We start from the raw sequence: 115,343 nt of genomic DNA on the forward strand, positions 1-115,343 counted from the left end.
CTTCTAATGCGGTCGTTATAGTATGCTAGGAGTGTGAGGTGTTCGAATGTATGAATAAAATATCAATCAAGATTGGCGTTCTTTTTTTTCTAGCGATTTTTATATTAGAAGGCATTTCAATGGTTTTTTTGCATAATAATATCATTCATTCCCGGGTGCATGAGGCATTAACTTCACTCCAGACACGCGGAAATAATCACCGCGAAATCCTTGAGGCCTCTTTTCATAATGAAACGATCCGGCACATTGCCATGATGGAGGCGCGGACGGATACACAGGTGATTTTAACCAAACCGGATGGATCCATTTATATGTCTTCCAATCTAGTGACAGATGCTATGAAAAAGATTATGAGTACGAAGCAAAAACAAGTTCCGCACGCGGGCTTAATTTTAGAAGATGATTGGAAACATGCGGCCTATATCGCCTCAGTCAGTCCAGTCATAGTTGACCATGCGATTACCGGATATGTTTATATGTTTCAAAATACCCAAAAAATTAAAGAGTTGATTTCGGGATTAAACCAGCATTTCCTGATTGCCGGTCTGCTTTCCCTACTGTTCATGATTATTATCATTTTCACTTTAACAAGATATGTCACCCACCCGCTGATTCAAATGAGCGAAGCCACCAAACGAATCAGCAAGGGTGATTTTTCCGTGTCTTTACCGAAGATTAGCAAGGACGAAATCGGTGAACTTGGGGAATCAATTAAAGTGCTAGCAAGCGATTTAGAAATTTTAAAAAATGATCGAAATGAATTTCTCGCCAGCATCTCGCACGAACTCCGCACACCGCTGACCTATATTAAGGGATATGCAGACATTGCCCGCCGGCCAGAAACGATTCATGAGGACAGAGAGAAATATTTAAGCATTATTGTTGAGGAGACTGGCAAGCTATCGAAATTAGTGAAGGAGTTATTCCATCTCGCAAAAATGGATGAAAATTCATTTTCGATTGAAAAAGAAAAAGTTCATTTACTACCTTATTTTCAAACCATTATCGAAAAAGTTACTCCTGCACTCAAAGAAAATCATATGGACCTTGTTTTAGAATGCTCTGAAGAACTTTATCTGTTCCTTGACCCCATTCGATTTGAGCAAGTCATTTTCAATCTGGTAGATAATGCTCGAAAATATTCTGAACCGCATACCACTATTCGGGTTGAAGTTAGCAACATCAGCGGAAAAGTTTATATTAAGATTCAAGATGAAGGAAGGGGAATCCCTGAAGAGGATTTACCGAGAATTTTTGATCGCTTCTATCGCGTAGATAAATCTAGGACACGTGCTCTTGGCGGAACAGGACTGGGACTGGCGATTGTTAAACAACTAGTTGAGGCACATGGAGGCACGATAAAGGTAACGAGTAACCCGAATATCGGGACTGCATTTGAAATTTGTTTATAACAGACGAAAGACACCAGGTGCCCGGTGTCTTTCTTATTGTTTATTTATGGATCCAAACCGCACCAGCAGAGTTGTCTTTTGCCTCACCGATGACTTGGAACTTAATTGGGTACTGAGCTGGGACTTTAACACCAGCATCAGGAATAACTGTGTTGATATAAGACTTAGTTGAATCAAATTCCGTTACACCTGGAAGACCTTTGTAATCATAGATTCCACGAGTTGGAGAATCGATATACCATGCAGGTGACTTGTCTAATGAAAACGCCGCATCTGCAACCTGATATCTAACACTTTGATTAATAGATGGTTTACCAGCTAAAGTACCGATGATCGCCTCAGGATGTGAATCCACTACATTTAGGAATCCTTCACCAGGGTGAACACCAGTCCAGTTATCAGTAAACGTATCATCACCATACCAAACTACTAAACCAGTATTATATTTTACGCCGCGAGAGAATAGAAGTGACTTATCAGAACCAACATAGTTTCTCCACTCTAGGTAGTAGTAGTGAGGCTTGTTAATCCAGCCGTCAGATACTTCGAAACCGTTTAATGTTACTTTTGCTTCTCCTTCTGCATCATCAGAGAATGTCACAATGCCATCTACCGTTAATTTAAGATTATCAAGTGCGAAACCGTCTGGTGCAAGACCGCCGTCGGTTACATAATTAAATACTAGTTTTACTTTCTTGCCAGCAAACTGGCTTAAGTCTAGGGATTTATCTTCCCACTTGCCCTGAGAAGTCTCGTAACCGCCTGCTGTGTCTTGATCCCCAATAGTATCTAGTATTACACTATTGCCGTCCTCAGTAACAGCATTTACATATAGGTAATCATAGTCAGTTTCAACTTTATAAAGTTGTTTGTAATCAAATTTTGCATTAGCAGCACTAGTTAAGTCAAAGACTGGAGTCTCTAATACTGTATTAAGGTCATCACCTTTTGTACTATAGTAGTATTTTGCTCCAAATGCAGGTGCAATACCAGGAACCTTTTTCTTAGGTAAGTTTACCTTAACGATTCCAGGGTTCTTAGATTTTGTAACGCTCTGGTCGATAACCGCAGCAAGACCATTTTTATCGATATCTTCATAGTTTACTTCAGTAATATTTGCCCAATTACCACCGATTGTTTTCTGATAGAATTCTTTGACTTGTGGTGAGAAGCTTGGCGCCTCTGTTCCAGCAATATTACCATTCCAGCTTCCGCCGCTCATGATTGACCATTGAGAAACCGTATCGCCATGACCAGTATATTGAGTGTCATACTCATCTGGAGCACCTAGGTCATGACCAAATTCGTGAGCAAATACGCCGACTGCTCCATCTTCTGGCTCAATAGTGTAGTCATATGCAGCCATTTGTGTCCAAAGGCCATGGTCTGCATTATTTTGAGTACCAGCTATTGGTGTAATCCCACTTAACGTCCAGCGGTGTGACCAGATTGCGTCATCGCCTAATGCTCCGCCACCAGCTTCTTGTCCAACTCCAGCATGGAGTACCATTAAGTGGTCGACCAAGCCGTCCGGCTCGTTTTGATTGCCGTCTCCATCAAAATCGTAAAGATCAAATTTATCATAATCAGCTAAATTGATTCCCTTAGCAACAGCTGCTTTTAAGGCATCCTTTACCAGACCACGGGGACCTGGCTTTCCAGAAGCATTATCATGTCCACTACTGCTATCTGAACCGTAATCGGAAGCATTCCCTGGAACTGTCAACCAATCAGAAACAGTTCCGTTAACTGTATAGCTTCCGCCGGACTGCTCTTCATAATATTGCTTGAAGGTCTTAACTTTATCACCATTAAAAAGGGTGAAATCCTCGTCACCAAACAACATTTTTTCGTAATGCTCTTTGGTAAAATCGTCTGCATACATATAACCTGGTTCTTGCTCGATATTGTTGTGCTTAAAGTCTGCATACTCTACAAGCAATACAAGGACTTCATCTTCACGAACATCACCGTTATAACCAGCTTGTTTAGCAGAATCTACTTTCACAGCTCCCGTTGGTTTACCTTTTTTAAAGTTTTCGTGACCTTTGTCAAGCTGCTTAGCAAGCTTGTCCTTTTGCTTTGTAACAAAGTCCTTTGCTTTTTGGTCAAAAGCTTTTTGTTCTTTTGTTAAGTTTTTATCAGTTTTACCAGGCTTTTCGCCCTGTTTTTTCTTTATGTAGGCTTTTGCTGCTTTTGTAATCTCTTCTTTAGATGCATTCTTCGAAATAAGTCCTCTTTTTTGTAACGAAGCACCTAGTCGATCGATATCAACAATATTCAAATCGATTGGAGCTGTAGCAACTGTTGTTGCTGCCGATGTCGGTTTTGGTGCGACCGTGCTTCCAGCGAATGCGCCTGCGAACATGGTAGTAGCTACCATTGTACTAGCAGCGAGGCTGGATAAGACCTTTAAAGTGGTTTTCTTCTTCAAATCTTAACCCCCCTATTTTATATAGATATAGTTACATCGTTCTCTTGAAGAGTGATGCTTTGCCAGTTTATCAAATTTACTCAAAAATTGTAAATAGTCTAAATTTAATGATAAATTCATATATTAAGCACTATATTGTACCTAATAAATGTAAAAAGAGAATTTCTCATATGAACTTAAACCCAGTAAAAGAGTTATGAAATATGCCTTTTATCCTTATTTTTCATGTTGTTTAAACGTTTCCACAGAAAGCAAAAGTTTCGGCAACCGAAATTTAAGCAGATAGACCTATATTCAACTCAGCTAAAAAATGAAAAACTTATCAAAAAAAACCTTATCATCAGTTGATAAGGTTTTTTTGGTGGATAATTATTCAGCTTTTTTCTTAAATTCATCAGTTAATTCTTCAATGCTCTTCCTAACATTTCCTTTTCCAGAATAGTTTTCAATCAATTCTTTTACGTCGATTCCGCTCGAGGCTTTAAGTGATTCTTGCAGACTCGCCATTAGGTTCGTTGCATAGCCGGTAATTTTATTGGCTCCACTATTTTCACCCGATCCACCCGTATCGACGACTGTAATTTTATCAATATTGGACAGCGGGCTTGCTACTTGCTTGGCATATTCTGGAAGCATTTTGATGATCATGTCTAGAATTGCCGCTTGACCGAATTGTTCGAAAGCCTCGGCGATTTTTTCTTTCGCCTCTGCTTCAGCTAAACCTTTGAGGCGAATAATTTCTGCTTCGGTTGCCCCTTGTGCTTTTTCCGCTTCTGCTTTGGCTAAACCATCCAAACGAATTCGCTCGGCTTCTGCTTTTGCCATTGCTTCGATCCGATACTTATTAGCCTCAGCCGCGGCTATTTCCTTGGCTTTATTTGCAGCGGCCGATTGTTCGACGGAGTACCGGTCAGCATCTGCCTTTTTCTTCACTTCCGAATCATATTGCCGTTCGCGGCGTTGAATTTCTTTTTCCTCTAATTCAATTTGTTTTTGTCTTTCAATAATTTTAATTTGCATTTCTTGTTCCATAACATCTTGTTTGGACCTGGCTGTTTCCAGGTCGTATGCTTGGTCAGCACGTGCTCTGGCAATATCTTGTTCACGCCTAAACTCAGCCACTTTTAACTGATTGACCTTTTCCGCCTCGGCAATTTCTGTGGCTCGCTCTAATTCATTTCGTTTGGCTTCTTTGGCTGCCTCCGCTTTTTTAATACGGGTTTCTTTTTCTGCTTCGGCTGTGGCAATATCTGCATCTCTTTTGACTTGGGCAATCCGCGGTTTACCTAGTGAATCCAGGTACCCATTTTTATCACGGACGTCTTTAATCGTAAATGATACAATGACCAAGCCCATTTTGGCGAGATCCTGTGAGGCAACCCTTTGGACCTCTTGGGAGAATTTATCACGGTTTTTATAGATTTCTTCTACGGTCATCGAGCCAAGAATTGACCGCAGATGTCCTTCAAGAACTTCCCTTGCTTCATTCTCACGGTCTTCCTTTGGTTTTCCGAGGAACTGTTCCGCGGCTGTCGCAATTTCACTTATCGATCCGCCGATTTTAATAATCGCAACCCCATCAGCCATAACCGGTACACCTTGCTCGGTATACACCTCTGGAGTCGTTACTTCTAGTTTACTAGATAGTAAGCTAAGCGGCTTTGCCTGTTGGAAAACTGGCAAAATAAACGTACCGCCGCCGCGGATGATTTTGACTTTATTCCCAGACTCGTCAACATGGACATTTCCATTGCCAAGGAAGCTTCCTGTCACGATCAAGGCCTCATCCGGTCCTGCCGTTCTGTATTTTGTGATGAAAACGCCGATTAAGGCTAAAATAATAACCACAACAATTCCAATAATGATCCAAATAAAATTAAATTCCATCTCTTAAAACCCCCTATAAAAAGCTTTCTAGTTGATGATGAACCGTCACCTGCAGGACACCCTTTTCTACCTGCACAATCAGCACTTTTGTCCCACTCTCGATGAGATCACCATCAAAACTCGCTGCTGGCTTAGCAATTCTGCCGCTTGTACTGTCAATCATCACTTCCCCAAAACCATCAACAGGAATGGTCGTGATCACCGTCCCAACTCTGCCCCGCAAGTCTGATTCTTTATAGACAAGTGATTCCTCAGCAGACGAGAGAGGAATGAGCACAAAGACATTTAATAACGTCACAACAATGAACGCAATCACGGCAGAAATGCCTAAAATAAGTAAATAGTGAATAGATGAGAGCCTTTCAAACAGATAACCGCTTGCTGACAGAATAGTCACAAAAGCAAAGACTAAGACAGGATTTAGAAAATTGAGTCCATCGCCAGCCCCATGAAAATGAAAAACATCGGCAAACAAAACATATAAAACTGTGACTATTCCCGAGATTATTAATCCATATAAATAAATCGTTTCTAAAGGAATGCTGAATGGTTCCATGCGCATCCATCCTTCTTATTTATTTATCATTCTAATTATACGTAACACCACTCCTCATCCATATGCATCCATCCCTTCCTATGTATCTATCTTTTATACGGTTGAATAATGAAAAAGTTTCATTATTTTCTATAATTTACCTATTTTATTAAATATTTCGATGGTCTTTTCGAAAATCCTGCCAAGCTGAAAGGATCATTGTCTTACAAAATAAAAAAGTGCCATAGCATTTAGCTACAACACCTTATTGAATCATATTCAAGAACTTCCTCGTTCGTTCTTCTTTTGGATTGGTGAAGATTTCTTCTGGCTTGTTCCTCTCGACAATCACACCTTGATCCATGAAAATAACCTCATCTGCCGCTTCACGGGCAAAGCGCATTTCATGGGTGACCACAATCATTGTCATGCCTTCCCTAGCCAGGTCCTTCATAACTTTTAACACCTCACCGACAAGTTCGGGGTCAAGTGCAGAAGTAGGCTCATCAAAGAGCATCACTTCCGGTTCCATGGCAAGTGCCCGGGCAATACCCACACGTTGCTGCTGACCGCCGGAAAGCTGAGCGGGAAAATAATCCTGCTTATCACCTAGTCCAACTTTTTCAAGGAGTGCCTGGGCTTTTTTCCGAGCATCCTCTTTCCTCTCCCCTTTGACAATAATCGGCCCTTCCATAACATTTTGAAGTGCAGTCTTGTGCGGGAACAGATTATAGCTTTGAAAAACCATTCCGGTTAAGCGCCGGAACGAGGAGATTTGTTTTTTCGGGACATTTTTCGAAAAGTCCAAGCTCTGTCCCTCGATGGAAATGACTCCTTGATTCGGAGTTTCGAGTACATTTAAACAGCGTAGCATCGTGGTTTTACCTGAACCGGATGGACCGATGACAACAACCACTTTTCCTTTTTCAACGAGAAGGTCCATCCCTTTTAAGACTTCTAATTGACCAAATTGCTTATATAATCCTTTAATTGAAATCATCGTATAACTCCCTCATTAAGACGTATACCGGTCCATTCTCTTTTCCAAGGATCCTTGCAAGATCGAAAGGAAAAAGCAAATAACCCAATAAATTAGCGCTGCTTCTACATATACCAATAAAAATTCATAGGTAGTTGAAGCAATTTCTTGAGCCCGGCGAAACATCTCTGTTACAAGGACAACTGATGCAAGTGAAGTGTCTTTTACAAGACTAATAAAAGAATTCGATAATGGCGGTATAGATACTCTTGTTGCCTGCGGCAGGATGATTCTTTTCAATGCCTGGTTGTAGGTCATTCCAATTGAATAAGCGGCTTCCCATTGTCCCTTAGGAATGGAGATAATTGCAGCCCGAATAATTTCTGAAGCATAGGCCCCAACACTTAGGGAAAAACCAATGACTGCGGATATAAATGGATCCAAGGTAACTCCTATATTAGGAAGTCCATAGAAAATTATGAATAACTGAACAAGTAATGGTGTTCCGCGAATGGCTGAAACATATACCCTGGCAATTCCTTGAAATAGTTTTACGTGAGAAATTCGGGCAAGCGCGGTGAGCACAGCCAAAATAATCCCAATTATAAATGAAATGATGGTTAATGGAATGGTATTCATAACAGCACCCTCCAGCAGCGGCTGGAGGGAAGTCTTTGCAATCTCAATTAACCTGTCCATTCTTTCTGGGTCAGCAAAAATACTATTTAAGTACATCTTCACCAAACCATTTCTCAGAGATTTTTTTGTAGGTGCCATCGTCAATTATTTCTTTTAGCGCCTTGTTTACTTCATCTACGAGTGTGTCGCTCTTCTTTCTAAACATGAACCCACTGGAAGAAGAATCATTAGCAGTTGCCACAACCTTAATTGGCGCATCAGGCTTCTGTTTTTTGTAATCTAAAAATGAAAGCTTATCATTAATCGTCACATCGACACGTTTTTGGGCAAGAAGTTCAACTGCTTGTTGGAAACCATCCACTCCAACTATTTTCGCTCCATATTTCTTTGCCATGTCTGCGTAATTACTTGTCAATGATTGAGCTGCATTTAGACCTTTAATATCTTCAAAGGCTTTGACTTTATCGTTATCTTTATGGACAATCAGGACACCTGCGGATGTAATATATGGATCAGAGAAATCATACTTCTCTTGACGGTCCGGACGAATCCCAACTTCGTTAGCAATCATATCAAAACGTTTGGCATCTAATCCTGCAAACATCGCATCCCACTGTGTTTCTTTAAATTCAGGTTTCACCCCAATACGTTTAGCTACCTCTTTCGCAAGGTCCACGTCAAATCCAGTTAGATTGCCGCTAGTGTCATGGAAAGTGAATGGTGGATATGTACCTTCTGTACCTATTAATAATGTTCCCTCATCTTTTACCTTTTTCAATAAATCTTTATCTGCCTTTTCAGCAGTCTTGTTGTCAGCTTTGTTTTTATCTTTATCGGCATTATCCTTGCCGCAAGCTGACAGGACAAACATAAAACTTAATAATAATGCAAAGATGATGGTAAGTTTTTTCACTGATGTAGCCCCCTAATTTGATTGTTCTTATCGAAATTATCATTATTTTACCCCTAATTTACAAAATAAAACCTATCAGAGGCGTTCTGATAGGTTAAATAAAATATTATGCTGATAAAGCTTTTTTGCGTTCGACCATTACTTCCTTTTTCCTTCTCAACAGTGGACCATAAAAGAGGATACCGCTCGCTAGTAAAATCATTCCGTAAGTGAAGGTTTTAATATCTGCCGTTCCAGCGATAATCACCCATACAGAATAAATAGTGGAAAGCAGGGCAATCAGACCGTCTGTAATTCTCGAACGATTTTTGCCATTATAGGTCTCCCCGGTTACAACTAATTTCAATTGATAGACGGAGGAGATAAAGTAAGGTACCAAGTATGCTAACGTTGCAATAACAATGACAAATCCAAAGGCGTCAGAAATGGATTTTGAAACCGTTGAAAAGATAAACAGTTGACCTAAACCATTCGAGACAATCATAGAAAATAATGGCAGACCTTTTTTGTTTTCTTTTTTAAATGCCGGAATGAATAATCCCTGCTTCGCCGCTTGATAAGGGACTTCCGCACTTAGCATTAACCAGCCAATCGTCGAACCAAACAAGCTAATTAACCCAATCCCGGCTAAAACTTTCCCGGCAATTGGTCCTAAAACTGATGAAATGGCATCAATGAGCGGCTTATCTGAATGGATAAGCGTGTTTTGATCTAACATTCCCATCACTAAAGTGCTGATACCGATGTAAATTCCAAGAGCGATAAATAAGCCCAGGATTGTCGCACGTTTCACATCCATTTGTTTTTTCGCACGAGATGCAAACACAACGGCAGATTCCACACCAATAAATGCCCACAAGGTATTAACTGCAGCATTCTTTATTTGGCTCATCATTCCAATCGTGTGGCCGGCCTCATCCATTCTAACGGCCATAAATGGAAGGATATTGCTTTTTTGAAAGGCAAATAAGCCGACAAGAATGAAAATAAAGAATCCGGCAACCTTCGCTGCAGTTGCTATAAAATTCAACTTTCCCGCACTTTCCATTCCTCGCAGGATGATGAAGTGAGTTCCCCATAGCAGCAGGGAACAGACAAGAAAAGTTAATCCATTACCGACCTTAAGTGTAAATCCGCCAATCGTAAACCAGTCTGCTTGGCTTGTTAAAATAGGGAAAAAGGTTGATAAATAACCCGCAAAGGTGGTAATCATGGCAACATTCCCAGCTAGATTACCTATCCAGTATCCCCAAGATGACATAAAACCTGATAAAGTGGAAGCATGTGATCCTGCTTTAAATAGTTCCTTCGCATAAATTTGTGGACCGCCTGTTATATTTGGTTTTCTGATCGCAAGGTTACCAAATACAAGAGCGGTCATTAATACACCAAGTCCTGTTACAAGCCATGCTGAGATGACACCAGCAGGACTAGCTGCTTCAGAAAGCGAGCTTGGCAGCATAAATATCCCTGACCCGACCATGTTTCCGACAACAAGAGCGGTTAATACCCAAAATCCTAATTTATTAGCGTTCCCCATGGTGTAATCCCTCTCTTTACTCCGTGTGATTTATTTTAAAATAATGATCTTTTAGTGTTTTGTTGAATAAATATTAATTTGCTTTATAAATATAGAACCCGGACAGGATTGTGTCAATGGAAATTTTATTCTAATAAAGTATTAGAGTGGTGAATTAGTCAGACATCCAATAAATTTTTCGAATATAAAAAGAGACTGCTCATGTAGCAGTCTCCTGTCTGTAGATTATTTCCACCACTCATCGAACATCGTTGTTGGCAGTTGGCGTTTATGTTCTGTCATTAGGTAGCGTTTTTCTATTTTATCAGCAACCTCTTTTGAAACGGACTTCCCTTCCAAATAGTCATCAAGTTCATCGTAGGTAATCCCTAATTCTGTTTCGTCGGCCTGACCAGGCTTTTGATCCAGAAGGTCCGCCGTAGGTGTTTTTAAATATAAGCGTTCGTCTGCACCTAGTTCTTTTAATAGGACTTTCCCCTGCCGCTTTGATAATCCGCTCAGCGGAAGAATATCTGCCCCGCCATCACCGTACTTCGTATAGAAACCTGTTACTGCTTCCGCTGCATGGTCTGTGCCAATCACCAGCAGACCTTCCATGCCGCCGACTGCATATTGAGCAATCATTCTCATCCTCGCCTTGACATTTCCCTTTTGATAATCACTTAACGGTGCCCCTTGATAGCTGGCATCATATTCTTTTTGGACTTCATCTACTGCTGATTTAATGTTAAAGACTGTCTCCCGATCGGCGCGAATAAAAGCTAACGACCGTTTAGCGTCTTCCTCATCCTGCTGGACGCCATATGGCAGACGGACAGCGATAAACAAAGCTTCTGTCCCTTCATTCCGAAGCTCCTCCACCGCTAGTTGGGCGAGTCGCCCGGCCAGAGATGAATCCTGCCCCCCGCTTATTCCCAGTACATACCCTTTGGCCTTCGTCTTTAACAGGTAATTTTTTAAGAAATCAATCCGTTTTCTAATTTCCTCTTGGGGTTGAATCGTCGGACTCACATTTAAATCCTTCATAATCTGTGCTTGTAAACTCATTACTGTACCTCCTGACAAACAATCTATATATTAACTAATGTACCACAAATGTTTAGATTTCACTAAAACGGTGAGAAAATAGTAAAATGGGTAAATTAACAAGGACATTTCAGGAGGGATTAGGATGGAAGCAAAAACATGTAATGAGACTCGGGTGGTAAGAACGAGCAGGATTTTTCCTAATGATGTAAATAACCATAATACTTTGTTTGGCGGGAAGTTAATCAGCGATATCGATATGATCGCCTCCATTTCTGCGGTCAGACATTCAAGAGCGGAGTGTGTCACGGCTTCAATTGATTCGGTCGACTTTCTTAGTCCGATTACACCAAAGGATTCTGTATGCATTGAAACGTATGTTTCTTCGACAGGAACCTCCTCGATGGAGATTTTCGTTAAAGTAATCGCGGAGAATCTCATATCAGGCGAGAGAAAAATTGCAGCCACCGCTTTTTTAACCTTTGTCGCATTAGATGACAACGGAAAGCCAACAAAGGTGCCAGGTATCATCCCCGAAACGGAAGAAGAAAAAAAGCTGTTTGAAACAGGAAAAGAAAGAGCAGCCAAGCGGAAAGAACACAGAACGAGCAGCAAAGACCTCGCAAGCGTACTAACAGTACATAAACCATGGGAATAAGAAAAGCGGAAGCGTCTTGATCAGGGGCTAGACAATAAGAAAAACGCAAGCGCAGAAAAGGTTCGCGAAATTCGCGAACCTTCTTATAATTTCTGGAGATCCCTTCGACTTGGTGCATGCGGCGGCAGTTGGGCCCAACCTCGATCAACCATAAGATCAAAACCTTTAGCCGAATAAACCATAATTTCCAGAATGTACTTTTGATAATAGGAAGCCAAATCTGATCTCATTGACAATGACAATGCATGCCCAATAAGGGTAACGTCTATAGCGTTCAATGAATGGAAAAGTGTGACCACAAGTTTATCTGAAAAAGGAGAAACTGTAGAATCCGTCACTTCCATACTTGTTGACACATTCCCAAGCAGCTCCTCTCTCAAAAGAATATCGTTGAAGGTTTTGATTTGCTTTTCAGATATTTTCTTACCTTCCTCAATATAATGATGAATCTCCTTGTCTGATACCACCTGAAGTAATCCCGTACATAGGAGGATTGAAAAATAATTCCGTTCGGTATTAAAATGAATTTCTGTAATTTCAGCCACGTTTAACGGTCTTTTTTTCCCGAATCCACTTAAATAAGACAGTTTTTCAATGTATTTCACATCTTTCGGATAGGGGATCATCGGCGGACGGTCATAGGTGCCTTTCGAAAGCATAAGATTAGTGGATTCCTGGTATAACAAGGAAGTTTGCTGGACCATCGTAACAAAGAAATCCCTCACATCTTTTCTAGCTACATTTGCCGTAATAAAACCGGTGTTAATCATACTCATGCGGCTCATCATATAAATAAAACTGAGGCCAAACATATCATAAAATAATGGCGGGGCAGATAAATTAAGATCCTTTTCAGAAAATCCATCAGGAATTGGTATGCCTTCCTTATTTAAAATGGTCGTAATCTTCTGAATATGGCCCTCCGATATTTCATATGCCTGTTGGAGAATTTTTTTAATCTCTTCATCTTGATTGTGATGAAGAAAATAGATAATCAAACAAACTGACATATTCTCCTGAATATACGTAGCCCATAATCCCCCGATTTCCGCACTAGTTAAGCGTATATTGTGTTCCACCCTTAGTTCCCCCCCTAATTATCCTTACAGAATAGAATTCCACTTAAAAACAGCTTTATTCGTTCTGTTAAGACCGAAGAAGGTCTAATTATGATTTATCTACGGTGGGGGTATTCTCTAATTGGCGGTCGATCCACTTCGTTCCTTCCAAGTCATCACTTCATCTTCCTCATCAATCTCAATCGTCACATCAACGACGCCTTTTTCTGCCATGATTTTTTCTTCTAATCGATCTTTGATATCATCTGCCGCAGCCACTGTTAATTTTGGATCGACTTCGATTTCTAATTCAACATGCAGATCCTCACCCTCTTTAATGACGGTGATTCCTTGAATATCCTTAACATCAGGATCCTCCATCACAAGTGTGCCAATTTTGTTTTCCATTTCTTCATCTGCTTGACCAAGGACCCCTGCCGCATTATCCAAAAAGACCCTGCCAACCACAAAGAACATCATTGCGCCTATCAGCATAGAGGCAAGCCCTTCAATTTGGTGGAATGGCGAATAATGAGAAATGACGACCGCTATAATCGCTAATAAACCACCCATGGTTGCAACTAGGTCTTCCATAAAAACCAGTTTTGTTGCAGGTTTAGCTTTTCCTAAATTGGCTAAGCTTTTTGTAAACACTTGAAGTCCAGTTGCCTCAACCTCAATATCATGTAAAATCTCTTTCATTGCTTTAAATAAAACAAAGGTCTCTAGCAGGGTTGCAACAGCTAAAACGACCAGGTTAATGACAAAACCGCTGGACTCTGTCGGATGAACGACATGGTGGTACCCTTCTTTAATGGTTTCAAATGCCATAATTCCGACGATTAATACGGCACCCAAAAGAACAAGGTTGACTAAACGGCCAAAGCCATTGGGATATTTTTCGGTCGGAGCCTTCTTACTTAAGGCAGAGCCGACAAACACGAAAAACTGGTTTGCAGCATCACCAAGGCTGTGCATCGTTTCTGCAAACATCGCCACATTGCCTGTAAACATAAAGGCGATCCCTTTAATAATGGAAATAATCGTATTAATGATTGCTGCCAATAAGGCGGATTTATTGCCGCGTTTTAGTAATTGTAGAAGTTCGCTCATTATATCCTCTTTTCCTAAATAAAGTTTGATTTTCTTAATATTTTCAAAAATAACCTATTTCATTATAACTAACTTTTTACAACAAGGAATAATCAGGGCCCTATTTTTCAATAGGGCCCTCAATAATTACAGATTCCTCAGTACCAAAAATAAGCGGTTGTTTCTGGTTTCTTGTTCTTCTTTGGTAGCTAAATCGTACTTTTTAAGCAAATGAAATACCTCATTTAATAGGTCCTGTGTATGTTCTTTTTCAAAGAATTGATTAAATAATGGCTTCATCTCTTCCGGAAGAAAGGACGCTTGTGATTCATACTTACTTTTTACATCTTCCTGGCTATGGTTAAGTTTACATTCGCTCATGTGATTTCCCCCTTATCCTTCATACCTCTAGTATAAACAAAAAAAGCCCATACCATGGGCTTTTTTATTTAACCTTTTTACTCTCAGTTACTTCTAATACATCCAATAGGAAAACAAAGACGGGAATCCCAACGATCAAGCCCCACACACCAAAAAAGTGCTCGGAGAAGATCAATACAAGGAATGTATAGAAAACCGGTAGATTTGTTTTTGAACTCATTAAATTTGGATTTAAAATATAGGCCTCGATGCCATGAATAATCATTATTGCAATGCCCACGTAAAGAACAGTGGCCATACCGCCGATACTATAGGCAATGATTGTAAGTGGAATCAATGAAATAATGACACCTGCAACGGGGATCAGACCCAAAACAAAAATCATGATGGATAATCCGCCAAGCTGTGGGAAATCCAATATCCATAAGGAGATGGTGGTTAAAATACAGTTCACAACAGCTATGATTAGTTGGGCTTCAATTACTTTACCAAATGTACCCACAAACTTTCGAGCAAAAAATTCCACTTCAGTGTAAATAGATGCAACTTTACTAGTTCTAAATTTCTTCGTAAATTCAATCAAACGCGGTTTTTCTAATAAGAAGAACAAACTCATTAACAGAGCTAATAAAATTTGTAAACCAATTTTACTAATATCCGTAAAGTACTTAAATACAAAGGTAACTCCTTGCTCTAAGTAACTTGAGATTTTAATTTCTTCCATTCGACTGACAATATAATTCAGGACCAAGTTATCGTGCTTTGCTGTATAAAAAGCAGTCAACTGCTTGATTAATGCGGTGATTTCACCTGCAATCATAGGCAGGTACATGACCAAACCATAAGAAAGCAAACCAACAATACTTGCATACGAAATAACAACAATCAACTTTCGGTTAATCGGTATTTTTCCTTCTATGAAATACACTAACCGATCCATCAAAAAGGTAAAAATGAACGTAAGCAAGATTAAGTTGATCATTGACTTCATGGCATAAATTAAGATGGCAATTAAGACAAAAATAGATATTCTCTTGAACCCTGTACTCTGAAGTAATTTATTGATCATAGGCTATTATCGATCCCCATTATATTCGCTATATTTACATAAGAATTTTATTACAATAAATTGATTATACCAAATCTACAGATAGATTGTCTGTTTTAAAATTGGACTGGCTCAGTTGATTTTTCAATGGGTTTTCCCTCATACCCATGTTCCTTTAAATAGTCTAGAAGCTTTGGCAAATGGGCTAGTGTTTCCTTTCGCTCATGTAAAAGGATGACAAGTGGTCCATTATGATGTTTCATCTGTTCAATTTGATCAATAACACTATTTACATAGCGTTTATCCTTATAATACCAATCCTTACTATCAATATTCCAATCCCACATTATATACCCCTTTTCCTTCACAGCCTGTTTATACTCGTCTGTCATCTTTGGGGCACTGCCATAAGGAGTTCTCATGATATAAGAATTGACACCTGATACCTTCTTTAAGGTGTGACGGTTTTGGTTTAGTTCACTCAGCACGGTTTCTTTAGATTTATAAAATTCCTTTTGACTGTGAGAGACACTATGTAGTCCAATCGTTTCGCCTGATTCAACCATTAATTTGACTGATTCAGGATATCTCTTAATATTCCCATCAATCATAAAGAATGTAGCTTTAAATTGATACTTCTCGAGTTGTTTGATGATTTGTCCGGAAAAGGGTGCAGGACCATCATCAAAGGTTAAATAAACTATTTTCTTTCCACTGTTTCTTAGTTGTGTAAGGTTTGCTTTATCTGGAGCTGCATTTGATTTCTTTGACGGTGGTTGAGAAGAAGTTTTATCTTTTGTGGTGGGTTGTGCCTCCGTATCAGGAGTACGATTATTGGGCACCTTACTAATCTCACGTTCTTGCTCGTTTCTCTGATGTAATGCTTCTTCTTGTTGTTTTTGCATTCGCTCTTTTTCCGACTTTAAGTCCTTCGTATTTCGTACAATTGTTTCTGGGCTTACACTTTTTTTCACAGGCAGATTAGTATCCTTATTTTTTTGAAGATTATTAGATTCTTTGCTCGCTGCTTTTGCTTGAAAATAATTACTAACGAAGATCCCCGCAAATAAAAAAGTAACAACAACGACGGCAATTATCGTTCCCTTCGACCAATTGCTTCTCAGATTCCCCATTGATCAATCCCTCTTCGATGTTTTTTATATTTACTACCTCCATTATAGACGATGTTTTGACCAAAGTGTTACCAAACTATGAAAATATTACAATTTCATTTACAAGATAATATTCTTATATTTGTAAACTAGAGTTCAGTTATTTTGTTTCAAAACACCTTCCACATTTTGGTGCCTGACACCCATTGACAATGATTCTCATTATCTTTAATATAAAGGTACAGAGATTAAATTGGAGGGGGATTCAACATGTTTAACATGCTATATGGGTTGAAGGATATTCACACGGTTATTTCTAATCAACGGAAAATCGGCGGTGCGGCTGAAGCTGATTCGATTCGGTTATCATCGGGTGAAACCTATCTAAACCCCGTGTTTACGAATGTTGATCTCTCAAAAGGTCATTATGTATCTGTTGGTTTTATTGACCAAGATGGCGCGAATGTGATTACACATGTTGATCAGATTGCTGTAATCAAAGGCTTGCAGCACAAATTAATTTGCCAGCTGAATAATACTTATATTAAACAGTATTTGCTGCATGATACATTGAAGTATTTACAGAAGCTATGTGAAGTGAATAACGGTTTTGTTACTACCTCTTTCAAAAAAGAAGCGTTGAAACTTGTGCGTGACATTAGTGTGAAAGAATTAAAAAACCACAATATCTCGCTTCCATTCCCAGTTGAAGATAAATTAGTGCAATTATATGCTTAATAAAAACGAGGTCTCACTTCAACAGTGGACCTCGTTTTTTTGTCTATAGGATGACCGCTTGGCAGGCTAATCGATAGCCGTTGCTTACTTCAGGGCCAAGTTTTTTATGCTCTTGTTCATTCGGTTTGGACAAGCCTGGACCTTGAAGAACTTGCACCGTACATTGTCCGCAGGTTCCTTTTTGGCATTTATATTTGATGGCCTTGCCCTGTTTTAGAGCAGCATCAAGTAATTTTCCCTTTTCCGGGGCGATTTCAAATTTATTCGACCCTTGAACCACGATTATTTTTTCTAGATTCGTTTTGCTTTCACCGGATTGTCTCGTAGTTTCTCCTTTTTCAACATGAGTCCGAGTAGGAGGTTTCATAACAGGCACAATTTTTCCAGGAATGAGCGAGCCTACTGTAAAAACTCGATGGTTCACTGGATTAATCCTCGATTGCTTCTAGTGTGCAAATAGCCCCAGGCCGCTTAATCCTTAATACCGCTGTTTCATATACACGGAACGGGTGGTTCATCCCTTCCACGCCCAAGTAGGCTGTATCAAAATCTTCGGAAACTGCGAGGTCTAAGTTGTTTCGTCCAGTGTTAAGGATGACACCTGTTCTCCCTTTCAAAACGGGCGATTGGAACACCCCATCAGTCACTAACTCTCGGATATGTTCAATTTCTAACACATTGGTGTCTTTATGGACTCGATGGATTAGGGAGTAGAGTTCCGGTGATAGGACAAGCGCAAACGGACCATGATGATTCATTTCGAGCAGTTTATTTCTAGCATCGACTATATCATGAAAAGCTGCTCCGGATTCATACCATTCCCCAATTAAGTGCGTCAGCCTGCCTTGGACATTCATTAATCCCGGGATATCAAACTCTCTTGCCCCATGAAAAATCATCTGATCCTCCAGATTAGCTACATCTCGGGCAGCATTGGCAGCTGATGAAAAATCAATCGGAATATCGAGTGTCTTCGTCTGTTCGATATCACGCCAATAGAGGACGAAATCCTTATAAAGTAAAGGAATCGTGTGATTTACTCGTTTGCTGGATTCGACAATCGTCTCGAAGGAGCCTTGAAAATCCATTTTTGCTTCCATATTTTCAAAAAAGATATCATTTGGGATACTCTGTATGCCTCGTCCAAGCGGACCATATAGTTCAATAAAGCGCCGGCCGACTAACTGTCTGCGTGCTGATTCAATGACAGTTTGATCTAATTGGCTGAACTCTACTTCATTTAACGGTGAATCCGGATATAAGTGCAATTTGCTCATTTGTTTTTCCTCTCTTGTTCAAGTGGTTATTTTTTCGAATAGGTTTGGTAAGTGGAGTCTGATGATTTCGCCAAGTTGGATTGTTATTCCGCCGCTTTCAGCTTGGATTTCGCGAAGTCTGGGAATGATATCGCCAAACCTAAAAGGGATTTCGCCAAATTCACCATTTATTTCGCCAAACACCAAAATTCGTACTAAATTCTTATTTAAAAAATACTTAAATTAAGCTCCCCACCGTAAACCCCTTTTTATATTTTGCTGGGGACACAACTGGGCTTGCTGTAGATTTGTTACCTGACCGGTCTAAGTGATCATGGTCGTGATCATGATGGGCATGCGGGTCGACGTAGTCATTATCAAACCTTTTATTGATGTCGATCAACATCGCTTTAACTTGCTGATAATCCTGATAGGATACCTCCCGTAATTGGTGCAGCATGGTGCTTCGTTCTTCGTCAGTAAAGCGAAATAGCGCTAAATCCAGGTGCTCCACAAAATTATGTAATCCGAATTTTTCAAGATTTAGCTCTTGAAGAAGCCGATTAAACTCATTATTAGTCGGCGCAAAATCCTTGTCTTCCTTTTCGTTTTCAAACTTACTAATAAGTGGAATGAGCTCAACTAAACGAGAAAGCCTCTGCTCCTCTTCTTCAAAAATATGATGATAATAAAGCCGTTCATGGTCATCGGTAGCATTCTGAATAACCGGGTCCAGCATATTCATAAATTTTTCAATCGCATCTTTGGTAGTTGTAAAAATATGATAAAAAATCTTTAATTCCTCTTTCATCGTAAGCACCCCTAGTTCCTTAACTACTGTCATTATTGACGCGAACAGAAGCTTTTAATACCTAATTATTCGGAATTAATTTATGAATTGTAACAATTCCCTCACCGTTTATTGACAGTATTTACGAGCATAACTCATCTTTCTTGAAACATAATAAATATGGTTATGCCACTACCTTTAGGAGGGGATTCAAAATGATGCAAAATCAACAGGGGATTATGCACCAAAATATGCATACAGGAAATGTTCCTCAACAATTAAATCACGGCGGTCATGAAGTGTTTGATGTCCATGAAGTGTTATCAGGAGCAATTGGGGCAATGGATCAATATATGTTACTACGTCCACATGTAAAAGATCCAGAATTACTCGATATTCTGGATCGCCAATATCAATTTATGCAGGATGAATATAACATTACGGTCGAATGTTTCAAATCTGGACAGAATCCTTCTAAACCAACCCAGAGCTATAAAATGACTCAAGGAAATGATTTTGTTTATGGGTTAAAACCATCCCAGCCGAAAAAGCCTGCGCAATCCGTTTCTGAGCTTACGGATGCGTGCGTTTCCAGCATGATGCTTGGCTGTGTAAAATCAGGGGCATCGATGAAGACAATGGCCGCTTTAGAAGTGACCAACCCGGTTGTTCGACGGGTGTTAGCAGACTCGGTTCCGAATTGCATTGAAATGGCCTATGAAATCTCGATTTATCAAAATAAACATCACTATTATCAGGTTCCACAGTTGGCCCAACAGGATATGAATCAACTGCTAAATGCCTTCGCCCCTGCGCAGGGAATGCCGCAGATGAACAATATGAATATGAATAACATGAATCATTAGCATAAAGTCCGATTAAGAAAAAAGCTATCCTTCCCTGTAAAAAGAGGGAGGATAGCTTTTTGTCCAAATATAAGAAAAAACCAGCATCTCTGCTGATCTTTTCTTTCCACTATGTAGTGGAGACGGTGGGACGTGCTCTTCCATGCTTTCGTCATGGCACTGACTATATCTTGAACCTGTCATCAAACAGGTCCTCTGGCGTCTTATGCGAATCATATATTTGCCTCTTCAAGGCGGGATTTCGCATCCTAGTACTACCATTTCTATGGCAGCCTATAAGTCGATACACGGCTGTTGGATTACTCCACATACCGCTCGGCATTGCCCTATCACATTGAAGTGACTTAGGTTTCACCGATAAAGCCAGATTTTCACTCGTGTGTTACCACACAAGGCGACTAATAACTAATCGAACCCACGTCCAAAGATATCGCCACTTAAGCTTCTACGAGTGTAGTCGATATATTGGTGTTTCGCTGAGGCCATATGCCTATCGACCGGCGTCCGGTCAGCTAGCCTGGTTGTTCTCTTCCTTCATCCTCAGGCGGTGGAATCCGGCGTAGCCCACTTAGAGTGAGTCCCTTACCCTACCACATGGGCAATGGAGGGAGGAACCGCTATGCAGTATTAAGCTGCGAAAGCGAGGTTGTTGTTAGTTTTGCCAGTTATGGCTTTGACGTTTTAACGAGGCCGATCCCCTCGACTCGCGACCTAAGCTCAAACTACCCCTGTCGAATCCGTAGCGTCCCCATAATAAAAGGAGCTGCAATCTAATTAAAGATTAAAGCTGTAGACGTTAGGATGCTCAGACAATTGTCCTTGAGCAAAGTATCTCATCGCTAACTTAGCGACAAACTTATTATAACATACTGTCCGCATTTTTCAATTGTAAGTAACTGTAAAATAATTTCCAGTTCACTCCGATTACATCTTCTGACGATCGCGGAAAGCTCGTTCAATTTCACGCTTGGCCTCTTTTTGCTTCAAGGATTCCCGCTTATCGTAATTCTTCTTCCCTTTCGCAAGCCCAATTAACACTTTGCAAAAACCATTTTTTAAGTAAAGCTTTAATGGAACAAGCGCATAACCTGCTTCTTTTGTTTCACCGATTAGTTTATTAATTTCGCGCTTATGGAGTAATAGCTTTCGGGTTCGTAACGGGTCATGATTGAAAATGTTCCCTTGTTCATACGGACTGACATGCATTCCGAAAAGTATGGCTTCCCCATTTTGAATCCGTGCATAGGCATCCTTAAGATTCACTTTTCCCCCACGAATTGACTTAATCTCGGTCCCCTGCAGGACAATTCCCGCTTCATAGGTTTCTTCGATAAAATAATCATGGTAAGCTTTTTTGTTTTGCGCAACGACTTTTCCTTCACCTTTTGGCATAAGATTCACCTCTACTTATGGCATTAATTGTAGCAGAAATCAAATTCCATAACAATTAAACTTAGTGATATCTCAATGATTTTGGCCAAAAGAATCCCTAAAAAGATCACGCGCAAATCGATCTCACTTTAATAAATTCTCCATCATGCTGGCAAATGGTTTAAAAAGGACTGTTAACCAATCTAGTGGATTAGGCAACCTCATACCCAGAGCTTGTGCAATACTTAGCACGGTTCCAAATAGCAGGAGAATAGAAAAAAACCATAGCTCTTTTTTTAATTTTTTTCTCAACAAATGAGGTACATCAATCGCAATAATTACAGCGGAAATAACTAAGATGCCTGCAACAGCCACTAGGTCGTCAACTCCTTACTCCATTTTAGTTAATTAAAGGCACTAGATTTTATCTTGAGGGGGTTTTGGTGCCGAATTATGTTCTCGGCTTATATTTTTTTGACTGATAAGACGCGGGCGTGAAAACATCCCCCACCATGGTACACGGATAATCGTATCCTTTAAGTCTTGGGGGATTAATGGACCCAAAGGACTCATATATGGAATCCCAAAAGAACGCAGGCTGCACATATGAAGGATAAGTGATATTAATCCGACAAGTATACCGACTAAACCGAATGAAGCAGCAAGCCCCATCATGGGGAACCGAAGGACTCGCAGTGACATGGACATGGCCACGGAAGGAAGTATAAAGCTGGAAATCGCTGTGATTGCCACAACAATGACCATGGCAGCCGAAACGATTCCAGCCTCAACTGCTGCAGTACCAATGACTAATGTGCCTACTATAGAAATTGCTGAGCCTATAGCCCTTGGCATTCGTAAACCAGCTTCCCGTAAAATTTCAAATGCTACCTCCATCATTAGAGCCTCAATAAATGCTGGGAAGGGTACACCCTCGCGTTGGGCAGCAAGATTAATCAACAGTTCGGTGGGTATCATTTCCTGATGATATGTAGTAATAGCTATATATAAAGATGGTGCCAAAAGTGCGATCATGATACTAAAAAAGCGAAGCATTCGAATAAGAGTACTTATATCGGCACGCTGATAATAGTCTTCTGCCACTTGTAAAAAAGAAACGAACAGTGCTGGAACAATCAACACATTCGGTGACCCATCCACTATTATGGCGACTTTTCCTTCTAGGAGGTCAGCAGAAATCACATCAGGCCGTTCTGAATAATAGATAGTTGGAAACGGACTGTAGGTTTTATCTTGAATTAATTCCTCAATATAACCACTTTCCAATATGCCATCAATGTCAATCCGGTCTAGACGCTCGTGAACTTCCTGGACCACCTTTTCATTTGCAATTCCATTGATATACATAATTGCGACATCTGTTTTGGTCATTTCCCCAATGTTCTTTGTAGCCATCCATAGATTCGGTGATTTTATCTTTCGGCGAATTAATGCCGTATTCGTTCGGATGCACTCCGTGAAGCCTTCCTTTGGTCCCCGAACGACCGTTTCAGAGGTGGCCTCAGTTACACTCCGTTCTTTCCAGCCACGCACACTGATGATGAATCCTTGAGAGTGTCCGTCTAATAAGAGAATAAGATCCCCTGATAATAATGAATTGAAAAGAGAGCTGTACTCCGTAACATCCTTTATTGAACCAACTGTGAGAATTTGTTCCTTTAATACTTTTAATAAATTCATTGTTGGAGAAGGGGATAAATCAGTTTCGAAATCGATTTCTAACATTATCGGTTCTAGAACAAAATGTTGAATGGCATCCGTATCTGCTAATCCATCCGTATAGAAAATGCCTGCTTTAACAGATTCCTCTTTCCCAATCTGTATTTCCCTAAACACGATGTCGTTGCTATTTCCGAGTATTTTTTGTACATAGTTTTTGTTTTCTTCAAGACTATGTTTTAAATAGTTATTTTCTTTCTTTGTACCTTGATCATCTTTCTCTAACTTGAACAGGTCAAAGCTGTTTTTAATTTTCGGTTTCTTAAATAAACTCATCAACTGCCCCCCTCTCAGTACCGCAAGAATTCGGATACTGCTGTATGATCAAACAAAATTACTTTATGTCTTTGACAAATGAATTTCCACTTGTTCCGATACCACGGATTTTTCCATCTATTTTAATATTTACCTTCAAGTCCTCGAATTTTTTATCCCAATCTATTTTTAGTTTTTCCCATGCATTGGGATCCGCCCTATGAATCGCTTCTCCAAATCCAAAAATGTCAACTTTATTTTTTTCTTGAACTTGTTTTATGGCCGTTTGAATCATTTTTTTCGTTCCAGTTTCGTAGATTTTCTCTAACTGACGAATCGATTTTGATTTTTTCAAGTCAATACCGCATTGTACTTCAGCTACTTTGCCATCCACACGCACATTTACATCAATTTCAGGTTTTCCATTTCGTATTTTCCCCTTCACTTTCGATTCTGAATCCGTTATTTGAAAAACGAATTTCCCGCCATTCGGACATGGAACAGCCCCAACAGAACCTTGTTCAAGATTGGTAACAATCGTATACGTTTTACTTTGAACTTCATTTAACCAACCTATTAATTTATCCCCATCAAAAACCGCTAATTCTTGAAAAAACAACCTAGCAGGCGGATTGATTGTTTCTACATTTTGGTTGCTGGCGGAAGTTCCATTTTCGCCTTCTAACTTTATATGGATACCAGTTAACACCGCCTGTTTCCCTTCACTTACCATATTTGCAATTAGTTCATCTAACGTCACATATCTAGTTGCGGACCATGCTTTTGCTGAGACTTCAAGAGTATTAAACATTTTATTGGCCGGTATTCTGACTAAAGATGTTTGCACCTTTAGTACATCTTCTGCCATCCGTCCCTTAGCTACAGCAATGTAAAAATCTGATCGCATTTCCCAATCTCTTGAAAGGAGATCTAATGGTTTTCCGATCCCTTCTTTTGCTAATTCCTCTCCAATCACCAGGATTCGGAGATGTGAAGGATAAATTCTCCTTGGAGCTTCTTTGGTCATTTTTCGAAATGCCTCTAGTAGGGTTTTTCCCTTAGCTTGAAAGATGATTACCGGTGCATTTCCTCTTGCTTTATCAGTAATTTCCCCTGGATTCACTACTTGGGCAGTTACAAGATATTGTCCATCTGTACTGCGATCGATTCCCATAGCCAGAGTTATAGCAAGTTCATTTAATTCTCGTCGATTCCAACAGCCTGTAGTGAGTAATAAAATTGCAATCAATAAAAAAAAAATTTTTATTCTCTGTGTCATGGATTACGACCCTCTCCATTTATTTAAACATTCTATAATGGAAAACGTTTATTGGATAATTCCCCAATATCATTATCTACGATTTCTATCAGAGAATAATATTTCCATTTTTTGAAGAAAATATAAACTGACAATTATCTATTTTTTTTAACCAGATTAAATAAATGAAAAGGATAAAAAACAATGCAGAAGGACGGTAAAATATCGGTTGCTCAATTTACAATATTAGTCATACTAGTAACAATCGGAAGTACGATCTTAAATGCACCGGAAAGATTAATTTCTTATGCAAGACAAGATGCGTGGATTTCCGTTATTCTTGGCATCATAATTGGATTATTGATTATGTGGTTGTATCACACCCTTGGAGTTCGTTTTCCCAATATGACGCTAGTCGAAATGAATGAAAGACTGTTAGGAAAATGGTTAGGCAAAATCGTTTCTCTCTTTATCAGTTGCAGCTTGTTCCTTTCTGCAGCTACACTGCTATTTTTTTTAGGAGAGTTTCTGACCGCACAATTTATACCGGAGACCCCTATTGAGGTGATTCATATTCTCTTCATATTAATTGTCATTCAAGGGGTACGTCTGGGCATAGAAACAATAGCACGTGCTGGAGAAATAATATTTCCGTGGTTTATAATGATTTTTACTATTTTTTTCCTTTTTCTTTCACCGAAAGTTGAAGTTCAGAATATTCAGCCTGTACTAGAGACTGGGATAAAACCCATCCTATCAGCTACTTTAACGTATTTAGAATTTTCCTCCCTATCGCTAATCTGTCTGCTAATGGTTTTTCCTGCTTTTATTAATCAACCTAAACGGTCCTTTAAGGCTTTTTTTCTCGGGAATTTAATTGGAGGGATTTTTCTATTATTCATTACTCTTTTTAGTATTTTAGTTCTTGGGGTGGACAATTCTGTAAGGCTTTTGTATCCAAGTTATGCACTAGCTAGGAAAATAAATGTAGGGGGATTTGTTCAACGATTAGAAGCAATGCTTGCCATACTATGGTTCGTTTCACTTTATTTCAAAATGACTATTTATTTTTTTGGGTCTGTCGTTGGATTTGCCCAAATTTTAAATTTAAAAGATTACAGACCGCTGACATTACCTTTAGGCATGATTTTAGTTGTCCTTTCTTTGATCATATTCCCAAATGTCACCTACTCTGAGTCAGATACAGGTATGCATGTTTGGATTCCACTTATGCTGACAATCGGCCTTTTTTTACCATTATCCTTATTATGTGTGGATTTCATTCGAAAAAGAATCGTCAGTAAAATTACAGTAAAAAATTAGGACGCAGATAAAAGAAAAACACACGAGAAACGTGTGTTTCAGATTGTAGACAAAAGGCATTCGATGAGCTTAATCGAATGCCTTTTTATGGTTTTTTTGCTCGTAAGAGCAAAATTTTGACCTTTCCTATACCTATATCTAGGCCATTTCTGGACTTTTCCATGTCCAGTTGGCCATCTTTTTCAAATTCATGGCAGCAAAAGTAAGCATCGCTTGCATGGACAATTTTTTTAGGCCTCTTAAGGTTGTCCAACGCATACCATGCTTTTCTTTAGCATCCGCAAAGACACGTTCAATTGTTTCTTTACGTTTTGCATAAATGCTTTTATTCTCTTGTGTATGACGAAGATGGTCGGCTTCTTCTATGTAATGTTCCCATACATGCCGCTCAATCAATTTTTTATGATCTTTACTTTGCGTGCATTCGGAAAGTAATGGGCAACTTTTACAATTAAGAGGATTTGAAAAGTATTGACGCTTTCCATTCTTCGTCGTCGTTGCATATCTCAGAATTTGTCCTTCCGGACAAATATAACAATCGTAGTATTCATCATAAACATACTCATGTTTTTTCATATAACCATCCTTTGTACGTGGACGTGTATATGGTAAAGCAGGAGTCATATCATTTTCAAATACGAATTGAGCAATAGCAGGTGTTTTGTATCCAGCATCAGCAGCAACAGCTTCAGGTTTCCCGTGTTTTTCGATGATTTTCTCAAGTAGTGGCTCGAATATGACGCTATCATGGATATTCCCTGGAGTTACAATTGTGCCAAGGACAAAACCATTTCGATCTGAAGCCGCATGAAATGAGTATGCGAATTGTTTAGTTCGCTCGTCCTTTACGTAATAACCACTTTCTGGGTCAGTAGTACTTTCTTTAATTTCTTTTAATTCCTCTTTATCGAATTTATCTGGAGGAAATGGATTTTTTCCGTGATCTTCGCGGTCTTTATTAATCTCGTCTTGTAAACGTGCTTCATAAGCTTTCGATTCTTTTCGGACAACTTTCTTCTCGAATTTGCGCTTATTCGCACTAGCCTTAACGTGTGTGGAATCAATAAATACGTGTTCGCTACTAATCAATTTCTTGTCAGAGGCTTCCTTCAAAATACGGTAAAAAATCTGTTCAAACAAATCTGTATCCTTAAAGCGCCGCTCGTAGTTTTTACCGAATGTTGAAAAGTGTGGTACCTTGTCATTAAAACCAAAGCCAAGAAACCAACGATATGCCATATTAGTTTCGATTTCCCCAATGGTTTGCCGCATGGAGCGTATACCGAAGGTATATTGGATGAAAGTCATCTTAATCAATACTACGGGATCGATACTAGGGCGTCCCCGTTCAGATGAATACAAATCTTGAACGAGTGAGTAAATAAATGAAAAATCAATTGCAGCTTCAATCTTTCGAACTAAATGATTCGCAGGTACAAGCTGATCTAAAGCTATCATTTCTATTTGGTCACGATTCATCTGTGTATTTTTAGTTAACATTTCATCCACCTCATTTATATGTCTGTATCTTAATTATACAAAGGGCTGATATAAAGGTCATTAATGATTTTATAACCCTGTTGATTGGAGTGGAAGGCGGCGAAGACTCCTGCGGGAGTACGGGACAGGGGAGACCCCGCAGACGCTGAAAGCGTCGAGGAGGCTCCCCGAACCGCCCGCGGAAAGCGAAGCCGCCTGGAACGGAAATCAACAGACTAGTTTAATGTAGCCAAACAAAAAAGACTGTCGATATAAAACCCGAAATCCTTCGGATTTGTCGACAGTCTGAAACACACGAGAAACGTGTGTTTTTCTTCTTCGAATATAAACAAAAAGTTAAAACGTAATACTTATTTGTTTTTCCGCTTATTACTTTTATTTTTTGGCACATTATCATAAAATTTACGTTTTTTCTTTGCTTTATTGCTTTGGCCGTTGCCGCCTTCAGACTTAGCGCTGCCGCCTTGACCACGTCCGCCGCTCTGCTGTTTATTTCTCCGTGGTTTCTTGGATTCGCTGCCCGTACTGAAAACCCTTGGCGTGTCAACACGTTCCCGGCGTGTTCCTTTCATGCCGACAATTTCAAAATCGATGGAGCGTTCATCTTTATTTACCTTAACCACCCGGACGGTAATCTCGTCACCAATTCGGAAGACGTTTCCTGTCCGCTCGCCAATCATCGCAAAATGACGCTCGTCAAAACGATAATAATCATCAGTCATATAGCTGACATGAACGAGACCTTCAATCGTATTTGGCAGCTCCACAAACATTCCGAAATTCGTTACAGAGCTAATAATCCCATCATATTCAACGCCAATTTTGTCCTCCATATACTCCGCTTTCTTCAATTCATCGGTTTCCCGCTCAGCATCAACTGCGCGGCGCTCCATTTTTGAAGAATGATCAGCGATCTCTGGCAAGCGTACATTCCATTTCTCCTGTGTGGTCGAATCCAGCTTTCCTTCAATTAAATAGGTACGAATTAAGCGATGAACGATCGTATCCGGATAGCGACGGATTGGTGAAGTGAAATGAGTATAGAACTCGGTTGATAATCCGAAATGACCAAGGCTCTCCGGATCGTATTTTGCCTGTTGCATTGACCGCAGCATGACAGTTGAAATTACCATTTCCTCCGGTTTTCCTTGAACTTCTTCAATAATTTCTTGAAGGGCTCTTGGGTGCACATCATTGGCAGTACCTTTTACAATATAGCCGAAGTTCGTGATGAACTCAAAAAATCTCCGCAACTTATCTTCTTTTGGATCTTCGTGAATACGGTAGATAAAGGGAACTTCCATCCAGTGAAAATGCTCAGCCACCGTTTCGTTCGCTGCAAGCATAAACTCTTCGATTAATCTTTCCGCTACAGACCGTTCGCGAAGAACGACATCGATCGGCTTGCTTTCCTCATCTACAAGTACCTTTGATTCTTTAAAATCAAAGTCAATCGCGCCACGCTTCATCCGCTTGTTTCGTAGGATGGCAGCCAACTCTTCCATCATTTCAAACATAGGCACGAGTGGTTCATACCTGGCACGGGTTTCTTCATCATGTTCAGCCAAAATGAGATTCACATCATGATAGGTCATCCGCTCGGTTGTTTTAATCACAGATTGGAAAATTTCATGCGAAACAACGGCGCCCTCCGAGGTAATCTCCATTTCACAGGATAGAACGAGCCGGTCCACTTTTGGATTTAACGAGCAGATTCCATTTGATAAACGATGCGGAATCATCGGGATTACGCGGTCCACTAAGTACACACTAGTTGCCCGTTCTTCCGCTTCTAGATCGATCGGAGTGCCTTCTTTTACATAATAGCTGACGTCCGCAATGTGAACACCGAGCTTATAATTGCCGTTTTCAAGCTTAGTAACAGTTACCGCATCATCAAGGTCCTTAGCGTCCGCCCCGTCAATCGTCACAATGGTTTCGTTCCTTAAGTCGCGGCGATTGGCCAATTCACTTTCATCGATGGTGTCAGGCACCTCGTTTGCTTGTCTTAACACTTCATCCGGAAAGGACATTGGTAACCCGTGCTTATGTATGACTGAAAGGATGTCCACGCCCGGATCGTTTTTGTGGCCGAGGACGGTAATCACTTCGCCCTCAGCACTCTTCCGTCCTTCTGGATAGGTGATTAGCTTAACAACCACTTTATGCCCTTCGACTGCACCTTTGGAGGCTGCCTTTGGGATAAAGATATCACTAGCAAACTTCTTATCATCTGGAATGACAAAGCCAAAGCTTTTGCTTTCCACATAGGTTCCCACAATTTGCTGTACACCGCGTTCAATGATCCGGATAATACTTCCTTCCCGGCGCTGCCCCGTGCTTTCAGAGGAGACACGAGCTAAGACTATATCCCCGTGCATCGCGGTGTTTGTTTCATTTGGCGGAATGAAAATATCATCCATTCCCGGTTCATCTGGCGCGACAAAGGCAAACCCTTTGGCATGACCGATCAGCTTGCCGCGAATTAAGTTCATTTTCTCTGGAAGTCCGTAGCGGTTACTGCGCGTTCTCACCACTAGGCCCTTTTCTTCCATTTGCACCAATGCTTTTACAAATTCCTTAAAATCACTGGAGTCTTGGATACCAAAGGCAGTTTCCAGCTCTTGAACGGTTAATGGCTTGTACGCTTCATCCTTCATGTATTGTAATACCTTGTCTATATGCTTTTGTATATTATCTTCCAAACTAATCCTCCTTTGTAGTTTCCGAGTTAATCGTGCCAGTCTAACTTTTCTAAAAAGCTATACACATCCTCATGTAATTGCTCACGCTCTTTGTCGAGTGTGATGACATGACCGGATTCTTCATACCATTTTAATTCCTTTATGACTGATTCGATTTCGTTGTAAATAATGTTCGCACTTTCCGTGTTAATCATCTTGTCATGACGTGCCTGCACAACAAATGTGGGTGCATATATCATATCCACATTTTCACGCACATCTGCGATCAATGCCTGTAAGGCCTTTAATGTTTTCATTGGTGTTTTCTTAAACTCGTTCATTTCCATTTCGATTTGCTCGTTTGATTTTCCTTCACGATTTTTAAATTCACGAGCATATTCAAGAATTCCCTCGTACATGACCTCTTCGCTTTTTATATGCATCGGTGCACACATTGGTATAATTGCTTTTATAGGTACAGTGTATCCCAATTTCAACGAAAATACGCCACCTAGTGATAATCCTGCCACAGCAATTTCGGAGTGACCTTTATTTTTCAAAAATTCATAGCCATTGATAACATCTTGCCACCAATCTTCAGGACCCGTATGAACAAGCTCTTCGGGCGGTACCCCGTGGCCTTTGTAGTGCGGGGCATGGCAGGTATAACCTTTTTTCTCTAAAAAACGGCCCAGCATCCGGACATCCGCTGAGTTTCCGGTAAAGCCATGTAAAAGAAGAACAGCCCTTTTTCCTCCTTCAAATGTAAATGGCTTCGGTATAGTTACTTTCATGATATAAAAACTCCCTTAATTTCATTTCACTTTAGTTTAGTTTTAACAAAGCAATGGTGAACATTCCAGAAATATGGCTCACGCTTTTGATAATAATTTTTTCAACAAACAAAAAACCTGACCACTCGGACCAGGTTTGTGTGTGAATGATTAAATTTTAAAGTAAGTCACTGCCATAGCAAGCAAGATAAACAAGATTGCTAAGACAACCGTAATACGATGGAGAATCAAATCAAGTCCGCGTGCTTTCTGCTTACCAAATAAAGATTCTGCACCACCAGAAATGGCACCAGACAATCCAGCACTTTTACCAGATTGAAGTAAAACAACACCAATAAGTCCAATACTTACGATCACTAATAAGATTACTAAAAATGTATGCATAAAGGCCACCTCCTGTTAGTCGCACAATTCACAGTATATTAAATTTATCATATTTTGTCGCTTTAGACAATAGTCCTTGTTGTGACATTCACGCCCTCATAAAATAAAAAAGAGCACATCCAAAAATGTGCTCCTTCTTATATCATCAAATTATTTGCTTAAGTTGTAGAATGTTTTCTTGCCAAGGTATTGAGCTGTTTCACCTAATTGATCTTCAATGCGAAGCAATTGGTTGTATTTTGCAACGCGGTCGGTACGAGATGGTGCACCAGTTTTGATTTGACCAGCGTTAGTTGCAACAGCGATATCAGCAATCGTGTTGTCTTCTGTTTCACCTGACCGGTGAGAGATAACCGCTGTGTAACCAGCGCGTTTTGCCATTTCAATCGCATCAAATGTTTCAGTAAGTGTACCAATTTGGTTCACTTTGATAAGGATGGAGTTACCAATTCCTTTTTCAATACCTTCAGCAAGTTTGCGAGTATTAGTAACGAATAAATCATCACCAACTAATTGAACTTTTTTGCCAAGGCGTTCTGTTAAAAGTTTGTGGCCTTCCCAGTCATTTTCATCTAAACCGTCTTCGATTGACACGATTGGGTATTTAGAAGAAAGTTCTTCGTACCAGTCAACCATTTCTGCAGATGTCTTCACAACACCTTCGCCAGCAAGATGGTATTTACCGTCTTCTTTGTTGTAGAACTCAGAAGATGCAGCATCCATCGCAAGCATTACTTCTTCACCTGGCTTGTAACCAGCTTTTTCGATTGCTTCAACAATGGTTTGAAGAGCTTCTTCGTTTGATCCTAAGTTAGGAGCAAAACCGCCTTCGTCCCCAACTGCAGTGTTAAGGCCTTTGCCTTTAAGAACAGATTTTAATGTATGGAAAATTTCTGCGCCCATACGAAGTGCTTCTTTGAAGTTTGGAGCGCCAACAGGCATAATCATGAATTCTTGAATATCCACGTTGTTATCCGCATGCTCTCCGCCATTCACGATGTTCATCATTGGAACTGGAAGTTGCTTAGAGTTGAATCCGCCAAGGTATTGGTATAAAGGAATATCTAAGTAATTTGCTGCTGCATGAGCAACCGCCATAGATACACCTAGAATTGCGTTTGCACCTAATTTACCTTTGTTATCTGTTCCATCAAGCTCGATTAATGCTTGGTCAATAGATACTTGATCTAAAACGCTGAATTCTTCGCCAACAAGATGTGGAGCGATAATTTCGTTTACGTTGTCTACAGCTTTAATAACACCTTTTCCAAGGTAACGTTCTTTGTCTCCATCACGTAGTTCCACTGCTTCATATTCACCAGTAGAAGCACCACTTGGAACCATAGCGCGGCCAAAGGCACCTGATTCTGTAAATACTTCAACTTCAACAGTAGGGTTACCGCGGGAATCTAATACTTCGCGAGCGTATACGTCTGCAATAAATGGCATGTAAAATCTCTCCTTAATAATTAGGTTATTTTAATAATGATGTACCAGTCATTTCAGCTGGCTTTTCAACACCCAATAAGTCTAACATAGTTGGCGCTAAATCCCCAAGAATTCCTCCTTCACGGAGTTGAATTCCTTGTTTTGTCACAATTACCGGCACTGGGTTTGTTGTATGTGCTGTCATTGGTTCGCCTTCTAGTGTAATTACTTCATCGGCATTTCCATGGTCAGCGGTAATAATAGCAGAACCGCCTTTTTCTAGAATTAAATCAACGATTTTTCCTAAGCATTCATCGACCGTCTCAATCGCTTTAATGGTAGGCTCAAGCATACCTGAATGCCCGACCATGTCAGGGTTCGCGAAATTTAGTAAAATCGCATCAAATTTATCTGCTTGAATTTCTTTTAAAAGTGCATCCGTTACTTCGTACGCACTCATTTCAGGCTGAAGATCGTAGGTTGCCACTTTCGGCGAGTTGATTAAAATCCGCTCTTCGCCTGGGAACTTTTCTTCACGGCCGCCGCTCATAAAGAAGGTAACATGTGGATATTTTTCTGTTTCAGCAATTCTTAATTGCTTCAAGTTGTTTTGTGCTAATACTTCACCAATGGTGTTATCTAAATTGGTTGGTTTGAAAGCAACATATCCATCGACCGATTCACTGAAGTGAGTTAAACACACGAAGAACAAATCCTTCGGATGCTTTGGCCCACGGTCAAAGGACCGGAAATCATCATTCGTAAATGTATTCGAAATTTGAATAGCACGGTCTGGACGGAAGTTATAGAAAATAACCGCATCATTTTCTTGAATTGTAGCAACAGGCTGTCCATCTTCTTTTGTAATCACAGATGGAATCACGAATTCGTCAAAGATTCCATGAGAATAAGAATCTTCCACAACATCTAAAGGATTTGTATAGGTTGGGCCCTCGCCATAGACCATCGAACGGTACGATTTTTCGACACGCTCCCAACGCTTATCACGGTCCATAGAGTAGTATCTCCCTGAAATCGTTGCGAATTCACCCACACCGTATTCTTTCATTTTGTCCAATGTCTCTTGGATGTATTTCGTCGCTGTTTTCGGACCAACGTCACGGCCGTCAAGGAAAGCATGCACATACACCTTTTCCACGCCTTCTTCTTTTGCCAGCTTTAGTAAGGCAAACATATGCTGAATATGGCTGTGGACACCGCCGTCTGACAGTAATCCGAATAAATGAAGGGCTGTGCCATTTTTCTTGACATGCTCCATCGCGCCTGTAAAGGTTTCATTTTTTTCAAATTCACCTTCACGAATCGCAATGTTTACACGAGTTAAACTTTGGTACACAATACGTCCTGCACCAATGTTTAAGTGTCCAACCTCAGAGTTACCCATTTGTCCTTCAGGAAGACCCACAGCCTCCCCAGACGCTGTTAAATGAGAATGTGGATACTCGCTCCAAAACCGGTCAAAATTAGGCTTTTTTGACTGGGCAACCGCATTCCCTTTTGTTTCGCCCCTGCATCCAAAACCATCAAGGATGATCAGAGCAACGGGAGATTTACTCATAGCTGCCTGCCTCCAATAGTTGTAAGAAGGATTGTGCTTCAAGGCTTGCTCCGCCTACTAATGCACCATCGATATCTGGTTGTGCCATGTATTCTTTAATATTCTCTGGTTTTACACTGCCGCCATACTGAATTCTTACCGCATCAGCGACGTCTTGTGAGAATTGCCCGGCAACAACCTGACGGATATGTGCACATACTTCGTTCGCATCGGCTGAAGTAGAAGATTTACCTGTTCCAATCGCCCAAATTGGTTCGTAGGCGATGACGGTTTGTTTGACTTGCTCAGCTGATAAGCCTTGAAGGGCTTTTGCCACTTGATCGCCAACTAATTGATTGGTTTCACCATTTTCACGCTGCTCTAATGTTTCACCACAGCATACGATTGGAGTTAAGTTGTATTTAAAGGCAGCAAGTGCTTTCTTGTTTACTGTTTCATCTGTTTCATTGAACATTTCACGGCGTTCTGAATGTCCGATGATTACATATTGAACAGCAAGGTCAGCAAGTGCTTTCGGGCTGATTTCGCCTGTGAATGCTCCGCTTTCTTCAAAGTGCATGTTTTGAGCACCAATTTTAACATTGGTTCCTTCGGTTACTTCTACTAGACTTTGTAAAAATAATGCTGGTGCACAGATTACAGAGTCCATTTTTTCTGGGGCAGGTACTAGTCCTTTTACTTCTTCTGCAAAGCTTTTTGCTTCTGAAAGTGTTTTGTTCATTTTCCAGTTTCCTGCAATAATTGGTTTACGCATACTGGCACATCCTTCCATAGTTTAGGTTATTAAACTTGGCTGCTGATTTGCGCTCCAAGCACGTGCGGTTCGCGGGCGTGCCGGGGGAGCCTCCTCGCCGCTTTTAGCGCCTGTGGGGTCTCCCCTGCCCCGTACTCCCGCAGGACATTGAATTTTCTTCCTTGAATCCGCCCACGCACGAAGAAAATGCGATAGCATTTTCGAGGAGTCTACGTGCCTTCCGCTCCAATCAACAGAGTAGCAAAATCATGTTTAACACACTCTAAAAAAATTATTTATCGTTTAATGCGACTACACCTGGGAGTGCTTTGCCTTCCATGAATTCAAGGGAAGCTCCGCCTCCTGTGGAGATGTGACTCATTTTATCGGCTAAATTGAATTTTTCAACGGCTGCTGCAGAGTCTCCGCCGCCAATGACTGAATATGTACCTTCTGCTTCAGCAAGTGCTTCTGCTACTGCCTTTGTTCCGCCGGCAAATTTATCAATTTCAAATACACCCATTGGTCCATTCCAAATCACTAGTTTTGATTTTTGAATAACGTCACGGTATATTTCAGCTGTTTTTGGTCCAATATCAAGTGCTTCCCAATCGGACGGAATTTCCTCAATAGATACTACTTTGGAATTAGCGTCTGCTGAGAAATCATCAGCCACGATAACATCAACAGGCATGTAGAAATTAACACCTTTTGCTTTTGCTTTTTCAATGAATGAATTGGCAAGATCAATCTTATCTGCTTCTAGTAATGATTTTCCAACTTCATGGCCTTGTGCTTTCACGAAAGTATAAGCAAGTCCGCCGCCAATAATTAAGTTGTCGACTAATTCTAACAGATTTTCAATAACACCAATCTTGTCCTTTACTTTTGCGCCACCGATAATTGCTGTAAATGGGCGTTCTGGATTAGAAAGTGCTTTACCAAGTACATCTAATTCTTTTTCCATTAAAAGTCCGGAAACCGCTGGTAAAATATGTGCAATCCCTTCGGTTGATGCATGGGCACGGTGCGCTGCACCAAAGGCATCATTTACATAAACATCTGCTAATTCAGCAAAAGATTTGGCCAACTCTGGATCGTTCTTTTCTTCGCCTGGATAGAAACGAACATTTTCAAGAAGCAAAACATCGCCTTCAGTCATCGTTTCAATCAATGCTTTCACAGAATCACCATACGCTTCATCAGCCTTCTTCACGTCTTTACCAAGCAGTTCAGAAAGTCGGACACCGACTGGAGTCAAGCGCATTTCTTCTACTACTTTCCCTTTTGGACGGCCGAAGTGGCTCGCTAGAATAACCTTAGCGCCTTGATCTACTAAGTATTGAATCGTTGGAAGGGCTGCACGAATCCGCGTTTCATCAGTGATTTTCCCATCCTGCATTGGAACATTAAAATCAACTCGGCAAAATACACGTTTCCCTTTTACATCAACATCTTTGAGCGTTTTCTTATTCATAAAGGACCTCCTAAAATATTGAAAATTCAGCATAAAATCAGTAAAAAGGGGAGGGGGGCATATACTCCCCGCTCCCCTTTGGAAAACCTTTGTATGATTAACTTCGTATGATTGAAAAATCAATCATCGTCCGTCCGATATATTAAAGTCCTTTTTGTGCAAGGTAGTCACATAGGTCAACAACGCGGTTAGAGTAACCAACTTCGTTATCGTACCAAGATAATACCTTTACCATGTTGCCTTCAAGAATCATTGTTGATAATGCATCGATTGTTGAAGATACAGGAGCTCCGTTGTAGTCAGTAGAAACTAATGGAAGATCGCTGTATGCTAGAATTCCTTTTAATGGACCTTCAGCTGCTGCTTTTAATGCAGAGTTCACTTCATCAGCAGTTACATCTCTTTCTAATTCTGCAACTAGGTCAACTACAGATACGTTCGGAGTTGGAACGCGGATAGCCATACCGTTTAATTTACCTTTAAGTTCAGGTAAAACAAGGGAAACAGCTTTTGCTGCACCAGTTGAAGTAGGAATCATGTTCTCAGCTGCTGCACGAGCACGACGGTAGTCCTTGTGTGGCAAGTCAAGGATTTGTTGGTCATTTGTGTAAGAGTGAATAGTTGTCATCATACCGCGTTTGATTCCAAAAGTATCATTTAATACTTTTGCAAACGGAGCAAGACAGTTTGTAGTACAAGAAGCATTAGAAATAACATGGTGGTTATTAGCATCATATTGATCTTCGTTAACACCCATTACGATTGTGATATCTTCGTTAGATGCTGGTGCAGAAATGATTACTTTTTTCGCACCTGCTTCAAGATGTTTCGCAGCATCTTCACGCTTTGTGAAACGGCCTGTTGATTCAACTACTACGTCAACACCTAGACCGCCCCAGCCTAATTGTGCAGGATCGCGTTCTGCAAGAACTTTCACTTTGTGTCCGCCAACTACTAAGTATTCACCATCAACTGTTACGTCTTCTGCAAGAGTTCCGTGAACAGTGTCATATTTTAAAAGGTGTGCAAGCATGTTTGCATCAGTTAAATCATTAATCGCAACGATCTCAACATTGCTATTGTTTAATGCCGCACGAAAAACGTTACGACCGATACGTCCAAATCCGTTAATACCAACTTTTACTGACATAATAAATTTCCTCCTTTAATTGGGTAAGGATGTTTTTATTTTAAAAAGGATTTACCCTTTTAATAACTTTCTTGCTGCACCCTCATCTGTGATTAAGATGGTTGATTCCGGTGCTTGTTTTAAGTAAGCTTTAATGGCTTTTGCCTTCGAGCCCCCGCCGGCAACAGCGATGACATTTGGAATGTGAACTAAATCTTCTAACTGCAGTCCAATCGTTGACACCTTTTGAACGATTTCGCCTTGTTCGTTAAAATAATAGCCGAATGCTTCACCCACAGCTTGTTGATTTTCCAGCTTATGCAAAACTTCTGGATTCGTTTTGCGCCGCTCAGCCATTGTGATAGCATCCCCAATCCCATGAAGAACCATGCTTGCTGATTTAATTAGTTTTAATACCTCATGAATGTCAGGTTCTTTGATGAGTGATTCATAAATTTCAGTACTAACCTGGTCAGGTACATATAGCACTCGATGTTTCGCATGGGTGTTTTTCGACATGATCGAGCAAATCGTATTTGCTTGATTGTGAACATCCTCGCCTACTCCGCCTCTTGCTGGGACAAATAGTAGTTCTTTCTGGGGATACTCGGGTGAAAGTCTTTCTGCGACAGCAGCCATCGTTGAACCGCCAGTTACAGCAATGATATTTTTTCCGCCGAGTAACTTTTTCATGCACACCGCACATGCCTTGCCAAGTTCACCTTTTACCATCGGCGATTCATCACTATCGCCTGGCACAATGATGACTTTTTTAATACCGAGTCGGTGTTTTAATTCCAACTCCATCACATCAATACCTTTTAATTCACGCATAAAGCCTTCTAAGTCTTCGAGCAAATTTTTTCCTTCAGGTGTTAAACTCATTCCCACATTATTTGTGTAAATTAAATTTTGCTCCCTTAGGAATTCTACTTCGCCTCGAAGGACTCTTTCCGTATATCCCAAGCTAACCGCTAAACTCCTTCTTCCTACCGGTTGCATAAAACCAATATATCTTAGGATAGAATATCTCTTCTGAAGGACCTGAAGGAGATCGGGTAATAGTCTTTTCTGGATATCGATTAATGACTGCATGAAGCTCATGCTCCTTTATTATATGTAGTTGGTCTAAAAATGTCCACCATAGACATATTATGTCCCGCTACATCCAAAAAAAATAACCCCTGCTACGTTTTTTATTGTAACAGGAGTGAAAACCTATTTCAACTGTTTAGATTGGCTTTTTTTTCATGCAAACGGTTACTTATGTCAAATTTGTTAATGACACCAAAACCTACTTCCACTCCATCAATTTGAACGACAGGAATCATTAAACCGTATTGTTCGGTTAATTCATCACTGGATTCAATATCAATTTCTTCTAAAGTGAAATCCCAATCTTTGCTAAGTTCTTGCAGTGTGGACTTTGCTTTCTCACAAAGCGGACAGCTTTTCCTTGTGTAAAACGTGATTATCGTTTGTTCCATCATTTCGTTTCCTTTCAGTCAAACCTTTTCCTTTTTGATGAGGACGGAATTCCCAACTGATCTCGATATTTAGCAATGGTTCTTCTTGAAACGACCATGCCTTCCTCGATTTTTAATTGTTCCACAATATCTTGATCCGAAAGAGGTTTCTGTTTATTCTCATTTTCTATTAATGTTGAGATTTTCTTCTTTACTTGTGTGGATGAGGTATTTTCATCCTCCGAAACGGTTTGTATTGTACTTGTAAAAAATGATTTTAGCGGGAAGGTCCCGTATGGTGTTTGCACATATTTTTCTCGAACCGCTCGACTAACGGTTGATTCATGGATATTCAGTTCTCCGGCAATTTCCTTCATCGTCATCGGTACTAAATTATTGGAACCTTTTTGAAAAAATGCTTCCTGCTTTTCAATAATTTTGGCAATGACCTTAGTTAGTGTCTCTTTTCGCTGCTCTATACTTTTTTGAATCCAATTGTAATCCTGTAGTTTATCCTGCAGGAAACGGCTTACCTGTTGGTCCTGATTTTTGAATTTATGATAATACTGCTCATTTAGGCTAATCCTTGGCAGTGATTCATCAGACATCCTTACTGTAAGTCCGTCGCTTGAGTGCTCGATGATTGCATCCGGGATAATGTATGTGGTTGCTTCCTTACCTAGAATAGTTCCCGGCTTTGGGTTCAAGGATTGAATTTGGTCAAAAATATCCTGGATCTCTTTAAGAGTTACTTTTAGTTCCTTTGCAATTGGCTTCCACTTTTTTTCAGCGAACGGTAAAAAATATTCAGAGATAATTTTTTGAGCCAGTTCATTATTTGGATTCTGATAATAGATCTGCATCTGCAGGCACTCTTGCAGGTTTCTTGCACCAATCCCCGCAGGCTCCAATGTTTGGATAATAGCCAAGCATTCTTCCACGACATCTTCCTTTACTCTTAGCTTTTGGGAGATTTCATGAAGGTCGCCTGTAAAGTAACCGTTTTCATCAAGGTTCTGAATCAGACGGCGAATAACAGTTAATTGTTCCGCTGATAAATTCGTTATTTTTAATTGTGATAGTAGATACTCTTCAAGTGAAAAGGGTTTATCGGCAATTTGCTCAATCCAGTCCTTTTCCACTTTTTGGTTCTTCCGGCGATTTCGGTCAATGAGTGGATTCATCGGCTTAATATTGCTATGTTCAACCTGCAATAGGGGATTTTCAAGTGCCTTATCGTCTAAAAAAGCAGTTAACTCTTGGGCAGAGTACTGCAACAATGCAATGGCCTGAGATAACTCCTGTGTCATTGCTAATTTTAATGTTTGCTGCTGCCACAAACCAGCCTTTAAGTTCATTTCATATCCCCCCTGCATTCTATTTTACACGATGGACGGAAATTCGGGAATGGAAAATGATAAACTAGGAGATTAGGATGATTTTTTCCAATAAAAAAACCTCCCATTCAATAAAACAGGAGGCTTTAGTGATGCGCTCGGCAGGAATCGAACCTGCATTTCAAGCTTCGGAGGCTTGCGTGCTATCCGTTGCACCACGAGCGCTAAATTCTAACGACTTACATATTATATGCCAGTTTCCCACACTTTGCAAGTAAAGATTTAGTTTAAAATTCTTAAAAATGGTTATGATAGATTAGGGAAAGTTGTCGAACAATTTTATAGTCAAATTGTTTGACCTTTATTGACCATCAGTGTATGATAACAATACATATTACTATTACCTTTACAATCAAAGGAGGAAGAAAAATGAATTTGATCCCTACAGTAATTGAACAAACAAACCGGGGCGAGCGAGCTTATGACATTTACTCCCGTCTGTTAAAAGACCGGATTATTATGCTGGGAAGCGCCATCGACGACCATGTTGCTAACAGCATTGTAGCACAATTATTATTCCTTGAAGCGGATAATCCTGAAAAAGATATTTCTTTATATATCAACAGCCCAGGCGGCAGCATCACAGCTGGTATGGCGATTTATGATACTATGCAATTCATCAAGCCAAAAGTTCAAACGATTTGTATTGGTATGGCTGCATCTATGGGTGCATTCTTACTTGCAGCTGGTGAACCAGGCAAGCGTTATGCCCTTCCAAATGCGGAAGTTATGATTCACCAACCACTAGGCGGTGCACAAGGACAAGCAACTGAAATCGAAATTGCTGCAAAGCGTATCCTCTTCCTTCGTGAAAAATTAAATGGTATTTTATCAGAACGGACAGGCCAGCCTCTTGAAGTAATTGCCAAAGATACAGACCGCGACAACTTCATGACTGCCGAACGTGCAAAAGAATATGGTTTAATCGACCACATCATCACACGTAATCTAATTGATGATGAGAAGAAAAATAAATAAGTAACAAAGAAGCAATCGGCATCGACCGGTTGCTTTTTTATTATTCTGGAACGGAAATCAACAGACAAGTTAAACACAGCCAAATAATAAAACGGCCGGTCCCATATGGAACCGGCCGTAAATATATTACTGTTCTTTTTGAATAAAATCAGCCAATGCTTCAATCGCGGATGCTTCATCGTCACCATCTGCCACGATATCAATCATGACACCAGAGCCAACCGCAAGACTCATTAAGCCCATAATGCTCTTCGCATTAACTTTCTTTCCATCCTTCTCCAGGAAAATATCCGCAGAGAACCGATTGGCTTCTTGGACAAAAAGGGCTGCTGGACGTGCTTGAAGACCAGTTTTCAATTTCACTTCTACTTGTTTCACTAACATTATACAATTCCTCCTCATGTTTTTTTCGTCTATATTTCTTGAAGCTTATTCAAAAAATTTACTACCAGCTCATGTTATGGCTTTCACAAGATTACTTATGAAAGAATTTTCTATTCTGAGATCATCATATCCCCTATACGAAGCCTTTCCGCGATAGCATCAATTTTTCTCAAACGATGATTAATCCCAGACTTACTGATCGCACCGCCAGAAACCATTTCCCCCAATTCCTTAAGGGTTACATCGGTATAATTTAAGCGGAGTTCTGCAATTTCTCTTAACTTCTCAGGTAAAATTTGCAGACCGACTGTCTGGTCGATATAGCGTATATTCTCGACCTGCCGAATCGAAGCACCAATTGTTTTATTAAGATTGGCGGTTTCGCAATTTACAAGCCGATTGACTGAATTGCGCATATCACGAACAATTCGAACATCCTCGAAGCGCAGGAGTGCGTTATGGGCACCAACAATATTTAAAAACTCGGTTATTTTCTCTGCTTCTTTTAAGTAGGTAATATAACCTTTCTTGCGTTCAAGTGTTTTGCTATTAAGCCCAAATGTATTCATCAATTCGCATAAAGAATCATTGTGTTCTTTATAAAGCGAAGCAATCTCCAAATGATAGGAGGATGTCTCTGGATTATTGACAGATCCGCCTGCTAGAAATGCACCGCGGAGATAAGAACGCTTACAACATTTCTTCTTTACAAGTTCTGGTGAAATATCGTGAATAATCGTAAAACCTTCACCGATGATTTTGGTATCCTCGAGAATTTCCTTTGCTTGCTGGGATAAACGGACAATATAGACATTGTTTTTTTTCAAACGCATCTTCTTCCGAACAAGCAGCTCGACTTGGACATCATAACTCTTTTTTATTAATGTATAAATTCTTCTGGCAATCGCAGCATTTTCGGTTTGAATATCAACTACTAACTTTCGATTTGAGAATGAAAGGGAACCATTCATCCGAATGAGAGCTGATAACTCTGCTTGAATACAGCACGTTTTCACTTCTAAGTTAGTTAATTCTTTTTTCGTTTCCGAAGCGAAAGACATCCCTTTCCCCTCCATACTAAAAACACACTAGATTTATGCGTTTTTTAATAGTTACTATAATTACGTTTCATAACGCTTTTTGGTTTCAACTAAAAGCAAATTATATAATATTTTTGCCACTTTTTTCGGGTCATGACGTAATGCGCCATTTTCTTGGTAAGCAATATCCGCATGAACCACTTCGAGCCCTAATTCAAACAGTTGCGGCAAATCGTAGACAACAGGATCGGCCAACTCTTCATTATAACGGAGCTGGATGTCCTGTGGAATTTCTTCATTGTTCACAAGGATGGTATTAATAAATGCACAGCTCATATGATCATATAAGGCTTTTACATGATCACTTGCTGAAAAACCATGCGTTTCCCCGGCCTGGGTCATTAAATTACAGATATAGACCTTTTTGGCATGGGAGCGGCACAGCTCATCCCCGATTTTGGGAACGAGTAGATTTGGCAGAATGCTTGTATATAAACTTCCTGGTCCAATTATGATTAAATCGGCTTGACGAATCGCTTGAATAGTCTCTGGTAAAGGTCGAATATTCTCCGGCGTCATAAATACTTTCTTAATTCTTTTCCCAGAGTAGGGAATTTTCGATTCCCCTGAGACAATTGTCCCGTCTTCCATTTCTGCATGAAGAACAACACTTTGATTGGCTGCAGGCAAAACTTTGCCGTGAACATTTAAAATCTTGCTCATTTCCTGAATGGCGTGAACAAAATTACCTGTAATCGAGGTCATCGCCGCTAGGATTAAATTGCCAAGCGAATGTCCGGAAAGCTCATTCGATGTTTTAAATCGATGCTGAAACATTTCCTCAACGAGCGGTTCCACATCCGATAATGACGCTAAAACATTGCGGATGTCACCAGGAGGAGGAATATGCAAGTCCTCACGCAAACGTCCTGAACTGCCGCCGTCATCCGCGACTGTCACTATGGCGGTAATATCGACTGGATACTGTTTTAATCCTCGCAATAAAACTGGTAATCCGGTTCCCCCGCCAATGACGACAATTCGAGGCTGTCCGTAAATGCTCATGTAGTTTTTTCCTTTCTCCTCTCAATGTCACGATGAGAAATACATGTCTTGTAGTCCTTTTCGAAAAATTTACCTAGATACTCAGCCAGCGTTACGGAACGATGCTGTCCACCTGTACAGCCAATTGCAATGACTAGCTGGGCTTTCCCCTCTCGCTTATAATGTGGAAGCATGAAGGAAAGCAGGTCGGTTACTTTTTCTAAGAACTTATGCGTTTCATTCCATTTTAATACATAGCCGGAGACATCTTCATCTAATCCTGTTTTAGGTCTCATATGCTCAATATAATGAGGGTTTGGCAAGAAGCGCACATCAAACACTAGATCCGCATCAATGGGAATTCCATACTTAAAGCCGAATGACATGACATTGACTGTAAAGATTGATTGTTTATTCGCGGTAAATTCAGTTAATATTTTCTCACGAAGTTCCCTAGGTTTCATCAGGGAAGTATTGTAAATCACTTGAGCCCTGCCTTTCAGTTCTTCAAGAAGCTCGCGCTCAAGCGTTATACCTTCTAACGGCAGACCTGTCTGTGCGAGTGGATGTGACCGCCTTGTTTCCTTATATCTGCGCACTAATGTGGAATCATCTGCATCTAAAAATAAGATCCTCGGGGCTACCCAGGAGGTTTCTGCCAATTCATCTAATGCTTTAAAGAGATGATCAAAGAATTCTCTGCCCCGCAGGTCCATCACGAGAGCAACTTTATTCATCTTATTCCCGGATTCCTTCATAAGTTCAAGGAATTTTGGAAGCAGGGTTGGAGGCAGATTATCGACACAGAAGAACCCTAAATCTTCAAAACTTTGAATGGCAACAGTTTTTCCTGCACCAGACATTCCTGTAATAATGACCATTTGTATGTCATTTACCGCACCGGTACTCATGATTTATTCCCCCTATAAATTAGCTTGGATCTAATCGGTAACTGATTAGTTGAAAGTCTTTTGTATAAGTAAAAGTACCGTAAATAATTCCTTTTCCATGAATCATGTAATCAAGAATATGATAATCGCCAGCGGCCATTGGCAAATTCTTCAATTGGTCAATCATTTGCCACTCCAACTTGCCTTCCTCGGATTCGTCTAGATCGACTCCATCTGAATCAGTGGCCACAAATGTAAACATCATCCATTCTGAAAGCAATTGGTCATTTTCTTTCATAATCATTGTAAAAATCCCTTTTAATTGTGGATTTTTTAGATAGATTCCTGTTTCCTCACGATATTCCCTGATGCAGGAATCCCGGACAGATTCGCCTGGCTCCATTTTCCCGCCAGGAGCCACCCACCAGCCGCGGCGTGGCTTTTGCAGAAGCAATATTTTTCCGTCTCTAATCAATACACAATTGGTGACTCTTTGCACAGCATTCACCCTCTTTTACACAGCATCTGCATTTTAACAACTCTCATTAGAGGCTTGGTCTTTTTCTATACAAACCCTCTCTGAGGCATGGCAATATTTCCTACTATAACTTTGAATTCATTCTTATTATTATACTATTTTTAGGATACAGTCACAATGAATACAAATTTGATATTTATGTTAAATTTAACAGTGGTTAGTATGTTCTTGTAAAACATGGGGGATATGAGTAGAAACTCCCAAAAAAAATAGCACAGGCTACGGGCCTGTGCATAAAAGAAATATATTTTTAAAGGGGGTCAATTACTGTTTCTATCATACCGTAACTATATTGCACAATTGTTACAGAAGAATTAAAACAGTTTTACGTTTTTACAAATCCCCACCACAATATTTCCTTTTAACTTTTTTGTTTCATTCCCTCTTTAAGTTCTTCAATATAATGCTGGGCGCTTTGGGCTGCGATACTGCCATCCCCAGTCGCTGTTACAATCTGGCGCAGTGTTTTTTCACGAATATCTCCTGCAGCATAAATTCCCGGTACCCTTGTTTCCATCCGGTCATTCGTTTCAATATATCCATTATCATTGGTAATTCCAAGGCTCGTAAATGGTTTCGATAGCGGAACCATACCGATGTAAATGAAGACACCGTCAGCCGGTAATACTTGCTCTTCACCATTTTCGGTAGAAACGAGTGTGACACTGCCTACTTTGCCATCCTTGTCATTAATAGCCTTGATCGTGTGATTCCAAATAAAATCCACCTTCTCATTAGCAAAAGCACGGTCCTGAAGAATTTTTTGTGCACGCAATTCATTACGGCGATGAACGATGGTTACCTTGGAAGCAAAGCGGGTTAAGTACACACCTTCTTCAACAGCTGAGTCCCCTCCGCCAATGACGAATAATTCTTTTCCTTTAAAGAAAGCTCCATCACAAACCGCACAATAGGATACACCGCGGCCGCCAAGCTCTTTTTCCCCTGGAACGCCAATTTTCTTATATTCTGCACCCGTTGTAATGATGACCGCGTAGGCTTTGTATTGCTTGGAGCCTGCGACTACGATTTTATAATCACCATGGTCTTGGATTTCTTTAATATCGCCATACGCATATTCAGCACCAAATTTTTTCGCATGCTCGAACATTTTCGTTGATAAATCCGGACCTAAAATACTTTCAAAACCTGGATAGTTTTCCACGTCCTCCGTATTGGCCATTTGTCCGCCCGGCATTCCGCGCTCAATCATTAATGTGGATAGGTTTGCTCGTGATGTATAAACAGCCGCTGTCATCCCCGCAGGGCCAGCACCGGCAATAATAACGTCATAAATTTTTTCATCTGACATGGTTTAAACACTCCCTATATAAAAAAAATACGATTAAGTAAGAATTATTGTTCCCTTACTTAATCGTATATAACAAATGTTTTATCGTCCACCAATTTGCTTAGTTCAAATATTTATTCACTATTTTCACATATTTACCAATGGTTGCGGATGAAATTCCATAACGATCGGCTACCTCTTGCTGTGAAACCTTTTCACTACGCAGTTTATGCCAAACATACTCGACGGCGCCCGCCCAGGCACGTTTATTTTTCAATGGGAGGCTGTCTTTGGAAACCTCGACAAATACAGAAAACCATATCAAGTATAAACCGGACTCAATGGTGCCAATCGGTTGAAAGGTCTCATAAAAGAGTTCGGCCACTTCCTGTGCCTCGGCTGTCATCGAAGGTTTTCCCGAACGAATCAATGAGATATATTCCTTTTCCAAGGACGTAAATTTCTGATTTTGAAACAGTCGCTTGGAGGTGATGATTTCTTCCTTTTTACTCGATACAGTCGTGAGGAAAAGGGCAAATAAGCGTTCCTCCACATAGTCGCTGTCCAGTTTTTGAAAAATTGAACCGGAAAGGTCTTCAAAACCATTGGTTGGTGCATTTTCTTTATTCCATGGTTCAGAGCCTTCTTTATCAGGATTAAGTTCCAGCACTTTTTTCCAGATATTTTTTGCGAACGTTTCATTGCCTGTGAAATAGGCAGAATGGGAAAGCCAGTAGTAAAACGGACTATCACCATCAAAGCCTTGCTTATATAATTTTTTCAACCATACATAGGCTAGGTCATATTCACCTACTAGAGCAAATGAGGCCCCCAGTTTGAATTGCTGTTCACTTAAAAGTGGTTGAATTTTCTTTAACATGTCAATCATACCGGCAACATCTTGTTCCTGCCCTTGATAATAGGCAAATACAAGCTGGTTACATAGGGCATGTAGATTACCTGGATTTCGCTCTAATACATCATCTAAAATGGATTCCGCCTTTTTTGTCTTCCCTAAATAAAAATAGGCGAGCGCCAAGTTGTTGTACGCTGACCAGTACTCTGGATAATCCTTGACGACATCTTTTAACAGTTCAATCGCTTTTGGAAAGTACCCTGACTCAAGCAGGTCACGAGCCTGTTCTTGTTTAACGATAAGGTCATCCTGCTGATACAGATCATCCTCAAGATCTTCTGATTCCAATGTAAGTACATCTAGTAAATCCTCAGTATCCTCGCTAAAGTCACCATCTGGATCAAGCTGTAAATACAGTTTGGCGTGGTGATACGCATCTTTAAAAAATCCCATATGGGCATAATTATTGGCCAAAAAGTAATGGCATTCCACCATTTCTTGATCTAGTTCTTCAAGGATGAGGTGCAAGAGCCGGTTGGAATGTTCAAACTCGCCAAGTTCTGTTGACACGATCGCCAACTGGCATATAATCATCGGTTCACCCGGCTCAAGCTGCATCGCTCGCCCAAGATATTTTTTTGCTTTTATAAAATCACGTCGATGGTATGCCTTTAAACCCTTCGTGAAATAATATTCCCCCGTAGGAACAAATGTAAGTAATTTTCCCATATGCTTTCTTGCTTTCGCGTCTTTACCCATGAAGTCCTCCACATTTTTAACATAACTAAGGTAGTATACCACACTAGGGAGATGTTCGAGAAGATACCAGAAAAAAAGCAGAAAAAAACCAGTCGATTTACGACCGGTCCTTGTGTCTCTCTTCTAAAGTTCTCAAAACTTCCTTGAATGGAAGGCCTTGTTCAACGAGTAATACCTGCAAGTGATAAAGGAGATCAGCTGCTTCCCAACGCAGTTCCTCTGCGTCGCGGTTTTTCGCTGCAATAATTACTTCGGCCGATTCTTCGCCAACTTTTTTCAAAATCTTATCGACGCCTTTTTCAAACAAATAGGTGGTGTAAGCCCCTTCTGGACGCTCACGTTCACGGTCAACGATGACTTTTTCAAGCGATTGTAAGATCTCATAGTCTGCCAGACTTGATGTCCCCGTATAGCCTCTTTCTGTAAAACAGCTAACCGCACCAGTATGGCATGCCGGACCCTTTGGATATACAAGGACTAATATTGCATCTTGGTCACAGTCATAGTTCATGCTGACTACGGTCTGTGTATTTCCGCTTGTTGCACCTTTATGCCATAATTCCTTGCGAGAACGGCTGTAGAACCATGTTTCGCCCGTTTCAATTGTTTTGGCGAGCGACTCCTCGTTCATATAAGCGAGCGTTAATACTTCTTTTGTTCCAGCATCTTGAATAATCGCAGGCACTAACCCTTTTTCATCAAATCGTACATTCATCGAACCGTCACTCCTTTTTCCCGTAAATAGCTTTTTACTTCATGAACAGATGTCTCTTTATAGTGAAAAATGGACGCAGCGAGAGCCGCATCTGCTTTTCCGGCTAAGAACGCTTCCTCGAAGTGTTCCGAATTCCCTGCCCCGCCCGAAGCAATGACAGGAATAGTTACCGCTTCGCTGACTGCCTTCGTCAGCTCCAGGTCGAATCCATTCTTCTCACCATCACTATCCATGCTCGTTAGTAAAATTTCACCCGCACCCAGACGGGCAGCTTCGCTAGCCCACTCAACCACTAATTTGTCTGTCGGCGTTCTGCCACCGTGAGTGAATACCCGCCATGTTCCCACTTCTTCATCATATTTCGCATCGATTGCGACAACGATGCATTGCGAGCCAAAGTAGCTGGCACCTTCCTTAATCAGTTCCGGGTTAAGGACCGCTGCCGTGTTCAGCGACACTTTATCCGCGCCGGCACGGAGGATTCTTTTCATATCTTCCAACGCATTAATGCCCCCGCCTACCGTAAACGGAATGGCCAACTCAGAGGCGACGGCCTTTACGACTTCAACCATTGTTTTTCGGCCTTCAATAGAGGCAGAGATATCGAGAAAAACAAGTTCATCCGCCCCCTGCTCATCGTAAAAGCGTGCTAGTTCTACAGGATCACCGGCATCGCGCAGTTGCACAAATTGGATCCCTTTGACCACTCGACCATCTTTTACATCCAGGCATGGGATGATTCTTTTTGTAAGAGTCATCGGGAGCCACCCACTTTCAGAGCCTCTTTTAAAGTGAAGCGGTTTTCATATAGGGCTTTACCGACGATTGCTCCTTGTATCCCTTGGGAAGCAATGGCTTGTAAGTCTGCTAGACTGCTCACCCCGCCGGAGGCGATCACATTTTTCCCCGTCACTTCAGCCATTTCACACACAGCCGCAATATTCGGACCGGCTAGTGTTCCATCCGTAGCGATATCCGTAAAAATAAACGTCTCCGCCCCGGCATCTGCAAAGCGCTTGCCGAGATCGACTGCCTTTAATTCTGAAGTATCCAGCCAACCGTGTGTCGCGACATAGCCATTTTTAGCATCAATACCGACGGCAATTTTCGCACCGTATTTTTTGATCATATCGATGGCAAATTCGGGGTTAGAAACTGCAATACTGCCAATGATGACGCGGTTCACACCATTCTCAAGATAGTGAAGGATATCCTCCTCCGAACGAATGCCGCCGCCAATCTGAATATTTACATTTAACTTTTGTGCGGCTTCAATCACAAACTGGTCATTGACCCGCTTGCCATCTTTTGCCCCGTCAAGGTCCACCATGTGAATCCACTCGGAGCCATCAGCGGCAAAACTTTTGGCCATATTAAATGGCGAGTCACCATAAATGGTTTCTTGGTCGTAGTCCCCTTGGAGAAGTCGGACGCACTTGCCGCCGCGCATATCAATTGCTGGATAAATCGTTAAACTCATCGGACTGCCTTCCTTTCCTCCACCATTTGTAGAAAATTAGCGAGCAGGGCCATGCCCAGCTTGCTGCTTTTTTCAGGATGAAATTGCATCCCAAATATATTATCTTTACCCACAACCGCAGATACTTGTTCGTGATAATTGGCCTTTGCCAGTAACACATCGGAGTTTTCCGCATCCACATAATAGGAATGAACGAAATAGACATAGTCCTCTTCTAAGTTTTTTAATAGAGGGGATTCTTGGACAAATTCAAGTCGATTCCAGCCCATATGCGGAACTTTGTAGGTCTGTCCTTCCGGCGTTTTCCCTGGAAAACGGCGAACACGGCCCGGTAACAATCCTAAACCTTCTGTCGGTCCATTTTCCTCACTTCGTTCAAACAGCAATTGCATCCCAAGGCAAATCCCAAGGAGCGGTTTACCTGATGCAGCAAATTCCTTAATCGTCTCTACTGGCAAACGCTCCATCGCATCCCGAAAGGAGCCCACACCTGGAAGAAGTAAAGCATCTGCCGCCAGCAGCTCACCCTTATCAGCCGAAATAAAATACTCAGCACCGAGCCGTTCCAATGCCTTGCTAACACTAAACAGATTTCCCATTCCATAGTCAACAATGCCAATCATCTAAAACCATCCTTTCACGGTGCCTGTCCTTGGTGCCTGACACCTAAGTTATGTTTTTCACATGGTGCCTGACACCACTACACTACATACCATTACACTACACTACACTACTTTTTTCTAGAGCATTCCTTTTGTCGAGGGAACGCCTTTGATGCGCGGGTCGATGGTTGTTGCTTCGTCAAGGGCACGGCCGAGCGCTTTAAAGACGGCTTCGATCATATGGTGGGTATTTTTCCCGTAATGGACGATAACATGAAGATTCATCCGGGCCTCAAGTGCAAGCTTCCATAAAAATTCATGAACCAGCTCAGTGTCAAAGGTGCCCACTTTTTGTCCTGGGAACTCGGCACGCATTTCTAAATGCGGACGATTACTGAGGTCAACGACAACCTGTGCCAACGCTTCATCCATTGGTACAAAGGCATTCCCGTAACGCTTAATCCCGCGTTTGTCACCTAAGGCTTCACGTAAGGCCTGTCCAAGACAAATACCAATATCTTCTGTTGTATGGTGGTCATCAACTTCTGTATCCCCATTGGCATTCACTGTTAGGTTGAATTGTCCATGTTTTGTGAATAAATCAAGCATATGGGTCATGAACGGTACGCCCGTTTCTAAAGTAGACTGACCTTCCCCATCCACATCTAATGTTAATTGAATTTGTGTTTCATTCGTGTTTCGTTCAATACTTGCGATTCTTTCCATGAAATGGGACCCCCTATTTATTGTGCAGTACGATTATTTTATAATTTTCCGTCGTTTTTCAATCGGAATTCAACTGCCCGTGCATGGGCTTCAAGCCCTTCCTTCCGGGCAAACTCAGCAATTTTAGCCCCATTCTCAACCATCGCCTTTTGGCTGTAGATAATCACGCTTGATTTCTTCTGGAAATCATCCACATTCAACGGACTAGAAAAGCGGGCTGTTCCGTTGGTTGGAAGAACATGATTAGGACCAGCAAAGTAGTCACCAACCGGCTCTGAACTATAGCGGCCGATAAAAATGGCTCCAGCATGTCGGATCTTCCCAAGCAGTTCGATCGCATTTTCTGTGATAATTTCTAAATGTTCAGGCGCTAATTGATTGATGGTTTCGATCGCTTCTTCAATTGTATCCGTTATGTAAATAGCACCATAATCCGCAATTGAACGGGAGGCGATATCTTTCCGTGGCAGCAGCTCGAGCTGCTTTTCCACTTCCATGCTGACTGCTTCGGCCAGGACACTCGAAGGGGTGACCAAGACACTGCAGGCCCGCGGGTCATGTTCTGCCTGTGACAGAAGGTCTGCCGCTACCTCGTCTGCTCTTGCTGTTTCATCTGCCAAAATGGCAATTTCACTTGGACCGGCAATCATATCAATATCAACATCACCGAAAACCTCACGTTTAGCTAACGCCACGTAGATATTTCCGGGTCCGGTAATTTTATCAACAGAGTTAATTGATTCGGTTCCATAGGCAAGTGCCGCAATTGCTTGGGCCCCGCCCACTTTATAGATTTCCTCGACGCCCGCTTCCTTGGCTGCAACCAATACAGCTGGAGGTAATTGGCCTTGGTCGTCTGGCGGCGACACCATCACGATCCGCTTCACACCAGCGACCTTCGCTGGAAGGACGTTCATAAGAACGGAGGAAGGATACGCTGCTGTACCGCCTGGCACATATACCCCGACCGAATCGAGCGGTGTAATTTTTTGCCCTAGAACGGTTCCATTTTCCTCCGTGGTCATCCATGATGGCCGCAGCTGCTTTTCATGAAACGAGCGAATATTTTCCGCCGCTTCTCGGACAATCGAGAGAAAACGCTCATCTACCTGTGTGTAGGCAGCCTCTATTTCTTTTTCGGTGACAGAAAAAGAAGATAAGCGCACACGATCGAATTTCTCCGTATATTCCCTTAATGCTTCATCGCCGCGCGTGCGAATCGCTGATATAATTTCTTTGACTACGTTTACTTGCTCGGAGGTACCTGACTCGATTGATCGCTTTAACGAAACAAGGTCATTTACTTTTACTATTTTCATGTTAATTTTCCTCCAAAGAGACAACTTTACTAAGCCTTGTTACTAGTTCGTCAATCTTTGTATCCTTGATGCGGTAGCTGACGGGATTAACGATCAGTCGGGATGTGACATCCACAATCCTCTCATACTCAACAAGACCATTTTCCCTCATCGTTCGGCCGGTGGAAACAATATCCACAATCCTATCTGATAAACCAATGATCGGAGCAAGTTCAATTGAACCGTTTAATTTGATGATTTCCACCTGTTCTCCCTGTTCACGAAAATAGGCTTCAGCCACATTCGGGTATTTCGTGGCTACCCTAGGCGCCACATCATTCATTTTTGTGTTTGGCAAGCCGGCAACCGCTAAATAGCAGGCACTAATCCGTAAGTCGAGGAGTTCATAAACATCACGCTCTTCCTCCAGCATGACATCCTTGCCGGCGATACCGATATCGGCGACCCCATGCTCCACATAGGTAGGAACATCGGTTGGTTTCGCCAAAATAAATCGCAGCCCCTCATTTTCAACCTCGATGATTAATTTCCGCGAATCATCAAATTCAGGTGGAAGCTGATACCCAGCTTTCCGAAGCAGTTCAACCGCTTCTTCAAAAATACGCCCTTTCGGCATTGCAATCGTTAGTATATTATTCATCGGCACGCCCTCCGAGTAAGTAGGTAGTATCCGCAAATTTCTTTGTAAAGGCATCAAGGTTTTTGACGCCATTAATATCTTGGAGCACGGTCCGTTTTCCTTCGTTATGCATCTGTTCAGCTAATTGAAAAGCTTCCTTTCGGCGCTCCTGACTGAAAAAGATGCAGGTTACTGTATTTTCGAAGTCGATGTTGCCCAGGGCCTCTAGCAGTCGGTCAAGATGTACCGCGAACCCGGTGGCACTTGCATTTTTCCCAAATTTCTCAATTAAGCTGTAGCGGCCGCCATTACCGATAGGAAAGCCAACATTCCCCGCGTAAACTTCAAATAATATTCCAGAATAATAGCTCATATGGCTGACGATGGTAAAATCAAATTTCACTTGATCCTCGACACCGTAGTCGTTCAGACAATCCCATAGTTCTTTTAACTGCAGAAGTGCAAGCTTGCCTTGTTCATTTTCAATTAAATCGAAGGCCTTGCCGATCACTTCGATTCCTCCCCTTAAGTCGAGGAATTGAAGAAGTCTTTGTTTATCAATTGATGATAGGGATAACGAGTTTACATGCTCGCGGTAACCGACATAATTTTTTTCATATAAAAATCTTCGTAACGAATTCGCCCGCTCATCCGTCCCGAGGATTTGTAAAAATAATTCCTGGGCAAAACCAATATGACCAATTGATACTTGGAACTGTGATAACCCTGCTTTTTTTAATGAAGAAATAAGTAAGGCAATCACTTCGCCATCGCACGAAACGGTTTCGTCATTTAGGAATTCCACGCCGATTTGTTCAAATTCAGCGGGGCGTCCGCCTTCACGCTGCTGAGCGCGGAACACGTTCGCGGAGTAGGCTAATCGAAGCGGCATATCGTCCTGCAATAGTTTTGATGCGGCTACGCGGGCGATAGGCGCTGTCATATCAGGTCGTAAAACCAGTGTATGCCCTTGTTTGTCGAGCAATCGGAACAACTGGGCATCTTGAATGGCCGATGCCGATCCAACTGTTTCATAGTATTCCAGTGTAGGTGTTTCAATAAATTGGCAGCCCCAAAGTTTGATGGTATCTTCCATTAAAGTTCGAACACGGTGTTTTTTTTCATACAACTCTGGCAGCGTATCTCTCATGCCCAGGGGCTTTTCAAACATAAACAAGCGACTCATCCTGCTCATCCTTTATTTTAGATTACGTTATTTTAAAATTTTCAAAATACTTTAGTCTGCTAATGTGATAATGAATTAAAGTAGTTTTAGTTTACCCTTTGAAAAACTATTCGTCAATGAAAAAATCTGAAACTTTTGGGGAGGGATTCCGCAGAACTAGGATAAAATTCCGCCAATCTGTGGTAGGATTCCGCCAAACCTCGGCATATATCCGCCAACCTAGTATGGAATTCCGCCAAGTTTCTGAATTTTTCCGCGAAATAACATTTTAATTGTTAGTTTACTACAAAAAAAGCCTGGTTGCGAAAACCAGACTTAAAAAAATTCCACTATATTATTTTCTCCGTCCATAAATCGAATCATCGGCCCAGCGCTCGGCCAACTCTTCCTTTGTATAAATGACCCGCATTGGATTCCCGCCAACAAACGCCCCTGGAGGAACATCTTTATGGACAAGGGTCCCAGCTGAGACAATGGCCCCATCTCCAATCGTAATCCCTGGAAGGATCGTGGAGTTCGCACCAATCATCACTTCACTGCCAATCACCACAGGACCAAGCCGATATTCTTTAATTAAATATTCATGAGCTAGGATGGTCGTGTTGTACCCAATCACCGTATTTCGGCCGACACTGATTTTTTCGGGAAACATCACATCAAGCATAACCATTAATGCGAAGGATGTTTGTTCGCCCACCTCAAGCCCAAGGAAGACCCGATACAGCCAATTTTTCATCCCTAAGAATGGCGTGTAGCGGGCTAATTGAATCACAATAAAATTCTTAACAACTTTCCAAAAAGGCACGGTCTTATAGACGTGCCATAAAGAGTTCGCTCCTTCAACCGGATAACGGGTCGTATTCCTCATCTTTCTCACTCTCCGAGGATAGGTAATAGGTCAGCCATGTTCTCTAGAATATAATCGGGTTCATATTTGGCAATATACTCTCTGCCTTTAATCGACCAGGCACAGCCAGCCGTTGCGGTACCTGCATTTTTTCCTGCTAAAATATCATGGTAATTATCGCCAACCATCATTGTCTCTTCCGGGGTAGAATCCAGTTGTTCCAATGCCTTAAAAATCGGTTCAGGATCTGGTTTTGTCTTGCTTACATGATCGTAGGCAACAATGACTTCGAAATAGGATTCTAGGTTCATAAGATGAAGTCCCTTCATCGTCACATCATGACGTTTAGTCGTGACGATCCCCAGCTTGTAGCCCTTTTCTTTTAAGGTTCGCACCGTTTCCAAGACCCCAGCAAATTCCCGCACCAAGTTATCATGGTTGCTTATGTTAAAGGCCCGATATTCTAAAATCATCTCTTCCACCCGATCTGGATCGATGGTGCCAAACGCTTCGTGCAGTGTCGGTCCCATAAACGGCAATACATCCTCACGCTTGTACTTGTTTGGATAATATTTTTCCAATGTATGCAGGTAGGATGTAATAATTAATTCATTCGTATCAATTAAAGTCCCATCTAAATCAAAAAGAACGGTCGTAATTTTATTCGTCATTGGTCGCTTCCTTTCTCTCACACGGTTAACTATTTTCTTGATCTAAATATCGCTTATCGGTCAATTGTTTCGTGCGGCGATACATAAGAATGGCCAGCGCTCCCACCACTAATGCAATCGAAATTGTTTGTGCCATCCGGAGGCTGCCAAGCATTAAGCTATCAGTTCGTAAGCCCTCGATGAAAAAACGGCCAACTGAATACCAAATCACATATGTAAGGAATAATTCTCCGCGGCGGAAGTTCACCCGGCGCAGGAATAATAATAGGAAAAAGCCAGCAAAGTCCCAGAGTGATTCATACAAGAATGTTGGGTGATAATACGTTCCATTAATATACATTTGATTAATAATAAATTCCGGTAAATGCAAGTTTTCAAGGAATGCTCTAGTTACTTCCCCGCCATGCGCCTCCTGGTTCATGAAATTTCCCCAACGGCCAATCGCTTGTCCAAGAATAATACTCGGTGCAGCAATGTCGGCAATTTTCCAAAAGGAAATCCGGCGCTTTTTGGCAAACACATATGTGGTCAGTACGGAACCAATCAAGGCACCATGGATAGCAATCCCGCCATTCCAGATTTGCGGGATATCCGCTGGATGGTTGACATAATATTTCCATTCAAAAATCACATAATAGATACGTGCAGATATGATGGCAATGGGGATAGCCCATAGCATTAAGTCAGCAAACGTGTCTTTCTCTAACCCTCTGCGATTACCCTCCCTGATGGCAAGGTACAAAGCAAGGGCCAAACCTGAGCCAATAATAATCCCATACCAATGCACTGAAATCGGTCCAAGTGAAAAGGCAATCGGATTTAGCGGTTGAATAGAATTGTTCATCTCTCTATCTCCTCTTCCCCTTAAATCTCGTCGTGATCGCCGTCTTCAATCACATCAGACAGACGCTCAGTAAATTGCTGCGCCGCATTCACACCCATTCTTTTTAGACGGAAATTCATCGCAGCCACTTCGATAATAACAGCAAGGTTTCGCCCTGGACGAACAGGGATTGTCAACTTTGGTATATCCGTGTCAATGATTCTCATTTTCTCTTCATCTAAACCAAGGCGGTCATATTGCTTTTTTGAATCCCAAATTTCTAGATTCATAACGAGGGTAATCCGTTTATTACTGCGAACGGCACCAGCTCCGAATAGAGTCATCACATTGATGATCCCTAAACCGCGAATTTCTAGTAAATGCTCGATTAAATCGGGAGAAGATCCGACTAATGTATCCTGGTCTTCCTGGCGAATTTCGACACAATCATCCGCGACCAGCCTGTGGCCGCGCTTAACCAATTCTAAGGCCGTTTCACTTTTACCGACACCGCTTTTTCCGGTAATTAATACTCCGATTCCGTAAACATCAACCAATACGCCATGGACAGCAGTAGTTGGTGCCAGCTTACTTTCCAGGTAATTTGTCAGACGGCTGGAAAAACGGGTGGTCTTCATGCCCACACGTAAAACTGGAACAGATTCACGTTCGGACGCTTCAATCAGCTCTTTTGGTACCTCGATATCTCGGGTGACAATAATCGCTGGAGTGATATCGGTGCATAAACGTTCCATTCTTGAAGCACGTTCAGCGTCAGACAGCATTCCAAAAAAGGAAAGCTCGGTTTTACCTAAGAGCTGAATTCGTTCAGCTGGATAAAATTCAAAATATCCGGCTATTTCAATTCCTGGACGTGAGATATCACTCATGGTGATGGGACGGTTAATTCCCTCTTCGCCGCTAACTAATTCAAGTTTAAACTTCTCGACTATATCTTTGGTACGTACTTTTGGCAACGAAACATCCTCCTCAAACGGATTAAGTTTATTCTAAAAATTCCATTTCCATTTATTTTAGCATTTTTTATTAAATTACCATACTTTCATGTCTAAAAAATTAGCATACTGCTGCTTGGGTATTTTTACCATATAAATAGGGTGCCCACTTTTTAAAGCGGGCACCCTGGTATTAACTATTAATCCTTGGATTTCCTTGCTGGCTGGAGCAGTGTTTTTTGAATGATCAAGTTTACAAGTGACATCAGGATAGCAAAGAAGAAGGCCATCCCAAAACTGGAAATCTCAAAGGCTTCGCCCATCAAATAATCTGTCAGCTCCAGCGTAATCGCATTGATCACAAATAGAAACAGCCCCAATGATACAACTGTCACTGGCAGGGTGAGCAGAATCAGGATCGGTCGTACCAAAACATTTAAGATGGATAATAAAATGCTTGCCTGAAGAGCGGCCATAAACAACACCGCATTAATCAAACACCCAATCAGCCATCTCATTTTTCGGCATCTCCTAGTAATTATTCTTGTGATTTGTGAATGGTGATGGAACCCGTTTTTGTGTCTGCATAGATTTTCATCATTTTATCAGGATGATTAATGGATTTAAAGCGAAGCGACTTTTGAATCATTTCACTCTTCTCTTCCAGTACTTGAACACCAACAAGCTCTACATTAAATCCGCCAATATTCGTCTTCAATTCCCCATTTACCGGCAGATTATCTGGGATGTAAAGGTCGATTCCACCCGTTGTCGCTTTTACTTGAATCAACTCGGTGCGACTGCCACTGATATTGCAGCTGATATTCCCGTGAAAGGACTGCGTTCCCACCCTTTTAAAGTCACCATCTAGTTTGATTGCCCCGTTAATAGTCTCCGCTTCGAGGTCATCGAACAAACTGCCGATAATTTTAATTTTTCCGTTTGCCGTTTCCACCTCTGCTTTATTACCATGAACTCGGTCAAGGTTTATTTTTCCATTAGCGGTTTTGACCCTTAGGTCAGCAACATTGATATCTTCTCCGCTGACTGCTCCATTAAAAATTCTGATGCGCATACGGTCATACTGAGCTTTTGGTACAAAAATGGTTGAGTCTGCCTTCATCCATTTTTGCTGGGTTATAAAACATAATTTTTGATTTTCCACTGAAAAAATCGTGTCTCTTAAAAAGTTCTGCCTTGCTTGGTCTGAGTTTTCAACCCGAAATACCTTCGCTTGACATTCAATCCTCACATCCGGTTGGTCCCAAGCCGCTAGTTTAACGGAACCATTCGCCACGTCAATATCGACCTCTTTCAGATCGGCATCACCCTGGTGAAAAATATGGGAGATCTCTACTGATTGACCAAAGTTCAAATCAAAATCAAAATCTTTGATTTTTTTTAAGGCAGAATCGACAAAATCAAAAATCTTTACCTTGGTCGATTGGAATTTCGCCTGAAAAGGATCTTCCTTCTTGGCTTCCTCGAAATTTACAACGGTGGAAAGCTCATTCACGATGTCCTCCTGCTTCTGCTCCATCGTTTTTTGTGCTTTTTCTAATTCATCCAGCAAGGAGACAGCTTCTTCGACGGTCAATTTTCCTTCTTCAACCATTTTTAATATCCGCACTTTTTCCTCTTTCATGATTCCCCACCTCAGCATCAAAAAATTTGTGTCACTTTATGCTTATTCAGTAATGATTATTATTATCCTTTATCTATTATTTACGAAAAAGGAAGCTGATTAGTTTCGTAATTTTTTAATTAAGACCAAGCAGGATTTTTTTGATCCAGTGCCGAGGGGGGGATTTCGCCGATTGGAGCTGGAATTTCGCCAACTTGAAGCGGCATTTCGCCGAACTCGGAACAGTTTTCGCCGATTGGCACCATAATTTCGCCAATGACAAATTTACAGACTTCCTTAACCGAAAAATGACATAAAAAAAAGAGCCTAAGGCTCTTTTTATGCTTTTATAGCACTCTTATCTTCTACTTGCTGTTTCATCCGAAGGCGGTCCCGCTCAAGAATCGGCTTTAAGTATTTTCCCGTGTACGATTCCGGAACTTCCGCCACTTTTTCAGGTGTTCCCGTGGCGACGATTGTTCCGCCTTTATCTCCACCTTCTGGTCCTAGATCGACGAGATAATCGGCTGCCTTAATAACATCGAGATTATGCTCAATCACAAGGACAGTGTCGCCATTTTCAACTAAGCGCTGCAGCACAACAAGCAAACGAGAAATATCATCGACATGAAGACCTGTTGTCGGTTCATCGAGAATATAGAAGGATTTTCCTGACGATCGGCGGTGCAGTTCTGATGCTAATTTGACACGCTGCGCTTCCCCTCCGGATAGAGTTGTTGCCGGCTGACCTAGTTTAACGTAGCCAAGGCCGACATCCAAGATGGTTTGCAGTTTACGGCTGATTTTCGGAATGTTCTCGAAAAATTCTACTGCCGCTTCCACGGTCATATCGAGAATGTCCGAAACATTCTTCCCTTTGTACTTTACTTCTAACGTTTCACGGTTATAACGTTTGCCATGGCAAATTTCGCAAGGTACATACACATCTGGTAAGAAGTGCATTTCAATTTTAATGATTCCATCGCCGCGGCAGGCCTCACAGCGGCCGCCCTTCACATTAAAACTGAAGCGTCCCTTTTTATAACCGCGGACCTTCGCCTCGTTTGTGTTCGCAAACACATCACGAACATCATCAAAAACACCCGTATATGTTGCTGGGTTCGAACGCGGTGTTCGGCCAATTGGTGATTGATCGATGTCAATGACTTTCTCTAAATAATCGATGCCTTTAATACTCTTATGTTCACCAGGCTTTGTTTTTGCATGATGAAGCTTTTGGGCAAGGGATTTATGTAAGATCTCGTTAATAAGGGTACTCTTCCCAGAACCAGACACACCTGTGATTGCAATAAACATCCCAAGTGGCAGCTTCACATTGACATTTTTTAAATTGTTTTCCGATGCACCCTTGATTTCAATAAAGCGGCCATCCGGCTTGCGTCGTTCTAAGGGAAGCGGGATAAACTTCTTCCCGGATAAGTATTGACCTGTTAATGAATGGGGGTCTGCCATGACTTCGGCTGGTGTTCCAGCAGAAACGATTTCTCCGCCATGAACCCCGGCACCCGGACCGATATCAATCAGGTAATCGGCCGCAATCATCGTGTCCTCATCATGCTCAACCACAATCAAAGTGTTGCCGATATCGCGCATATTTTGCAGCGTTCCAATTAAGCGGTCATTATCCCGCTGATGTAATCCAATCGACGGTTCATCCAAAATATAGAGAACACCAGTTAAACGCGAACCGATTTGTGTGGCTAAGCGAATCCGCTGGGCCTCCCCGCCTGACAGCGTACCAGCTGTCCTGCTCAATGTTAAATAATCGAGACCGACATTAATTAAGAAGCCAAGCCGCTCACTGATTTCATTGAAGATCAGTTTAGCAATTTGCATTTCTTTATCGGAAAGCGTTAATTCTGCAAAAAATTGATTGGCCTCTTCAATGGAAAGGTCGGTTATTTGGGCAATATGGCGGCCATTAATAAGGACGGCCAAGGTTTCTTTTTTCAATCGATAGCCCTTACAGGTTGGACATGGTTTTTGACCCATATATTTTTCCATTTGCTCCCGGATATAATCGGAGCTAGTTTCTTTATAACGACGCTCCACATTTCGGATAACGCCCTCAAATTCAATATTCCCCTCGCGGACTTGACCAAAATCATTTTCATAGCGGAAATAGATTTTTTCACGGCCGCCTCCATAGAGAACTTTTTCCAAAAGGTGCTCCGGGATATCCTTCACAGGAATATTCATATCTACACCGAAGTGATCACATACTGCCTCAAGCAGCTGTGGGTAGTACTGTGAGCTGGTCGGTTCCCACGGCGCAATCGCATGCTCCTTCAGTGTCAAGTCGCGGTTGGGGATGACAAGTTCCACATCGACTTCGAGCTTAGAACCGAGTCCGTCACATTCAGGGCAGGCACCAAACGGACTATTGAACGAAAACATCCGCGGCTCTAGTTCTCCAATCGAAAAACCACAATGCGGACAGGCATGATTTTCACTGAACAACAGTTCTTCTTGCCCAATCACATCGACGATGACCTTTCCTTCGCCTAGTTTTAGTGCCGTTTCGAGAGAATCAGCAATCCGTGCTGAGACCCCTTCCTTGACGACAATCCGGTCAATAATAACTTCAATCGAATGCTTTTTATTTTTCTCTAACTCAATCTCATCGCCAAGGTCGAGCATTTCCCCGTCGACACGGACGCGGACAAAGCCTTGTTTTTTAATGTCTTCGAGCACCTTCACATGCGTTCCCTTTCGGCCTGACACCACCGGGGCTAGGATTTGCATTTTGGTCCGTTCGGGGTATTCTAAAATCCGGTCAACCATCTGCTCAATCGTCTGTGAGGAGATTTCAATTCCATGGATTGGACACGTTGGATGCCCGACCCTTGCATATAATAAACGCAAATAATCATAGATTTCTGTCACCGTACCGACCGTCGAACGGGGGTTACGGCTTGTTGTTTTTTGATCGATGGAGATTGCCGGGGAGAGACCCTCAATGGCATCCACATCCGGTTTATCCATCTGGCCTAGAAATTGCCGTGCATAGGCAGAAAGGGATTCGACGTATCGTCTTTGCCCCTCGGCATAAATCGTATCAAAGGCGAGCGAGGACTTCCCAGACCCGGAAAGTCCTGTTAAGACAACAAGCTTATCTCTCGGAATGGTGACATCAATATTTTTCAAATTGTGGGCTCTAGCGCCTTTCACAATCAGTTTTTCCATTGCCATTTATACGTCATCCTTCCGCTTTCAATTCCAAAATTAAATCACGAAGCTCAGCCGCCCGTTCGAAATTAAGCGCTTTGGCTTCGACCTTCATTTCTTTTTCCATTGTGGCAATTAATTTTTCTCTTTCTTTCTTGTTCATCTTACTAAATGATGCCGCTGGTTTGTAATCTTCCTGCTCCTCAGCAGCATGTGTAGCACGGATGACGTCACGAATATCTTTTTGAATCGTCATTGGGACAATTCCATGCTTTTGGTTGTACTCTTCTTGGATGGCACGGCGGCGCCTTGTTTCTGTGATCGCTAATTCCATGGAATTCGTGATCTTGTCAGCGTACATGATGACATGTCCCTGGGCATTCCGAGCGGCTCGGCCAATCGTTTGGATTAACGAACGTTCCGAACGAAGGAAGCCTTCTTTGTCGGCATCAAGGATGGCTATCAGTGATACCTCTGGGATGTCCAACCCTTCCCTCAGTAAGTTTATCCCGATGAGAACATCGTATTTTCCAAGACGCAGCTCCCGAATAATTTCAATCCGCTCGAGCGTCTTTACCTCCGAATGCAGATATTGTACTTTAATTCCGATTTCCTTCAAGTAATCTGTTAGATCTTCGGACATTTTTTTCGTCAAGGTGGTCACAAGGACACGTTCATTTCTCCGTATCCGTTCGTGAATTTCGCCAATCAAGTCATCAATTTGCCCTTCAATTGGACGAACCTCAATCGTAGGGTCTAATAGTCCTGTCGGGCGGATAATTTGTGAAACCATTTCCGGTGTATGTTCCAACTCGTACGGCCCAGGTGTCGCCGAAACATAGATGATATTGTGAATATGCTTTTCAAACTCATCAAACATTAACGGCCGGTTATCAAGGGCCGATGGCAGACGAAAGCCGTGATCCACAAGGACCTGTTTCCGCGCTTTATCTCCATTAAACATACCTCTCACTTGCGGCAAAGTAACATGCGACTCGTCAATCACCATCAAAAAGTCCTTTGGAAAATAGTCAAGCAAGGTATATGGAGTGGATCCTGCTTCTCTTAACGTTAAATGGCGTGAATAATTCTCAATCCCTGAGCAAAAGCCCATTTCCCGCATCATTTCCAGGTCATAGCGTGTCCTTTGTTCAAGACGCTGGGCTTCGAGCAATTTATTGTCCTCGCGCAGTTCTTCGAGACGTACTTCTAGTTCTTTTTCAATATTTTCAATCGCAATTCTCAGCTTTTCTTCCCTTGTAACGAAGTGGGAGGCAGGGAAAATCGCGACATGTTCCCGTTCACCCATAATCTCGCCTGTGAGCGCATCGACTTCTCGAATTCGATCGATTTCATCACCAAAAAACTCGACACGAAGGCAATGCTCGTCACGAGAAGCAGGGAAAATCTCGACCACATCGCCACGGACACGGAAGGTTCCCCGCTTGAAGTCAATATCATTTCGGTCATATTGGATATCGACTAAACGACGTAACAGCTGATTGCGCTCTATTTCCATTCCTGTTCGAAGCGATAGCACCATTTCTCGATATTCTTCCGGAGAACCCAAACCATAAATACAAGAAACCGAGGCAATTACGATCACATCTTTCCGTTCGAAGAGGGAAGATGTCGCTGAGTGGCGCAATTTATCAATTTCATCATTGATACTGGCATCTTTTTCAATGAATGTATCCGTCTGTGGAACGTAAGCTTCTGGCTGAAAGTAGTCATAGTAACTGACAAAATATTCAACCGCATTGTTTGGAAAAAATTCTTTGAACTCACTGTAGAGCTGTCCAGCGAGGGTCTTGTTATGAGCGATAATAAGCGTTGGTTTATTTACCTCTTTAATCACATTTGAAATTGTAAATGTTTTTCCCGTACCTGTCGCACCAAGCAATGTCTGTTCTTTTTTATTATTCTTGAGCCCGTCAACTAATTGTCTGATCGCCTCCGGCTGATCCCCTTGCGGCGAGTATTTTGATACTAATTCAAATTGATCTTTCACAAATCTTCCCTCCCGTAAAATCAATCACTTTTCAGCATATGTACCTTGTTATGGACCGGGATGGATGCTTTCAAGTGTATCCTCTCAAATTCATATCTACATTTTACCACATTCCCCTAAAAACAAACCAATAATATGCGAACGAATATTCGATTTCATTAAAAAAGCCTGTCATTTTACTGACAGACTTGGTTTGTTTCAATGCTTAGGTCTTCTTCAATGCCCTTTGCCTCATTTTATCAGCCAGCCAAAAACCGGCAGTTAACGAAAAAGCATCCACCACGATAATCATAAACGTGTTGGTATAACCTTTATATACTGAAGTGGCAATGAGAGCCACAGTCAAGATGAGCCCAATCACTCGATTGTAAGTGACACGTGTAAAAAGCAAGACGAGCAGCCCTGGAAGAATAAGCGCTGAGAAAATTCGAATAACGGTTTCCAATGAGTACACCTCATTCAATTCATACTATTCATTTATTCTAAAAATTAATTTACAAAATTGCAACATATATGATAGTTGAAACGGCCATACCAAAGATCTTTTGCTTATTTTTCCATACTCACATGCAATTCCCCTTCTTTGGGCTGAGTAAACAGGCTAGTGACTACAAAGCCAAGTAGTGAAAGGAGAATAGGGAAGACCACTGTGTGAAACCCGAATGGATTCGGATAAAATTGATCTAATAAAATATAGGACCCCATCCCTAAAATCATTGAAGTGATAGCCCCATGTTTATTGCCCTTACTCCAATATAGTCCTAAAACCACTGGCCAAATAAAGACCGACTCAAGCCCTCCAAAAGAAAATAGATTCAGCCAAACAATCAAATCTGGCGGACTTAAGGAGAACAATATGACAATAATTCCAATGATTGCAGTCACACTAAAACTAACCTTTTTCACAAGATCATTCCCTGCGTCCGGCTTGATGTAATTTAAATAGACATCTTTCACTAAAGCAGAGCTAACTAAAATCAATAAGGCATCCACAGTCGACATAATGGCTGCCATTGGCGCAGCAAGAACAATACCTGCCGCATATGGCGGCAGTACTTTCATCGATAACATCGGCATAACCGTATCCCCAATTTTCACACCTGGGAGAACGGGTCTGGCGAACACGCCAATGAGATGCATACCAAGCATGATAAACCCGACCACAATGGTTCCAATAATAATCGCACTGTGCATCGCCTTTGAATTTTTATAGGACATCGCTCGGACGGCAATTTGCGGCAAACCGACGACACCAATCCCTACTAAAATCCAAAAGGAAGAAACGAAGGTTGGTGTCAAACTCCGCTCAGCCCCAAAGGGACTGATTAAATTAGGATTTTCTGCTGCCAAGTCTGAGATAATCTTTGGGATTCCTCCACCAGCCTTAATCGTTGCGATTAAAAGGATTAATGTTCCTCCAAACATAACCACCCCTTGGATGGTATCCGTAATGGCAACCGCTCGAAAGCCGCCGACAATCACAAAGACGAGAACCGAAAAGGCAAAGATTAATAGAGCGGTCGTGTAGGGTAATCCTGTTAAACTTTCTACCAAACGTGCTCCGCCAATCCATTGCGCGGTCATCGATGAAAATAGAAAAATAATGATACTCGCTGCTGACATTAATACCACTGCTTTACTTTTGTACCTCTCTTTTAAAAAGTCAATCAGGGTGATGGCTTTGTATTGACGAGAAATAATGGCAAACTTCTTACCTAGGACCATTAATGTAAAATATCCAGTGGCTAATTGGGCCATGGCTAGGAGAACCCAGCCTAATCCTTGCGTATAAGCTACACCTGGACCACCGATGAAACTGCTGGCACTGCCATATGTCGCCACCATCGTCATTGCCAATATGAAACCGCCCATTTGACGTTCCCCTAGAAAGTACTCCTCTAAGAATGAATGAGATTTAATGACAAATTTATTTGACCACATGCCAACAGCAAAGATAATGAATAAGAAAATTAAAAGAGGCGTAATGACGGCCCAATTCATTTGATTTCCCCCTCTTCCTCGTCAAAGGGAACATCCTTGAATAATACCTTTACCGTAAAAATAACGAGAATAACCATCAAAACAAAACCTACGATACAACTATAAAAAAACCAAGCCGGCAACCCCCATATGTATGTGTAATTTTCTACTTTGGTTGAACCGAGGCCATAGGCAAAGCCGTACCACCAAAGAAAATTAATTAAAACAAGGATTATTCCAATCACAGCTTCCCTGTGAGCAATTTTGAAACGCTTGTCTTGTGGATAACCACTTTTCTCCATTGTCTTCCTCCTAGCTGAAAACTCATCTGTCATATTCATGTTATTTTTAACTTATAAAGAAAAAATAACCAACCTAATCCTAAATGAAAATGAACAAACACGCAAAGAAAAAAACCTATCTGTTTTGCGGATAGGTTTTTGGGAAGGATGTATTATTTAATTACATGTCCCATGTGGGCTAGGGCAGCCGTTTGCTTCTTTTTCTACTTGGATGGTGCTGTGTTCGATGTGAAATTGGTCGTGAAGAATCTTTTGGGATTGGGAGAGGATGTCATCATGAACACCGTTATCTAGTATGGAAATATGGCAGCTCAAGACGGGATACCCAGAGGTAATTGTCCAAATGTGCAAATCATGGACTTCCTTTACGAATGGGATCTTTTTAAGTTCCTCTTTCACATGACTAATATCAATCTGTGATGGCGCCCCCTCCATTAAGATATGAAACGAGTCCTTCATCACCCTGTACCCACTGAGGAGAATCAAGACAGCAACAATGACACTCGCGATTGGGTCGGCAATCCCCCAGCCGAAAAACATAATCAATAATGCAGCAACAATGGCGCCCACCGATCCCAGCATATCTCCTAGGACATGCAAGAAAGCACTTCTGACATTCAGGTTTTCGTCCTTGTCACCCTTCATTAATATCCAAGCAGCGATAATGTTTACAATCAGCCCCGTCACAGATATCATCAGCATTCCAGTACTTTGCACCTCTGGAGGATCGAAGAAGCGTTGGAACGCCTCAAAAAAGATATAGATGGAAATAACCACAAGTGTTAAGCCGTTCAGGGCAGCAGCAATAATTTCAAAGCGTTTATAGCCATACGTCTTTTCCTGCGATACCTGTTTCTCACCGAGCTTAATGGCAAAAAAGCTTAACCCCAGTGCGGCCGCGTCACTCAGCATATGCCCTGCATCTGACAAGAGCGCCAAACTGTTTGTTAACAGTCCTCCAATTACTTCCACGATCATAAAGGCTGCAATTAATAGGAAGGAACTCAACAATGCATGTTTATTACTCGTATGTGAATGACCATGTGAATGTCCGTGCGAATGGCCATGTGAATGACCATGATGATGATGACCCATGTTAATCCCCCCCGAGCTCTCTGATTAGAGTGGCTCATTTATTTATCTTTTTCTAAACCGAAAATATTACGATTAACGCTAGTGTTTTCTATTCTTAATATTTTGATGTATGCCTCTAAAACGGCCGGTATAACCGCCCGAAGAGACCGTCATCATTCAAACCACCATTTGATTATATGATATTCAAATGGTGGTTTGATTGTCAATCATTTTCCACATTATTCATTTAAAAAGAAAGCGTTCGTTTCCTTAATTAAAATTTTTAATTTTCCCACTATTAACAGAGCTATTGTATTCAATAATGTTATAGCGTTATAATATGTTAGTGTAATAATACGGTAACGTGCTAAAGTAAATTATTAATAGATAAGGTGGTAGTATGAATATGAAACGTTTATCAACAATTGTTTTAGTCATAGCAGCATTATTCTCCATCCTTACGGGTTGTTCCTCGAAAACGACTGAAGTAAAGGACAACACGTTGGTCATTGGGATCGATGATAAATTTGCTCCAATGGGGTTCCGGGATAAAGATAACAAGATTGTTGGTTTTGACATTGATTATGCCAGTGCAGCAGCCAAAAAAATGGGGAAAAAGGTAAAGTTCCAACCGATTGATTGGAGTACAAAAGAAGCTGAACTTAGCAGTGGAAGAATTGACCTCATTTGGAACGGATACACTATTACAGATGAACGTAAAAAGAAAGTTCTTTTCACAAAGCCATACTTAAAAAATGCCCAAGTGGTTGTGACCATGGCTGATTCAAAGCTAACTAAATTAAACGATTTAGCAGGTAAAGTAGTCGGCCTGCAAACACTATCTTCCGCATCGGATGCTTTAGATGCTTCACCAATCAAAGCAAAGATAAAGACTGTAACCGAGTTTTCAGATAATGTCCAAGCTTTAACCGATTTAAAGAGCGGCCGGTTGGATGCAGTCGTAATTGATGAAGTTGTCATTGATTATTATATGTCAAAAGAAAAAGAAGCCTTCAAGATTCTTAATGAATCATTAGCTCCTGAAGAATACGGAATTGGCGTTAAAAAAGGGAATGAAGACTTACTGAAAGACCTGCAAAAAGCACTCGACGAGATGAATGAGGATGGCACAGCTGCCCAAATTTCGGAAAAGTGGTTTGGCGAAAATAAAGTATTAAACTAATAACGAATATAGAGCGAACAGGATTTCCATAGGGAACCCTGTTTTGCTTTTGGAGGAAATCAAATGTCTGTTGATTATCTAATTTCCATACTAAAACCGATGCTCGAAGGGGCACAGATGACCATCCTCTTGTTTTTGATTGCCATTGTCGTGTCCATTCCGCTCGGGTTTGTTTTAACGCTAGCTGTCGGCAGCCGTTTTAAACCACTCTCCTTGCTTGCAGAAGGCTATATTTATGTGATGCGTGGAACACCGCTGCTACTTCAATTGTTATTTATCTGTTTTGGGCTGCCGATGATTCCAGTGGTTGGTGAATATTTAGTATTGGATCGCTTTGTTGCTGCCTGTATCGGTTTCATCTTGAACTATGCCGCTTATTTTGCTGAAATCTTCCGCGGTGGGCTGCTTGCGATTGATAAAGGCCAATATGAGGCATCACAAGTCCTTGGCTTAAATAAATGGCAGACCTTAACGAGGGTCATCCTGCCGCAAATGTTCCGGATTGCCCTTCCATCCGTTGCGAACGAATCTGTGACGTTAGTGAAAGATACCGCCCTCCTCTATGCGGTTGCTGTTCCTGAATTGCTGCATTTTGCGCAAACAGCAGTCAATCGTGACTTTACCATTGTTCCATTCTTCGTCGCTGGAATTATTTATTTGATCATGACGCTTCTGTTAACCATGGTCTTTAAAGGGCTCGAAAAACGGTTCAAATTTGAATAAGAAGGAGCGGTGAAGATGCCTGTTATTGAAATATCTAACCTAAAAAAATCATATGGAAACCTAGATGTTTTAAAAAATATTACATTTGATGTTCATAAAAATGATGTTGTTGCGGTAATCGGTCCATCTGGTTCAGGAAAAAGTACGATGCTCCGCAGTTTGGCCCATCTGGAAAAAATAGATGCTGGAAGCATTGTTGTTTCTGGAAAGCATTTAGTGAAAGATGGCATTTACGCAAATCCGCAAGAATTAAAAGAAATTAATGCAAGAATGGGGATGGTTTTTCAGCATTTCAACCTCTTTCCACACCTTACCGTGAAAGAGAATTTGGAACTTGCCCCTAAAATGCTGAAGAAAGAATCGGCTGCTGCTATTCAAAAAAGAAGCAGTGAACTCCTTGATAAAATTGGTCTTGCTGACCGGGCCAATGCCTATCCGGCAAAACTATCAGGCGGACAGAAACAACGTGTAGCCATCGCCCGGGCACTCATGTTAAATCCAGAAATTCTGCTCTTCGATGAGCCGACTTCTGCCTTAGACCCTGAATTGACGGGTGAGGTGTTGAAAGTCATGAAGGATTTGGCGGAAGAACACATGACGATGATTGTCGTCACTCACGAGATGGGCTTTGCCCAGGGAGTTGCAAATAGAGTTATCTTTATGGATAACGGGGAGATTGTTGAATCAGGTTCGCCTGCAGAGCTGTTTACGAACCCGAAGAATGAACGGACAAAGGCCTTTTTACAACGTAGTCTGAAATAATCCTTTACTTACCAAAAAACGGCTGATCGCTCAGCCGTTTTCTTATTTTTCCACCGAACCATCCTTTAGTGCCACCCAAAACGCCACGCCAATCGATGCAAACATGACCAGAAACGGGGCATAAAATAGCAAAAAATCATCCATCACATTCCCCCCTTACGCATGTTCATCATTCCGATTTCCTTGGACATATTCTTTGTTAAACAAAAACAACTTTAACAACAGGTACAATGACGGGATGAGTAATCCCAGCCCTGCAATAAAGGCCACAATCAAGGCAATTGCCATTGATTGATTGGTAAAGCTGTCGTACAGGGTGATATACGGATATAGTAAATATGGATAATGGGATGCACCGTAGGCAAGGAAGGCAAGGGCAAATTGCCCGACCAATAGCCAGAATGCCAGCCCATAGGATCGCCGCTTCCAAATTAAATAAACCGTTCCCGCAAAGAAAACAACCGACAATCCGAACAGCCACCAGAGGTCAAGTAAACGCTGATAATGTTCAGGATTATGGGTCTTCATTTCAAAAATAATCCCGGCCGCCGTAATAATAGCTGGTCCGGCCCAGCTAAGTGCATACTTCCGCAACAGATTCGTAGCTGCCTCGTCCTTTGCATGATGGGCATACCAAGTCAAAAATACAGCGGATATATATAACACTGCCGTTAGACTTAGTACGACAATACTCCATGATAATGGGCTCGTAAACAATGCCCAATTATCGAGGACCGGTGCCGAATTTTCAATTTTCACAAAGCCGCCCTCCGAAATGGACAAAACACTCGACAACGACGCAGGAATGAATAATCCCGTTAACCCATATAAAATAGTGTACCGCTTATGTCTGAGCCCTCCGTAGGTCGTAAACGCATAATACGCCCCTCGAATCGCCAGTAGAATAATTGCGATACTTGCCGGTACAAGCAGGGTGGTCCCAAAGTAATAGGCTGTTTTTGGAAAAAAACCAACCATCCCGACGAAGAAAAACACTAAAAACACATTCGTGACTTCCCAGACAGGCGATAAATAGCGTTGAATGATCTTCGTTAAAATATGTTGTTTTCTGGTTAATGTACTGAATGCGTTAAAAAATCCTGCCCCAAAGTCAATCGATGCAATGATAATATATCCAAACAAAAACAGACCCAGTGCGGAAATACCGATGATTTCGAGTGTCATTACGCATCACCTGCTTTCTCGGCGGCTCTGTCGGCCAATTCTTGTTCCACTGTATTCTTCCGGAACATCCGCCACAGGACAACCACACTGCCCACACCAAGGACAAGATAAAGGCCAGCAAATAACACCAGCATAAGATCAACTTGATTACTTGTTGTTGCCGCATGTTCTGTCCGTAATATTCCCCGTAAAATCCATGGCTGGCGGCCGACCTCATCGAGCCACCATCCAGCTTCAATTGCTAGAATAGAAAGAGGACCACCAAGCACAATCAGCCAGCGAAACCACCGGGATAAAACAAATCGCCATTGACGCCATCTACCCATGACATACAAGAATGAGAGCAGGGTCATCCACATACCGATGGTTACCATCGTATCAAATAAATAATGAATATAGAGCGGCGGCACTTCATCCTTCGGAAAATGATCAAGCCCGACTACTTCTGCACTTGGGACTTCATGGGCCAAGATGCTGAGTGCAAAAGGAATTTTCAGTGCATATTTCACTTCCCCATCATCAAGCACACCATAAAGAATGAGCGGCACATCTTTTCCCGTTTCAAAATGCCACTCAGCCGCAGCTAGTTTTTCCGGCTGGTATTCAGCTAAATACTTCCCGGAGAAATCTCCTAAAAGAGCGGTGGCTACTGAAAAGACGAATCCAAGTTTCATGGTTAGAAACAAGGCTTTTTTATGGTAAGTAGAATTGGAACCTCTCAATAACCGGAAGGCACCAATCGCAGCGAGGACAAAGGCGGCAGTCATATACGCGGTGACAACCACATGGGCAACTTTTGTTGGCATGGCCGGGTTAAACATTGCCAAAATGGGACTCACATCCACGAGCTGACCATTCACTACATCGAAGCCCCGCGGCGCATTCATGAATGCATTCACAATCGTAATAAAGACAGCTGAAAATGTGGCCCCTAATGCCACGGGAATGAGCAGGAGCAAATGTTTTTTCTGGTTTTCGAACCGATCCCATGTGTATATGTATATACCTAAAAAAATGGCTTCAAAAAAGAAAGCAAAGGTCTCCAAAAATAACGGCAGCGCGATGACATTTCCAGCTAACTGCATAAAGTTGGGCCATAGGAGTGAAAGCTGCAACCCGATTGCAGTCCCAGTTACAACACCAACAGCTACGGTAATCACATATCCCCTTGTCCATCTTCGTGCTAATAAAATATAGTGTTCGTCCTGTTTCTTGATCCCGACCCATTGAGCAATCATAATCATCATCGGAATGCCGACGCCGATGGTTGCGTAGATAATATGAAAGGACAAGGTTAACTCTGTCAGTACACGGCTAAAAAATACGGCCTCTTCATTTCCCATTCACTTACCACCTCTCTTATCCTGAAAACAGCCGTCCAATAATGGATATTCCCATAATGGAGGCCACTATAAAGGCCAGCCAAATGAGATTCCGTTCATGTTTTTTATAAATAACAATCCCCCCTGCCGTCCTGTAAATTCTCCCCATACATACCATTCCCAAAATTATCGCAGAATATATTGAACAACTTTGGAAAGTATCCTCAATAAATAGAGGCTATGGAGTTCAGTCCACACCCCCCGCTACAGCCCCGCTTTTCGTTTTTCTGCCAAGACGAACGGTCAGGACTACTCCAAATTTATGCATTCCTAACATCAGGATTCCCGCAAACATTTGATCAAGTCTTGTGTTAAATGTTGATGGTAGAATATCAAGGGAGCTTAATTGGCTTAGTTGGGAAGGTGAGATACAGAGATTTGCGGTGAGTTCAGATAGAAGAGGATTATTCATTCCACCTATGAAAGCAGTGATAATAAATAGCAAACAGGCAGGCATAATGACTAGACCGCTAAGAAAAAGATAACGTTTATTCTGTTCATGTGAATGCTCCTTCTTCGGGTCAGGGACGGTGATTGGCTGCCACATCCGAAAAGATAGGAGCAGCAGTACAAATAAATATCCATTATGAACAATAGAGGTTTGGGCTAGAGATGTTAACACGATTGGGAAATGGTACATTAGGAACATCGCCCCAAACGCATACAAGGCGGCTTTTGACGGCAATACGTACTTGCTGACTCGTTTTGTTAGGGAATGTTCTCGAAGGGACTGGATTAAAGCATCCGGGATCCCTAATACAAATAAAGGGGAAATAATAAAATATAAAATACTCATTTGAAGCATGTGCAGGCTAAACGACAGATGACTAATTGTTTCAAATGGACTGCCAAAGGTTAAGTACATGATGCCTAAACTGAGGAAATATAGCAGGGGCTGCTTTTGATAAAATTTGATATTTGTATAAGATGCTGTTACATATACATAAATGGCGGCTAGGCAAATGAGGCAGGCTAATAATGGCATATTCCACAACAATTGACCTTCCAGCCACATCGCATAGAACATGAAATCCCCTCCCTACACTATTTAAAGCGAACAGATAACTTTAGATTTTATGATTTTTTTACTGTTATATGACAAAAAGAAGAACCATGTGGCTCTTCCTTCTAACGTTTTCTTGCAAGGGGTGTCTTTTTTAAAAAATTACTTTCCATTTTCTCATAGAACTCAATTAACCAAAGGATAACCTTGTTTAATTCCTTGAATCGAATTAGTAAGAAATGGACGGCAAATGCCACTCCTGCGCCGATCAACATTCCTGCTGCCACATCTAGTGGATAATGTACTCCTGTCCAAACACGGGACATAGCAATTCCTGCAGCTAAAACTAACCACATCCAGCCGTCCCGTTTTTTCCAAATCCAAATGGCTGTTGCAATTACGAATGCTGCTGTCGCGTGGTCACTTGGAAACGAGGCGTTTTTCGCATGCGGAATCAGCCAGTTTACATGATGGGCGACAAAAGGACGATTCCGGTAAAAGAAGTGGCCGATTTCTCCGTTTATACTTAATGCAACACAAGCAGCCAAAATAGCTTCAACGACCATTTTCCGATTATGTGATTTACGATAAAACCAATAAAAAATGATTCCTGCGAAAAATAAATACTCTGCTTTTTCTGCTAAAAAAATCATCAATGGATTTAAAAATCGCTCACTGATGGCTAGGTGATTGATGATTTGAAAAATACTATAGTCTATATTAGACAACTTAACTTAACCTCCTCATTCATGTTTTCCCGCTATCTTAAATTCGTAACGGTGAAGAATAATTAACGAATCCCAAGTGCCTGACACTCTTTTTTTGGTCTAGGATGTGAGCAAACAACTCCACGATTTTTTCTGGCTTGTCCAGCTTTATTCCCTGCTGGTAAGAATCGACCGCATGCTCCCAGTGATTCATTCTATTCTGATCCTTTAATACACTTAGAAATTGCTTTTCCAATGAAGATTGATGGTCAAGCTCAAATACGAGCTTCTTACGTTTTAGATATTGAAGATTTATTTCCTCTTGTCCAGGAAGTGCGGAATGAACAAAGATCGGCAGTCTTTTTCGGATTGCTTCACTTATGGTGACTCCTCCTGGTTTTGAGACAATCGCATCAACTTCTTCATAAAGTAAATTCATTTCTGAGCGGGAAGAAAGATAGGTTAGTGGTTTAATATGATCTAAATCCCACGAAAGGATTTCATCATAAAGCTTCTTGTTTTTCCCACACAGAACCAAGAACTCTAAGTTTGAGGAGCTTTTTAATTCCTCAGCTAACTTTAAAAGCCCGCCTAACCCGCTATTCCCGCCAGATAATAAGATTTTGGGACGACCATCCTTGGGTTGTTTTCGCTTAACGGTTTTCGAAATTTCTTCATGGACAGGAATCCCCGTAACAATCATCTGTTGATCTGGAATTTGATATCTTGTGCTGAGTCTTTCTTTGACCTCTTGACTAGGGAGGAAATGGAGGTCGATTCCCTCTTTTCCCCAAACACTATTAATAAAGAAATCGGTATAGACATTAATAATCGGTATGTCGCATTTCCCCTTCATTTTTAACTTACTTAGAAGATAGGACGGGAACCCATGCGTACAAACAAGTAAATCAGGTTTTTCCTCTGCTATTAATTGCTCCATTTTCTTCAGAAAGAGCGGTTGATACCATTTAAAGGCCTGTTTTTTTGTTGGCGGTACGTAAAAAAAGCTCTTGTAGGCGATATTATAGGTGTCCGGTGCGTATCGAATCCAATTTAAATAGCCCTTTGTGATCACTTTTTCTAACGATTTATTTGTATAACTCAATAAGTCAATTTTTTTCAAACTAATGTCATCTGTATGATGTTTAAAAAGGTCCATTAAAGCCTCAGCCACTTGATGATGGCCCGACTGCATTTGTAAGAGTGGTAAAAACAAAATCTTCTTCACTTATTCCATCTCCTGTTCTACTAGAAATCATCCTTAAAAAATAATAATTTCTAAATGACCCTTCCACTGTATCACTCATTTCTAGAAAAACTGGCTTTTTAATGGATTTTTAATCTTCCCTTCAGCTTTTTTTTAGTTTGGTTGAAAAAAGGCAAAAAGCCCGAAAAGATGTCTTTTCAGGTTTTATTTGTGTGTCTATTTAGGTAATTCCTTCTCTTCCCCTTTATATACTTAAAGATCATATATAACGAAAAAAGAAAGAAAAATACAATTCCTACATATGGAACATAGTCTGGATTTATATGAAATACTTTCCCCGCAAAATAACCCCCAACAATAAAAGGAATGGTCCAGAGGAAAGTGCCTATCATGGAAAAAACCAAAAACCTCCGAAATGGAATGTTGTTGATCCCAGCAAAATATGGGCTTATTTGCCGGATACCTGGCAGATAAAAACCGATCAGGATGGTTTTACGAACATTTCTCGTGTATTTACCACTTACCATTTCCCAACGGTCAGCAGTAATCCCTACATACTTGCCGTACTTTTTAATAAACGGGAACCCTACAAATTTTCCGACTGAATAAGCGGCCAGCATTCCAGTAAATGCCCCAAGAATAGAACACAGCATGGCCAGCCCCAATGAGAGCTGATGATGAAAACTCAGCACACCGATTAAAAAGAGCAGCGATTCTTCCGGAGCAGGAATACCGACAATCCCAAAGAATAAAAAAAGAAAAATAACAAAGTAACCATATATATTAATATAATTTATTATTGTCTCTACATTCATAGGAGCCTCTAAAAGGAAACTTCTTCTAATGCAATAAATTTTGTTCCCTTTTTAACATTTTCCTGTAAGTAAATTTCCAAACACTTTAGCATATAATAGGGCGCTAGCTTATCTGCCCCCCATGTTTCCCCACAATCATGAAGCAGCAACACGGAACCTGCTTCCGTCGCTTGGAGCAGTTGATTAAGCAGACCGTTTTTGCCTTTCGCTGCCTTCCAATCGCCAAAGATATGCGACCACATAATCACTTCAAATCGCTTACTCAAAAATAAGCTAAAAAGATTAAAGCTTCCCCACGGTGGCCGATAGAAGATTACTTTTTTATTGGTGATTTGATAGATGGCCTGTTCTGTCATTTGTAATTGCCTCTTGAAATGAAAGGGCGTGAGAATCCAGCTAGAAATATGGTTATAATGATGAATGCCAATCGTATGCCCCTCCTGACACATCCGCTTGATAATGTCAGGGTAGGCTTTCACTTTGCTGCCCACCACAAAAAAGGAGGCCTTTACCCCATACTTTTTCAATAAATCAAGCAATTGTGGTGTATATTCAGGATTGGGACCATCATCAAACGTTATGGCGATCGCCGGGGCATGTATCCTTTTAACGATTCTCCGTCCGCTCATTCGAATGAGGAGAGTTGGTACTATCGCATAGATAAGGAACAAAATGAATAAAAGCATAAAACTCACAATTAAAATTTTTATCACTCAAAAACATTTCCTTTCCATCTTTCCTTAGGCAGGAACAACTCCACTTCTGTCCCCACTCCCTCCGTACTTTTTACGATAATTTCACCTTGGTGCTGCTTCATGATATTTTTTGCAATCGACAATCCTAGACCTGTCCCGCCTGTCTCCCGGCTTCGGGCCTTGTCCACCCGGTAAAAACGTTCAAAGACATTTTCTATTTCACACTCAGGGATGCCAATTCCGTAATCTTTAACCGTAATGATTGTCCATTGTTCCTTTTCCTTTAAATACACATCGATTCTATCTTTACTGTATTTGATAGCATTATCGATTAAGATAATAATTGCTTGTTTTAATTTGACTTCATCTGCTACAACTGAGATGTCAGGTTCTTGATGATGGAGGATGATTTCTCTTTTATAGGCGCTTTTAAGCTGCTTAAAAATAAGCTCACACAAGGCTACTACGTTAATTGATTTTGCTTCTAAATGATTTCCTGATTCTGTATCAGCTAAATCCAAAAACCGCTCGGTCATCTTTTGAATTCTTGTAGCTTCCAAATGAATCGATTCAATCGCATCATGGGCAACCTCTTCATTTTGTAATCCACGTCTAAGAAGGAGATCAGCATAGCTTTTGATTACCGTGAGCGGGGTTTTTAATTCATGGGAGGCGTCAGAGATAAATTGCCTCTGTTTTTCGAGATTGGCCTCTAATCGGCCAATCATCCGATTAAACGTTACCGCCAATTTTTGCAATTCATCCTTTGTCTCATGTTGGATGATAATTTTCTTCGGAATCCCACTTTTTTCAATATCCTCCATGGTGTTAATCATATTAGAAATCGGCCTCATAATTAGATTCGACAGCCATCTGCCCCCGAGCAGTGATAATACCGCTCCTAAAATGGTACAAAACGCAAGAATGGAAAGTAATAAATCTTTTCCCGTTTCTAATCCGGCTAGTTTCTCTCCGAACTCCAGTGTTCCTACAACTTGTCCATGTGATTGAATCGGCACCCTGACAATCGCAAATTGTTCTTCTTGATGATTAAGTCGAATGGTCCGCCTTTGAGTACCCTTTTCGCTAGTGAATTTCGGCTTTATTATCGCAGCCAATTGCGGATCGTTTGTTACTTGATTCATTATTTTCGCATCCGGCTGAACAATCCTTATAAACGATTGATTCGTTAGATAAGGGGTTAATTTTTCCTTAATAACAGACTGGGAATCTTCCTTGTTTATTTCATTTATCAAGTAATCAGCCTTTTGAAACAATTCACCATCTTCCATATTGACAGTAATCTTCATAAATGAAAAAAAGACCACCGCATTCACAGCAAGTAACACACAGATAATCCAAGCTGTGGTAATTAGATTAATTTTTGTGGTAATCTTCATTTCTTTAATTCTCCCTTACGGTATAACCGATTCCCCTTACCGTTTGAATAATCGTCGGGTCTGAAAAACCCTCTTCAATCTTCTTGCGTAAATGTCTGATAAATACATCAATAACATTTGTTTCCCCTTCATATTCATATCCCCAAACATCAAGAAGGATGCTTTCCCGTGTGACAATTTTATTTTTATTGGATAGTAAATACACGAGTAGATCGAATTCCTTGGGAGTTAACGTGATCGAAGTCTCCCCTCTTATCACCTCTCGTGTATCAAGATTAACGGTTAAATCTCCTACCGCTAATAAGGAGTCATCCGCTTGTGCGGCCTTGACCGCAATGGAATTTTGACGAAGACATGAGCGAATTCTTGCTAATAATTCCTCAATTTCAAATGGCTTTGTAATATAATCGTTGGCTCCTTGATCGAGTCCGGTAACTTTATCCATTGTCGTATTACGTGCTGTTAATAAAATTACTGGGATTAGGTTATTCTCTTTTCGTAGTTTTCTTAACAGCTCAATGCCATTCATCTCAGGCAACATAACATCTAATAAAATTAAATCAAATTTTTCGTTCAAGGCTGCCTGCAAACCTGATTTCCCGTCATACGCCACCATTACTTCATATCCCTCATAGTCGAGTTCAATCCTTAATATCTTGGCGATCTGTTTTTCATCCTCTACAATTAAAATCCGCTGTTTCATTGTCATCCCTCCTTTTTCATTCATTAGCCTTGGCCGAAAATTTACATATTTGTATAACGAACTATCTCTCTCTAAGATCCAACTCATTCAATTTAGCACTTTTTTTGCTTAGTTTTCTTTTTTTCATTGAATTTTAATCTTTCGTCGATCTCTAGGTTCATGAAAGATTCCTAGTTAACGTCAAAAACTCCTTCATTTTGATGGAAGGAGTTTTATAAGATTTTGGTGTCAGGCACCTATTAAATTTGATTATTTGCTTTTTCAGGCATTAGTTCTTGCAGCGAATGTTTGCGAATCGCTAAGACTAGATCGGCTAGGAAATACAATCCTATTGCTGACCAGACCCATGCCCAATATGGCTCCACAGCCCCGTATGTTGAGACAATTACCGGATGGATCCATTTAATACATAGCAGCGACAGCACCATCCAGGCTATTGAAAAGGGGACGCAAATATGACCATGAAGCTGCAGGGGGGTGTCGGTGTAATCCCACCATTTCCGGTTAAAAAGCTTTTGCAGAAGCGCTCCTGTTAAATATTCCACCAAAGTTGGGATGAGGAAACAAAGAAATAGGACTACTCCCCCATTTGTTTCTGGTGAAATTAAATAGACCAAGAGCACAGGGGTAATGCCGTACATCGGTTTAAATGGTCCAAAGAGAAAATTCGGCTTAAAAAATTCCCGTTTCGTTATAAAGTTATAGCTGTTTTCAAGGAGCCAGCCTAAAAACGAATAAACGGTGAAATAAAAAATAAGCGCGGCTGCTTCATCTAGATTAAAAAGAGTAGGATTTTGAAACTCAATTCCATTCAGCAAGTTAATAATCATGGCTGAACCACCTTTCATGGATAAGAATTTCCCACTTTAGGTTTAACAGCCATGCTTCCAAATATACTAAAAAATCCCTATTTTGTGCTTTTCAAACTTGGGAAAATACGCATTACATAAAATTAAACACAATGTTGATTAATGTTCATTGTGTATATTATAATTCGTTTATTAAGAAAGGCAATCAACAATAAAAAGCTATCTGTCTATTACTTAACACAAACGAATAAAACGTTTATTTTTTCTAAAAAAAATTTTTTTGGAGGAATAGGAATATTGGAAAAACCAACTGATAAGCGAATTGTACGGACAAAGCGATTGATTCGTGATGCTCTTACAGAGTTAATGGAGGAAAAAGGATTTGAAGGGATTACCGTCCGAGATTTAACACAAAAGGCAGAGATTAATCGTGGAACATTCTATCTACATTACCATGATAAATATGATTTATTGGAGCAAAGCGAAGCGGAGATCTTAACCGAAATTCAAAAAATCGCGCAAAAAATAAATCCCCTCGATTTCATGAACTTTAATCGGGCAGATGAACCTTTTCCTTTCATTATTACCCTTTTTGAACTTTTCCAAGAGAATTCAAGCTTCATGAAAGTAATACTAGGCCCTAATGGAGATGCATCATTTCAAGGAAAATTAAAAGATTTCATTAAACAAACCTTTTATCAAAGTATCATGTCAAAAATAAATACCGATCATTTGCTTGTCCCGGTGGATTATCTTTTCGCTTATGTCAGTTCCGCCCACCTCGGTGTGATTCAGCATTGGTTAGAAAGCGGGATGGAAAAATCTCCACGAGAAATAGCAATGATCCTTTCGCGTATCACATTTTTAGGACCGAGAAACGCTCTTGGTCTTAAACCAAATTTGACTGATGATTAACGTGCAATCTTTTTTCGAAAATAAATATACACTTTGTTGCCCTGTGACTGATAATCAACACATTGTTGTTTTTTGTTTATTGCTTATATCCACATGCGTTGTAAAATGAAATCATAATAGCCATCCTAGGAGGCATGATTGATGAATTCAACCATTAATGTAGAAAGCGTCAGTAAAAGTTTTGGAAAAAAGACCGTCTTAAATGAGGTCAACTTAACGATCGAAAAAGGGCAGTTATTCGGTTTGATTGGACCTTCTGGCGCCGGAAAGACCACCCTTGTCAAAATGATTGTTGGCATGGAAAAGGCGGATAAAGGTTCCATTCACGTGTTAAATAAAAAAATGCCGAACCTTTCCTTACTTCAAGACATTGGCTATATGGCCCAAGCAGATGCCTTGTATGGTGAATTAACAGGAGAGGAGAATCTAAAGTTTTTCGCTTCCCTATTTGGGTTGAATAAAGAAGCGCAGAAAAAACGGCTACAGTATGTCGCCAATTTAGTTAACCTCACCAATGACTTAAACAAAAGGGTAACAGCTTATTCTGGAGGGATGAAACGTCGTTTATCTTTGGCAATCGCACTAATTCAAGATCCAAAAATCTTAATCCTAGATGAGCCAACAGTCGGAATTGACCCCGAATTGAAATTGTCAATTTGGAAAGAATTCCTCCGCTTGAAAAATGATGAGCAAAAAACAATCATCGTCACTACCCATGTTATGGATGAAGCAGTGAAATGCGATTATGTCGCCATGGTTCGCGATGGACGGATTTTAACAAGCGGTACACCTAATGAATTAAAAGCGTTATACGATACCGATGATTTCGATGAGGTTTTCCTGAAGGCTGGGGTGAAACAATCATGAGAGTGTTCGCGTTAATTAAACGAATCTTCCGGCAGATGTTTCGGGATAAACGCACCTTAGCATTGTTGTTTGTGGCACCACTGCTCATTCTGACCTTAATGTACTTTTTATTTAACGGCAACACCGTCGATCCTAAATTAGGTGTCACAGGTGTGGATGATAATCTTGTCAGCGTATTGAAAAAGGCAGACATTCAAGTGGAACAGTATGAGAAAGTCAATTCTCAAACGGTAGTAAATGACGACCTTGATGGATTATTAGAACAAGAGAGTGGACGTTTGAAATTAACCTTGCAAAATAACGACCCGTCAAAAGCGAAAGGCTTGCAGATGAAAGTCAGCCAAGCGGTCGTGGCCCAAAGTCAAGCTAAGTTAATTCAGCAAAATCCGGCAACGGCGGGTTTGGTGCAGCCAAGCGTCGATATTGATTATGTATATGGAGATGCTGACACCGTCTTTTTTGATGTATTAAGCCCGATATTAGTTGGCTTCTTTGTTTTCTTTTTTGTCTTTATTATTTCTGGTATTGGTTTATTGCGTGAGCGGACAACGGGGACCTTGGAAAGGTTGATGTCCACGCCGATACGGAGATGGGAAATCGTTACCGCGTACTTGGTAGGCTATGGTATTTTTGCAGTCATCCAAACCATGATTGTGGTATTCTATTCTATTAATGTATTAGATATCGTTCTGGTCGGGTCGATTGGGAATGTGCTTCTCATCAATTTAATTCTCGCATTGGTTGCTCTCTCTCTTGGAATCCTTTTATCAACCTTCGCAGCTTCTGAGTTTCAGATGATTCAATTTATCCCAATCGCCGTGATTCCACAAATATTTTTCGCAGGAATCTTTCCGCTGGAAGGGATGGCCGATTGGTTACAGGCAGTTGCAAAGGTTATGCCGATGTACTATGCAGGGGACGCCCTTAAAGGTGTAATGTATAAAGGGCTAAGTTTTAGTGAGATAAGCGGTGACCTCTTGGCGTTACTCATCTTCGCAGCGATATTCATTGTGTTGAATATTTTCTCTTTGAAAAAATACCGAAAACTATAACAAAAATAAGGGGAGAGATGACCAGTAATCATCTCTCCCCTGTTCATTTTTAGCGGATTGTTTTTAATGCGCCGCTCCATTGGTTAACTTCATCAAGCATAGCATTTACATTTGTAAGGTGTAATTCAGCTGGTTTGAAAACACTGCCGTTTTCAAAGTCTGTGAATAATGACAAGGTTGGATGTGTACGAACATCCGCTACTTTTTGTTCTGCAAGAATGCCACGTAAATGTTCAGCAGCACGTGCTCCACCGGTTGAACCATAGCTAACAATACCTGCTGCCTTGTTATACCAAGCCTCACGTGCAAAGTCGATGGCGTTCTTTAATGCACCTGTAATACTGTGATTGTATTCTTGAACAATGAATACGAAGCCATCTAATTCCGCAAGTTTTGTATTCCATTGTGCGATTCCTGGTTCTGAACCGTCTGTTGTACCTAAGAATGGTAAATTAAAGTCTGCGATATCCACGATTTCATAGTTTGCATCGCCGCGTTTGTCAGCAATTCCTTTCACCCATTCCCCAACTTGCGGGCTAACCCGTCCTTGACGTGTGCTGCCTAAAATAATCCCAATGTTTAATTTTGTCATTGTTTTTTCCTCCTTTGTTGAATCACCAAATAGTCTACCTAAAAAACCCATCTTCAACACCACCTATAAAAAATTTTTTATATGAAAAATACGTAGTGTTCTGGAATAAACAAAACGCTTGTTTATAGGATTTTTTCCTACAAACATCCTTACCAAGATATTATTAATTAAAGTATTAATAAATCAAGTATTATTAATTAATATATCTTTAATTCAAAGTAATAGTATAATATTTATGGTTTCTTGTCAATCGAATTAACTTTAGATTTTACAAAGATATTATTAATTATTTCTAAACCTCATAAAAAAACCACTTAGCACAAATGGCTAAGTGGTTTTTGGTGTCAGGCACCAACATCATATTTACGATCGTCCTGTACAAAGAGGATGCCTAGTTCGTGGTGGTCGCCTTCGTATAGGGCGCGTTGGACGAAACGGATTTCTCCGTTTGTGTCGAGGACCTCTAGTTTACAATGGGCTCGGTTTTTTTGCAGTGCTTCGTAAAACACCTTTTCATCACGTACCAAGACGCCATTGGCTTTCGTAACCACTTCACCCACCTGTAAATCCATTTTACTTGCGGGTGACTCGGGAATAACCCCGATAATCATCAGGCCCTGATTCTTTTTGGAGAAATAAAACGGGAGATTATCATCCTTCATGCCAGCGAGTAAAATAATAAACTCACGGCCGAGAACAGCCAGAGCAGCGGTTACAATCGAACTGAGCGGGAACCAATAGCCTAGAACAGAAAGAATTGTCACAAACACTCCAAGGAGAATTACCCGGCGGCCATGAAGCTCAATCGCAATCTTAGGAAGCATTCCTTTGACCTGTTGATGAAACCCAATCGCAAATGGAACAAAAATCAGCGAGTACTCTTGGGCACCCAAATGGAAAACGGGCCACCAGTCAAAGGGAAGCTGCAGCGCATTACCTGGAATAAGTAAGAAGATTGGCAGCATCCAGAGACGCTTACCTTCATGTAAACCTACATTTTGACCGCGTTTGCTTTTAGCAAGTTTAGGGGATGTCCCAAAACTTCCATTTTTAAGGATGAGCATCCCTTCTGCGATTAGCATCAACCCAAGCATAACGACAATAGAAGGATAGATCTTGTCACTTAATGCCGCAAACGACTTCGAGAAAAGCGGGATCGACCAATGATTTTCCGCGATCAATATGATGGAGAAAAAGGCTGCCCCCATCGTGTAGGCAGGCGAAATCCAGCGGACATTTGTCGTGAGTGACCACAAAAATGTAAATCCAGCAATTAGCAGAATCGTTGCGAATGGAACCGTGATTCCTGCCGCAATAACAATTACTGAAATCACAAGACCTATTAAAATGCCTGGTGGAAATAACTGTCGAAGTTCGAAATAGGCATCATGTGCCCGAATATGGAAATTTTTCCGCTCACGTTTCACCCTCCTTACGCCTAAAATCGCTGCAAGGAAAACGAGATAGTATAAAACAGGATGAAGAAATAACTTGCCTGTCCCTTTCAGAAGTTCTACAAGCCATATTTGCACCAATTCCTGTCACCTGCCTCTATTAAAAATTTCTAGTAATCTATTATGGAAAAGTCTCCTAAAGAGTATTTTACCAAATTAACACCATAAAACATATTGCTAGTTTTTAGAAAATGATAATAATACTGTAGCAAAAAAAAAGCGCTGAAGCTGGATTCGGAGAACTAATTCCATTTATCACAATTAATTATATAATTTGATATACAAGAAAAACAGAGGCCTTAGCCCCTGCTTTAGTCTTTCGTTATTAATCGCAATGCAGTTTGTAACTGCAGATCGTTTTTCTCTTTTTTCATTTCCGCGATGGCTGCTTCTTCAAGTTTGGATGCGGTCTCTGGACCAATTTTTCCAGTTGGCTCCAGGTTTGCTTGGAGCTGGAATCCTTTAACGGCCATCGTCGTTTCCTTACTAAAATAACCATCCGTCCGGCCTGGGGCGAATCCTAAGCCAGCTAACACTTCTTGGGCATTCTTGACTTGCTCATTGTTCATATCCTCTTCCAATGTCTCTTCCACTTGAATCGGATGGGTGGAGAAAATCGCGGGTTGTTTAATGGCGACATCCGGTTTGATCCCTTTTTTATGAATCCAATTTCCATCTGGAGTCAGCCATTTAAATAACGTCAGCTTGATGTTACTTCCATCCCCCATCGGCACAGCCTGCTGAACGGTGCCTTTTCCGAAGGTAGTTTCTCCAACAAGTTGGTAACCAACCGCTTCTTGTAGGGAACCGGCAAGAATTTCGGATGCGGAGGCACTGCCTTTGTTAACAAGGACAACCACGGGATACTTCTTCTTCTCCGTAAGATTGGAGAAGTATCGTTTTTTATCGCCATTTCGCTGCTCAATTTGGACATATGGCTTATTCTCCGGGACAAATTCCTTTAATATCTCGCCAACACTATCAAGGAGGCCGCCGGGGTTTCCTCGTACATCAATAACCAATCCTTTAATATGATCGTTTTCTAAGGCGGTTAATTCCTTTTCAAAATCAGCAGCTGTATCCTCTGAAAAAGAAGTTAGTTCGATATAGCCAATTTTTTGGCCATCATGTTCCTTAATAGATGCATGGACCGTTTCAAGAGGAATTTCATCACGTGTGACATCAATGGACAATGGATCTTTCAACCCTTTTCTCGCAATTAATAATTGAACCTTCGTCCCTTTTTTCCCGCGAATCTTGAGGGTTGCCTTATTCAAGTCCAGCCCTTCCACACTTTTTCCATCGACCTTTAAAATTTGATCATTTGGCTTAATGCCTGCTTTTTCAGCAGGAGAACCTTTGAACGGAGAGACGATCACAATTTTCCCATCGACCTTGCCGACCTCAGCCCCGATTCCTTCGAATGAGGATTCCAACGTTTGAGTGAATTGTTGGGCAGTCTCCTTGTCCATATAGACAGAGTACGGATCTTTAAGGACAGATAACATCCCTTGAATCGCACCTTCTACCAACTTTTCCTGATCTACTTTTTCAACATACCTGCTTGAAATAAGATCATAGGCATTCTCCACTTTTTCTAGGTCTCCAACCTTTTCCGCCGAACTAACCCCATTATCATTCGGGGTTTTCACTAGGTCGAGTTGATTACTGCCATCTTTATGATTTAATAACTGCATGCCTGCGTATGTGCCCCCCGCCCCTGTCAGGAGCGAACCCGTCATCAATAAGGCAATCCATCTACGATTCATTTCAGGTCCTCCTCAAGTTAAAAATGCTTGTCCTATCTATTTTTCTAAAAAGGCACCAAATTCCTGCCCGATTATTTACATATATGTAAAGAGTGGACGAGATATGATGATTGAAAGGTATAAAAAAAAGAAGAAGCCCGAGGCTTCTCCAATTATTATGGTAATGGAACAATGCCGACAGGATTGATGGCATAACGTTTATCCTGTGTCCATGGTCCTTTATGAAGTTCAAAATGCAAATGCTGCCCTCTTGAGGCACCAGTATTTCCCATCAGACCAATCTTTTGGCCCTTTTTCACACTTGCCCCGCTGCCAACATAACGCTGGGTCATATGAGCATAAACAGTTGTATACACTTGTCCATTAATCGAGTGTGAAACAAAAATACAATTTCCATACGTGCTAGAATAATAGGATCTAATCACCACGCCATTGGCCGCCGCAACGATTGGCACCTTCGTTCCATTGGCAATATCGACACCATAGTGATTCCCATCCCCACGGCCGCCAAAACCAGAACTACGATATCCAGAAGCCGGCTGGGTCCAAACTCCGCTCGTAACATTAGGTGTGCTGTCAGATTTAGGACCACTATCATTTCCACTGTTTGAGTTTGTGGTTCTGCTTCTTTTCGCTTCTTCTGCTGCTCTAGCTTGAGCTTCTTTTTCCATTTGAATGGCCTTTTGAATCGCGGCCTCTTGAGCAGCAAGAAGTTGCTCCTCTTCTTTCAATTCCATCATGCCCTCATGGACTTCTTCTTCCTGGTCTTTAAGGCTTGCTAACATTTTATCTTTTTCTTTCTTTTGTACATTTAATTGCTGATTCATAGTTTTTAAATCTGCTAACATCTGCTCAAGGCTAGCTAGATCTTTTTCTACCTTTGCTTGTTTCTGTGCGAGTTCCTGTTTATCGGCCTCATGCTGCTTAATAATTTCTTGGTCAGCCTGCACGATCGTGGCAACTGCATTGGCCCTGTCAATGAAATCGCTAAAGCTGGTGGATCCCATTAACACATCTAAATAATTGACCATCCCGCCATTTTCCTGATAACTGCGGGCCCTGTCCTTCAAAAGGACATTTCGCTTATTAATTCGCTCTTTAATCACCTTTGTTTCCGCTTGAAGTTTCGAAACCTCCGCTTGTGTATCTGTTATCTTTTTGGATTTATCGGCGATTTTTGTGGTTGTATCTTCAATCGCAAAGTCAAGGCGTTTCATTTCACTCTTTACGTCAGCCTGCTGATCTTTTAAGGTGTTGATCTTATCATTCGCTTGATTGATACCTGATTGTAAATTAGAACGTTTCTCGTGTATTTTATTTTGTTCACCTTTTAGACTAGAGATTGATGCAGCTTCTGTTTTAACAGAAACTCCGCCAAATATTGTTCCTAGTCCGACCGCTAGTGCAGCGGTGATGGTGATTACTGATTTTTTCATTTCCGATTTCTCCTCCTACCTCTCTATGTACAGGTAAATTCATGTTTACCTGATTATGACGAATGCTGCTGCACGGCACATTTTGAAGGACTCATGCGTCTATCCTAGTTATAGGTCGGATAACAGTAAATCAGGAAGGATACTGGTACCATCCTTCCTGAACTGGATTATACTTTTAAGAATTTACGAACAGACATTAAACTTCCCCAAATTCCTATCAGAGCACCCATAAGAATAAGAATGCCGGAAACTTGATACATGAATGGATCAAATGGGAGTACTTTAATGAAAGTTCCTTCAAGCCGCGGACCAATATAATCATAAGCACGATAGTAGGCAATGGAAATTAGGATAATTGGTAAAATTGATCCGATTACACCCAGCCATAGTCCTTCTAAGAAGAACGGCCAACGGATGAACGTATTTGTTGCACCTACTAACCTCATAATCTTAATTTCTCTACGTCTTGCAATAATTGTAATTTTAATTGTATTCGAGATTAAGAAAATAGCCGTGAAGAATAAGCCGATAATTAATACAATTCCGACGTTGCGGCTTGCTTTAATAAACTTGAATAATTTCTCCACCTTGCCCTGACCATATTTGACTTTGGCAACATAAGTAGAGTTTTGGATTTGTTTTGCTACTTGCATCGTATCTGTCGGTTTTTTCGTCTTTACAATATAGACATCGTTTAAAGGATTATCCTGTTCAAAAAGTTTAAAGGACTTTCCTTCCTCCCCAAGACTATTTACTAAATTGTCTAGTTCCTGCTGTTTCGAGGAGAAGGTGACACTTTTTACTTCAGGTATACTTTCAATCTCAGTTTTAAGTTTTTGCTGATCTTGAGCGTTTGCAGCGACATCAATATGAACGCGAATTGACACGTCATCTTCTATCGTTTCTGCTACTCTATTAAGATTCATCATAATAACGAAAAAGACACCAACTAAAATCAGGGTAACAGTAACAGCACTTACCGATGCAAAAGTCATCCAGCCATTTCTACTGATATTCTTTAAGCTATCTCGTGAGTGACGGCCAATGGTTCTAATTTTCATAACCGTATTCACCTCTTTCATCATCACGCACGATTTTACCGCCTTCAATGGCAATTACTCGTTGCTGTAATGTATTAACAATCTCTCGGTTATGGGTTGCCATAACGATCGTCGTTCCTCTTGAATTAATCTCTTCAAATATTTTCATAATTTCCCATGATGTTTCAGGGTCAAGGTTTCCGGTAGGCTCATCCGCAATCACGACTTTCGGGGAATTGACAATCGAACGAGCTATCGAAACACGCTGCTGTTCTCCGCCTGAAAGCTCGGACGGCAGCATTTTTATTTTATGCTTTAAGTTAACAAGATCAAGAACTTCCATCACTCGTTTTTTGATTACTTTCGGCTGGGCTTCGATTACCTCTAAGGCAAAGGCAACATTTTCATAAACAGTTAATCTCGGAAGCAGCTTAAAATCCTGAAAAACAACGCCAAGATTCCGTCTGAAAATCGGGACCTTTTTCATTTTTAATTTGGCCAAGTTCACACCATTCATAGTGATGGTCCCAGAAGTCGGAACTTCCTCACGATACATCATTTTAATAAATGTCGATTTTCCGGCACCACTTGGTCCAACAACATAGACAAATTCGCCCTGGTTGATCCGAACGTCTATCCCATTTATGGCCGAAACTCCATTTGGGTACTTTTTATAAACATCTTGTAGTTCTATCATTTTTATCACCTTTATTAAAGACATCTCGAATTTTTCGACAATTATCTTTTTTATTTGCAAAATGGACTCGGATAACAAAAAAATATGTGCATAATTTCGCATATTTCTATTATAACATCATAAATTGTTAAAAAAAGCGGTAAAAATATTACAGTTTCTTTTCAAAGAATTACAAAACCCGACAAATTTCTCATTTAGGGTAAAATAAAAAACGTCCTGTTTTTTCAAAACAGAACGCTTCCCGAGTCTATTATTTTTTCGCTGCAAGCCATTCAGCAACTTTGTTTGCATCATCGCCAGTTATTACTTTTGCAGGCATTTGCCCTTTACCATTCTTAATAATATTCAATATTTCGTCCTTAGAATACTTTGAGCCAACCTTGGTAAGATTTGGTCCCATACCACCTGTTAGATCGCCGCCATGACAGCTGGAGCATTTCTGATCAAAAATCTTCGCTGCTTCATCACTGCTTGCTGTTTCAGTTCCAGTGTCTTTATCTGTGTCTTTACTTGTGTCTTTATCTCCGCCTCCACAGGCAGCCAGACCCATTACTAATGCAGTTCCCATCAAAAATGTAAGCAATTTCTTTTTCACGTTGTTACCCCCTTCAGAAAATATTACCATCATTGCCCTATTATACCAATCCTATGGCCGTTTGAAACCCTCACCAAGCACTTCAGCAGCATCCATAACAACGACAAATGCAGATGGATCAAGTGCTCTGACCAATTGTTTCAATTTTGTGAACTCTGATTGATCAACCACGCACATTAGAACTGGTCGTTCATGGTCAGTAAAACCACCATATGCTGATAGTTTTGTCACACCACGGTCAATTTTATTCAAGATTCCCTCACGAACTTCTTCTTGTTTACCCGTAATAATCATTGTCATTTTTGATCGGCCGAAACCGACCTGAATTAGATCGATTGTTTTGCTTGTTACATAAAGAGCAATCAATGCATACAATCCTTTTTCAATATCAAATACAATCGCAGCAGCAAGCACAATTAAACCATCGATTATGACGACGCATCGTCCTAGAGAAAAACCTGTATATTTATGAATAATTTGCGCTGCCAGGTCCGTTCCGCCTGTCGATGCTCTTCCTCTGAAGACGATGCCCAGTCCAAGTCCGACACCAATTCCCCCAAACAAAGCCCCAAGGAGGGCATCATTTGTCCAAGGATCTAAATTCCTTGTAAAAAAAACGACTAATGGTAAAAAAATCGTTCCCGCAAGGGTTTTCACACCAAACTGCTTTCCCAATAAAACTACACCAGCTATAAATAAGGGGATATTAAAAGCCCACTGAACATAGGCCGGCTCCCACCCGAGCACTGCTTTTAGAATCGTACTAATACCGCTTACTCCACCTGAGGCTACTTGGTTGGGAAGTAAGAAAACATTAAAGGTTAATGCAATGATTGCGGCACCAATTAATACAAATAGATAATCGATAGCTATTCTCGTTTTAGGATAGGTAAGTGTTAAATTGCTTAAGATATTCATAAAGCTATTCTCCTCAAAATTTATATACTTTCTATTAACCGAAAGTGAGTATAGCATGGGTAAATATTGGTGTAAATGGCAGTAAGTTGACGTGGTAAAGGATTAAATTTTTCTCTTAGCATTTGCCAGTAAAGCGGTTTTTATAAGGATTGTTCTCTTGGCTAGGTTAGGGATGGTTTTGCTAAAAAAAAAATCAATTAATGTTATAATATGTTGAATAGGAGGTGAGCATAATGGAGCAGTTGTTAATGCAAATGATGGAACAAATGAACCATCAGTTCGAAAAGATTGATAAGCGGTTTGAACAAATGGATCAGCGGTTTGATAAAATCGAATCTAGGCTTGATACCATGGATCAGCGGTTTGATAAAATCGAATCTAGACTTGATACTATGGATCAGCGGTTTGATAAAATCGAATCTAGACTTGATACTATGGATCAGCGGTTTGATAAAATCGAATCTAGACTTGATACTATGGATCAGCGGTTCAATGCGGTGGATGAACAATTTATTGGTGTAAACCATCGATTAGATAAAGTGGAGGAAAGTATTCACTCACTCGAGCAAACCGTTAACAATAATGCAACAGAATTTAGAAGTTTTTTTAGACACATCGATAACAAATTGGAAAATCATGATAAGATGTTTGAAATGCTCTCTGCGGAAGTGTAACTTCAAAATGTAGAGTAATCTACTTATCCTCAACGTAACGATCAAGCACTCCTCACCTAGACGGCAAATAGTTCCCAAAAAATAAGCCTTTGCCGAATTAGTCGGCAAAGGCTATAAATATGTCCAATTTATGAAATTCTTGATCTGAGATACGCATTAATAAACTGGTCCAAATCCCCGTCCATAACTGCCTGAACGTTCCCGCTTTCTGTGCTGGTTCTGTGATCTTTCACCATCGAATATGGATGGAAAACGTAAGAACGAATTTGACTTCCCCAGCCGATTTCTTTTTGTTCGCCTCGTATTTCCAAAAGCTCTTGTTCTTGTTTCTCAATTTCCAATTGATACAGCTTGGCCTTTAGCATTTTCAGGGCTGCCTCGCGGTTTTTAATTTGTGAACGTTCCGCTTGACATGTAACCACTACACCTGTTGGCAAGTGGGTAATCCGGATGGCCGAATCGGTCGTGTTAATATGCTGTCCGCCCGCACCTGTCGCCCGATAGGTATCGATTTTTAAATCTTCTGTCCGGACTTCTATTTGAATGTCATCATTGAGTTCAGGCATGACTTCACAGGAAACGAAAGACGTATGACGACGGCCTGAGGAATCGAATGGAGAAATCCTTACCAGACGGTGGACCCCTTTTTCCGCTTTTAAATAGCCGTACGCATTATGCCCCTTAATCGCGAGCGTAACACTCTTAATCCCCGCTTCATCTCCGGGCAAGTAATCAAGGGTTTCAACCTTAAAGCCCTTTTTCTCCGCCCAGCGAGTATACATCCGCAGCAGCATCGAGCCCCAGTCCTGTGATTCCGTACCGCCCGCACCCGGGTGAAGTTCCAGTATGGCATTATTTTTGTCATACTCCTCACTAAGAAGAAGCTGTAGTTCAAATTGACTCAAACGCGCTGTTAACTGCCCGAGTTCCTCTTCCAACTCTCCACGCAATTCTTCATCATTTTCTTCTTTGACAAGTTCATAGGTCAATTCTAAATTTTCAAAGCTGCTATTTAGATCATAAAATTCATTGACCTGATCCTTTAATCCATTTGCCTCACTAATGACGGTTTGTGCAGCCTGCTGATCGTTCCAAAAATCAGGTTGAAGCATCTCATCATCTAATTCAGCAATTCTTGCTTCTTTATTCTCAAGGTCAAAGAGACCCCCTAAAGTCCGCTAATTTCTTAGCTGATTTTTCAAGTTCATTACGAATTTCTGCTAATTCCATTGTCTTCACCTCTATAAAAATTACCTATATCGTATTTTATTCCGAAATCAATGTTCAGTTCCTTAACTATTATAGCGTGATATACGACTAAATTTCAAAGTTTGGTCGTTAAAAAGTTTATGCCTTTGAAGATTGTTGGGTTGTCATAATGGTTGAAAAAACAAAAGTAAAAAACGAGCGGAGTGTCCGCTCGTCTCAGACTGTCGACAAATCCGAAGGATTTCGGGTTTTAAATCGACAGTCTTTTTGTTTGGCTACATTAAACTAGTCTGTTGATTTCCGTTCCAGGCGGCTTCGCTTTCCGCGGGCGTGCCGGGGAGCCTCCTCGCCGCTTTCAGCGTCTGCGGGGTCTCCCCTGTCCCGTACTCCCGCAGGAGTCTTCGCCGCCTTCCACTCCAATCAACAGGGTTATAAAATCATTAATGATCTTTAAAGCATGGTATGTTTGGACAACCTTAAGAGGCCTAAAAAAATTGTCCACGCACGCGATGCTTACTTTTGCGCCATGAATTTGAAAAAGATGGCCAACTGGACATGGAAAAGTCCAGAAATGGCCTAGATATAGGTATAGGAAAGGTCAAAATTTTGCTCTTACGAGCAAAAAACTATAAAAAGGCATTCGATTATGCTCATCGAATGCCGTTTGTCTACAATATGAAACGAGCGGAGTGTCCGCTCGTTTTTTTATGGAGTTATCCTTTTAGGTGCATGTGCTGTTTCCATAAAGGATTGACTATCACTGTGACATTCAGCGCAAGTTTTTTGGCTTTCTCGATCATGACCGTCATTGGCTGGATTAATTGGATCACCCGTTTCTTTATCGTATATGGCTTTACCTTGTTTACCATAAAGATCTGTTTTGCCATTGTGACAAGATAGACAAAATTTTCGTTGAGCATCTGCATCCCAATTAGTTGTGGATTTACTAAACCAATTATCATCAAGCTGATCACTTTCAGGCTTTTGGCCACTTAGTTTGGTATTTCCTAGCTCTGGTCTTAACATCTTAATATTGGTTGCTCCATGTGTCTCGTGGCACTCGGCACATGGAAACTGCCCATTTAACGAGATACCACTCTCCGTTTGTGCCTGAAGATTATGACCCGATTGGCTTTTAAGGGTTCCATCACTATAATACTTTTCAATATTTGTCTTTTTTCCATTCCCATGGCAGCTGAAGCATAAGGAGTAGTCACTTAGAGCACCAGTAGCTGTACCTGCTTTTTTATAATTATAATAAGGATCCGTCCCTTCCTTAGGGTGCAGGCTGTTTGGATTTTGTTTCGTCCCTGGATTATGTGGATCATGACAACTAGAACAACTTACAGTAGAACCTGTATAGTGTTTACTATGACTGTTATTGTCTTCTATCTTTGGTGAGCCTGTTCCATCATGACAAGCCATACACATATCGTTTTCAGTAGAACCCTTTCCCCCCTTTAGAAGGAGCTCATCTTTTCCATTATGGGTACTATGGCAAAAGGAACATGCACTGGTTACCACCGAAAACGGTCCGTGTATAGAATCATTATCAATTGTTTCATCTGCTGCCCGGTCGACCTGAAATTCAGTATTTTTATAATCACTAACAGTAGTGAATTTAAGGAATCGAGGAATAATTACCTTCTCTGTTTCAGTTGAGAATTTCGGATTGAGATATACATCATATGTAGTACCGGGATTAAAGTTTAGATCAGGTGTAAATGTATAAACATAGGATTTGAGATTATCTGTTAATAAAGTTGTTGCAATTAAATCCTCGTCTCCTTTAATATCTCCAAAAGATGTTAACAATGGTTGTGTTTTAGTTAATGGTTCGGTACTCCTTACATCTACTAATATTACATAATTCAAGGGTACTCGAGTCATATCCTCTACAGGAAGAAAACTGCTGGGTACACTCTTCCCAGGTTCATATTGATCGGCCGCATTTTTTGGAATAAGATACATTTTGTACATATATGGCCTTGCGCCTTCCTCTTCAATGGCTGCCTGGGATGTATTTGTTTTTTCGGTGGATGCAGAACTCTCATCAGTTGTTGGCTTTGCTTCCTCAGTAGAAGTAACTGGGTTGTCAGATACATGTTCTGTCGTTTCAGGAGTATCTTCTGTTGTTACTATTACAGGAGTATCTTCGTTTGTCACTGTCCCTTCGGACTTAACAGTAATGGTATGCTCTGCCTTAGCGCTTACCCCATCCTCATCTGTGACGACGAATGTAACGGCATGTACTCCCTCACTAAAATCTTTTGAGTATAAGAAGTCTGCAGCGGTCCCGTTCGGAATCATCGATAGTTTCCCTTCACCCGTAATATCAATAGGCTGCTGTGAATCCTCCGGCTGTTCAAAAACCTTGACAGTGAGTTTATCTGCAGATGTTAGATCATCCGAAATAGTTCCAGTAAATTCAACTAGTGGAGCATTTAACAAAGTGCCCTCATTGGGAGTTAATATCTGGATTTCAGGAACAGCTGAAGCTGATACAACAATGTTATCAGGAGAACTAAAAAGGAGGGAACTATGAACAACGCTCCAAATAACAAGGTATGCGATAAGCTTTCGTTTGTAGTTCTTCCTTTTCATACTATTCATCCTTTACTTTTCGTAAATTAGATATAAACCTTATATCTATTATATCAACTGATTTAACATTAATTTTCATAGGTAAATTAAATATTTTTGACAATTTCTTCACGCGGGTGCAATAATAAAACAAGGTAACAATAGTGATATTGCCACCTTGTTTACTTTTAAATCTTTACTGTAAAACCTAGTGAAGTCTAACAAATAGTGGGGCTATTTGTTAGCTTTTTTTATTATTTAATTAAGTTTTTACCTGAGTAATCTCCACCAGGTACTAAGTAGTTTTTATAATCTGTAGTATTTGGATAGTTTGTTGTTCCAGGTGTATTGGCGATTTGGTGTGTAGATTGGTGACAAGCCCAACATACAGACATGTTTGTGAATCTCTTTAAGGATGAGCCTTTTGGACTTACTTCTTTCATATAAGCCTTCGCTGTTGCTTCAGTCCAGCCTTTTCCACCATCTGCAACTGGTTTTTGTAAATCTTCAATTGTTTTACCTGCTGTGTCTCTTAATGTTGTAATATCAGTACCGTGAGCAAAGTGACAAGCTGTACAGCTGCGGCCTTGCTTCGTACTGTTTGTTGTATGTGTGAATAGCTCATGACCTTGAGTGGTTTTCATTTCTCTCGGTCCATTTTCTCTATTCTTTAAGTAGTCATCATGACAGCTTGCACAGAATTCTGAGTAATTTAATTTGTAGTCATACACCTGTGCTTGGGTTAATCCGTCAGCTGGTTTATTATAAATACCATTTGATTTGTAAATTTTTAACCCAGACATAGTACTGCTATTGTTGATGTCTGCATATGCAGGATCTTCTACTAAATTAAGCTTAATTGCTTTTTGTCCCACTGGAATTTTATTCAATTTAGTAATAGTTTCAGTATATCCAACGATGGTAACATTATAGTTGTTACCATATTGCTTTCCTGCGACAGTTTCATTTAATAAACGGTCGTTCGCAGATCCATGTGGATTATGACAGCTTGAGCATTCAAAAGTAGCAGTAGATGTATTAGCTAATGCACCAGGAGCTGCTTTTACTTCTAAATCTGAATCAACATTATGCATAGAGGCATTCATTTCGTGAGAGTCAATTACACCTGCTTCACTAGCAACTTTAACGTTATAGAAGCCCATTGTACCATCATGACATGACATACACAGTTCTTTTTCGCCGCTCTTCATTAACAGCATTTCATCTTCCCCGTTGTGGGTACTGTGACAGTTCGCACAGGAATTAGTGTTGTTTTGGAAATTACCATGTGTTTTGTGTGTGTTGGTATTTCCAGCGTTATCAACGTCCCCAACATGAATCCCAGGAGCTGGGTTTGTTGAAGTGGGGGTGAATTCTGCTGCAGTTGCAAACGCACCAAACATGCTCACTAATACAAGCACTAAAAATGCAGACAAACTAAATTTCAACTTACTCATTCTAAAAAACCTCCCATAAATCTTCTGTCTCTTTCTCTCTTTTTTTCATAGGTTAATAATGATAAGTTTTTTCTTTTTTCTATATCACCCCCTTAAAAAGACTCATAATTTTGAGTTTCATAGTCATATAAAAAAGCATATATTATCAGAAAACAAACCATCTAGGAGGTAAAATAGGTAGTTTTCTGTCATGTTCGATTTACAAAACAAGGTAACAATTTTATATTGCTACCTTGTTTAAGTACGTTTCTATAAAAGAAATTTGTTGATCAGCACCTTATTTAATTTTTGCTTTACCTTTAAGAGCCCCAGTTCCATCAAGGTATTGCGGATCAACTTGTCCTTTTGCAATGTTAGATCCGTGGCAAGCAAAACATACAGCGTTGTTTGTAAATTTCTTTAATGAAGATCCTTTCACACTTACATCTTTCATATACGATTCTGCTTTTTCTTGAGACCAGCCTTTTCCGCCGTCTGCAACTGCCTTCGTATAATCTGCAACTTTATTTCCGACTGCATCCATCATAACGGTAGCATCGGTACCGTGTGCATAGTGACAAGCAGCACAACTTCTACCTTGGCTCGCGCTATTAGTTGTATGTGTGTAGGTGTCGTGAGTATGTGTTGCAGTGATTGGTGAACCTGTACTTGGTTTTCCAGGCATAGGATTAGAGCTGCTACCTACATTTCTCTTCGCAAAATAATCATCGTGACATGCTCCACAGAATTGAGAATAGTAGATTTTATCATTCACACCATTGTAACCAGCTAATCCCTTAGGGCCATTGGACTTTGTAATTTTCAGTCCGCCAGTACCTGTTAAAGCGTTAAGTTCCGCGTATTCTGGATCGTCTTGTAAATCAAGAGCAATCGTTTTTGTTCCTATTGGAGCAGATGTTTGTACACCATTAACTATAGATGTAGCAAATGCTTTACCTGCAACCGTTTCATTTAATAGTCTGTCATTTGCTGAACCGTGTGGGTTGTGACAGCTAGAACATTCTAACTCCGCAGTTGAATTATTTAGATATTTACCAGGAGCACTTCCGACTTTGATAGATGAATCAACATTATGCATGGATGAGCTTAAGTGTGAATCATCAAATGTACCTGCACCGCTTCCTTTCGTTACATCATAGAAGCCCATTGTGCCATCATGGCAAGACATACAAAGATCATATTCTCCTTCCTTCATTAACAACATTTCATCTTCCCCGTTGTGTGTACTGTGACAGTTTGCACAAGAGTTTGTGTTGTTTTGGAAGTTACCGTGTGTTTTGTGTGTACTTAGGTTACCATTGTTATCAATTTGACCAACATGGATTCCAGGTGCTGGGTTCGTTGGGGTTGGAGGAACTCCATCCTCTGCAAAGGCCACAGCACTGAATATGCCCAATAAAATAAGCATAACTACAGTTGATAAACCCAATCTAATCTTACTCATTTTTAAAACCTCCCAAATTTCTCTCTTTTTCTCTAATTTAATATAGAACTATAAAGGCTAAACTGAGATTTTCTTTTGTTTTCACCTCCTTTATCGAAAAGGGAATTAATAGAATACGGAGACCCTTTGATTTACTGTATCTGTTACAAATAAAGTATCTCGATCGTCAATATACAAACCATTCGGGAGATACAGCTTATCATTTTCGGTTCCCATTCCACCTAATTCAAATAAATGTTTTCCCTCTTTATCGAAGGCTGAGATATTGTGGGCAAGGTTGTTTACGACATATACATTTCCTTTTGAGTCCACAGCTACTCCTCTTGGATTTAGGAAAGTCGGATCCCCTTTGCCGTCTTCCGAACCGTTAATAATTTTGATAAACTTACCTTCTTTATCGAAAATTTGAACTCTATTATTCCCGGAATCTGTTACATATATTTGTTGATCACTATCAACTGCGACAGCATTTGGTGCGATGAATTTTCCTTCTTCCGCACCAGCTCCGCCTATTTCCATTACTTTCTTTCCATCTAAATTAAAAACAAATAATTTATTCGCCTTAATATCGGTGACATAAAGCTTACTATCGATTATTCGAAGTCCGCCCGGTGATTTAAGGACTTTCTTTTGATCATCAAAGTATTTAATGAACTTACCTTTTGAATTAAAAATAGAAATATTGCCATTGTACAAGTCTGCAACGTAAATGTTGCCATCTTTATCTCCAGCGATCCCATAAGGAAATTTAAATTCGCCTTTATTGGTTCCTTCTTTACCAAAATTGAATACAGAAGTACCAGACTGATCAAATACTTGTACCTGTTTGTTATTTGTATCACTCACATAAACGAATTCCCCAATTTTCACAACATCCATTGGTTTGTTAAGTGGTTTGTTAAACTCACCATATAATGAATTCGTGTACACAGGCGGTCCGCTCGGATCAACCTTTGCAACAATCGGTTTTAATGTCGACTCTAGATTTAAGAAATAGACTGCTGCAAAAAAGGCAACGGAAAGTGCGACAATGCTACTCATCAATATATAAACGGTTCTCTTTTTCAAAGTGGTCAGCTCCTTCTATTTGTTGTCTTTTCCCTTTGCAGCAATTCTCTCCAAGCCTTCGGACGCAGGTTTATAAAGAGGGTCATAGTTTAAAGCCTCTTTGAAAAATTTCTCTGCTTCTTTTTTGTTACCTTGATCTTCTTCCACTCTGCCAATTTCGGTAATGATATCTGTGTTGGTTGGCATTAACTTAAGGGCTTCTTTAAGTGATTTAGCAGCCTCGTCGTACATTTTTAAATTACGATATACCATACCTGATAACAAATGCGCTTTAAAATTACGTGGTCCTAATTCGACTGCTTTTTGTGCCTGCTTTAATGCATCGTTGTATCTTTCTTCATCAATATAGACAAGACCGAGATTGAAATAAGCTCCAAAGTATTTGCTGTCAAGGTCAGTTGCGACTTTCATCTGCTTAATCGCATTATCGTTATCACCTTTTAGAAAGTAGGTATAACCTAAATTGACTCGGTGCTCTGGATTATTCGGTTCAGAATCTACTAAAGTTTTATAGTAGTCTAGCTGCTCATCCATCCTTTCTTGACTTGCATTAGACCAGATATATTTGTCACTTATATAGTAGCCTCCACCCAAACTTACTAATAAAGTCGCGATTAGAAGCAATGCAGCCTGTAACTTTGTAAAATACTTTTTCTTCTCTTTCTTCCACTTCGTTCTTTCATTCTTTTCCGGTTCTGGATTGATCGGCAGCTCTCTAGCTTCCATTAGTATCCACCTCGAATTTCATTTGTTTTTTCGAAAAACCTCTGATAGACTTGTTCGAAATGTTAAGAACCCTATTAATCTCCAATCAAAGGTAGAGCTAAATCGTACACAACTACTTATGACACTTTTCACAGCTGACTTTTGCGTGGCAGGTATAGCATTTCGCCGATGGTTTAGACACTCCTTCTAACGAAATCGGATGGTTAACCTTCCAACTTGTCTTTTGACTATGTTTACTTGGATGACAGGAGGAGCAGGTAACTTGGTTTCCACCTGTTTCATTCGACCTTTTCACTTCATGGCATGCTTGACATGATTCTTGGTTTTTGTTAGCAGTTACACCATGGCTATCAAAGAAATTACTGTTATGGCTTGCTGGTCGTTTGCTATGGCAATCCTTACAAAAAGTATTCTCTTTGGCATAGTTATAATGATTCTTTTGTTTTACTTGATTATTATTAAGGAAACGATCAATAACTGATACATCTTCATAACCTTTTAGGGGTTCCTTTGACATATCACTATGACACTGATTACACTTCATTAGATTCTCTGCAGCTTGTTTCCCATGTGTTTTGGTTTTAAAATCCTCTGCTTTATGGCTTTTTGGAACCATCCCGGTTTTATGACACGCTGAACATTCAATGGTTACTTTACGTGCTTTATGACAATCAATACAGGTGTCCATATCCGGGCGGGTGAATTTTAAATCCGCCATCGCTGAGGTACCGGTTTTCGTGTCCCATTTTTCATAATCCGTTTGGAATGTCATTTTCCGGTCTGCGATTTTGCCGTGGGCCACACCGTTATGACATTGAATGCATTCAATATCTTTGTTTTGATGTTTATCATGGGGAATGATGATATCCCCAGATGCTGTGACTTCACGTTTAGATACATCATGACAGGACTCACACGCGCTATCGGGTATTTCCTTTGGCATTCTAATAGGAGCTGTGTAGGTTTGTGTCGCTTTTTTATACACCTGCATAAGTCCATTTGCTTTCGCCTTTGCATATTCTTCCGTACCTGTGCCTATGTGACACTTAACGCAATCCACTTCACTATGTGTGGACGCCTTCCACGTATAATACTCCGGCTTCATCTCATGGCATGAGGAGCAGAAACTCGAGCTCGAGGTAGTTTCTACTCCTATTAGTCCCAGTGAGAAAAAGACGACGATAAATAGCAGTGCTACTGTTAAATATTTATATACTTTGTAGCGAGTCCGTGGAGGGGAGGTCTGGTTCATGTGTTCTTCTTCCATTATTTTCCCTCCTCTTGAACATTTTCTTCTTATTTCTTATCATCTTTAAAGCCAGTTCTATGGCAGTATTGGCAGTAAACATCCGTTGGTGCTTTGGCATTGGTTGTGTCTGCTTTTGGTTTTTCACGATCATGACAAACGAAACATTCCTCTTTCATCTCTTTTGTTTTTGCTTTGTTAGCATGAGAAGTCAACCACTGATCGCTATCGCCGTGACTTCCAGGACGATCGGAGTGACAGGCACTACAGAATTTGTTCGTACGTGCTTGTTCTTTTGCAAGTGAAACGTTTGGTGTGTACTTCACCTTTTGATTTCCCATTTTAAGAAGGGAGACGATATCTTCTTTAGGAATTTCCCTTACCCATTTTGAATCTTGGTGACAATTCATACACTTATCTAGCTGTTGAATAGCAGTGCCGCCGTGATTATTGCCCCAATCTACATTTTTATGTGTTTTAGGAATTTCGGTTTGTTTGTGACAAGTTTCACATTCCATCGAAATCTTAACATCTTTCTTTTGCTTTCCGATTGCTTGTAAAATAATATCTTGTGTCTTTGCATTAGTTGCTGCTGCTACTGCTTCCGTTGTTTCGGCTTCTGAAGTTGCTTCTGTTGCAGTTTCTTTTGTTGCATCTTTATCGTTTTCTTCGAGCTTTTTCTCCACTTCTTCCGGATTAACCGGAACGTTATACGCTGGATCTTTCCAAGGCTTTTCGCCATTATTTACTTTGTCATGGCAGTCAATACAAGTACCCATGTTAGGTCTCAAGTATTTCTTTTCCATTAATTTTTCAGCACTTTCCTTTGTCCATTCGCCGCGAACTTCTTCAACGTTGATTCCTCGGGTTGCCATTTTCGCGTGGACTACACCGGCATGACAAGTAATACAAGGGATATCTTCTTCGATATGACCTTTGTGATTTACTTTTAAGTCTCCGGACGCTGTGACTAGGCGGTTTTTCGAGTGACATTGCAAGCAGTTTTCGTTTGAAACGGCTTCTTCTTCGGTTTGAACAATTTGCTCAGGTACACCAGTAACATGGTAGTATACTTCTTTCATCGACTTCATTTTGTGCGTAATCATGTTGGTGAAACCTGGCTTGATATGACACTGTACACAAGATATCTGATTATGAGCACTTGCAGTAAACGTTGAATATTCAGGTGCCATTTCATGACAGCTTGCACAGAATGTCGGTGAGTTGGTCATGGTTAGAACTCCATACCCTCCACCAAAAACAACGATACAACCCACAAGTGAAACAAACAGTAATTTCCACCTGTTAACTGGATTCTTCCAGTCAATCCCTCGAAACTTTTGCCATAATCTGCGAATCAGGCCCGTTTTTTTTCTATCTTCTCTACTTTCGGGATCTATATCTTTATTCTTTTTCCCCCAAATGGCCACTAGACTCACCCTTCCCATTTTGGATTCTATCTCTCTCTTTATTTTCCATAGTAACCTCTCTAAAGGTAGTATCTAACATTGTAAGAGTATATTCCAATGTACAATTTGTGAATAATTCCCCACACAAAACAAATGGGTATTTTCTACTAAAAACAACGCACAAATGTTGTTATTCCAGCAATATTTAATACTACGCAAATATTGTTTACTTTGCATACAACCGAATATTTATTCATTGTCCATACTTTTTATACAGTTTCCATTCTTTTTTTACTAGTTGAATCTCTAGTTGAGGTACATTCTCAAAATCACGTCATCAATCTGTCATATTTGACGAAAATTCGAACTTATCGAAGTAGTCCAAGCTGAAGTGTTTGACTTGGAAGGAAATATAATAGATGATTGTACGAATCTTGCTTCCCGCTATCATTGTTGTCACTGTATTGTGGAAATGGTAAGATATAAAAGGAAAATAGCGAATATTCTTGAATGGATTTTTTAAAATAGTGATTAGTCTCGATAAAAAGGAGCGTTCATCAGATATGGGGATTTTAGATAAAGTGTTTGATTTGAACAAGCGTGAGCTAAAGCGGCTAGACAAGCTTGCGGTGAAAATTGACGCACTGGCTGCGGAAACAGAAAGGTTGACCGATGACCAACTGCGCGAGAAAACGGAAGAGTTCAAATCTCGCTATCAAAACGGAGAATCATTAGATGATCTCTTGGTTGAAGCGTTTGCCGTTGTTCGTGAAGGTGCCAAGCGTGTCCTTGGTTTATATCCGTACCATGTTCAGTTAATGGGGGGGATTTCTCTTCATGAGGGGAACATTTCCGAGATGAAAACAGGGGAAGGTAAAACGTTAACTGCGACCATGCCAGTTTACTTGAACGCACTTTCTGGTCGAGGGGTTCACGTTGTTACTGTCAATGAATACTTAGCAAGCCGTGATGCTGCCGAAATGGGCGAATTATATCAATTCCTCGGTTTAACGGTTGGCTTAAATTTAAATAGTATGGATAAGGAAGAAAAACAAGCCGCATATGCCGCTGATATTACGTATGGTACGAATAACGAATTTGGTTTCGATTATTTGCGTGATAACATGGTCCTCTATAAGGAGCAAAAAGTACAGCGCCCACTTTTCTTCGGAGTCATTGACGAAGTTGACTCGATTTTAATTGATGAAGCGCGTACACCATTAATTATCTCAGGGTCGGCACAGAAATCGGCTGTCCTCTATATTCAAGCGAATGGCTTTGTTAAGATGCTTTCTAAAGAAACAGACTATACGTACGATGAAAAAACAAAAGGCGTTATGTTGACAGAGGAAGGAATTAGTAAAGCTGAAAAAGCTTTCGGCATTGATAACCTTTTCGACATGGCCCACGTCACCTTAAACCATCATATTAACCAAGCCTTAAAAGCAAATGTCAGCATGCATCTTGACGTTGACTATGTGGTCCAAGACGGCGAAATTGTCATCGTTGATCAGTTCACCGGCCGTTTAATGAAAGGGCGCCGATACAGCGAGGGCTTGCACCAGGCAATTGAGGCTAAAGAAGGGCTCGAAGTTCAAAACGAAAGCATGACCATGGCTACGATTACATTCCAAAACTACTTCCGGATGTATGAAAAATTAGCAGGGATGACCGGTACCGCAAAAACGGAAGAAGAAGAATTCCGTAACATTTATAACATGAATGTTATTGTTATTCCTACGAACCGACCAATTGCCCGTGATGACCGTCCTGATTTAATTTACTCTTCTATGAACGGTAAATTCCGTGCCGTTGTCGAGGATATTGCAGTGCGTCACCAGCTGGGACAGCCTGTACTTGTCGGGACGGTCGCGATTGAAACGTCTGAGCTCATCTCCAATTATTTAGTGAAAAAAGGGATTCGCCATAATGTGTTGAATGCGAAAAACCATGAACGTGAAGCGGAGATAATTGCTGAAGCTGGCCACAAAGGCGCTGTCACAATCGCAACGAACATGGCTGGTCGTGGTACGGACATTAAGCTCGGTGAAGGGGTATTAGAATTAGGAGGACTAGCCGTTATCGGAACGGAGCGACATGAAAGCCGACGGATCGATAATCAGCTGCGTGGACGTTCTGGCCGTCAAGGGGACCCGGGTATTACTCAGTTCTACTTATCCATGGAAGATGAACTGATGCGCCGCTTTGGATCAGATAATATGAAAGCAATGATGGAACGACTTGGCATGGATGATACACAGCCGATTCAGAGTAAGATGGTATCAAGAGCCGTTGAATCCGCGCAAAAACGTGTAGAGGGCAACAACTTTGATGCTCGTAAACAACTCTTGCAATATGATGATGTACTACGTCAGCAGCGTGAAATTATCTACAACCAGCGGGATGAAGTACTAGAGTCTGAAAATCTCCGTGATATCGTTCAAAAGATGATTTTAAACTCCATTGAGCGAAATGTTGATGCACATGCATCACGCCATGAGGATGAAGAAGAATGGAATCTCGAAGCCATCATCGATTTTGTGAATGCCTCTCTTCTCCATGAAGGTGACATCACAGTGGATGACTTGAAAGGAAAAGACCCGGAACAAATCCGTGATACGATTTTTGCAAAAGTGAAGGAACGTTATGATGAAAAAGAAGAGATTCTCTTACCTGAGCAAATGCGCGAATTTGAAAAGGTTATAACACTGCGTGCGGTTGATTCCAAGTGGATTGATCATATTGATGCAATGGATCAGCTTCGTCAAGGGATTCATTTACGAGCCTATGGGCAAATTGATCCGCTTCGAGAATATCAGCATGAAGGATTTGCGATGTTTGAAGCGATGGTTCAATCGATTGAGGATGAAGCGGCCATGTACATCATGAAGGCTGAGATCCGCAACAATCTTGAGCGCCAAGAGGTAGCAAAAGGGCAAGCAGTGAATCCAAAAGAAGACGGTGAAGCCGTTAAGAAAAAGCCAAAAGTAAAGCAAATTGATGTAGGCCGTAATGATCCATGTGTTTGTGGCAGCGGCAAGAAATACAAAAACTGCTGCGGGGCAGGAAAATAAGATTTTGTTTTGATGGGCCGGCGATTTATCGCTGGCTTTTTTGTTTTTGATTATAGGATTTGTAGATAAGTGGTGGAGATTTGTTGATATGTTCTGAAAATTGTGGATATCGTTCACAGAATTGTGAGTAAATTTCAATTGTCCTAGGTTATCCACATGGGGATAACTCTAGAAGGGACGTTTAACAAAAAACAAGTATGCATTTAGTATATATACATAAAAAAACGCCGCTCCGTGTAAGAGCAACGTTCTTCTTTAATCTATGTTTAATGTGCCTCGATTAAACCATAACGGCCGTCACGGCGCTTATAAACAACATTTGTACGATGTGTGTCTGCATTTGTGAACACATAGAAGCTATGGCCTAGCATGTTCATTTGCAGAATGGCTTCTTCACTGTCCATTGGTTTTAGGTCGAAGCGCTTTGTACGAACTAATTCTAATTCATCCTCATCTAAATCATGTACTTCCGTGTTTTCAGTTGTTGCAAATGTAATTGGAAAATCGCCCTTTTCGCGGAATTTGCGGTTTACCTTTGTCTTGTGCTTGCGAATTTGGCGTTCTAATTTGTCAGTTATCAAGTCAATCCCAGCATACATGTCAACATTTGTTTCTTCAGCACGAAGAACAAGTTGCGGCAGCGGAATTGTCACCTCTACTTTAGAAGTTTTATCTTGATTGAATCTTAGATTCACATTTACCTTTGCATCAGGTGCTTCTGTAAAATAGCGCTCCAATTTTGCGATTTTCTTTTCTACATACTCTCTAATTGCTGGAGTTACCTCAATGTTTTCACCACGAACGTTATAATTCATTTGTGGATTCCTCCTTTAGTTACGGCTATGTATTAACATTTCTATTTTACCCTATGATTATCCTGCTAAATCAGAACAAAAATTTTGTCGATTTATTGACAAAAGTAAAGGGAAGATAGTGACAAGATCTTGCACGACTTTTGAAATCAAATGGTAATAGCACTAAAATGAAAGGTTGTTTAATATTATTGTAATCTTTATGGGGATAACTATCTAGTAAGAAGCTTGCAACGAGTAAAAGGAATATTCCGACCGATTTGAAAGATTACGACCGAGCAAGTGTCAGCGATTGAACGCTGACTGCACCTGCCTCCTTCAATAGTTTAGCAGCATGCCTTAGTGTGGATCCTGTTGTATAGATATCGTCAATTAGGACAGCTTTTTTTCCTGTTGCATGAACATCAGGAAGAACCTGAAACACTTGCGGAAGATGGATTCGTTCTGACCGAGATTTTTTCGATTGCTTTTCAGAGTGGAAGCGACTAAGCATGGATGTAGGGGAAAAGCCTGCTACTGTTATTAGAGCCGTTGCCTGATTAAAGCCCCGTTCATATTGTCGTTCGTCACTTAATGGGATAGGCACCAGTAGGTCTGGAGATAATTCGCCTATCTTCCGCTTGAAAAGTTCCGAAAATATCTTTGCTAATGCATAATCACCGCGAAATTTAAACGTTGCGATTACTTCTTTTAAAAAATCATTATACAGGAAAAAGGAATGATTTTTCTCCAGGCTCCCTTGCCATTTTGGATCTTCCTCCCAACGAAAGCAATCATGACACACGTCCCCATTTCGAAATTGATCATTTACTTGTGAAAACGGCCGGCTGCATATTCGGCATTGGTCGCCGAGAATTTGTTCTAATTTCCCTTCACAAACAGGGCAAATGTGATGTTCCTTATCAATGGAGAAAATTGCTTGCCAGCTGATGCTTGGCATAATTACATCATGGCAAATTAGACAGCAGCTTTGATGGAATAGGGCCATTTTTAAACCTCCTTTTACTTGTCGAGTAATTCCCTTTTGATTCCTTCCCGGTTCATTGAGACGATTTGCTTTTTGGCCCTTATCATCTCTTCGGTTTTTCCATAATGAAAATAGGTCACTACCCCCTCTGGATAATCCTTGCTCCTCCCCGCCCTTCCAGCAATTTGGACAAGGGCACTTTCTGAAAAAACAGCATCTTCCGCACCTACCACTGCGACATCAATGTTGGGGAAGGTTACCCCCCGTTCAAGAATCGTCGTCGTCAAAAGCAACGGGATTTCTTTGGCCCGCATTCTTAGCACCTTTTCTTTACGGTCAGGGTCTTCGGCATGGACCGCTTCTACGGATGTATCCAATTGGCGTAAGATAAGGAGAGCTTTTTCCATTAAAGGGATATGAGGAAAAAACACTAGGGCTTGCTTGTTGGCATAAATCCGCTCAGCTATCCAGCGGAGGACGTTGGCCGGGAGCTTATTTTTTTGCAGCTGCTTTTGCCAATTGCCGCACCATTCAAACTTAGGGACCGGGAGCGGATGACGATGGAAACGTGCTGGGATTGTGGTAAATGCGCGTTTTCCAGTGCGGCATTCCCTTTGCCATTTTTGATTGGGTGTAGCAGTCAGGTAAATCATGGCGGAGGACGGTTTTCGGGCCTGGATGGCGGCATACTGAAGCGATTCCTCGACAGTATACGGAAAAGCATCGACCTCATCCAATATAATGGCATCAAATGCCTGGTAAAAGCGGAGCAGCTGGTGAGTGGTTGCAATGGTAAGGGGAGCATAGACATGGCGGTCCTTACTTCCACCGTAAAGGGATACAATCTTTATTTCAGGAAAGGCGGATTTCAGTCTGGGTGTGAGTTCTAAGACGACATCAGTCCGAGGCGTGGCAATGCAGATTCTCTTTTTAGCAGCAAGTGCCGCTTCAATTCCAGCGAAAAGAACCTCGGTTTTCCCTGCTCCGCATACGGCCCAGACTAAGTGTTCTTGATTGTGCAAAATAGCGGTGGTTACATGGTCCGATGCAACCTGTTGCCCCTTAGAGAGCGTCCCCTGCCAATGCTTGATGGTTGCGGGAAGTTTGGTGTCAGGCACCGGCCCACTCCAACCGATAAGAGCGGTGCACGCACTGATCCTTCCCATCATAATGCAATGGCGGCAATAGAGACAGGTTTCTCCACATCTTGAGCATGGGTAGGCAGCAAACCAGTGCGCCTCCTTGTTGCCGCAGCGGGCACAAACTGGCTTTTTCCCTTCATAGTAAATTCCACTCCGGTAGGTGATACAGCCATTTTCATAATGGCTCTGGATTTCTTCGAATGGAAATGGGATATCCTCAGGGAGGAGCTGTTTGCCGGTGAGAAGCTGCTGCAGGTCTGGATTGTAGGAGAATGTTGGATGGAGCGGCGGCTGAGGGATGCTGGATAGTTTAGAGATTGGGAGTGAGTCTTCTTGTATGGTCGCTGGTATTAATAGGTTGTTTTTAATGATAAAACGCACGGGGGCACCTTCTCTGGATTGAGATAATAAAGACGATCTTTTGTTTTCCCTGACTTTTTTAGATCCAGTTTATGAAGTAGTTTTTGTGTGGTATGAATGGTTGAGAGATGCAGGAAGCCTCTTGCCTCTTGGTTGGTGATTGTTGGCTTGTTGAGGTAGAAATAATGACTGAGGGTTCTTAGAATGACATTCTTCGAGATCATATGACAGGCAGGGCAGATCCAGACCCCTCTTTTGTAATTCATCGGAATATAATTGCATTCGTTATTCGGGCAGCAAACACCACTGCGTATATCCTTTTCTGTTAGATTGTATTCTTTTAGAATGTCAATTGGTTTTGGGCTGTGTTGGCTAAGGAGCAGGTTGCCGATTTGGGACATGGTCTCAATATCGATTCGTTCATGCTTATATCGTTGGTCCATGCCATCAATCTTATTAAAGATGTCTCTTCCTTTGCATATTTTAGAAAAATCCATTTTGTCTCCAGAATTTGTTTTCAAAATGGTACTTGTACTTTTGAAAAAAATTAGAGTGTCAACAGGGAGTAAATGGCAATGGTTTTTGATCAGCCAATTACTTAGGAGTGATTGAAGTCGTTGACATTGAACACGCGGGTCCTCAAAGGATTCTTCTGTTCCATCTTCATTTTTTCGGATGAGTTGTTTAAAGGTATTATCGAATGTCAATGTGCCTGCTATATTTTTGGCTTCAATAATCAGGATGTATTTTTGCGAAAGTAGAAGGGTATCGATCTGGAAGTGTATGCTATTGTATTGGAGTTGGAGGTCATGGAAGATGAGGTATATATCTTGTGGAAGTTCTTTAACGTAGTTTACTAAGGCAACTTCGCCCCAATAACCAGCCCATCGTTTGGCTAGGTCCTTTTCAATTTCTTGATATTTTCTATGGCCGATAATGAGACGTAGTTTTAGGATTTCTGTTAAAAATAGTCTTTGGGGTGGGGTTAAATCTTTCATGATCAAGTTAATCGTCAGCTCCCTTACCTTTTTTGAGAAATTTCTACAAAGTTTGTATTAATTCCTGCTTAATCGTGGGAATTTTTTATGGATATGTGTCAGTTTGATGTCTTTTCTATTGTGGCTGGAAGGATTTCGCCAGATTGGACCTGGATTTCGCCGACTATAGGTGTTATTTCGCCAAACTAGGGATGGATTTCGCCGTCCTCCGAGCTTATTTCGCCGAATACTCTATTGATTTCGCCATACCCCATTTTGATTACCTATTTCAAAGATTTCGAGTCACATTCTCAGACTCGTTTTTTAGGATTGCTCTCGTGGCGGGGGATTTCGCCAGATTGGACCTGGATTTCGCCGACTATAGGTGTTATTTCGCCAAACTGGGGAGGGATTTCGCCGACCCCCGAGCTTATTTCGCCGAATCCTCAATTGATTTCGCCAAACCCCATTTTAATACTTTTCAAAACCCATTCCTCCACCACCCCCAAAACTAAAAACCATTCCGGCCCAAAGGACGGAATGGCAACTAACTTACTAATTTACTAATTTACTAACTTGCTTACCTATCTAATTTTTTCATCCAGCCCAGGCCCATGGCTCCTTCGCCGAGATGGGTACCGATGACGGCGCCGAAGTAACTGATTGTAAATTCGACATTAGGATACGCGGCTGCCAGCTCGTCGCGCCATTCCCTGGCTTCTTCCTCACGATTGGCGTGGATAATGACGGCTTGATAGCTGTTACCACTGGACGCATCCTCATCAAGAAGGTCAACGATTCGTTTCATCGCTTTCTTACGGGTGCGGATTTTTTCAAATGGAACAATGACTTTGTTTTCAAAATGAAGCAGTGGTTTCACTTGAAGAATGCTGCCGATAAAGGCCTGGGCACTCGAGAGACGCCCCCCTCGTTGCAAATGAGCTAAATCGTCCACCATGAAATAGGCACGGGCCGTCATTTTTAATGCTTCTAAATGAGCCACAATCGTTCCTGGATCCTCGCCCTCAGAAGCCAATTTTGCTGCCTCTATTGCATAAAACCCCTGCACCATGCAGCTGATTTCAGAGTCATAGGGGTGCACTGCAATGCCCTCTACCATCGAACTGGCCGCGACTGCCCCTTGAAAGGTGCCGCTGATACCACTGGAAAGATGGATGCTAATGACCGCATCATACTCCTTTGCAAGGCTCTCAAAAAGCTCAACAAACTGGCCGATGGGTGGCTGGGAGGTGGTTGGCAGCTCTTTCATCTTAACCTCTTCGTAAAACTGCCTCCAAGTAATATCCACTTCTTCGTGGTAAACCTCGTTACCAAAGATGACATGTAACGGGATCATATGTATATTCCATTTATCGCGTAGATCCTTTGGGATGTACGCAGTGCTATCCGTGACGACGGCTGTCTTCATAAAAAATACCATCCTTATCTTTTTAACTCTATATGGTATTTTATATGAAATTTGGAGAAATTGCATTAATTCCCCAAATAAAAAGGACATGCTCTTCAGCATGCCCCAAATTAACTCTACTTACTTAACCTCGACCCAGCCATTCTTAATGGCGACAACAACAGCTTGGGTGCGGTCATTGACGTTCATTTTTTGTAAAATGTTGGAGACGTGGTTTTTAACTGTTTTTTCACTGATGAATAAAGCTTCGCCAATACCACGGTTGCTTTTACCATCGGCAAGCATTTGAAGTACTTCACATTCACGGCGTGTCAATAAATGCAATGGACGGCGAATTTCCATTGTTTGGAGGTAAGCCCCGCCACTGCGGGCGACACCCGCTGCCAGCTTGCGGTACTCGTTGACTAAATTATGAGTAACCTTCGGATGTAAATATGATCCGCCGTCAGCGACAACTTTGACCGCTTCAATTAAGGCATCTGCATCCATCTCTTTTAATAAGTAACCAATGGCCCCGGTTTGTAAGGCATGGGTCACATAGTTCTCATCATCGTGAATGGATAAGATAATAATCTTCGTGTCAGGGTATTTGTCGACCAATTCACGCGTAGCTTCGACACCATTCACTTGTGGCATATTGATATCCATAATCACCACATTAGGTTGGAATTCTTCTACTAATCTTAATGCTTCGCTGCCATCCTCACCTTCTGCGACTACTTGGAACGATTTTTCAAACTCTAGTATTCTTTTAACGCCTTCTCTAAATAGTTGGTGATCGTCTATAATGACAATTTTGGTAGTCAATTTTAACGCCTCCTAAGCCTTCTAATTTCGAAATTTTCTCCATTGACGGTAGGTTCATAGTTTTCTAGTTAATTAGTGGGACTCGAATCAGCACAGCGGTCCCCTTACCTATTTTTGAATCAAAGGTAAGCTCACCTTCAAGCAGGTCGACCCGTTCTCGCATTCCAATCATGCCAAATGACTCAGGTTTCTTTTCTGTGATATCAAAACCGATACCATTGTCCTTAATTAAGACGGTAATGGATGCATTGGTTATTTCTAACCGTACTTTGATTTCACAGGCATTAGCATGTTTTAATGCATTTTGCACTGATTCCTGTATCATCCGAAAGAGCGCGACTTCATACTTAGTCGGAAGCCTGCGTTCTAGTCCGATATTCACAAAATCAATTTTTGATTGGTTATGATATTCTTCGATGGTTCGCAAGTATTTTCTGAGGGTAGGGACGAGACCTAAATCATCTAATGCCATCGGACGAAGGTCATAGATAATTCGCCGGACTTCATAAAGTGCCGAACGAACCATTTTTTTAAAGCTGCTAACCTCAGAAAAAGCCTCATCCGCGCCTTTTTCCCTATAGACACGTTCAATTAAATCCGAACGCATAATTACATTGGCAAGCATTTGGGCGGGGCCATCGTGAATATCCCTTGAAAGCCGTTTGCGTTCCTCTTCTTGTGCTTCAATGATCTTTAATCCAAAATCTTGCTTGGCTTTGGCATGTTCAAGTACCTCGCCAACCTGCTTCAGATCACTGGTCAAGTAATTCATTACGACTGAAATTTGCGATATCAACTGGTCGGCACGATCAATCGTTTCGTCCAACCCTACTAGACGATTTTCAAGGTCGGATCTTTTATCCAAAAGCTGCTTTTTGTATTGCCAATTAATGGATAGGTCCATTTGGAGTTGATGGGCTTTTTCATAGGCATCACGGACCTCTTCTTCAGAGTAATTTTTAAAATTCATACTGACTTCTGACAGCATGCTCCGCGCTTCAAGGACCTGTTTTTCAAGTTCCTCGCCTTCATTTGTGAGTTTTACCATCATCTGCTTAATATTATCTAATTCATTGATCATATTTTCATAATCCTGACGGCATTGTTCACCGATCTGGAAGATGTCAGTTTTACTGCAAGTAACGGTTTTAATCATTTCTTCACGAATTTCATCAATTGATTTCATATTGATTTGCTTAATCTTCATACCCATTCCTCCGATAAGAAAAGCAATAAGCGCTTGGACGCTATCGTTAAACAATAT

Annotated in this window: 108 protein-coding genes, 1 tRNA gene, 1 other RNA gene and 1 pseudogene; 15 read left to right on the forward strand and 96 right to left on the reverse strand. The window is 41.0% G+C overall.

What is annotated here, in order from left to right; genetic code table 11:
- Nucleotides 1-50: 50 nt before the first annotated feature.
- Nucleotides 51-1,412: a sensor histidine kinase gene (locus tag ACE198_RS08395; protein ID WP_375375208.1), complete on the forward strand. Its 1,362-nt coding sequence runs from the start codon at nt 51-53 to the stop codon at nt 1,410-1,412.
- Between the two features lie 40 nt (nt 1,413-1,452).
- On the opposite strand, the gene ACE198_RS08400 is transcribed toward ACE198_RS08395, so the two are convergent.
- The 8 genes from ACE198_RS08400 to nadE form a co-directional block, all read right to left on the reverse strand.
- Nucleotides 1,453-3,795, reverse strand: a complete 2,343-nt coding sequence (locus ACE198_RS08400) for an immune inhibitor A domain-containing protein (RefSeq protein WP_375375302.1) — start codon at nt 3,793-3,795, stop codon at nt 1,453-1,455.
- A 420-nt stretch (nt 3,796-4,215) separates the two neighbouring features.
- Nucleotides 4,216-5,733: a flotillin lipid rafts scaffold protein FloT gene (locus ACE198_RS08405; RefSeq protein ID WP_375375209.1), complete on the reverse strand. Its 1,518-nt coding sequence runs from the start codon at nt 5,731-5,733 to the stop codon at nt 4,216-4,218.
- A 13-nt stretch (nt 5,734-5,746) separates the two neighbouring features.
- Nucleotides 5,747-6,289 (reverse strand): NfeD family protein, encoded by a 543-nt coding sequence (locus ACE198_RS08410; RefSeq protein ID WP_375375210.1) that lies wholly within the window; start codon nt 6,287-6,289, stop codon nt 5,747-5,749.
- Nucleotides 6,290-6,533: 244 nt separating this feature from the next.
- Complete coding sequence (locus ACE198_RS08415) at nt 6,534-7,268, reverse strand: amino acid ABC transporter ATP-binding protein (RefSeq protein WP_375375211.1); 735 nt, start codon at nt 7,266-7,268, stop codon at nt 6,534-6,536.
- A gap of 15 nt (nt 7,269-7,283) precedes the next feature.
- Nucleotides 7,284-7,982, reverse strand: a complete 699-nt coding sequence (locus tag ACE198_RS08420) for an amino acid ABC transporter permease (RefSeq protein WP_375375303.1) — start codon at nt 7,980-7,982, stop codon at nt 7,284-7,286.
- The gene (locus tag ACE198_RS08425; protein WP_375375212.1) at nt 7,969-8,799 is read right to left on the reverse strand and encodes an amino acid ABC transporter substrate-binding protein; all 831 of its coding nucleotides are present in this window, start codon (nt 8,797-8,799) and stop codon (nt 7,969-7,971) included. Before ACE198_RS08425 ends, ACE198_RS08420 begins: the two co-directional genes overlap by 14 nt.
- A gap of 106 nt (nt 8,800-8,905) precedes the next feature.
- Nucleotides 8,906-10,339: an amino acid permease gene (locus ACE198_RS08430; RefSeq protein ID WP_375375213.1), complete on the reverse strand. Its 1,434-nt coding sequence runs from the start codon at nt 10,337-10,339 to the stop codon at nt 8,906-8,908.
- A gap of 225 nt (nt 10,340-10,564) precedes the next feature.
- The gene (nadE, locus tag ACE198_RS08435) at nt 10,565-11,386 is read right to left on the reverse strand and encodes an ammonia-dependent NAD(+) synthetase (protein ID WP_375375214.1); all 822 of its coding nucleotides are present in this window, start codon (nt 11,384-11,386) and stop codon (nt 10,565-10,567) included.
- Nucleotides 11,387-11,510: 124 nt separating this feature from the next.
- Between nadE and ACE198_RS08440 the strand changes: the two genes are divergently transcribed.
- Nucleotides 11,511-12,023 (forward strand): acyl-CoA thioesterase, encoded by a 513-nt coding sequence (locus ACE198_RS08440; RefSeq protein ID WP_375375215.1) that lies wholly within the window; start codon nt 11,511-11,513, stop codon nt 12,021-12,023.
- An 83-nt stretch (nt 12,024-12,106) separates the two neighbouring features.
- Here ACE198_RS08440 and ACE198_RS08445 read toward each other — a convergent pair whose 3' ends face one another.
- The 5 genes from ACE198_RS08445 to ACE198_RS08465 all read right to left on the reverse strand — a co-directional run bounded on the left by ACE198_RS08445 (nt 12,107) and on the right by ACE198_RS08465 (nt 16,735).
- Nucleotides 12,107-13,102: a DUF3231 family protein gene (locus tag ACE198_RS08445; protein WP_375375216.1), complete on the reverse strand. Its 996-nt coding sequence runs from the start codon at nt 13,100-13,102 to the stop codon at nt 12,107-12,109.
- A gap of 117 nt (nt 13,103-13,219) precedes the next feature.
- The gene (locus tag ACE198_RS08450) at nt 13,220-14,194 is read right to left on the reverse strand and encodes a cation diffusion facilitator family transporter (RefSeq protein WP_375375217.1); all 975 of its coding nucleotides are present in this window, start codon (nt 14,192-14,194) and stop codon (nt 13,220-13,222) included.
- Nucleotides 14,195-14,320: 126 nt separating this feature from the next.
- A complete protein-coding gene (locus ACE198_RS08455) occupies nt 14,321-14,554 on the reverse strand; it encodes a group-specific protein (RefSeq protein WP_251458047.1) in 234 nt (77 codons plus the stop codon).
- 64 nt (nt 14,555-14,618) lie between these two features.
- Entirely contained in the window at nt 14,619-15,623 is a 1,005-nt protein-coding gene (locus ACE198_RS08460; protein WP_098572342.1) for an AI-2E family transporter, read from the reverse strand.
- Between the two features lie 95 nt (nt 15,624-15,718).
- The gene (locus tag ACE198_RS08465; RefSeq protein WP_375375218.1) at nt 15,719-16,735 is read right to left on the reverse strand and encodes a polysaccharide deacetylase family protein; all 1,017 of its coding nucleotides are present in this window, start codon (nt 16,733-16,735) and stop codon (nt 15,719-15,721) included.
- A gap of 249 nt (nt 16,736-16,984) precedes the next feature.
- On the opposite strand from ACE198_RS08465, the gene ACE198_RS08470 reads away from it, so the two are divergent.
- Entirely contained in the window at nt 16,985-17,452 is a 468-nt protein-coding gene (locus ACE198_RS08470) for a hypothetical protein (RefSeq protein WP_026567818.1), read from the forward strand.
- Nucleotides 17,453-17,495: 43 nt separating this feature from the next.
- On the opposite strand, the gene ACE198_RS08475 is transcribed toward ACE198_RS08470, so the two are convergent.
- The 3 genes from ACE198_RS08475 to ACE198_RS08485 form a co-directional block, all read right to left on the reverse strand.
- Nucleotides 17,496-17,876 carry a 2Fe-2S iron-sulfur cluster-binding protein gene (locus tag ACE198_RS08475; protein ID WP_375375219.1) on the reverse strand — a complete coding sequence of 127 codons (381 nt, stop codon included), beginning with the start codon at nt 17,874-17,876 and terminating at the stop codon, nt 17,496-17,498.
- A 4-nt stretch (nt 17,877-17,880) separates the two neighbouring features.
- A complete protein-coding gene (locus ACE198_RS08480; protein ID WP_098572340.1) occupies nt 17,881-18,729 on the reverse strand; it encodes a family 1 encapsulin nanocompartment shell protein in 849 nt (282 codons plus the stop codon).
- Between the two features lie 217 nt (nt 18,730-18,946).
- On the reverse strand, nt 18,947-19,519 hold the full coding sequence (locus ACE198_RS08485; RefSeq protein ID WP_375375220.1) for an IMEF encapsulin system ferritin-like cargo protein: 573 nt from the start codon (nt 19,517-19,519) through the stop codon (nt 18,947-18,949).
- Between the two features lie 197 nt (nt 19,520-19,716).
- Here ACE198_RS08485 and ACE198_RS08490 point away from each other — a divergent pair, with 197 nt between their 5' ends.
- Nucleotides 19,717-20,364: a spore coat protein gene (locus ACE198_RS08490; protein ID WP_375375304.1), complete on the forward strand. Its 648-nt coding sequence runs from the start codon at nt 19,717-19,719 to the stop codon at nt 20,362-20,364.
- Nucleotides 20,365-20,770: 406 nt separating this feature from the next.
- On the opposite strand, the gene ssrA is transcribed toward ACE198_RS08490, so the two are convergent.
- From ssrA to ACE198_RS08515, 5 genes are all read right to left on the reverse strand, one after another.
- Nucleotides 20,771-21,106, reverse strand: a transfer-messenger RNA (tmRNA) gene (gene ssrA, locus ACE198_RS08495).
- Nucleotides 21,107-21,288: 182 nt separating this feature from the next.
- Nucleotides 21,289-21,756 carry an SsrA-binding protein SmpB gene (gene smpB, locus ACE198_RS08500; RefSeq protein ID WP_026567812.1) on the reverse strand — a complete coding sequence of 156 codons (468 nt, stop codon included), beginning with the start codon at nt 21,754-21,756 and terminating at the stop codon, nt 21,289-21,291.
- 123 nt (nt 21,757-21,879) lie between these two features.
- Nucleotides 21,880-22,110 carry a hypothetical protein gene (locus tag ACE198_RS08505; protein WP_375375221.1) on the reverse strand — a complete coding sequence of 77 codons (231 nt, stop codon included), beginning with the start codon at nt 22,108-22,110 and terminating at the stop codon, nt 21,880-21,882.
- A 42-nt stretch (nt 22,111-22,152) separates the two neighbouring features.
- Nucleotides 22,153-23,751: a spore germination protein gene (locus tag ACE198_RS08510; RefSeq protein ID WP_375375222.1), complete on the reverse strand. Its 1,599-nt coding sequence runs from the start codon at nt 23,749-23,751 to the stop codon at nt 22,153-22,155.
- A 58-nt stretch (nt 23,752-23,809) separates the two neighbouring features.
- Nucleotides 23,810-25,009, reverse strand: coding sequence for a Ger(x)C family spore germination protein (locus ACE198_RS08515; protein WP_098572336.1), 1,200 nt, complete (start codon nt 25,007-25,009; stop codon nt 23,810-23,812).
- A 183-nt stretch (nt 25,010-25,192) separates the two neighbouring features.
- Here ACE198_RS08515 and ACE198_RS08520 point away from each other — a divergent pair, with 183 nt between their 5' ends.
- Nucleotides 25,193-26,311 (forward strand): GerAB/ArcD/ProY family transporter, encoded by a 1,119-nt coding sequence (locus ACE198_RS08520; protein WP_375375223.1) that lies wholly within the window; start codon nt 25,193-25,195, stop codon nt 26,309-26,311.
- Nucleotides 26,312-26,449: 138 nt separating this feature from the next.
- Here ACE198_RS08520 and ACE198_RS08525 read toward each other — a convergent pair whose 3' ends face one another.
- The 13 genes from ACE198_RS08525 to ACE198_RS08585 form a co-directional block, all read right to left on the reverse strand.
- Complete coding sequence (locus ACE198_RS08525; protein ID WP_375375224.1) at nt 26,450-27,811, reverse strand: IS1182 family transposase; 1,362 nt, start codon at nt 27,809-27,811, stop codon at nt 26,450-26,452.
- A gap of 350 nt (nt 27,812-28,161) precedes the next feature.
- Nucleotides 28,162-30,516, reverse strand: coding sequence for a ribonuclease R (gene rnr, locus ACE198_RS08530; protein WP_375375225.1), 2,355 nt, complete (start codon nt 30,514-30,516; stop codon nt 28,162-28,164).
- 26 nt (nt 30,517-30,542) lie between these two features.
- Nucleotides 30,543-31,289 (reverse strand): alpha/beta hydrolase, encoded by a 747-nt coding sequence (locus tag ACE198_RS08535; protein ID WP_375375226.1) that lies wholly within the window; start codon nt 31,287-31,289, stop codon nt 30,543-30,545.
- Between the two features lie 150 nt (nt 31,290-31,439).
- On the reverse strand, nt 31,440-31,673 hold the full coding sequence (secG, locus tag ACE198_RS08540) for a preprotein translocase subunit SecG (RefSeq protein WP_098572332.1): 234 nt from the start codon (nt 31,671-31,673) through the stop codon (nt 31,440-31,442).
- A gap of 150 nt (nt 31,674-31,823) precedes the next feature.
- Entirely contained in the window at nt 31,824-33,122 is a 1,299-nt protein-coding gene (gene eno, locus ACE198_RS08545) for a phosphopyruvate hydratase (protein WP_098572331.1), read from the reverse strand.
- A gap of 25 nt (nt 33,123-33,147) precedes the next feature.
- Nucleotides 33,148-34,680 (reverse strand): 2,3-bisphosphoglycerate-independent phosphoglycerate mutase, encoded by a 1,533-nt coding sequence (gpmI, locus tag ACE198_RS08550; protein ID WP_375375227.1) that lies wholly within the window; start codon nt 34,678-34,680, stop codon nt 33,148-33,150.
- Nucleotides 34,673-35,434 (reverse strand): triose-phosphate isomerase, encoded by a 762-nt coding sequence (gene tpiA, locus ACE198_RS08555; protein ID WP_098572329.1) that lies wholly within the window; start codon nt 35,432-35,434, stop codon nt 34,673-34,675. The genes gpmI and tpiA overlap by 8 nt, the downstream gene beginning before the upstream one ends.
- A 271-nt stretch (nt 35,435-35,705) precedes the next feature.
- On the reverse strand, nt 35,706-36,890 hold the full coding sequence (locus ACE198_RS08560) for a phosphoglycerate kinase (RefSeq protein ID WP_251458073.1): 1,185 nt from the start codon (nt 36,888-36,890) through the stop codon (nt 35,706-35,708).
- A 142-nt stretch (nt 36,891-37,032) separates the two neighbouring features.
- On the reverse strand, nt 37,033-38,040 hold the full coding sequence (gene gap, locus ACE198_RS08565) for a type I glyceraldehyde-3-phosphate dehydrogenase (protein ID WP_098572327.1): 1,008 nt from the start codon (nt 38,038-38,040) through the stop codon (nt 37,033-37,035).
- A gap of 51 nt (nt 38,041-38,091) precedes the next feature.
- On the reverse strand, nt 38,092-39,114 hold the full coding sequence (locus ACE198_RS08570; protein WP_098572326.1) for a sugar-binding transcriptional regulator: 1,023 nt from the start codon (nt 39,112-39,114) through the stop codon (nt 38,092-38,094).
- A 128-nt stretch (nt 39,115-39,242) separates the two neighbouring features.
- Nucleotides 39,243-39,506 (reverse strand): glutaredoxin family protein, encoded by a 264-nt coding sequence (locus tag ACE198_RS08575; protein WP_098572325.1) that lies wholly within the window; start codon nt 39,504-39,506, stop codon nt 39,243-39,245.
- 14 nt (nt 39,507-39,520) lie between these two features.
- A complete protein-coding gene (rpoN, locus tag ACE198_RS08580) occupies nt 39,521-40,843 on the reverse strand; it encodes an RNA polymerase factor sigma-54 (protein ID WP_098572324.1) in 1,323 nt (440 codons plus the stop codon).
- Nucleotides 40,844-40,975: 132 nt separating this feature from the next.
- Nucleotides 40,976-41,047, reverse strand: a tRNA-Arg gene (locus tag ACE198_RS08585).
- Nucleotides 41,048-41,251: 204 nt separating this feature from the next.
- On the opposite strand from ACE198_RS08585, the gene clpP reads away from it, so the two are divergent.
- A complete protein-coding gene (gene clpP, locus ACE198_RS08590; RefSeq protein ID WP_098572323.1) occupies nt 41,252-41,860 on the forward strand; it encodes an ATP-dependent Clp endopeptidase proteolytic subunit ClpP in 609 nt (202 codons plus the stop codon).
- A 126-nt stretch (nt 41,861-41,986) separates the two neighbouring features.
- On the opposite strand, the gene ACE198_RS08595 is transcribed toward clpP, so the two are convergent.
- From ACE198_RS08595 to ACE198_RS08725, 27 genes are all read right to left on the reverse strand, one after another.
- Nucleotides 41,987-42,244 carry an HPr family phosphocarrier protein gene (locus ACE198_RS08595; protein ID WP_026567793.1) on the reverse strand — a complete coding sequence of 86 codons (258 nt, stop codon included), beginning with the start codon at nt 42,242-42,244 and terminating at the stop codon, nt 41,987-41,989.
- Nucleotides 42,245-42,354: 110 nt separating this feature from the next.
- Nucleotides 42,355-43,305 (reverse strand): DNA-binding protein WhiA, encoded by a 951-nt coding sequence (gene whiA / locus ACE198_RS08600; protein WP_098572322.1) that lies wholly within the window; start codon nt 43,303-43,305, stop codon nt 42,355-42,357.
- 60 nt (nt 43,306-43,365) lie between these two features.
- Entirely contained in the window at nt 43,366-44,349 is a 984-nt protein-coding gene (locus ACE198_RS08605) for a gluconeogenesis factor YvcK family protein (RefSeq protein WP_180230016.1), read from the reverse strand.
- Nucleotides 44,346-45,239 (reverse strand): RNase adapter RapZ, encoded by an 894-nt coding sequence (rapZ, locus tag ACE198_RS08610; RefSeq protein ID WP_098572321.1) that lies wholly within the window; start codon nt 45,237-45,239, stop codon nt 44,346-44,348. Before rapZ ends, ACE198_RS08605 begins: the two co-directional genes overlap by 4 nt.
- Nucleotides 45,240-45,258: 19 nt before the next feature.
- The gene (locus ACE198_RS08615; protein WP_026567789.1) at nt 45,259-45,717 is read right to left on the reverse strand and encodes an 8-oxo-dGTP diphosphatase; all 459 of its coding nucleotides are present in this window, start codon (nt 45,715-45,717) and stop codon (nt 45,259-45,261) included.
- A gap of 400 nt (nt 45,718-46,117) precedes the next feature.
- On the reverse strand, nt 46,118-47,068 hold the full coding sequence (gene trxB / locus ACE198_RS08620; RefSeq protein WP_375375228.1) for a thioredoxin-disulfide reductase: 951 nt from the start codon (nt 47,066-47,068) through the stop codon (nt 46,118-46,120).
- Between the two features lie 100 nt (nt 47,069-47,168).
- Nucleotides 47,169-48,662 carry a tetratricopeptide repeat protein gene (locus tag ACE198_RS08625; RefSeq protein ID WP_375375229.1) on the reverse strand — a complete coding sequence of 498 codons (1,494 nt, stop codon included), beginning with the start codon at nt 48,660-48,662 and terminating at the stop codon, nt 47,169-47,171.
- Between the two features lie 97 nt (nt 48,663-48,759).
- Nucleotides 48,760-49,377, reverse strand: coding sequence for a bifunctional phosphoribosyl-AMP cyclohydrolase/phosphoribosyl-ATP diphosphatase HisIE (gene hisIE / locus ACE198_RS08630; protein ID WP_375375230.1), 618 nt, complete (start codon nt 49,375-49,377; stop codon nt 48,760-48,762).
- Nucleotides 49,374-50,135 carry an imidazole glycerol phosphate synthase subunit HisF gene (hisF, locus tag ACE198_RS08635; RefSeq protein WP_375375231.1) on the reverse strand — a complete coding sequence of 254 codons (762 nt, stop codon included), beginning with the start codon at nt 50,133-50,135 and terminating at the stop codon, nt 49,374-49,376. Before hisF ends, hisIE begins: the two co-directional genes overlap by 4 nt.
- Nucleotides 50,132-50,857: a 1-(5-phosphoribosyl)-5-[(5-phosphoribosylamino)methylideneamino]imidazole-4-carboxamide isomerase gene (gene hisA / locus ACE198_RS08640; protein ID WP_375375232.1), complete on the reverse strand. Its 726-nt coding sequence runs from the start codon at nt 50,855-50,857 to the stop codon at nt 50,132-50,134. Before hisA ends, hisF begins: the two co-directional genes overlap by 4 nt.
- Nucleotides 50,854-51,480 carry an imidazole glycerol phosphate synthase subunit HisH gene (hisH, locus tag ACE198_RS08645; protein ID WP_251458098.1) on the reverse strand — a complete coding sequence of 209 codons (627 nt, stop codon included), beginning with the start codon at nt 51,478-51,480 and terminating at the stop codon, nt 50,854-50,856. Before hisH ends, hisA begins: the two co-directional genes overlap by 4 nt.
- A gap of 117 nt (nt 51,481-51,597) precedes the next feature.
- Nucleotides 51,598-52,185 (reverse strand): imidazoleglycerol-phosphate dehydratase HisB, encoded by a 588-nt coding sequence (hisB, locus tag ACE198_RS08650; RefSeq protein ID WP_251458101.1) that lies wholly within the window; start codon nt 52,183-52,185, stop codon nt 51,598-51,600.
- Nucleotides 52,186-52,223: 38 nt separating this feature from the next.
- Nucleotides 52,224-53,504 carry a histidinol dehydrogenase gene (gene hisD, locus ACE198_RS08655; RefSeq protein ID WP_375375233.1) on the reverse strand — a complete coding sequence of 427 codons (1,281 nt, stop codon included), beginning with the start codon at nt 53,502-53,504 and terminating at the stop codon, nt 52,224-52,226.
- A gap of 1 nt (nt 53,505) precedes the next feature.
- On the reverse strand, nt 53,506-54,144 hold the full coding sequence (gene hisG, locus ACE198_RS08660; RefSeq protein WP_251458107.1) for an ATP phosphoribosyltransferase: 639 nt from the start codon (nt 54,142-54,144) through the stop codon (nt 53,506-53,508).
- Nucleotides 54,137-55,309 (reverse strand): ATP phosphoribosyltransferase regulatory subunit, encoded by a 1,173-nt coding sequence (locus ACE198_RS08665; RefSeq protein ID WP_098572311.1) that lies wholly within the window; start codon nt 55,307-55,309, stop codon nt 54,137-54,139. Before ACE198_RS08665 ends, hisG begins: the two co-directional genes overlap by 8 nt.
- 334 nt (nt 55,310-55,643) lie before the next feature.
- The gene (locus ACE198_RS08670) at nt 55,644-56,177 is read right to left on the reverse strand and encodes an acyltransferase (RefSeq protein ID WP_375375234.1); all 534 of its coding nucleotides are present in this window, start codon (nt 56,175-56,177) and stop codon (nt 55,644-55,646) included.
- Between the two features lie 5 nt (nt 56,178-56,182).
- Nucleotides 56,183-56,827 (reverse strand): pyrophosphatase PpaX, encoded by a 645-nt coding sequence (gene ppaX, locus ACE198_RS08675; protein WP_098572308.1) that lies wholly within the window; start codon nt 56,825-56,827, stop codon nt 56,183-56,185.
- A gap of 25 nt (nt 56,828-56,852) precedes the next feature.
- Nucleotides 56,853-57,671: a prolipoprotein diacylglyceryl transferase gene (lgt, locus tag ACE198_RS08680; protein WP_375375235.1), complete on the reverse strand. Its 819-nt coding sequence runs from the start codon at nt 57,669-57,671 to the stop codon at nt 56,853-56,855.
- Nucleotides 57,672-57,691: 20 nt separating this feature from the next.
- Nucleotides 57,692-58,627: an HPr(Ser) kinase/phosphatase gene (hprK, locus tag ACE198_RS08685; RefSeq protein WP_098572306.1), complete on the reverse strand. Its 936-nt coding sequence runs from the start codon at nt 58,625-58,627 to the stop codon at nt 57,692-57,694.
- Nucleotides 58,628-58,806: 179 nt separating this feature from the next.
- Entirely contained in the window at nt 58,807-59,124 is a 318-nt protein-coding gene (locus tag ACE198_RS08690; RefSeq protein WP_375375236.1) for a phage holin family protein, read from the reverse strand.
- 20 nt (nt 59,125-59,144) lie between these two features.
- Nucleotides 59,145-60,251, reverse strand: coding sequence for a DUF4097 family beta strand repeat-containing protein (locus ACE198_RS08695; protein WP_375375237.1), 1,107 nt, complete (start codon nt 60,249-60,251; stop codon nt 59,145-59,147).
- Nucleotides 60,252-60,569: 318 nt separating this feature from the next.
- Nucleotides 60,570-63,443 (reverse strand): excinuclease ABC subunit UvrA, encoded by a 2,874-nt coding sequence (gene uvrA, locus ACE198_RS08700; RefSeq protein ID WP_375375238.1) that lies wholly within the window; start codon nt 63,441-63,443, stop codon nt 60,570-60,572.
- A 7-nt stretch (nt 63,444-63,450) separates the two neighbouring features.
- Entirely contained in the window at nt 63,451-65,430 is a 1,980-nt protein-coding gene (gene uvrB / locus ACE198_RS08705) for an excinuclease ABC subunit UvrB (protein ID WP_098572302.1), read from the reverse strand.
- Between the two features lie 205 nt (nt 65,431-65,635).
- Nucleotides 65,636-65,875, reverse strand: a complete 240-nt coding sequence (locus tag ACE198_RS08710) for a DUF2198 family protein (protein ID WP_098572301.1) — start codon at nt 65,873-65,875, stop codon at nt 65,636-65,638.
- Nucleotides 65,876-65,979: 104 nt separating this feature from the next.
- Nucleotides 65,980-67,431 (reverse strand): sodium/pantothenate symporter, encoded by a 1,452-nt coding sequence (panF, locus tag ACE198_RS08715; protein WP_375375239.1) that lies wholly within the window; start codon nt 67,429-67,431, stop codon nt 65,980-65,982.
- Nucleotides 67,428-67,712: a YhdT family protein gene (locus ACE198_RS08720; protein ID WP_375375240.1), complete on the reverse strand. Its 285-nt coding sequence runs from the start codon at nt 67,710-67,712 to the stop codon at nt 67,428-67,430. The genes panF and ACE198_RS08720 overlap by 4 nt, the downstream gene beginning before the upstream one ends.
- A 156-nt stretch (nt 67,713-67,868) precedes the next feature.
- Nucleotides 67,869-68,807: a cation diffusion facilitator family transporter gene (locus ACE198_RS08725; RefSeq protein WP_375375241.1), complete on the reverse strand. Its 939-nt coding sequence runs from the start codon at nt 68,805-68,807 to the stop codon at nt 67,869-67,871.
- Between the two features lie 385 nt (nt 68,808-69,192).
- On the opposite strand from ACE198_RS08725, the gene ACE198_RS08730 reads away from it, so the two are divergent.
- The 3 genes from ACE198_RS08730 (at nt 69,193) to ACE198_RS08740 (ending at nt 71,454) form a co-directional block, all read left to right on the forward strand.
- A complete protein-coding gene (locus ACE198_RS08730; RefSeq protein WP_375375242.1) occupies nt 69,193-69,969 on the forward strand; it encodes an amino acid ABC transporter substrate-binding protein in 777 nt (258 codons plus the stop codon).
- A gap of 63 nt (nt 69,970-70,032) precedes the next feature.
- A complete protein-coding gene (locus tag ACE198_RS08735) occupies nt 70,033-70,692 on the forward strand; it encodes an amino acid ABC transporter permease (RefSeq protein WP_026567764.1) in 660 nt (219 codons plus the stop codon).
- A 15-nt stretch (nt 70,693-70,707) separates the two neighbouring features.
- Complete coding sequence (locus ACE198_RS08740; protein ID WP_375375243.1) at nt 70,708-71,454, forward strand: amino acid ABC transporter ATP-binding protein; 747 nt, start codon at nt 70,708-70,710, stop codon at nt 71,452-71,454.
- Between the two features lie 42 nt (nt 71,455-71,496).
- Here ACE198_RS08740 and cydS read toward each other — a convergent pair whose 3' ends face one another.
- From cydS to ACE198_RS08800, 12 genes are all read right to left on the reverse strand, one after another.
- Complete coding sequence (cydS, locus tag ACE198_RS08745) at nt 71,497-71,598, reverse strand: cytochrome bd oxidase small subunit CydS family protein (RefSeq protein ID WP_375375244.1); 102 nt, start codon at nt 71,596-71,598, stop codon at nt 71,497-71,499.
- A gap of 12 nt (nt 71,599-71,610) precedes the next feature.
- Nucleotides 71,611-72,639 carry a cytochrome d ubiquinol oxidase subunit II gene (locus ACE198_RS08750; RefSeq protein ID WP_375375245.1) on the reverse strand — a complete coding sequence of 343 codons (1,029 nt, stop codon included), beginning with the start codon at nt 72,637-72,639 and terminating at the stop codon, nt 71,611-71,613.
- Nucleotides 72,639-73,982, reverse strand: coding sequence for a cytochrome ubiquinol oxidase subunit I (locus ACE198_RS08755; RefSeq protein ID WP_375375246.1), 1,344 nt, complete (start codon nt 73,980-73,982; stop codon nt 72,639-72,641). Before ACE198_RS08755 ends, ACE198_RS08750 begins: the two co-directional genes overlap by 1 nt.
- Before the next feature lie 16 nt (nt 73,983-73,998).
- Nucleotides 73,999-74,130 (reverse strand): hypothetical protein, encoded by a 132-nt coding sequence (locus ACE198_RS08760; RefSeq protein ID WP_375375247.1) that lies wholly within the window; start codon nt 74,128-74,130, stop codon nt 73,999-74,001.
- 78 nt (nt 74,131-74,208) lie between these two features.
- A complete protein-coding gene (locus ACE198_RS08765) occupies nt 74,209-75,048 on the reverse strand; it encodes a cytochrome c oxidase assembly protein (RefSeq protein WP_375375248.1) in 840 nt (279 codons plus the stop codon).
- Between the two features lie 101 nt (nt 75,049-75,149).
- Nucleotides 75,150-75,752, reverse strand: a complete 603-nt coding sequence (locus ACE198_RS08770; RefSeq protein WP_375375249.1) for an undecaprenyl-diphosphatase — start codon at nt 75,750-75,752, stop codon at nt 75,150-75,152.
- Between the two features lie 37 nt (nt 75,753-75,789).
- On the reverse strand, nt 75,790-76,959 hold the full coding sequence (locus ACE198_RS08775; protein WP_251458146.1) for an MGDG synthase family glycosyltransferase: 1,170 nt from the start codon (nt 76,957-76,959) through the stop codon (nt 75,790-75,792).
- 176 nt (nt 76,960-77,135) lie between these two features.
- The gene (locus ACE198_RS08780; protein WP_375375250.1) at nt 77,136-77,753 is read right to left on the reverse strand and encodes a DedA family protein; all 618 of its coding nucleotides are present in this window, start codon (nt 77,751-77,753) and stop codon (nt 77,136-77,138) included.
- A gap of 8 nt (nt 77,754-77,761) precedes the next feature.
- Nucleotides 77,762-78,466, reverse strand: a complete 705-nt coding sequence (locus tag ACE198_RS08785) for a polysaccharide deacetylase family protein (protein ID WP_375375251.1) — start codon at nt 78,464-78,466, stop codon at nt 77,762-77,764.
- Nucleotides 78,463-79,848, reverse strand: a complete 1,386-nt coding sequence (locus tag ACE198_RS08790; RefSeq protein WP_098572289.1) for a sensor histidine kinase — start codon at nt 79,846-79,848, stop codon at nt 78,463-78,465. The genes ACE198_RS08785 and ACE198_RS08790 overlap by 4 nt, the downstream gene beginning before the upstream one ends.
- Before the next feature lie 4 nt (nt 79,849-79,852).
- Complete coding sequence (locus ACE198_RS08795; RefSeq protein ID WP_098572288.1) at nt 79,853-80,551, reverse strand: response regulator transcription factor; 699 nt, start codon at nt 80,549-80,551, stop codon at nt 79,853-79,855.
- 239 nt (nt 80,552-80,790) lie between these two features.
- On the reverse strand, nt 80,791-81,381 hold the full coding sequence (locus tag ACE198_RS08800; protein ID WP_375375252.1) for a putative ABC transporter permease: 591 nt from the start codon (nt 81,379-81,381) through the stop codon (nt 80,791-80,793).
- A gap of 276 nt (nt 81,382-81,657) precedes the next feature.
- Here ACE198_RS08800 and ACE198_RS08805 point away from each other — a divergent pair, with 276 nt between their 5' ends.
- The 3 genes from ACE198_RS08805 (at nt 81,658) to ACE198_RS08815 (ending at nt 84,194) form a co-directional block, all read left to right on the forward strand.
- Entirely contained in the window at nt 81,658-82,275 is a 618-nt protein-coding gene (locus tag ACE198_RS08805) for a TetR/AcrR family transcriptional regulator (RefSeq protein ID WP_375375253.1), read from the forward strand.
- A 141-nt stretch (nt 82,276-82,416) separates the two neighbouring features.
- Complete coding sequence (locus ACE198_RS08810; protein ID WP_375375254.1) at nt 82,417-83,142, forward strand: ABC transporter ATP-binding protein; 726 nt, start codon at nt 82,417-82,419, stop codon at nt 83,140-83,142.
- Entirely contained in the window at nt 83,139-84,194 is a 1,056-nt protein-coding gene (locus ACE198_RS08815) for an ABC transporter permease (protein ID WP_375375255.1), read from the forward strand. Before ACE198_RS08810 ends, ACE198_RS08815 begins: the two co-directional genes overlap by 4 nt.
- A gap of 49 nt (nt 84,195-84,243) precedes the next feature.
- Here ACE198_RS08815 and ACE198_RS08820 read toward each other — a convergent pair whose 3' ends face one another.
- From ACE198_RS08820 to ACE198_RS08855, 8 genes are all read right to left on the reverse strand, one after another.
- Nucleotides 84,244-84,837 carry an NADPH-dependent FMN reductase gene (locus ACE198_RS08820; protein ID WP_098572283.1) on the reverse strand — a complete coding sequence of 198 codons (594 nt, stop codon included), beginning with the start codon at nt 84,835-84,837 and terminating at the stop codon, nt 84,244-84,246.
- 293 nt (nt 84,838-85,130) lie between these two features.
- The gene (locus tag ACE198_RS08825; RefSeq protein ID WP_375375256.1) at nt 85,131-86,321 is read right to left on the reverse strand and encodes a PDZ domain-containing protein; all 1,191 of its coding nucleotides are present in this window, start codon (nt 86,319-86,321) and stop codon (nt 85,131-85,133) included.
- A gap of 230 nt (nt 86,322-86,551) precedes the next feature.
- On the reverse strand, nt 86,552-88,009 hold the full coding sequence (locus ACE198_RS08830) for a S41 family peptidase (RefSeq protein WP_375375257.1): 1,458 nt from the start codon (nt 88,007-88,009) through the stop codon (nt 86,552-86,554).
- Between the two features lie 155 nt (nt 88,010-88,164).
- A complete protein-coding gene (locus tag ACE198_RS08835; protein WP_375375258.1) occupies nt 88,165-89,445 on the reverse strand; it encodes a murein hydrolase activator EnvC family protein in 1,281 nt (426 codons plus the stop codon).
- 167 nt (nt 89,446-89,612) lie between these two features.
- Nucleotides 89,613-90,506 carry a permease-like cell division protein FtsX gene (gene ftsX / locus ACE198_RS08840; protein WP_098572279.1) on the reverse strand — a complete coding sequence of 298 codons (894 nt, stop codon included), beginning with the start codon at nt 90,504-90,506 and terminating at the stop codon, nt 89,613-89,615.
- A complete protein-coding gene (gene ftsE / locus ACE198_RS08845; protein ID WP_098572278.1) occupies nt 90,496-91,182 on the reverse strand; it encodes a cell division ATP-binding protein FtsE in 687 nt (228 codons plus the stop codon). Before ftsE ends, ftsX begins: the two co-directional genes overlap by 11 nt.
- Before the next feature lie 250 nt (nt 91,183-91,432).
- A complete protein-coding gene (cccB, locus tag ACE198_RS08850) occupies nt 91,433-91,777 on the reverse strand; it encodes a cytochrome c551 (RefSeq protein ID WP_218936502.1) in 345 nt (114 codons plus the stop codon).
- A gap of 51 nt (nt 91,778-91,828) precedes the next feature.
- On the reverse strand, nt 91,829-92,695 hold the full coding sequence (locus ACE198_RS08855) for a YitT family protein (protein ID WP_098572276.1): 867 nt from the start codon (nt 92,693-92,695) through the stop codon (nt 91,829-91,831).
- 233 nt (nt 92,696-92,928) lie between these two features.
- Here ACE198_RS08855 and ACE198_RS08860 point away from each other — a divergent pair, with 233 nt between their 5' ends.
- Nucleotides 92,929-93,369, forward strand: coding sequence for a hypothetical protein (locus ACE198_RS08860; RefSeq protein WP_375375259.1), 441 nt, complete (start codon nt 92,929-92,931; stop codon nt 93,367-93,369).
- A 128-nt stretch (nt 93,370-93,497) separates the two neighbouring features.
- Here ACE198_RS08860 and prfB read toward each other — a convergent pair.
- Nucleotides 93,498-94,599 (reverse strand): peptide chain release factor 2 gene (gene prfB / locus ACE198_RS08865; RefSeq protein ID WP_098572275.1). Its coding sequence is split into 2 segments (ribosomal slippage): nt 93,498-94,526 and nt 94,528-94,599, totalling 1,101 coding nucleotides; the frame shifts between segments, so codons are not numbered across the junction.
- Nucleotides 94,600-95,031: 432 nt separating this feature from the next.
- On the opposite strand from prfB, the pseudogene ACE198_RS28025 reads away from it, so the two are divergent.
- Nucleotides 95,032-95,158, forward strand: a pseudogene (locus tag ACE198_RS28025) (transposase); the annotation flags it as partial.
- A gap of 125 nt (nt 95,159-95,283) precedes the next feature.
- On the opposite strand, the gene ACE198_RS08870 reads toward ACE198_RS28025, so the two are convergent.
- From ACE198_RS08870 to ACE198_RS08900, 7 genes are all read right to left on the reverse strand, one after another.
- Nucleotides 95,284-97,182, reverse strand: a complete 1,899-nt coding sequence (locus ACE198_RS08870; RefSeq protein WP_375375260.1) for a cytochrome c3 family protein — start codon at nt 97,180-97,182, stop codon at nt 95,284-95,286.
- A gap of 233 nt (nt 97,183-97,415) precedes the next feature.
- A complete protein-coding gene (locus tag ACE198_RS08875) occupies nt 97,416-98,618 on the reverse strand; it encodes a cytochrome c3 family protein (protein WP_251458214.1) in 1,203 nt (400 codons plus the stop codon).
- Nucleotides 98,619-98,895: 277 nt separating this feature from the next.
- Nucleotides 98,896-100,062 carry a cytochrome c3 family protein gene (locus ACE198_RS08880; protein ID WP_375375261.1) on the reverse strand — a complete coding sequence of 389 codons (1,167 nt, stop codon included), beginning with the start codon at nt 100,060-100,062 and terminating at the stop codon, nt 98,896-98,898.
- Nucleotides 100,063-100,167: 105 nt separating this feature from the next.
- Nucleotides 100,168-101,130: a 6-bladed beta-propeller gene (locus ACE198_RS08885; RefSeq protein WP_375375262.1), complete on the reverse strand. Its 963-nt coding sequence runs from the start codon at nt 101,128-101,130 to the stop codon at nt 100,168-100,170.
- A gap of 15 nt (nt 101,131-101,145) precedes the next feature.
- Nucleotides 101,146-101,856 carry a tetratricopeptide repeat protein gene (locus ACE198_RS08890; protein ID WP_375375263.1) on the reverse strand — a complete coding sequence of 237 codons (711 nt, stop codon included), beginning with the start codon at nt 101,854-101,856 and terminating at the stop codon, nt 101,146-101,148.
- A 112-nt stretch (nt 101,857-101,968) separates the two neighbouring features.
- The gene (locus tag ACE198_RS08895) at nt 101,969-103,123 is read right to left on the reverse strand and encodes a NapC/NirT family cytochrome c (RefSeq protein ID WP_375375264.1); all 1,155 of its coding nucleotides are present in this window, start codon (nt 103,121-103,123) and stop codon (nt 101,969-101,971) included.
- Nucleotides 103,124-103,152: 29 nt separating this feature from the next.
- Nucleotides 103,153-104,550: a cytochrome c3 family protein gene (locus tag ACE198_RS08900; RefSeq protein WP_375375265.1), complete on the reverse strand. Its 1,398-nt coding sequence runs from the start codon at nt 104,548-104,550 to the stop codon at nt 103,153-103,155.
- Nucleotides 104,551-105,074: 524 nt separating this feature from the next.
- On the opposite strand from ACE198_RS08900, the gene secA reads away from it, so the two are divergent.
- Nucleotides 105,075-107,585 (forward strand): preprotein translocase subunit SecA, encoded by a 2,511-nt coding sequence (gene secA, locus ACE198_RS08905; RefSeq protein ID WP_375375266.1) that lies wholly within the window; start codon nt 105,075-105,077, stop codon nt 107,583-107,585.
- 266 nt (nt 107,586-107,851) lie between these two features.
- On the opposite strand, the gene hpf is transcribed toward secA, so the two are convergent.
- The 7 genes from hpf to ACE198_RS08940 form a co-directional block, all read right to left on the reverse strand.
- On the reverse strand, nt 107,852-108,400 hold the full coding sequence (gene hpf / locus ACE198_RS08910) for a ribosome hibernation-promoting factor, HPF/YfiA family (protein WP_098576383.1): 549 nt from the start codon (nt 108,398-108,400) through the stop codon (nt 107,852-107,854).
- A 265-nt stretch (nt 108,401-108,665) separates the two neighbouring features.
- Nucleotides 108,666-109,385: a ComFC family protein gene (locus tag ACE198_RS08915; protein ID WP_375375267.1), complete on the reverse strand. Its 720-nt coding sequence runs from the start codon at nt 109,383-109,385 to the stop codon at nt 108,666-108,668.
- 14 nt (nt 109,386-109,399) lie between these two features.
- Nucleotides 109,400-110,887: an ATP-dependent helicase ComFA gene (locus ACE198_RS08920; RefSeq protein ID WP_375375268.1), complete on the reverse strand. Its 1,488-nt coding sequence runs from the start codon at nt 110,885-110,887 to the stop codon at nt 109,400-109,402.
- A complete protein-coding gene (locus ACE198_RS08925; protein ID WP_375375305.1) occupies nt 110,857-111,864 on the reverse strand; it encodes a nuclease-related domain-containing protein in 1,008 nt (335 codons plus the stop codon). Before ACE198_RS08925 ends, ACE198_RS08920 begins: the two co-directional genes overlap by 31 nt.
- A 559-nt stretch (nt 111,865-112,423) precedes the next feature.
- The gene (locus ACE198_RS08930) at nt 112,424-113,272 is read right to left on the reverse strand and encodes a DegV family protein (RefSeq protein WP_251458240.1); all 849 of its coding nucleotides are present in this window, start codon (nt 113,270-113,272) and stop codon (nt 112,424-112,426) included.
- Between the two features lie 120 nt (nt 113,273-113,392).
- Nucleotides 113,393-114,079, reverse strand: a complete 687-nt coding sequence (locus ACE198_RS08935) for a response regulator (RefSeq protein WP_375375269.1) — start codon at nt 114,077-114,079, stop codon at nt 113,393-113,395.
- A gap of 64 nt (nt 114,080-114,143) precedes the next feature.
- A complete protein-coding gene (locus ACE198_RS08940; protein ID WP_375375270.1) occupies nt 114,144-115,286 on the reverse strand; it encodes a sensor histidine kinase in 1,143 nt (380 codons plus the stop codon).
- Nucleotides 115,287-115,343: the final 57 nt, after the last annotated feature.

The sequence above is a fragment of the Neobacillus sp. KR4-4 genome (genome assembly GCF_042136325.1).
Taxonomy (GTDB): Bacteria; Bacillota; Bacilli; order Bacillales; family Cytobacillaceae; genus Neobacillus.

Excerpts from the sequence above, each read along its gene's own strand:
- ACE198_RS08405 (WP_375375209.1), bottom strand. The coding sequence starts at position 5,733 with ATGGAATTTAATTTTATTTGGATCATTATTGGAATTGTTGTGGTTATT.
- ACE198_RS08765 (WP_375375248.1), bottom strand. The coding sequence starts at position 75,048 with ATGTTCTATGCGATGTGGCTGGAAGGTCAATTGTTGTGGAATATGCCA.
- ACE198_RS08665 (WP_098572311.1), bottom strand. The coding sequence starts at position 55,309 with ATGAGTCGCTTGTTTATGTTTGAAAAGCCCCTGGGCATGAGAGATACG.
- ACE198_RS08485 (WP_375375220.1), bottom strand. The coding sequence starts at position 19,519 with ATGAAAGAGGAATTAAAGATTTTTTATCATATTTTTACAACTACCAAA.
- ACE198_RS08735 (WP_026567764.1), top strand. The coding sequence starts at position 70,033 with ATGTCTGTTGATTATCTAATTTCCATACTAAAACCGATGCTCGAAGGG.
- hpf (WP_098576383.1), bottom strand. The coding sequence starts at position 108,400 with ATGAATTATAACGTTCGTGGTGAAAACATTGAGGTAACTCCAGCAATT.
- clpP (WP_098572323.1), top strand. The coding sequence starts at position 41,252 with ATGAATTTGATCCCTACAGTAATTGAACAAACAAACCGGGGCGAGCGA.
- ACE198_RS08515 (WP_098572336.1), bottom strand. The coding sequence starts at position 25,009 with ATGACACAGAGAATAAAAATTTTTTTTTTATTGATTGCAATTTTATTA.
- ftsX (WP_098572279.1), bottom strand. The coding sequence starts at position 90,506 with ATGAAAATTAGAACCATTGGCCGTCACTCACGAGATAGCTTAAAGAAT.
- ACE198_RS08800 (WP_375375252.1), bottom strand. The coding sequence starts at position 81,381 with ATGATTATTAACTTGCTGAATGGAATTGAGTTTCAAAATCCTACTCTT.
- hisD (WP_375375233.1), bottom strand. The coding sequence starts at position 53,504 with ATGAAAATAGTAAAAGTAAATGACCTTGTTTCGTTAAAGCGATCAATC.
- ACE198_RS08900 (WP_375375265.1), bottom strand. The coding sequence starts at position 104,550 with ATGGGAAGGGTGAGTCTAGTGGCCATTTGGGGGAAAAAGAATAAAGAT.
- ppaX (WP_098572308.1), bottom strand. The coding sequence starts at position 56,827 with ATGACGAATAAAATTACGACCGTTCTTTTTGATTTAGATGGGACTTTA.
- hisH (WP_251458098.1), bottom strand. The coding sequence starts at position 51,480 with ATGATTGGCATTGTTGACTATGGAATGGGAAATCTGTTTAGTGTTAGC.
- ACE198_RS08870 (WP_375375260.1), bottom strand. The coding sequence starts at position 97,182 with ATGAAAAGGAAGAACTACAAACGAAAGCTTATCGCATACCTTGTTATT.
- ftsE (WP_098572278.1), bottom strand. The coding sequence starts at position 91,182 with ATGATAGAACTACAAGATGTTTATAAAAAGTACCCAAATGGAGTTTCG.
- ACE198_RS08415 (WP_375375211.1), bottom strand. The coding sequence starts at position 7,268 with ATGATTTCAATTAAAGGATTATATAAGCAATTTGGTCAATTAGAAGTC.
- ACE198_RS08780 (WP_375375250.1), bottom strand. The coding sequence starts at position 77,753 with ATGAATGTAGAGACAATAATAAATTATATTAATATATATGGTTACTTT.
- ACE198_RS08520 (WP_375375223.1), top strand. The coding sequence starts at position 25,193 with ATGCAGAAGGACGGTAAAATATCGGTTGCTCAATTTACAATATTAGTC.
- ACE198_RS08510 (WP_375375222.1), bottom strand. The coding sequence starts at position 23,751 with ATGAGTTTATTTAAGAAACCGAAAATTAAAAACAGCTTTGACCTGTTC.
- ACE198_RS08755 (WP_375375246.1), bottom strand. The coding sequence starts at position 73,982 with ATGGGAAATGAAGAGGCCGTATTTTTTAGCCGTGTACTGACAGAGTTA.
- panF (WP_375375239.1), bottom strand. The coding sequence starts at position 67,431 with ATGAATTGGGCCGTCATTACGCCTCTTTTAATTTTCTTATTCATTATC.
- ACE198_RS08605 (WP_180230016.1), bottom strand. The coding sequence starts at position 44,349 with ATGAGCATTTACGGACAGCCTCGAATTGTCGTCATTGGCGGGGGAACC.
- ACE198_RS08450 (WP_375375217.1), bottom strand. The coding sequence starts at position 14,194 with ATGAGCGAACTTCTACAATTACTAAAACGCGGCAATAAATCCGCCTTA.
- hisB (WP_251458101.1), bottom strand. The coding sequence starts at position 52,185 with ATGGAAAGAATCGCAAGTATTGAACGAAACACGAATGAAACACAAATT.
- uvrA (WP_375375238.1), bottom strand. The coding sequence starts at position 63,443 with ATGGCAATGGAAAAACTGATTGTGAAAGGCGCTAGAGCCCACAATTTG.
- ACE198_RS08490 (WP_375375304.1), top strand. The coding sequence starts at position 19,717 with ATGCAAAATCAACAGGGGATTATGCACCAAAATATGCATACAGGAAAT.
- gpmI (WP_375375227.1), bottom strand. The coding sequence starts at position 34,680 with ATGAGTAAATCTCCCGTTGCTCTGATCATCCTTGATGGTTTTGGATGC.
- ACE198_RS08930 (WP_251458240.1), bottom strand. The coding sequence starts at position 113,272 with ATGAAGACAGCCGTCGTCACGGATAGCACTGCGTACATCCCAAAGGAT.
- hisF (WP_375375231.1), bottom strand. The coding sequence starts at position 50,135 with ATGACTCTTACAAAAAGAATCATCCCATGCCTGGATGTAAAAGATGGT.
- ACE198_RS08560 (WP_251458073.1), bottom strand. The coding sequence starts at position 36,890 with ATGAATAAGAAAACGCTCAAAGATGTTGATGTAAAAGGGAAACGTGTA.
- ACE198_RS08810 (WP_375375254.1), top strand. The coding sequence starts at position 82,417 with ATGAATTCAACCATTAATGTAGAAAGCGTCAGTAAAAGTTTTGGAAAA.
- ACE198_RS08575 (WP_098572325.1), bottom strand. The coding sequence starts at position 39,506 with ATGGAACAAACGATAATCACGTTTTACACAAGGAAAAGCTGTCCGCTT.
- ACE198_RS08820 (WP_098572283.1), bottom strand. The coding sequence starts at position 84,837 with ATGGGTTTTTTAGGTAGACTATTTGGTGATTCAACAAAGGAGGAAAAA.
- ACE198_RS08695 (WP_375375237.1), bottom strand. The coding sequence starts at position 60,251 with ATGAAAGAGGAAAAAGTGCGGATATTAAAAATGGTTGAAGAAGGAAAA.
- ACE198_RS08915 (WP_375375267.1), bottom strand. The coding sequence starts at position 109,385 with ATGGCCCTATTCCATCAAAGCTGCTGTCTAATTTGCCATGATGTAATT.
- ACE198_RS08860 (WP_375375259.1), top strand. The coding sequence starts at position 92,929 with ATGGAGCAGTTGTTAATGCAAATGATGGAACAAATGAACCATCAGTTC.
- ACE198_RS08890 (WP_375375263.1), bottom strand. The coding sequence starts at position 101,856 with ATGGAAGCTAGAGAGCTGCCGATCAATCCAGAACCGGAAAAGAATGAA.
- rapZ (WP_098572321.1), bottom strand. The coding sequence starts at position 45,239 with ATGAGTACCGGTGCGGTAAATGACATACAAATGGTCATTATTACAGGA.
- gap (WP_098572327.1), bottom strand. The coding sequence starts at position 38,040 with ATGTCAGTAAAAGTTGGTATTAACGGATTTGGACGTATCGGTCGTAAC.
- ACE198_RS08465 (WP_375375218.1), bottom strand. The coding sequence starts at position 16,735 with ATGGGGAATCTGAGAAGCAATTGGTCGAAGGGAACGATAATTGCCGTC.
- ACE198_RS08595 (WP_026567793.1), bottom strand. The coding sequence starts at position 42,244 with ATGTTAGTGAAACAAGTAGAAGTGAAATTGAAAACTGGTCTTCAAGCA.
- ACE198_RS08835 (WP_375375258.1), bottom strand. The coding sequence starts at position 89,445 with ATGAAAAAATCAGTAATCACCATCACCGCTGCACTAGCGGTCGGACTA.
- secA (WP_375375266.1), top strand. The coding sequence starts at position 105,075 with ATGGGGATTTTAGATAAAGTGTTTGATTTGAACAAGCGTGAGCTAAAG.
- ACE198_RS08740 (WP_375375243.1), top strand. The coding sequence starts at position 70,708 with ATGCCTGTTATTGAAATATCTAACCTAAAAAAATCATATGGAAACCTA.
- lgt (WP_375375235.1), bottom strand. The coding sequence starts at position 57,671 with ATGAACAATTCTATTCAACCGCTAAATCCGATTGCCTTTTCACTTGGA.
- ACE198_RS08815 (WP_375375255.1), top strand. The coding sequence starts at position 83,139 with ATGAGAGTGTTCGCGTTAATTAAACGAATCTTCCGGCAGATGTTTCGG.
- smpB (WP_026567812.1), bottom strand. The coding sequence starts at position 21,756 with ATGCCAAAAGGTGAAGGAAAAGTCGTTGCGCAAAACAAAAAAGCTTAC.
- ACE198_RS08460 (WP_098572342.1), bottom strand. The coding sequence starts at position 15,623 with ATGATCAATAAATTACTTCAGAGTACAGGGTTCAAGAGAATATCTATT.
- ACE198_RS08690 (WP_375375236.1), bottom strand. The coding sequence starts at position 59,124 with ATGAGATGGCTGATTGGGTGTTTGATTAATGCGGTGTTGTTTATGGCC.
- trxB (WP_375375228.1), bottom strand. The coding sequence starts at position 47,068 with ATGTCAGATGAAAAAATTTATGACGTTATTATTGCCGGTGCTGGCCCT.
- rpoN (WP_098572324.1), bottom strand. The coding sequence starts at position 40,843 with ATGAACTTAAAGGCTGGTTTGTGGCAGCAGCAAACATTAAAATTAGCA.
- ACE198_RS08725 (WP_375375241.1), bottom strand. The coding sequence starts at position 68,807 with ATGGGTCATCATCATCATGGTCATTCACATGGCCATTCGCACGGACAT.
- ACE198_RS08420 (WP_375375303.1), bottom strand. The coding sequence starts at position 7,982 with ATGTACTTAAATAGTATTTTTGCTGACCCAGAAAGAATGGACAGGTTA.
- ACE198_RS08525 (WP_375375224.1), bottom strand. The coding sequence starts at position 27,811 with ATGTTAACTAAAAATACACAGATGAATCGTGACCAAATAGAAATGATA.
- ACE198_RS08790 (WP_098572289.1), bottom strand. The coding sequence starts at position 79,848 with ATGAAGATTACCACAAAAATTAATCTAATTACCACAGCTTGGATTATC.
- nadE (WP_375375214.1), bottom strand. The coding sequence starts at position 11,386 with ATGAGTTTACAAGCACAGATTATGAAGGATTTAAATGTGAGTCCGACG.
- ACE198_RS08875 (WP_251458214.1), bottom strand. The coding sequence starts at position 98,618 with ATGAGTAAGTTGAAATTTAGTTTGTCTGCATTTTTAGTGCTTGTATTA.
- ACE198_RS08925 (WP_375375305.1), bottom strand. The coding sequence starts at position 111,864 with ATGAAAGATTTAACCCCACCCCAAAGACTATTTTTAACAGAAATCCTA.
- eno (WP_098572331.1), bottom strand. The coding sequence starts at position 33,122 with ATGCCATTTATTGCAGACGTATACGCTCGCGAAGTATTAGATTCCCGC.
- ACE198_RS08395 (WP_375375208.1), top strand. The coding sequence starts at position 51 with ATGAATAAAATATCAATCAAGATTGGCGTTCTTTTTTTTCTAGCGATT.
- ACE198_RS08430 (WP_375375213.1), bottom strand. The coding sequence starts at position 10,339 with ATGGGGAACGCTAATAAATTAGGATTTTGGGTATTAACCGCTCTTGTT.
- ACE198_RS08440 (WP_375375215.1), top strand. The coding sequence starts at position 11,511 with ATGGAAGCAAAAACATGTAATGAGACTCGGGTGGTAAGAACGAGCAGG.
- ACE198_RS08830 (WP_375375257.1), bottom strand. The coding sequence starts at position 88,009 with ATGAATCGTAGATGGATTGCCTTATTGATGACGGGTTCGCTCCTGACA.
- ACE198_RS08535 (WP_375375226.1), bottom strand. The coding sequence starts at position 31,289 with ATGAAAGTAACTATACCGAAGCCATTTACATTTGAAGGAGGAAAAAGG.
- ACE198_RS08855 (WP_098572276.1), bottom strand. The coding sequence starts at position 92,695 with ATGAATATCTTAAGCAATTTAACACTTACCTATCCTAAAACGAGAATA.
- ACE198_RS08400 (WP_375375302.1), bottom strand. The coding sequence starts at position 3,795 with ATGGTAGCTACTACCATGTTCGCAGGCGCATTCGCTGGAAGCACGGTC.
- ACE198_RS08625 (WP_375375229.1), bottom strand. The coding sequence starts at position 48,662 with ATGGGTAAAGACGCGAAAGCAAGAAAGCATATGGGAAAATTACTTACA.
- tpiA (WP_098572329.1), bottom strand. The coding sequence starts at position 35,434 with ATGCGTAAACCAATTATTGCAGGAAACTGGAAAATGAACAAAACACTT.
- ACE198_RS08470 (WP_026567818.1), top strand. The coding sequence starts at position 16,985 with ATGTTTAACATGCTATATGGGTTGAAGGATATTCACACGGTTATTTCT.
- hisG (WP_251458107.1), bottom strand. The coding sequence starts at position 54,144 with ATGAATAATATACTAACGATTGCAATGCCGAAAGGGCGTATTTTTGAA.
- secG (WP_098572332.1), bottom strand. The coding sequence starts at position 31,673 with ATGCATACATTTTTAGTAATCTTATTAGTGATCGTAAGTATTGGACTT.
- ACE198_RS08940 (WP_375375270.1), bottom strand. The coding sequence starts at position 115,286 with ATGAAGATTAAGCAAATCAATATGAAATCAATTGATGAAATTCGTGAA.
- ACE198_RS08570 (WP_098572326.1), bottom strand. The coding sequence starts at position 39,114 with ATGCAGTCATTAATCGATATCCAGAAAAGACTATTACCCGATCTCCTT.
- ACE198_RS08760 (WP_375375247.1), bottom strand. The coding sequence starts at position 74,130 with ATGGGGAGAATTTACAGGACGGCAGGGGGGATTGTTATTTATAAAAAA.
- ACE198_RS08720 (WP_375375240.1), bottom strand. The coding sequence starts at position 67,712 with ATGGAGAAAAGTGGTTATCCACAAGACAAGCGTTTCAAAATTGCTCAC.
- ACE198_RS08410 (WP_375375210.1), bottom strand. The coding sequence starts at position 6,289 with ATGGAACCATTCAGCATTCCTTTAGAAACGATTTATTTATATGGATTA.
- cydS (WP_375375244.1), bottom strand. The coding sequence starts at position 71,598 with ATGGATGATTTTTTGCTATTTTATGCCCCGTTTCTGGTCATGTTTGCA.
- whiA (WP_098572322.1), bottom strand. The coding sequence starts at position 43,305 with ATGTCTTTCGCTTCGGAAACGAAAAAAGAATTAACTAACTTAGAAGTG.
- ACE198_RS08895 (WP_375375264.1), bottom strand. The coding sequence starts at position 103,123 with ATGGAAGAAGAACACATGAACCAGACCTCCCCTCCACGGACTCGCTAC.
- hisIE (WP_375375230.1), bottom strand. The coding sequence starts at position 49,377 with ATGAATGTACGATTTGATGAAAAAGGGTTAGTGCCTGCGATTATTCAA.
- ACE198_RS08880 (WP_375375261.1), bottom strand. The coding sequence starts at position 100,062 with ATGAGTAAGATTAGATTGGGTTTATCAACTGTAGTTATGCTTATTTTA.
- hisA (WP_375375232.1), bottom strand. The coding sequence starts at position 50,857 with ATGAGTTTAACGATTTATCCAGCAATTGATATGCGCGGCGGCAAGTGC.
- ACE198_RS08795 (WP_098572288.1), bottom strand. The coding sequence starts at position 80,551 with ATGAAACAGCGGATTTTAATTGTAGAGGATGAAAAACAGATCGCCAAG.
- ACE198_RS08730 (WP_375375242.1), top strand. The coding sequence starts at position 69,193 with ATGAAACGTTTATCAACAATTGTTTTAGTCATAGCAGCATTATTCTCC.
- ACE198_RS08455 (WP_251458047.1), bottom strand. The coding sequence starts at position 14,554 with ATGAGCGAATGTAAACTTAACCATAGCCAGGAAGATGTAAAAAGTAAG.
- ACE198_RS08750 (WP_375375245.1), bottom strand. The coding sequence starts at position 72,639 with ATGACACTCGAAATCATCGGTATTTCCGCACTGGGTCTGTTTTTGTTT.
- ACE198_RS08480 (WP_098572340.1), bottom strand. The coding sequence starts at position 18,729 with ATGAGCAAATTGCACTTATATCCGGATTCACCGTTAAATGAAGTAGAG.
- ACE198_RS08670 (WP_375375234.1), bottom strand. The coding sequence starts at position 56,177 with ATGAGGAATACGACCCGTTATCCGGTTGAAGGAGCGAACTCTTTATGG.